This is a genomic window from Pseudomonas sp. TMW22090 (genome assembly GCF_022496665.1).
In the GTDB taxonomy this organism is placed as follows: domain Bacteria; phylum Pseudomonadota; class Gammaproteobacteria; order Pseudomonadales; family Pseudomonadaceae; genus Aquipseudomonas; species Aquipseudomonas gregormendelii.
On the sequence record NZ_SCFH01000002.1, the window covers coordinates 1 to 114,031 of the forward strand.

General features: G+C 60.2%; 101 protein-coding genes, 1 tRNA gene and 2 pseudogenes (1 of these 104 cut by a window edge). 41 read left to right on the plus strand and 63 right to left on the minus strand.

Going from position 1 to position 114,031, the window contains the following annotated elements; translation table 11 throughout:
• Nucleotides 1–164: 164 nt before the first annotated feature.
• The gene (locus EQV97_RS06060) at nt 165–1,511 is read right to left on the minus strand and encodes a DEAD/DEAH box helicase (protein ID WP_240888685.1); all 1,347 of its coding nucleotides are present in this window, start codon (nt 1,509–1,511) and stop codon (nt 165–167) included.
• A gap of 192 nt (nt 1,512–1,703) precedes the next feature.
• Between EQV97_RS06060 and EQV97_RS06065 the strand changes: the two genes are divergently transcribed.
• A complete protein-coding gene (locus tag EQV97_RS06065) occupies nt 1,704–3,002 on the plus strand; it encodes a mechanosensitive ion channel family protein (RefSeq protein ID WP_122837883.1) in 1,299 nt (432 codons plus the stop codon).
• A gap of 63 nt (nt 3,003–3,065) precedes the next feature.
• Here EQV97_RS06065 and EQV97_RS06070 read toward each other — a convergent pair whose 3' ends face one another.
• From EQV97_RS06070 to EQV97_RS06080, 3 genes are all read right to left on the minus strand, one after another.
• Nucleotides 3,066–3,932 (minus strand): carboxylate/amino acid/amine transporter, encoded by an 867-nt coding sequence (locus tag EQV97_RS06070; protein WP_122837882.1) that lies wholly within the window; start codon nt 3,930–3,932, stop codon nt 3,066–3,068.
• Nucleotides 3,933–4,282: 350 nt separating this feature from the next.
• The gene (locus tag EQV97_RS06075; protein ID WP_045058708.1) at nt 4,283–4,882 is read right to left on the minus strand and encodes an FMN-dependent NADH-azoreductase; all 600 of its coding nucleotides are present in this window, start codon (nt 4,880–4,882) and stop codon (nt 4,283–4,285) included.
• A 238-nt stretch (nt 4,883–5,120) separates the two neighbouring features.
• Nucleotides 5,121–5,435, minus strand: a complete 315-nt coding sequence (locus EQV97_RS06080; protein WP_122837881.1) for a 3-phosphoglycerate kinase — start codon at nt 5,433–5,435, stop codon at nt 5,121–5,123.
• Nucleotides 5,436–5,484: 49 nt separating this feature from the next.
• Here EQV97_RS06080 and EQV97_RS06085 point away from each other — a divergent pair, with 49 nt between their 5' ends.
• The 5 genes from EQV97_RS06085 (at nt 5,485) to aqpZ (ending at nt 10,602) form a co-directional block, all read left to right on the plus strand.
• Nucleotides 5,485–6,408, plus strand: a complete 924-nt coding sequence (locus EQV97_RS06085; protein WP_122837880.1) for a LysR family transcriptional regulator — start codon at nt 5,485–5,487, stop codon at nt 6,406–6,408.
• A 14-nt stretch (nt 6,409–6,422) separates the two neighbouring features.
• Nucleotides 6,423–7,238 carry an alpha/beta hydrolase gene (locus tag EQV97_RS06090; RefSeq protein ID WP_045058711.1) on the plus strand — a complete coding sequence of 272 codons (816 nt, stop codon included), beginning with the start codon at nt 6,423–6,425 and terminating at the stop codon, nt 7,236–7,238.
• Nucleotides 7,232–7,789 carry a peptidylprolyl isomerase gene (locus EQV97_RS06095; RefSeq protein ID WP_122837879.1) on the plus strand — a complete coding sequence of 186 codons (558 nt, stop codon included), beginning with the start codon at nt 7,232–7,234 and terminating at the stop codon, nt 7,787–7,789. Before EQV97_RS06090 ends, EQV97_RS06095 begins: the two co-directional genes overlap by 7 nt.
• An 81-nt stretch (nt 7,790–7,870) precedes the next feature.
• The gene (locus EQV97_RS06100) at nt 7,871–9,703 is read left to right on the plus strand and encodes an ABC transporter ATP-binding protein (protein WP_225569040.1); all 1,833 of its coding nucleotides are present in this window, start codon (nt 7,871–7,873) and stop codon (nt 9,701–9,703) included.
• Nucleotides 9,704–9,906: 203 nt separating this feature from the next.
• Nucleotides 9,907–10,602 (plus strand): aquaporin Z, encoded by a 696-nt coding sequence (aqpZ, locus tag EQV97_RS06105; protein WP_122837877.1) that lies wholly within the window; start codon nt 9,907–9,909, stop codon nt 10,600–10,602.
• Nucleotides 10,603–10,617: 15 nt separating this feature from the next.
• Here aqpZ and EQV97_RS06110 read toward each other — a convergent pair whose 3' ends face one another.
• Nucleotides 10,618–11,742, minus strand: coding sequence for a GNAT family N-acetyltransferase (locus tag EQV97_RS06110; RefSeq protein ID WP_122837876.1), 1,125 nt, complete (start codon nt 11,740–11,742; stop codon nt 10,618–10,620).
• Between the two features lie 281 nt (nt 11,743–12,023).
• Here EQV97_RS06110 and EQV97_RS06115 point away from each other — a divergent pair, with 281 nt between their 5' ends.
• Complete coding sequence (locus EQV97_RS06115; RefSeq protein WP_122837875.1) at nt 12,024–13,340, plus strand: putative porin; 1,317 nt, start codon at nt 12,024–12,026, stop codon at nt 13,338–13,340.
• 241 nt (nt 13,341–13,581) lie between these two features.
• Here EQV97_RS06115 and EQV97_RS06120 read toward each other — a convergent pair whose 3' ends face one another.
• From EQV97_RS06120 to aceK, 3 genes are all read right to left on the minus strand, one after another.
• Entirely contained in the window at nt 13,582–14,703 is a 1,122-nt protein-coding gene (locus EQV97_RS06120; RefSeq protein ID WP_122837873.1) for a beta-ketoacyl-ACP synthase III, read from the minus strand.
• A gap of 324 nt (nt 14,704–15,027) precedes the next feature.
• Nucleotides 15,028–18,939 carry an ATP-dependent RNA helicase HrpA gene (hrpA, locus tag EQV97_RS06125; RefSeq protein WP_240888686.1) on the minus strand — a complete coding sequence of 1,304 codons (3,912 nt, stop codon included), beginning with the start codon at nt 18,937–18,939 and terminating at the stop codon, nt 15,028–15,030.
• Nucleotides 18,940–19,131: 192 nt separating this feature from the next.
• A complete protein-coding gene (aceK, locus tag EQV97_RS06130; protein ID WP_122837871.1) occupies nt 19,132–20,853 on the minus strand; it encodes a bifunctional isocitrate dehydrogenase kinase/phosphatase in 1,722 nt (573 codons plus the stop codon).
• Between the two features lie 129 nt (nt 20,854–20,982).
• Here aceK and EQV97_RS06135 point away from each other — a divergent pair, with 129 nt between their 5' ends.
• Nucleotides 20,983–21,876 carry a DMT family transporter gene (locus tag EQV97_RS06135; RefSeq protein WP_122837870.1) on the plus strand — a complete coding sequence of 298 codons (894 nt, stop codon included), beginning with the start codon at nt 20,983–20,985 and terminating at the stop codon, nt 21,874–21,876.
• A 131-nt stretch (nt 21,877–22,007) separates the two neighbouring features.
• Here the strand turns inward: EQV97_RS06135 and EQV97_RS06140 are convergent, their stop codons facing one another.
• From EQV97_RS06140 to EQV97_RS06160, 5 genes are all read right to left on the minus strand, one after another.
• On the minus strand, nt 22,008–23,588 hold the full coding sequence (locus EQV97_RS06140; RefSeq protein ID WP_122837869.1) for an aldehyde dehydrogenase (NADP(+)): 1,581 nt from the start codon (nt 23,586–23,588) through the stop codon (nt 22,008–22,010).
• A 42-nt stretch (nt 23,589–23,630) separates the two neighbouring features.
• On the minus strand, nt 23,631–24,626 hold the full coding sequence (araD1, locus tag EQV97_RS06145; protein ID WP_122837868.1) for an AraD1 family protein: 996 nt from the start codon (nt 24,624–24,626) through the stop codon (nt 23,631–23,633).
• Nucleotides 24,627–24,679: 53 nt separating this feature from the next.
• Nucleotides 24,680–25,855, minus strand: coding sequence for an L-rhamnonate dehydratase (locus EQV97_RS06150; RefSeq protein WP_122476260.1), 1,176 nt, complete (start codon nt 25,853–25,855; stop codon nt 24,680–24,682).
• Nucleotides 25,856–26,110: 255 nt separating this feature from the next.
• Nucleotides 26,111–27,115, minus strand: a complete 1,005-nt coding sequence (locus EQV97_RS06155) for a 4-hydroxythreonine-4-phosphate dehydrogenase PdxA (RefSeq protein ID WP_122837867.1) — start codon at nt 27,113–27,115, stop codon at nt 26,111–26,113.
• Nucleotides 27,112–28,068: an amidohydrolase gene (locus EQV97_RS06160; RefSeq protein WP_240888687.1), complete on the minus strand. Its 957-nt coding sequence runs from the start codon at nt 28,066–28,068 to the stop codon at nt 27,112–27,114. The genes EQV97_RS06155 and EQV97_RS06160 overlap by 4 nt, the downstream gene beginning before the upstream one ends.
• Nucleotides 28,069–28,482: 414 nt before the next feature.
• Here EQV97_RS06160 and EQV97_RS06165 point away from each other — a divergent pair, with 414 nt between their 5' ends.
• From EQV97_RS06165 to EQV97_RS06180, 4 genes are all read left to right on the plus strand, one after another.
• Nucleotides 28,483–29,499: a tripartite tricarboxylate transporter substrate binding protein gene (locus tag EQV97_RS06165; protein WP_122837865.1), complete on the plus strand. Its 1,017-nt coding sequence runs from the start codon at nt 28,483–28,485 to the stop codon at nt 29,497–29,499.
• Nucleotides 29,500–29,552: 53 nt separating this feature from the next.
• Nucleotides 29,553–30,086 (plus strand): tripartite tricarboxylate transporter TctB family protein, encoded by a 534-nt coding sequence (locus EQV97_RS06170; RefSeq protein WP_122837864.1) that lies wholly within the window; start codon nt 29,553–29,555, stop codon nt 30,084–30,086.
• On the plus strand, nt 30,083–31,612 hold the full coding sequence (locus EQV97_RS06175) for a tripartite tricarboxylate transporter permease (protein WP_240888688.1): 1,530 nt from the start codon (nt 30,083–30,085) through the stop codon (nt 31,610–31,612). The genes EQV97_RS06170 and EQV97_RS06175 overlap by 4 nt, the downstream gene beginning before the upstream one ends.
• A 69-nt stretch (nt 31,613–31,681) precedes the next feature.
• Nucleotides 31,682–32,623 (plus strand): LysR family transcriptional regulator, encoded by a 942-nt coding sequence (locus EQV97_RS06180; protein WP_122837862.1) that lies wholly within the window; start codon nt 31,682–31,684, stop codon nt 32,621–32,623.
• A gap of 112 nt (nt 32,624–32,735) precedes the next feature.
• Here the strand turns inward: EQV97_RS06180 and EQV97_RS06185 are convergent, their stop codons facing one another.
• Together EQV97_RS06185 and cysK are read right to left on the minus strand one after the other, a co-directional pair.
• On the minus strand, nt 32,736–33,674 hold the full coding sequence (locus EQV97_RS06185) for an aspartyl/asparaginyl beta-hydroxylase domain-containing protein (RefSeq protein WP_045058721.1): 939 nt from the start codon (nt 33,672–33,674) through the stop codon (nt 32,736–32,738).
• 329 nt (nt 33,675–34,003) lie between these two features.
• The gene (gene cysK / locus EQV97_RS06190; RefSeq protein WP_122837860.1) at nt 34,004–34,978 is read right to left on the minus strand and encodes a cysteine synthase A; all 975 of its coding nucleotides are present in this window, start codon (nt 34,976–34,978) and stop codon (nt 34,004–34,006) included.
• 127 nt (nt 34,979–35,105) lie between these two features.
• Here cysK and EQV97_RS06195 point away from each other — a divergent pair, with 127 nt between their 5' ends.
• The 3 genes from EQV97_RS06195 (at nt 35,106) to EQV97_RS06205 (ending at nt 38,386) form a co-directional block, all read left to right on the plus strand.
• The gene (locus EQV97_RS06195) at nt 35,106–36,182 is read left to right on the plus strand and encodes a DUF748 domain-containing protein (RefSeq protein WP_122837859.1); all 1,077 of its coding nucleotides are present in this window, start codon (nt 35,106–35,108) and stop codon (nt 36,180–36,182) included.
• A gap of 147 nt (nt 36,183–36,329) precedes the next feature.
• Nucleotides 36,330–37,175: a MoxR family ATPase gene (locus EQV97_RS06200; RefSeq protein ID WP_045058724.1), complete on the plus strand. Its 846-nt coding sequence runs from the start codon at nt 36,330–36,332 to the stop codon at nt 37,173–37,175.
• 32 nt (nt 37,176–37,207) lie between these two features.
• On the plus strand, nt 37,208–38,386 hold the full coding sequence (locus EQV97_RS06205) for a VWA domain-containing protein (protein ID WP_122837858.1): 1,179 nt from the start codon (nt 37,208–37,210) through the stop codon (nt 38,384–38,386).
• A gap of 126 nt (nt 38,387–38,512) precedes the next feature.
• Here the strand turns inward: EQV97_RS06205 and EQV97_RS06210 are convergent, their stop codons facing one another.
• The 3 genes from EQV97_RS06210 to EQV97_RS06220 are packed head-to-tail and all read right to left on the minus strand — an operon-like array spanning nt 38,513 to nt 40,373.
• Nucleotides 38,513–39,055 carry a DUF2937 family protein gene (locus tag EQV97_RS06210; protein ID WP_045058726.1) on the minus strand — a complete coding sequence of 181 codons (543 nt, stop codon included), beginning with the start codon at nt 39,053–39,055 and terminating at the stop codon, nt 38,513–38,515.
• Nucleotides 39,056–39,066: 11 nt separating this feature from the next.
• Entirely contained in the window at nt 39,067–39,843 is a 777-nt protein-coding gene (locus tag EQV97_RS06215; protein ID WP_122837857.1) for a class II glutamine amidotransferase, read from the minus strand.
• Nucleotides 39,844–39,875: 32 nt separating this feature from the next.
• Nucleotides 39,876–40,373: an MFS transporter gene (locus tag EQV97_RS06220; RefSeq protein ID WP_225569032.1), complete on the minus strand. Its 498-nt coding sequence runs from the start codon at nt 40,371–40,373 to the stop codon at nt 39,876–39,878.
• 214 nt (nt 40,374–40,587) lie between these two features.
• Between EQV97_RS06220 and EQV97_RS06225 the strand changes: the two genes are divergently transcribed.
• On the plus strand, nt 40,588–42,642 hold the full coding sequence (locus tag EQV97_RS06225) for a S9 family peptidase (protein ID WP_122837855.1): 2,055 nt from the start codon (nt 40,588–40,590) through the stop codon (nt 42,640–42,642).
• A gap of 149 nt (nt 42,643–42,791) precedes the next feature.
• Here EQV97_RS06225 and EQV97_RS06230 read toward each other — a convergent pair whose 3' ends face one another.
• Nucleotides 42,792–43,082 carry a hypothetical protein gene (locus tag EQV97_RS06230; RefSeq protein ID WP_122837854.1) on the minus strand — a complete coding sequence of 97 codons (291 nt, stop codon included), beginning with the start codon at nt 43,080–43,082 and terminating at the stop codon, nt 42,792–42,794.
• 106 nt (nt 43,083–43,188) lie between these two features.
• Here EQV97_RS06230 and EQV97_RS06235 point away from each other — a divergent pair, with 106 nt between their 5' ends.
• From EQV97_RS06235 to EQV97_RS06250, 4 genes are all read left to right on the plus strand, one after another.
• Nucleotides 43,189–43,875: a hypothetical protein gene (locus EQV97_RS06235; protein WP_045058731.1), complete on the plus strand. Its 687-nt coding sequence runs from the start codon at nt 43,189–43,191 to the stop codon at nt 43,873–43,875.
• Nucleotides 43,876–43,925: 50 nt separating this feature from the next.
• On the plus strand, nt 43,926–44,300 hold the full coding sequence (locus tag EQV97_RS06240) for a YajD family HNH nuclease (protein ID WP_045058732.1): 375 nt from the start codon (nt 43,926–43,928) through the stop codon (nt 44,298–44,300).
• Nucleotides 44,301–44,420: 120 nt separating this feature from the next.
• The gene (locus tag EQV97_RS06245) at nt 44,421–44,891 is read left to right on the plus strand and encodes an RNA methyltransferase (protein ID WP_045058733.1); all 471 of its coding nucleotides are present in this window, start codon (nt 44,421–44,423) and stop codon (nt 44,889–44,891) included.
• A 92-nt stretch (nt 44,892–44,983) separates the two neighbouring features.
• Nucleotides 44,984–45,361, plus strand: a complete 378-nt coding sequence (locus EQV97_RS06250) for a DUF2892 domain-containing protein (RefSeq protein ID WP_122837852.1) — start codon at nt 44,984–44,986, stop codon at nt 45,359–45,361.
• Between the two features lie 48 nt (nt 45,362–45,409).
• Here EQV97_RS06250 and EQV97_RS06255 read toward each other — a convergent pair whose 3' ends face one another.
• The gene (locus tag EQV97_RS06255) at nt 45,410–46,639 is read right to left on the minus strand and encodes a hypothetical protein (protein WP_240888689.1); all 1,230 of its coding nucleotides are present in this window, start codon (nt 46,637–46,639) and stop codon (nt 45,410–45,412) included.
• A 26-nt stretch (nt 46,640–46,665) separates the two neighbouring features.
• Nucleotides 46,666–47,115 (minus strand): YcgN family cysteine cluster protein, encoded by a 450-nt coding sequence (locus EQV97_RS06260; RefSeq protein WP_045058736.1) that lies wholly within the window; start codon nt 47,113–47,115, stop codon nt 46,666–46,668.
• 162 nt (nt 47,116–47,277) lie between these two features.
• Here EQV97_RS06260 and EQV97_RS06265 point away from each other — a divergent pair, with 162 nt between their 5' ends.
• Entirely contained in the window at nt 47,278–47,871 is a 594-nt protein-coding gene (locus EQV97_RS06265; protein WP_045058737.1) for a nitroreductase family protein, read from the plus strand.
• Nucleotides 47,872–47,964: 93 nt separating this feature from the next.
• On the opposite strand, the gene EQV97_RS06270 is transcribed toward EQV97_RS06265, so the two are convergent.
• The 5 genes from EQV97_RS06270 to EQV97_RS06290 all read right to left on the minus strand — a co-directional run bounded on the left by EQV97_RS06270 (nt 47,965) and on the right by EQV97_RS06290 (nt 53,798).
• Nucleotides 47,965–48,897, minus strand: a complete 933-nt coding sequence (locus tag EQV97_RS06270) for a D-2-hydroxyacid dehydrogenase (RefSeq protein WP_240888690.1) — start codon at nt 48,895–48,897, stop codon at nt 47,965–47,967.
• 114 nt (nt 48,898–49,011) lie between these two features.
• Nucleotides 49,012–49,305 carry a YcgL domain-containing protein gene (locus EQV97_RS06275; protein ID WP_008036150.1) on the minus strand — a complete coding sequence of 98 codons (294 nt, stop codon included), beginning with the start codon at nt 49,303–49,305 and terminating at the stop codon, nt 49,012–49,014.
• Entirely contained in the window at nt 49,302–50,435 is a 1,134-nt protein-coding gene (gene rnd / locus EQV97_RS06280; protein WP_122837849.1) for a ribonuclease D, read from the minus strand. Before rnd ends, EQV97_RS06275 begins: the two co-directional genes overlap by 4 nt.
• Before the next feature lie 152 nt (nt 50,436–50,587).
• Nucleotides 50,588–52,237 carry a phosphoethanolamine--lipid A transferase gene (locus tag EQV97_RS06285; RefSeq protein WP_240888691.1) on the minus strand — a complete coding sequence of 550 codons (1,650 nt, stop codon included), beginning with the start codon at nt 52,235–52,237 and terminating at the stop codon, nt 50,588–50,590.
• 178 nt (nt 52,238–52,415) lie between these two features.
• Nucleotides 52,416–53,798, minus strand: a complete 1,383-nt coding sequence (locus tag EQV97_RS06290; protein ID WP_240888692.1) for a glutamine synthetase family protein — start codon at nt 53,796–53,798, stop codon at nt 52,416–52,418.
• Nucleotides 53,799–54,181: 383 nt separating this feature from the next.
• On the opposite strand from EQV97_RS06290, the gene EQV97_RS06295 reads away from it, so the two are divergent.
• Nucleotides 54,182–55,366, plus strand: coding sequence for a cyanate transporter (locus EQV97_RS06295; protein ID WP_201146612.1), 1,185 nt, complete (start codon nt 54,182–54,184; stop codon nt 55,364–55,366).
• A gap of 89 nt (nt 55,367–55,455) precedes the next feature.
• Entirely contained in the window at nt 55,456–56,388 is a 933-nt protein-coding gene (locus EQV97_RS06300; protein WP_240888693.1) for a LysR family transcriptional regulator, read from the plus strand.
• A gap of 82 nt (nt 56,389–56,470) precedes the next feature.
• Here EQV97_RS06300 and EQV97_RS06305 read toward each other — a convergent pair whose 3' ends face one another.
• From EQV97_RS06305 to EQV97_RS06380, 16 genes are all read right to left on the minus strand, one after another.
• On the minus strand, nt 56,471–56,836 hold the full coding sequence (locus EQV97_RS06305; protein WP_201146613.1) for a 5-carboxymethyl-2-hydroxymuconate Delta-isomerase: 366 nt from the start codon (nt 56,834–56,836) through the stop codon (nt 56,471–56,473).
• A 57-nt stretch (nt 56,837–56,893) separates the two neighbouring features.
• The gene (locus EQV97_RS06310; protein ID WP_122837843.1) at nt 56,894–57,820 is read right to left on the minus strand and encodes a LysR substrate-binding domain-containing protein; all 927 of its coding nucleotides are present in this window, start codon (nt 57,818–57,820) and stop codon (nt 56,894–56,896) included.
• 92 nt (nt 57,821–57,912) lie between these two features.
• Entirely contained in the window at nt 57,913–58,617 is a 705-nt protein-coding gene (locus EQV97_RS06315; RefSeq protein WP_122837842.1) for an NAD(P)H-dependent oxidoreductase, read from the minus strand.
• 34 nt (nt 58,618–58,651) lie between these two features.
• Nucleotides 58,652–60,064: an aldehyde dehydrogenase family protein gene (locus EQV97_RS06320; protein ID WP_122837841.1), complete on the minus strand. Its 1,413-nt coding sequence runs from the start codon at nt 60,062–60,064 to the stop codon at nt 58,652–58,654.
• On the minus strand, nt 60,057–61,247 hold the full coding sequence (locus EQV97_RS06325; protein WP_240888694.1) for a pyridoxal phosphate-dependent aminotransferase: 1,191 nt from the start codon (nt 61,245–61,247) through the stop codon (nt 60,057–60,059). Before EQV97_RS06325 ends, EQV97_RS06320 begins: the two co-directional genes overlap by 8 nt.
• Nucleotides 61,248–61,282: 35 nt before the next feature.
• Entirely contained in the window at nt 61,283–62,890 is a 1,608-nt protein-coding gene (locus tag EQV97_RS06330) for a 5-guanidino-2-oxopentanoate decarboxylase (protein ID WP_122838615.1), read from the minus strand.
• A gap of 10 nt (nt 62,891–62,900) precedes the next feature.
• Nucleotides 62,901–65,000, minus strand: a complete 2,100-nt coding sequence (locus EQV97_RS06335) for an acetate--CoA ligase family protein (protein ID WP_240888695.1) — start codon at nt 64,998–65,000, stop codon at nt 62,901–62,903.
• Between the two features lie 18 nt (nt 65,001–65,018).
• Nucleotides 65,019–66,179 (minus strand): acyl-CoA dehydrogenase family protein, encoded by a 1,161-nt coding sequence (locus EQV97_RS06340; protein WP_240888696.1) that lies wholly within the window; start codon nt 66,177–66,179, stop codon nt 65,019–65,021.
• Nucleotides 66,180–66,224: 45 nt separating this feature from the next.
• Entirely contained in the window at nt 66,225–67,016 is a 792-nt protein-coding gene (locus tag EQV97_RS06345; protein ID WP_225569018.1) for an enoyl-CoA hydratase/isomerase family protein, read from the minus strand.
• A gap of 288 nt (nt 67,017–67,304) precedes the next feature.
• Nucleotides 67,305–68,717, minus strand: coding sequence for an amino acid permease (locus tag EQV97_RS06350; protein ID WP_240888697.1), 1,413 nt, complete (start codon nt 68,715–68,717; stop codon nt 67,305–67,307).
• Nucleotides 68,718–68,925: 208 nt separating this feature from the next.
• Nucleotides 68,926–71,184, minus strand: a complete 2,259-nt coding sequence (locus tag EQV97_RS06355) for an ATP-binding protein (protein ID WP_240888698.1) — start codon at nt 71,182–71,184, stop codon at nt 68,926–68,928.
• Complete coding sequence (locus EQV97_RS06360) at nt 71,181–71,954, minus strand: transporter substrate-binding domain-containing protein (protein ID WP_240888699.1); 774 nt, start codon at nt 71,952–71,954, stop codon at nt 71,181–71,183. The genes EQV97_RS06355 and EQV97_RS06360 overlap by 4 nt, the downstream gene beginning before the upstream one ends.
• 5 nt (nt 71,955–71,959) lie before the next feature.
• Nucleotides 71,960–72,676 carry a response regulator gene (locus tag EQV97_RS06365; RefSeq protein ID WP_045058755.1) on the minus strand — a complete coding sequence of 239 codons (717 nt, stop codon included), beginning with the start codon at nt 72,674–72,676 and terminating at the stop codon, nt 71,960–71,962.
• Nucleotides 72,677–72,767: 91 nt separating this feature from the next.
• Nucleotides 72,768–73,415: a TetR family transcriptional regulator C-terminal domain-containing protein gene (locus EQV97_RS06370; protein ID WP_122837833.1), complete on the minus strand. Its 648-nt coding sequence runs from the start codon at nt 73,413–73,415 to the stop codon at nt 72,768–72,770.
• 103 nt (nt 73,416–73,518) lie between these two features.
• The gene (locus tag EQV97_RS06375) at nt 73,519–74,817 is read right to left on the minus strand and encodes an amidohydrolase family protein (protein ID WP_122837832.1); all 1,299 of its coding nucleotides are present in this window, start codon (nt 74,815–74,817) and stop codon (nt 73,519–73,521) included.
• A 40-nt stretch (nt 74,818–74,857) separates the two neighbouring features.
• Complete coding sequence (locus EQV97_RS06380) at nt 74,858–76,138, minus strand: OprD family outer membrane porin (protein ID WP_240888700.1); 1,281 nt, start codon at nt 76,136–76,138, stop codon at nt 74,858–74,860.
• A 276-nt stretch (nt 76,139–76,414) separates the two neighbouring features.
• On the opposite strand from EQV97_RS06380, the gene EQV97_RS06385 reads away from it, so the two are divergent.
• From EQV97_RS06385 to EQV97_RS06410, 6 genes and pseudogenes are all read left to right on the plus strand, one after another.
• On the plus strand, nt 76,415–78,376 hold the full coding sequence (locus tag EQV97_RS06385) for an FAD-dependent oxidoreductase (RefSeq protein WP_240888701.1): 1,962 nt from the start codon (nt 76,415–76,417) through the stop codon (nt 78,374–78,376).
• Nucleotides 78,377–78,425: 49 nt separating this feature from the next.
• Nucleotides 78,426–79,013, plus strand: coding sequence for a cupin domain-containing protein (locus tag EQV97_RS06390; protein WP_045058760.1), 588 nt, complete (start codon nt 78,426–78,428; stop codon nt 79,011–79,013).
• Nucleotides 79,014–79,427: 414 nt separating this feature from the next.
• Nucleotides 79,428–81,869 (plus strand): leucine--tRNA ligase, encoded by a 2,442-nt coding sequence (leuS, locus tag EQV97_RS06395; protein WP_201148597.1) that lies wholly within the window; start codon nt 79,428–79,430, stop codon nt 81,867–81,869.
• A 255-nt stretch (nt 81,870–82,124) separates the two neighbouring features.
• A pseudogene (locus EQV97_RS06400) lies at nt 82,125–82,322 on the plus strand (type VI secretion system tube protein Hcp); the annotation flags it as partial.
• Nucleotides 82,323–82,682: 360 nt separating this feature from the next.
• Nucleotides 82,683–83,042 carry a hypothetical protein gene (locus EQV97_RS06405; RefSeq protein ID WP_240888702.1) on the plus strand — a complete coding sequence of 120 codons (360 nt, stop codon included), beginning with the start codon at nt 82,683–82,685 and terminating at the stop codon, nt 83,040–83,042.
• A 283-nt stretch (nt 83,043–83,325) separates the two neighbouring features.
• A complete protein-coding gene (locus EQV97_RS06410) occupies nt 83,326–83,700 on the plus strand; it encodes a hypothetical protein (RefSeq protein ID WP_240888703.1) in 375 nt (124 codons plus the stop codon).
• Nucleotides 83,701–84,310: 610 nt separating this feature from the next.
• Here the strand turns inward: EQV97_RS06410 and gltS are convergent.
• The 4 genes and pseudogenes from gltS to EQV97_RS06430 all read right to left on the minus strand — a co-directional run.
• Nucleotides 84,311–85,519, minus strand: coding sequence for a sodium/glutamate symporter (gene gltS / locus EQV97_RS06415; RefSeq protein WP_201148598.1), 1,209 nt, complete (start codon nt 85,517–85,519; stop codon nt 84,311–84,313).
• 56 nt (nt 85,520–85,575) lie between these two features.
• Nucleotides 85,576–86,514, minus strand: a complete 939-nt coding sequence (gene hutG / locus EQV97_RS06420) for a formimidoylglutamase (protein WP_201148599.1) — start codon at nt 86,512–86,514, stop codon at nt 85,576–85,578.
• Nucleotides 86,515–86,534: 20 nt separating this feature from the next.
• Entirely contained in the window at nt 86,535–87,260 is a 726-nt protein-coding gene (locus tag EQV97_RS06425) for an IclR family transcriptional regulator (protein WP_122837826.1), read from the minus strand.
• A gap of 316 nt (nt 87,261–87,576) precedes the next feature.
• Nucleotides 87,577–87,693 (minus strand): annotated as a pseudogene (locus EQV97_RS06430) (toxin-antitoxin system HicB family antitoxin); the annotation flags it as partial.
• 437 nt (nt 87,694–88,130) lie between these two features.
• Between EQV97_RS06430 and EQV97_RS06435 the strand changes: the two are divergent.
• Nucleotides 88,131–88,415: a DUF3077 domain-containing protein gene (locus EQV97_RS06435; RefSeq protein ID WP_240888705.1), complete on the plus strand. Its 285-nt coding sequence runs from the start codon at nt 88,131–88,133 to the stop codon at nt 88,413–88,415.
• Nucleotides 88,416–88,510: 95 nt separating this feature from the next.
• Here EQV97_RS06435 and EQV97_RS06440 read toward each other — a convergent pair.
• From EQV97_RS06440 to dapA, 5 genes are all read right to left on the minus strand, one after another.
• Nucleotides 88,511–88,600 (minus strand) — tRNA-Ser (locus tag EQV97_RS06440).
• Between the two features lie 83 nt (nt 88,601–88,683).
• Nucleotides 88,684–89,397, minus strand: coding sequence for a phosphoribosylaminoimidazolesuccinocarboxamide synthase (gene purC / locus EQV97_RS06445; RefSeq protein WP_008034929.1), 714 nt, complete (start codon nt 89,395–89,397; stop codon nt 88,684–88,686).
• A gap of 28 nt (nt 89,398–89,425) precedes the next feature.
• On the minus strand, nt 89,426–90,184 hold the full coding sequence (locus tag EQV97_RS06450; RefSeq protein WP_045058765.1) for an MBL fold metallo-hydrolase: 759 nt from the start codon (nt 90,182–90,184) through the stop codon (nt 89,426–89,428).
• Nucleotides 90,185–90,188: 4 nt separating this feature from the next.
• Nucleotides 90,189–91,304: an outer membrane protein assembly factor BamC gene (gene bamC / locus EQV97_RS06455; RefSeq protein WP_045058766.1), complete on the minus strand. Its 1,116-nt coding sequence runs from the start codon at nt 91,302–91,304 to the stop codon at nt 90,189–90,191.
• A gap of 17 nt (nt 91,305–91,321) precedes the next feature.
• Nucleotides 91,322–92,200 carry a 4-hydroxy-tetrahydrodipicolinate synthase gene (dapA, locus tag EQV97_RS06460; RefSeq protein WP_045058767.1) on the minus strand — a complete coding sequence of 293 codons (879 nt, stop codon included), beginning with the start codon at nt 92,198–92,200 and terminating at the stop codon, nt 91,322–91,324.
• Between the two features lie 327 nt (nt 92,201–92,527).
• On the opposite strand from dapA, the gene EQV97_RS06465 reads away from it, so the two are divergent.
• Nucleotides 92,528–93,088 carry a glycine cleavage system protein R gene (locus EQV97_RS06465; protein ID WP_045058768.1) on the plus strand — a complete coding sequence of 187 codons (561 nt, stop codon included), beginning with the start codon at nt 92,528–92,530 and terminating at the stop codon, nt 93,086–93,088.
• An 11-nt stretch (nt 93,089–93,099) separates the two neighbouring features.
• The gene (locus EQV97_RS06470; RefSeq protein ID WP_045058769.1) at nt 93,100–93,573 is read left to right on the plus strand and encodes a peroxiredoxin; all 474 of its coding nucleotides are present in this window, start codon (nt 93,100–93,102) and stop codon (nt 93,571–93,573) included.
• A gap of 88 nt (nt 93,574–93,661) precedes the next feature.
• Here EQV97_RS06470 and EQV97_RS06475 read toward each other — a convergent pair whose 3' ends face one another.
• The gene (locus tag EQV97_RS06475; protein ID WP_122837823.1) at nt 93,662–94,732 is read right to left on the minus strand and encodes an AI-2E family transporter; all 1,071 of its coding nucleotides are present in this window, start codon (nt 94,730–94,732) and stop codon (nt 93,662–93,664) included.
• Nucleotides 94,733–94,764: 32 nt separating this feature from the next.
• A complete protein-coding gene (locus EQV97_RS06480; RefSeq protein WP_045058771.1) occupies nt 94,765–95,004 on the minus strand; it encodes a sulfurtransferase TusA family protein in 240 nt (79 codons plus the stop codon).
• A gap of 98 nt (nt 95,005–95,102) precedes the next feature.
• On the opposite strand from EQV97_RS06480, the gene EQV97_RS06485 reads away from it, so the two are divergent.
• Entirely contained in the window at nt 95,103–96,536 is a 1,434-nt protein-coding gene (locus EQV97_RS06485; protein ID WP_225571089.1) for a M48 family metalloprotease, read from the plus strand.
• Between the two features lie 77 nt (nt 96,537–96,613).
• Here EQV97_RS06485 and EQV97_RS06490 read toward each other — a convergent pair whose 3' ends face one another.
• From EQV97_RS06490 to rpoE, 4 genes are all read right to left on the minus strand, one after another.
• Entirely contained in the window at nt 96,614–98,047 is a 1,434-nt protein-coding gene (locus tag EQV97_RS06490) for a DegQ family serine endoprotease (protein WP_122837820.1), read from the minus strand.
• A gap of 181 nt (nt 98,048–98,228) precedes the next feature.
• Nucleotides 98,229–99,185 carry a MucB/RseB C-terminal domain-containing protein gene (locus EQV97_RS06495; RefSeq protein WP_240888706.1) on the minus strand — a complete coding sequence of 319 codons (957 nt, stop codon included), beginning with the start codon at nt 99,183–99,185 and terminating at the stop codon, nt 98,229–98,231.
• 8 nt (nt 99,186–99,193) lie between these two features.
• Complete coding sequence (locus EQV97_RS06500) at nt 99,194–99,781, minus strand: RseA family anti-sigma factor (RefSeq protein WP_122837818.1); 588 nt, start codon at nt 99,779–99,781, stop codon at nt 99,194–99,196.
• A 31-nt stretch (nt 99,782–99,812) separates the two neighbouring features.
• On the minus strand, nt 99,813–100,394 hold the full coding sequence (gene rpoE, locus EQV97_RS06505; protein ID WP_007944079.1) for an RNA polymerase sigma factor RpoE: 582 nt from the start codon (nt 100,392–100,394) through the stop codon (nt 99,813–99,815).
• Between the two features lie 559 nt (nt 100,395–100,953).
• Here rpoE and nadB point away from each other — a divergent pair.
• Nucleotides 100,954–102,570, plus strand: a complete 1,617-nt coding sequence (nadB, locus tag EQV97_RS06510) for an L-aspartate oxidase (protein ID WP_122837817.1) — start codon at nt 100,954–100,956, stop codon at nt 102,568–102,570.
• On the opposite strand, the gene EQV97_RS06515 is transcribed toward nadB, so the two are convergent.
• Together EQV97_RS06515 and EQV97_RS06520 are read right to left on the minus strand one after the other, a co-directional pair.
• A complete protein-coding gene (locus EQV97_RS06515; RefSeq protein WP_240888707.1) occupies nt 102,539–102,991 on the minus strand; it encodes a protein YgfX in 453 nt (150 codons plus the stop codon). The two genes, nadB and EQV97_RS06515, sit on opposite strands and share 32 nt — an antisense overlap.
• A complete protein-coding gene (locus tag EQV97_RS06520) occupies nt 102,975–103,229 on the minus strand; it encodes a succinate dehydrogenase assembly factor 2 (protein ID WP_045058777.1) in 255 nt (84 codons plus the stop codon). The genes EQV97_RS06515 and EQV97_RS06520 overlap by 17 nt, the downstream gene beginning before the upstream one ends.
• A gap of 149 nt (nt 103,230–103,378) precedes the next feature.
• Here EQV97_RS06520 and EQV97_RS06525 point away from each other — a divergent pair, with 149 nt between their 5' ends.
• Entirely contained in the window at nt 103,379–104,320 is a 942-nt protein-coding gene (locus EQV97_RS06525; RefSeq protein ID WP_240888708.1) for a folate-binding protein YgfZ, read from the plus strand.
• 38 nt (nt 104,321–104,358) lie between these two features.
• On the plus strand, nt 104,359–105,180 hold the full coding sequence (locus EQV97_RS06530; protein WP_122837814.1) for an HDOD domain-containing protein: 822 nt from the start codon (nt 104,359–104,361) through the stop codon (nt 105,178–105,180).
• Nucleotides 105,181–105,218: 38 nt separating this feature from the next.
• Here EQV97_RS06530 and EQV97_RS06535 read toward each other — a convergent pair whose 3' ends face one another.
• Both EQV97_RS06535 and EQV97_RS06540 read right to left on the minus strand, forming a co-directional pair.
• Complete coding sequence (locus EQV97_RS06535; protein ID WP_240888709.1) at nt 105,219–106,604, minus strand: sensor histidine kinase; 1,386 nt, start codon at nt 106,602–106,604, stop codon at nt 105,219–105,221.
• Nucleotides 106,597–107,268 carry a response regulator gene (locus tag EQV97_RS06540; protein WP_045058781.1) on the minus strand — a complete coding sequence of 224 codons (672 nt, stop codon included), beginning with the start codon at nt 107,266–107,268 and terminating at the stop codon, nt 106,597–106,599. The genes EQV97_RS06535 and EQV97_RS06540 overlap by 8 nt, the downstream gene beginning before the upstream one ends.
• A 377-nt stretch (nt 107,269–107,645) precedes the next feature.
• Between EQV97_RS06540 and EQV97_RS06545 the strand changes: the two genes are divergently transcribed.
• Genes EQV97_RS06545 through EQV97_RS06560 form a run of 4 tightly spaced genes read left to right on the plus strand, consistent with a single transcriptional unit; the run spans nt 107,646 to nt 111,681 of the window.
• On the plus strand, nt 107,646–108,623 hold the full coding sequence (locus tag EQV97_RS06545) for a tripartite tricarboxylate transporter substrate binding protein (RefSeq protein ID WP_122837811.1): 978 nt from the start codon (nt 107,646–107,648) through the stop codon (nt 108,621–108,623).
• 56 nt (nt 108,624–108,679) lie between these two features.
• Nucleotides 108,680–109,138, plus strand: coding sequence for a tripartite tricarboxylate transporter TctB family protein (locus EQV97_RS06550; protein WP_122837810.1), 459 nt, complete (start codon nt 108,680–108,682; stop codon nt 109,136–109,138).
• Nucleotide 109,139: 1 nt separating this feature from the next.
• Nucleotides 109,140–110,654 carry a tripartite tricarboxylate transporter permease gene (locus EQV97_RS06555; RefSeq protein ID WP_122837809.1) on the plus strand — a complete coding sequence of 505 codons (1,515 nt, stop codon included), beginning with the start codon at nt 109,140–109,142 and terminating at the stop codon, nt 110,652–110,654.
• On the plus strand, nt 110,647–111,681 hold the full coding sequence (locus tag EQV97_RS06560) for an AbrB family transcriptional regulator (RefSeq protein WP_122837808.1): 1,035 nt from the start codon (nt 110,647–110,649) through the stop codon (nt 111,679–111,681). The genes EQV97_RS06555 and EQV97_RS06560 overlap by 8 nt, the downstream gene beginning before the upstream one ends.
• Here EQV97_RS06560 and ung read toward each other — a convergent pair.
• Nucleotides 111,678–112,370, minus strand: coding sequence for a uracil-DNA glycosylase (gene ung / locus EQV97_RS06565; protein WP_045058786.1), 693 nt, complete (start codon nt 112,368–112,370; stop codon nt 111,678–111,680). The two genes, EQV97_RS06560 and ung, sit on opposite strands and share 4 nt — an antisense overlap.
• A 132-nt stretch (nt 112,371–112,502) precedes the next feature.
• Between ung and EQV97_RS06570 the strand changes: the two genes are divergently transcribed.
• Entirely contained in the window at nt 112,503–113,615 is a 1,113-nt protein-coding gene (locus EQV97_RS06570) for an enoyl-CoA hydratase/isomerase family protein (protein ID WP_240888710.1), read from the plus strand.
• Between the two features lie 142 nt (nt 113,616–113,757).
• Here EQV97_RS06570 and EQV97_RS06575 read toward each other — a convergent pair whose 3' ends face one another.
• Nucleotides 113,758–114,031: the 3' portion of a hypothetical protein gene (locus EQV97_RS06575; protein WP_201149744.1), read on the minus strand. Its footprint extends 170 nt past the window's final position; the window shows 274 of its 444 coding nt (coding positions 171–444); its start codon lies off the right edge, out of view — the gene reads right to left on this strand; its stop codon occupies nt 113,758–113,760.

The following is a 114,031-nucleotide window of genomic DNA, read 5'->3' on the forward strand; positions in this document are numbered from 1 at the left end:
TTTGCCAATGTCGATACCGAGAAGCGTCATCGTATTCATGAGAGATCCTCCGCCGAAAACGAGAAAAGCCCTGCAAGCGTAAACCTGCAGGGCTTCTCGGTCAGGCTGACCATCTCATTAAACCCGGACACGAATCCGGGTTTTTCTTGTGGCGCTGGAACCGCTTACTCAGCGGCCGGCGCTTCCGGCTTGCGGCGCTTGAGCGGCGCCATGCCGTCCTTGCTCACCAGCGACAGGGCGTCGGTCTTCGGGCGGTTGGCGATCTTGCGCTTGGTCGGGGCCTTGGCGCCGGTCTTCTTCTTGTCGCCCTTGGCGTCGACCTTTTTCTTCTTCACGCCAACAGCCTTGCCTGAAGCCTTGACCTTCTTCGGTCCGCCGTAGGTGCCTTTGACTTCCTTGATGGTACGGCGCTCGAAGCTCTGCTTGAGGTAGCGCTCGACGCTCGACATCAGGTTCCAGTCGCCGTGGCAGATCAGCGAGATCGCCAGGCCATCGTTACCGGCACGCCCAGTACGACCGATACGGTGCACGTATTCGTCGCCGCTGCGGGGCATGTCGAAGTTGATCACCAGGTCCAGGCCGTCGACATCCAGGCCGCGAGCGGCCACGTCGGTGGCAACCAGGATCTTCACGCCGCCCTGCTTCAAGCGGTCGATGGCCAGTTTGCGGTCTTTCTGGTCCTTGTCGCCGTGCAACACGAACGCTTTGTAGTCTTGCGCCACCAGGCGGCCGTAGATGCGGTCAGCCATGGCGCGGGTGTTGGTGAACACGATGGCCTTCTGGTAGGTCTCGTTGGCCAGCAGCCAGTTGACGATCTGTTCTTTGTGCTGGTTGTGGTCAGCGGTGATGATCTGCTGACGGGTGGTCGCGTTCAGGTCGCTGACGTTGTTGAGCTGCAGGTGCTCAGGGTTGTCCAGCACCGCGGCGACCATTTCGCGCAGGCCCGAACCACCGGTGGTCGCGGAGAACAGCATGGTCTGCTGGCGGTTGGTGCACTCCTTCACCAGACGCTGGACGTCCTCGGCAAAGCCCATGTCGAGCATACGGTCGGCTTCGTCGAGCACCAGCACTTCGACTTCTTTCAAGTCGAGGTTGCCGGCGTTGAGTTGCTCGATCATCCGGCCCGGCGTACCGATCAGGATGTCCGGCACCTTGCGCAACATGGCGGCCTGGACCTTGAAGTCCTCACCGCCTGTGATCAGGCCGGACTTGATGAACGTGAACTGGGCAAAGCGCTCGACTTCCTTGATGGTCTGCTGGGCCAGCTCGCGGGTCGGCAGCAGGATCAGGGTCTTGATGCTGACGCGGACTTTAGCCGGGCCGATCAGACGGTTGAGGATCGGCAAAACGAAAGCAGCGGTTTTGCCGCTACCGGTTTGCGCAGTCACCCGCAGGTCACGCCCTTGGAGCGCCAGCGGAATAGCCGCTGCTTGCACAGGCGTTGGCTCGACAAATTTTAGCTCGGCCACGGCTTTGAGCAGGCGTTCGTGCAGGGCGAATTGGGAAAACACGGGTGCTACCTCGAAGAAATACAAAAAAACAGCTGCATAGGTTACCGGTTTCGGGCGCCGAGGCCGAGTTTCTTTATACAAACGGCGCTAATCAGTGGCTTTTTGTTGCCTTGTTTGTCTCCAGTCGCAATATAAAGCGTCTTAAATGCTCTAATCGACCCGTCGCGTCTTACAGAAGAACCGTTTTAGCTTATGGATATCAAACAGCTCTGGCTCAACGTCCAAGACCTCTGGGGTGCGCTCGATCAGCACCCGCTCCTGCACTCCAGCCTGGCGCTGGTGGTGTTGCTGGTGGTTGCCCTGGTCCTCGGACGAGTGGCGCGCTACCTGATCCTGCACGCCGCCAAACTGCTCGGGCGTCAGCCCGCCATGCACTGGATGAATGACCTGCGGCACAACAAGGTCTTCCATCGCCTGGCCCAGATGACGCCGTCGCTGGTCATCCAGTTCGGCCTGCACCTGGTGCCCGAGCTGAGCAAGACCAGCCTGGTCTTCCTTGGCAACGTCGCACTGGCCTTCACCATTCTTTTCCTGCTGCTGGCCATCAGTGCCCTGCTCAGCGCCTTGCTGGACATCTATGCGCGCACCGAGCACGCCCGCACCCGGTCGATCAAAGGCTACGTGCAACTGACGAAAATGGTGCTGTACGTGTTTGGCGCCATCATCATCGTCGCCACCCTGATTGACCGTTCGCCGTTGTTGCTGCTGTCGGGTCTCGGCGCCATGTCGGCGGTGATTCTGCTGGTCTACAAGGACACCCTGCTGTCATTTGTCGCCAGCGTGCAACTGACCAGCAACGACATGCTGCGGGTGGGCGACTGGATCGAAATGCCGCAGGTGGGTGCCGATGGTGATGTGGTCGACATCACGCTGCACACGGTCAAGGTGCAGAATTTCGACAAGACCATCGTGTCGATCCCGACCTGGCGCCTGATGTCCGAGTCATTCAAGAACTGGCGCGGCATGCAGCAGTCCGGCGGAAGACGGATCAAGCGCAGCCTGTACATCGACGCCAGTGGCGTGCGCTTTCTGCGCGATGACGAGGAGTTGAAGCTGTCCCAGGTGCATCTGCTGACCGACTACATCAGTCGCAAGCAGGCTGAACTCAAGGCCTGGAACGAAGCCCAGGGCAACGTCGCGGCGATGTCGGCCAACCGGCGGCGGATGACCAACATCGGCACGTTCCGCGCCTATGCCCTGGCGTATCTGAAGAGCCACCCGGAGGTCCAGCCGAACATGACCTGCATGGTTCGCCAGATGCAAACCACTGCCCAGGGCATTCCGCTGGAGATCTACTGCTTCACCCGCACCACGGTGTGGGCTGATTATGAGCGGATCCAGGGCGATATCTTCGATTATCTGCTGGCGGTGCTGCCGGAGTTTGGCTTGAGTCTTTATCAGCAGCCCAGTGGCGGGGATTTGCGCGCGGGGTTGTTGCCGGCTGTGCTGGGCGCGAGTGCGGTTCCAGAACCGGAGAAACACGTGATGTAGGCGTTGGCGCAGCCTGCGATCTTTTGATCTTCAACATCCAAAGATCGCAGCCTTCGGCAGCTCCTACACCCGTTTCGGGTCTGGCCTGATACCCAGCCGACTGATCCACACTGCTGCCAGAATCACCATGCCGCCAAAGAGCAGCCGTCCCAGCTCTTCATGCTGGTTCCAGATCAGCAGGTTGAGCAGCAGCCCCACTGGCACGTGCAGGTTGTTCATCACCGCCAGCGTCCCGCCGTTGACCATACACGCGCCCTTGTTCCACCAGTACAAGCCGAGCGCGGTCGAGACCAGCCCGAGGAATACCAGCACCCCCCATTGCAGCGGCGCTTCGGGCAGGAAGTCGGCTTTGCCGAACAGCAGGAACGCGGGCAGTGCCACGGCAAATCCGCCCAGGTAGAAGTAACCGAAACGCCGATAGTGCGGCAGGTCGCTGGGGTGTTTGGCGACCAGGTGTTTGTAAAGCACTTGCCCGGCGGCGTAGGTGAAGTTCGCCAACTGCAGCAGCAGGAAGCCCATGAAGAAGTCCGGGTTGATGCGGTCATAACGAATGACTGCGGCGCCAAGCACGGCTACCAGTGCAGCGACCAGGGCCCAGGGGTTGAAGCGGCGGTTCAGTGCGTCTTCGATCAAGGTCACGTGCAGTGGCGTGAGGATGGTGAACAGCAGCACTTCGGGCACGGTCAGGACCCTGAAGCTGAGGTACAGGCAGACGTAGGTGACGCCGAACTGCAGGGCGCCGATCAGTAGCATGCCGCGCATGAATGCGGGTTCAACCGAGCGCCAGCGGGTCAGGGGGATGAAGACCAGGCCGGCGAGCATTACACGTACCAGTACGGCGAAGTAGCTGTCGACGTGTCCGGCGAGGTATTCGCCGATCAGGCTGAAGGAAAACGCCTGGATCAGGGTGACGAAAAGTAGATAGCCCATGGGTCGCCTCGTTTTGAATGGCGGCGACGATAGCGGTTTTTTTCGGTTATCGCGATGTTGAGTGCGTGTGCATATCCCTTTCTGGGTGATGGATATGTATCCGAAGCAAGATCAGAAGATTGCAGCCTCGTTTCTCTCGACAGCTCCTACCGAGAAATCAACGGCCGCAGGTAGCCCTCACCACAAACCCAAAACCTCAAGGCAAAAAAAAGCCCGATCTCGCTAAAGCGTTCAATCGGGCGGCAGCACTCAGGAGCAGAAGTGCAAAGGGAGGTTCGATGCGCGTAAAAGCCTTGAAGGGGTCACGCCAGGTCACTAGAACATCCAGCGATTATCTGACGATTAACATATCAAGCAACCTGGGCCAGCTTGGCTTTCGCCTGATTCAGGCCCTTCTCCTGAAAGTCACCCCCCAGGTTCATGCCTTCGGCGTGGATGAAGGTCACATCGTTGATGCCAATGAACCCCATCACCTGGCGCAGGTACGGTTCCTGGTGATCCGCCGGGCCGCCGGCGTAGATACCGCCGCGTGCGGTCAGCACGTAGGCGCGCTTGCCGCTGAGCAGGCCCTGAGGGCCGGTCTCAGTGTATTTGAACGTCACGCCGGCACGCAGCACATGGTCCAGCCAGGCTTTAAGCGTGCTTGGAATGGCGAAGTTGTACATCGGCGCAGCCATCACCAGAACGTCGGCAGCCAGTAACTCGTCGGTCAGCTGGTTGGAACGCTCCAGCGCGGCATGTTCGCTGTCATTGCGCTGGTCAGCCGGCTTCATCCAGCCACCCAGCAACGTGCTGTCCAGGTGCGGTACCGGATTCACGGCGAGGTCACGGACGGTGATCTGGTCGGCCGGGTGCGCGGCTTGCCACTGGCTAATAAAGGTTTGGGTCAGTTGGCGGGAAACCGAATCTTGCTGACGAGCGCTGCTTTCGATGATCAGGACGCGTGACATGGTTTGTAAGCTCCATCTGAGAATGCTGTAAGGCGATGGAGTGAAGGTTAAACAGAACCATATCGATGAAAAAGCGCAAATAACTGCTACAACCAATCAATAAATTCGTTTATAACCTCAGGGCATGCGCCTGTGGGAGCGAGCCTGCCCCCGTTAACGGTGTATCTGTTGATGCAGTGTCTACAGACGGATCGCCATCGCAAGCTGGCTCGCTCCCACAGGAGTTTCCCAGACGATGCTATTTGGGGGAGCAAGTCAGGTTGATGCGCATCTTGATAATGGTACGGGTGAATTTGGCGGTGGCGAAGCTGTGCTTCCCGGCGGGCACCTCGATCTTGCGAGTGCGCGGCGCTTCCGGGCCATTGGTGAAGACCACCTTGCAGGTTGCATCGACAGTGCCGTAGTTGTTGACCTGGATGGAGGCAATGTCGCTATCGGTATCAGTGGCATCGTAGTCGATGCTCATGCCATTGAGCTGCTTGGTGACGTCGATCGGATAGGCAAACGCAGTCAGTGGCAACATCGCCAGCACCAGATAACAGAATTTTTTCATTCGGCAGTCTCCAATAAGTGCTGCCAGCTTAGGACAACAGGAGCCCAACATGAAAGCGCCCCGCGTGACCCTTGATCAATGGCGAACGTTGCAGGCCGTGGTCGATCACGGCGGTTTCGCCCAGGCCGCCGAGGCGCTGCATCGCTCGCAATCGTCTGTCAGCTACACCGTGGCGCGTATGCAGGACCAGCTCGGCGTGCCGCTGCTCCGTATTGATGGTCGCAAGGCCGTGCTGACGGAGGCCGGCGGCGTGCTGCTGCGCCGCTCCCGGCAGTTGGTTAAACAGGCCAGCCAGCTGGAAGACCTGGCCCACCACATGGAACAGGGCTGGGAAGCGGAAGTGCGCCTGGTGGTTGATGCCGCCTACCCGAGTGCCCGCCTGGTGCGCGCCCTGACCGCATTCATGCCGCAAAGTCGTGGCTGCAGGGTGCGGCTGCGCGAAGAGGTGCTGTCCGGCGTCGAGGAAGTATTGCTGGAAGGGGTTGCCGACCTGGCCATCACCGGTTTCAGCATTCCCGGCTACCTGGGGGCGGAATTGAGCGACGTCGAATTTGTCGCCGTGGCTCACCCCGATCATTCGTTGCATCGCCTGAACCGTGAATTGAGCTTTCAGGACCTGGAAAGCCAGATGCAGGTGGTGATTCGCGATTCCGGCCGCCAGCAGCCGCGGGATGTCGGCTGGCTGGGGGCGGAGCAGCGCTGGACGGTAGGCAGCCTGGCCACCGCCGCCACTTTTGTCAGCAGCGGCCTGGGTTTTGCCTGGTTGCCCCGACACATGATCGAACGCGAATTGAAGGAAGGTTCACTCAAGCTGCTACCGTTGGATCAGGGTGGCAGTCGTAATCCGAGCTTTTACCTGTATTCGAACAAGGACAAACCCCTGGGCCCGGCGACGCAGATCCTCATCGACCTGCTGCGTACCTTCGACACCGCGCCGCTGGATGCGCCCTTCGCGGCCCCTGAACAAGCCTGACATGGAGTGACTGCATGGCCTATTTCGAACATGAAGGATGCAACCTGCACTATGAGGAATATGGCCACGGCACCCCGTTGCTGCTGGTCCATGGCCTCGGTTCGAGCACTCTGGACTGGGAAATGCAGATCCCGGCGCTATCAGCCCGCTACCGGGTGATTGTCCCGGACATCCGCGGCCACGGCCGTTCCGAAAAACCCCGGGAGCGCTACAGCATCGCCGGGTTCAGCGCCGACCTGGTCGCGCTGATCGAGCATTTGAATCTTGGCCCCGTGCATTACGTCGGCCTGTCGATGGGCGGCATGATCGGTTTCCAGTTGGCCGTGGACCAGCCGCAGCTGCTCAAAAGCCTGTGCATCGTCAACAGCGCACCAGAGGTCAAGCTGCGCAGCCGAGACGATTACTGGCAGTGGTTCAAGCGCTGGAGCCTGATGCGCGCGTTGAGCCTGGGCACCATCGGCAAAGCCCTGGGCGCCAAACTGTTTCCCAAGCCGGAGCAGGCAAACCTGCGTGAGAAGATGGCCCTGCGCTGGGCAACAAACGACAAACATGCTTATCTCGCCAGCTTCGATGCCATCGTCGGCTGGGGCGTTCAGGAACGACTCTCCAGAGTCTCCTGTCCAACGCTGATCATCAGCGCCGACCGTGACTACACCCCGGTCGCGTTGAAAGAAAACTATGTAAAACTGCTGCCTGATGCGCGGTTGGTAGTGATTGCCGATTCGCGCCACGCCACCCCGCTTGACCAGCCCGAACATTTCAATCAAACCCTGCTCGAGTTTCTCACCGCAGTCGACACCACCACACTCAGGATCACTGACCCATGCTGAAAAAAATCGCCCTCGCCGCCGGCACCGTTCTGTTTGCCGCCAACCTGATGGCCGCCACGCCTGCCAAGGCGCCGCACGTGCTGCTGGAAACCACCAATGGCCAGATCGAGATCGAACTGGACCCGGTCAAGGCGCCGATCAGTACCAAGAACTTCCTTGAGTACGTCGACAGCGGCTTCTACAACAACACGATCTTCCACCGCGTGATTCCCGGCTTCATGGTCCAGGGCGGCGGGTTCACTCAACAGATGCAGCAGAAAGACACCAAGGCGCCCATCAAGAACGAGCACAAGAACGGCCTGGTCAACGTGCGCGGCACCCTGTCCATGGCCCGTACCTCGGCACCGGACTCTGCCACCAGCCAGTTCTTCATCAACGTCAAGGACAACGATTTCCTCGACCAGGGCGACGGCTATGCGGTGTTCGGTAAAGTCGTCAAGGGCATGGACGTGGTCGACATCATCGTCAACTCGCCGACCACCATGCGCGGCGGCATGAAAGACGTGCCTGCCGATCCTGTGTTCATCAAGTCGGCCAAGCGCATCGACTAAGCTGCAGGAAAGTACCGGGCGGCGCTCATCAGGGCGCCGTCCGCACTGTCAAAGGAGAGCCCGTGCGCGGGCGGAGAACCGATGCTTTATCGCCGTTTTGAACAACTGATCGACATTTTTCGCGATGCTCCGACAGCGGCTCCGCCAGATCGGGTTCTCCCCTTCTACACCTATTACCTCAAGCAGGTCTGGCCGAGTTTCGCCGCCCTGTTGATTGTCGGCCTGATCGGTGCACTGATCGAAGTGGCGCTATTCAGTTACCTGAGCCGCATCATCGACCTGACCCAAGGCACACCCAACGTCAATTTTTTCCAGGAGCACGGCATCGAGCTGGCCTGGATGGCGGTGGTCGCCCTGGTCTTGCGGCCGATTTTCGTCGGCCTGCATGACTTGCTGGTGCACCAGACCCTCAGCCCTGGCATGACCAGCCTGATCCGGTGGCAGAACCACAGCTATGTGCTCAAGCAGAGCCTGAATTTCTTCCAGAACGACTTCGCCGGCCGCATCGCTCAACGCATCATGCAGACCGGCAACTCCCTGCGCGATTCAGCCGTGCAAGCGGTGGACGCGCTGTGGCATGTGCTGATCTATGCGATCAGTTCCCTGGTGCTGTTTGCCGAAGCCGACTGGCGCCTGATGATTCCCTTGCTGACGTGGATCGCGGCCTACATTGGCGCGCTCTGCTACTTCGTGCCGCGGGTCAAAGAACGTTCGGTGGTGTCCTCTGATGCCCGTTCCAAACTCATGGGGCGCATCGTTGACGGCTATACCAACATCACCACGCTGAAGCTGTTCGCCCACACCAACTTCGAACAGCAATACGCCAAGGAGGCCATCGAGGAACAAACGGTAAAGGCCCAGCTCGCCGGGCGCGTGGTCACCAGCATGGACGTGGTCATCACCAGCATGAACGGCCTGCTGATCGTCGGCACCACCGGCCTGGCGCTGTGGTTGTGGACCCAGTCGCTGATCTCGGTGGGCGCCATTGCCCTCGCGACCGGCCTGGTGATCCGCATCGTCAACATGTCCGGCTGGATCATGTGGGTGGTCAACGGCATCTTTGAAAATATCGGCATGGTCCAGGACGGTCTGCAGACCATCGCGCAACCGGTCAGCGTCACCGACCGCGACCAGGCCAAGCCGCTGACCGTGCCGCATGGCGAGGTGCGGTTCGAGCACGTCGATTTTCACTACGGCAAGAAAAGCGGGATCATCGGCGACCTCAACCTGACCATCAAGCCGGGGGAAAAGATCGGCCTGATCGGGCCATCCGGCGCCGGCAAGTCGACCCTGGTCAACCTGCTGTTGCGCCTGTATGACGTGCAAGGCGGGCGCATCCTCATCGACGGCCAGAACATCGCCGAAGTCGGCCAGGAAAGCCTGCGCGAGTGCATCGGCATGATCACCCAGGACACTTCGCTGCTGCACCGTTCGATTCGCGACAACCTGCTCTACGGCAAACCTGACGCCACCGATGCTGAACTCTGGGAAGCGGTGCGCAAGGCCCGCGCCGATGAATTCATCCCGCTGCTGTCGGACTCTGAAGGTCGTACCGGCTTTGATGCCCATGTGGGCGAGCGCGGGGTGAAACTCTCCGGCGGCCAGCGCCAGCGGATCGCCATTGCCCGGGTGCTGCTCAAGGACGCACCGATCCTGATCATGGACGAAGCCACCTCGGCCCTGGACTCGGAAGTCGAAGCCGCGATCCAGGAAAGCCTGGAAACCCTGATGCAGGGCAAGACCGTGATCGCCATCGCCCACCGGCTTTCGACCATTGCGCGGATGGACCGCCTGGTAGTCCTGGAAAACGGCAGGATCGCCGAAACCGGCAGCCATTGCGAACTGCTCGCCCATGGCGGATTGTATGCGCGGTTGTGGCAGCACCAGACGGGTGGGTTCGTCGGAATCGACTGAGTTGAATGTTCCCACAGGGGTTCCTTTACCCTGTCAAACCGCCACAGGCCTCAGACCACGGGCCCTGGCGGTTTTTTTTCGGCGCTGGCATTCCACAAAAACCCTGCTGTACTCAGCCAAGGTTCTGGAGACGAACCTGTCGTAAATCTGCAGGATGCATCACGCGATGCAGTCTCGATAGCAAGCCTATCAAGGACGCTCTCATGTCTCTGTTCAAACGTTCAGTTACTGAGTTGTTCGGTACGTTCTGGCTGGTGTTGGGGGGTTGCGGCAGTGCGGTCCTGGCCGCGTCTTCTCCGCTTGGAATCGGGGTACTGGGTGTGGCCCTGGCGTTTGGCCTCACGGTACTGACCATGGCCTTTGCCATTGGCCATATCTCCGGTTGTCATCTGAACCCGGCCGTTTCGGTCGGTTTGTGCGTCGGCGGTCGATTCCCTGCCCGGGAATTGCCGGCCTACATCATCGCCCAGGTGATCGGCGCCATTATTGCTGCAGGGTTGATCTACTACATTGCCAGCGGCAAGGAAGGGTTCGATCTGTCGACGGGGCTGGCCTCCAACGGCTACGGCGAACACTCTCCCGGCAAGTACTCGATGGCAGCAGGCTTCGTCTGCGAACTGGTGATGACGGCGATGTTCGTGCTGATCATCCTCGGTGCCACCGACAAGCGCGCGCCGGCAGGACTGGCACCGATCGCCATCGGCCTGGCCCTGACGCTGATCCACCTGATCTCGATCCCGGTGACCAATACCTCAGTCAACCCGGCCCGCAGTACCGGCCCGGCACTGCTGGTGGGCGGCTGGGCGATCGCACAGCTGTGGATGTTCTGGGTCGCGCCGTTGCTCGGCGCGGTGGTCGGCGGGGTGACATACCGCTGGCTGGGCAAGGAAGACAGCTGAGACCGGGGGCGAGGATCATTCCTGTCGATAAGGCAGGGCGGTCCTCGCTTCCTCGGCGTAAGCCAGCACGCCCAGACGCTCCTGTTGCAGGAAGTCTTTGACCGCAGCCTTCAGCCCGGGATGGCGCAAGTAGTGCCATGAATGAGTGATCACCGGTTCAAAGCCGCGGATCAGCTTGTGCTCGCCCTGGGCGCCAGCGTCGAAGCGCTGAAAACCATTGGCGATGGCGTAATCCATCCCCTGGTAAAAACAGGTCTCAAAGTGCAGGCGGTCAAATTCCGCCAGGCAGCCCCAGTAGCGCCCGTAAAAACTACCGCCGCCCACCAGGCTGAAAGCCATTGCCACCGGGCGTGCACCTTGTTTTGCCAGGACCACCCGAATTGACTCGGGCATGCGCTCGGCCAGCAGGCTGAAAAACGCCCGCGTCAGGTAAGGCGCCTGGCGCCGTACCGCGTACGTGTTGGCGTAGCAGGCATAGACAAAATCCCACTGTGCCTCGCTCAGCTGCCGACCTTCCAGCCACTCGAACTCGATGCCCTGCCCCGCGACCTGCTCGCGTTCCTTGCGCATCTGTTTGCGTTTGCGTGAACTCAGGGCGTCGAGGAAATCCTGGAAGTCCCGATAACCGCGATTCTGCCAGTGGTACTGACAGCCGATTCGCTGCAGCCAGCCCGGTTGCTGGGCCAGAGCGGCGTCGGTAAAGGGATCGGTAAAGTTGATGTGGGCGCTGGAAAGGCCTTCGATTTCCAGGTAACCCGGCAGGCTCTGCAGCAATTCAAAGCCGTCCTCCACGCTGGCCGCCAGCAGTCGCGGCCCGCTGACCGGGCTGAACGGCACCGCTGTCAACAGCTTGGGGTAATAGTCGATGCCCGCCCGTGCGCAGGCATCCGCCCAGGCGTGATCGAACACATATTCGCCGTAGGAGTGCCACTTGCGGTAACTGGGGAGCGCGGCGATCAGCCGGTCACCCTCGACGTGCAACAGATGCTCGGCTTGCCAACCCGAATGCGGGCCGATGCTGGCGCTGTCTTCCAGGGCACTGAGAAAGGCATGGCGCAAAAACGGCTGGGCCTCCGGCACCAGGGCATCCCAGGTGCGCGGGGCAATGTCGGACAGATTTTCCAGTCGCTGCAGCGGCATAAATTCCTCTTCACCTGAATGCGTGAAAGCTTCGCGAGTATCGCTTATCGCGACGCAACCTACACGACCTATCCGACCGCAGTGCTCTGGACGGGGTCTTCCAGTTGAATTCGTATCGTCATCGCAACGCCATCACTTTGCCACTGCTCTGTCATAAACGATCGCGATACTGGCGCCTGTTTTTAGAGCGTCGGGTTCTACCCGGCCACTGTTTTCCGTCCATCAAAGGTCGGTTGTGTCCTGGATGGCTCAGTCATCCACTCTCATCTTCGGAGATTGATATGCGTCTTGCTTCCACGAAAACTGCGGCGGCCCTGTGTGGCGGTCTTTTGCTGGCCATGAGCGTTCCGGCCAGTGCCGCAGTCGACGCCAAACTGCTCGACATGCTCAAGGCAAACGGCTCGATTACCAACGCGCAATACAGCGAACTGCAAGCCGAGCTGGCCAGGGATCAGAAAGACCAGCAGATTGCCCGTCAGGCTCAGCAAGAGACCAACGAGCAGATCGCGGCCACCGCGAAGAAAACAGACGCACTCAGTACTTTCGACCAGAAACTGGCCTGGGCGGCGAAGACCCAGTTCAAGGGTGATGTGCGGTTCCGCCAGGAAACCATCAAGAATGATGGCGTTTCCAACAACCGCGACTCCGATCGCCAGCGTGTTCGTGCCCGCCTGGGTGCCTACACCGAGATCAACCCGCAAGTCGACACCGGTATCCGTATCGCTACCGGTAACAACGACGACGCGCGCTCCACCAACCAGAGCCTGGACAACTACTTCGACAAGAAATCGATCTGGCTGGATCAGGGTTACGTCGACTACCACCCCGATGCGATCAAGAACCTGCACATCGTTGGCGGCAAGATGCCGCAGCAATGGGTAAGCATGGGCGACATCATCTGGGATAGCGATATCAGCCCCGAAGGCCTGGCCGTCACTTACAAATACCCGTTGGGCGCGAGCACCGAACTGTTCGGCAGCGCCGGTCACTACACCCTCAAGGACAACGTCGACGGTGAAGGCGTGCAATTCAAGCACGACCTGCGCCTTTACGCAGGCCAGTTGGGCGCGCGTTTTGCCCTCACCGACAACCTGAAGCTGACCCTGGGCGGCAGCATCTACGGCTACGACAACGACGACGACATCACCGCCGGCGGCACCAGCATCCCATCGGTACTGGCCACCAACGGCAACACCCCGAACGAGCAGTTCAAACTGTACGAAGGCTTTGGTCAGCTGGACATCGGTGGCCTGGCGATGCCGCTGTCGCTGTACGGTCAGGTGGTCAATAACCAGGATGCCAGCAACGACCAGGACATGGGCTGGCTGGCGGGTGTGAAGACCAAGGTCTACGGCTTCGGCCTGGACTACAACTATCGCGACGTACAGCGTAACGCCGTGGTTGGCGCCTTCACCGACTCTGACTTCGCTAACGGTTTCACCGGTTCGCGCGGCAGCAAGTTGAAAGTGAGCTACGAGCTGGACAAGAACTTCTCCCTCGGCGCGACTTACCTGATGGCGAAATCCGACTATACCAACGCCACTTTGCGCGACTCGAAAATCAACACCCTGCAACTGGATGCTGAAGCCAAGTTCTGATAACCCCGCTGTCCGGCTCGGGCAGGGATGCCTGAGTCGCCTTTCCAAACCCGCTTGCGCTATCGGTCCCCATCATCTGTCCGATAGTGCATAGCGGGTTTTTTTGCGCTCGCGCATTCCCCTGCCCCACTGCAGGAGCGGGCTTGCTCGCGATGGTGGTGAGGACGCCGCGGGGTGCCAGGCTCCCCGCGGTATCGTTGACGACCATCGCGAGCAAGCTCGCGCCTACAGGTGTGGGCGTTTAGCGCTTGCGCAGTATCACGCTGCCAATCGAGTAACCCGCACCGAACGAGCTGAGCACTGCCAGCGAGCCCGCCGCCAGGTCATCCTGGTTCTTGTGAAACGCAATCACCGAACCCGCCGAGCTGGTGTTGGCATAGGTGTCCAGAATCACCGGTGCTTCCTCTTCCGTCGCCTCACGGCCCAGCAGCTTCTTCACGATCAGGTGGTTCATGCTGAGGTTGGCCTGGTGCAGCCAGAAGCGCTTCACGTCAGCCACGTTCAACTGGTTTTCTTCCAGGTGAGTGGCGATCAGCTCGGCCACCATCGGGCAGACATCGCGGAATACCTTGCGGCCTTCCTGCACGAACAGTTTGTCCCTGGCACCAATGCCCTCTTCCGCCGCGCGGTTGAGGAAGCCGAAGTTATTGCGGATGTTGTTGGAGAACTTGGTCAGCAACTTGGTGCTGACGACGTCAAACTGGTATTGGGAAGTCGCGAGGTCGGCACGTTCGATGATCACCGCTGTGGCCGCGTCACCAAAGATGAAGTGGCTGTCACGATCACGGAAATTGAGGTGGCCGGTGCAGACTTCCGGGTTAACCATCAGGATGGCCCGGGCCTGGCCCAGTTGTACGCTGTTGGCTGCCGCCTGAATGCCGAAGGTCGCCGAAGAACAGGCCACGTTCATGTCGAAGCCGAACCCCTGGATACCCAGCGCTTCCTGGACTTCGATGGCAATGGCCGGGTAGGCACGTTGCAGGTTGGAACAGGCGACGATCACGCCGTCGATGTCTGCCGCGGTCTTGCCGGCGCGTTGCAGGGCCTGCTCGGCAGCACCCATGGCCATCTGGCACAGCACCGACCACTCGTCATTCGAACGCTCCGGCAGGCGCGGCGCCATGCGCTGCGGATCGAGGATGCCATCCTTGTCCATGACAAACCGGCTCTTGATGCCGGAGGCTTTTTCGATAAATGCGGCACTGGACTCGGTCAAGGCTTCGACTTCGCCGCGGGCGATGGCATCGGCGTTGTCGGCGTTGAACTGCGCGACGTAAGCATTGAAAGACTGCACCAGCTCTTCGTTGGAAATGCTGTTGGCCGGGGTGTACAGGCCGGTGCCACTGATGACGACATTATGCATGGTCGTTTCTCTAATCTGTTCAGGCAGAAAGCATTGGCACCGACGTACCAACACACAAAGGGTTCATTCCCGTCCGTGGAACGCAAACCTGGCATCGCTTTATTCCGGTCCGCCTGTAGCCGCGAAGGCTCAAAACCGCAGGGCCGGCGTTTATAGGCGCGAAGTTTGCCATAAACACCGGGTTTTCGCCCTATATTGCACGACCCAACGATTTTACGCGGCCCCAACGTAGGAGCTGCCGCAGGCTGCGATCTTTTGATTTTTGTCGCGACACTGGAAGATCAAAAGATCGCCTTCGGCGGCCCCATGCAGGAGCTGCCGGGGCTACGGCTCGACCTGGGACCACTGCTTGCTCAGGCGCTTGTCCGAGATCGGCACCTTGGTGCCCAACTGCTGGGCAAACAGCGAAACCCGGTATTCCTCCAGCCACCAGCGATACAACTCCAGCTGCGGATCGCGCTTGCCTTCCTGGGCGTGCTTGTTCGCCCGGGTCTGGTACTGAGCCCACAGGCCGGACAGTTCACCACTCCAGACCCGATCCTTCTGCACCTGGGCGCCCAGTTTCTCGAAGCGCTGCTCGATGGCTTTCAGATAACGCGGCAACTCCTTGAGCCACTGCATCGGTGTTTCACGCACAAAGCCCGGATACACCAGGTTGCCGAGCTGTTGCTTGATGTCGTTCAGGGCCACGGCTTGCGCCAGGTCGATCTTGCCCTTGAAGCGCTTCTGCAGACCATGCCAGAGCTTGAGAATGTCCAGGGTCAACCGGGCCAGGCGCTCGGCGTGTTCGGTCCAGGCTCCGCGTTTGCGCTCGGCCAATGCCGCGAGTGCGGCGCCATCGCGGGGCAGCGGGTCTTCGCCCTCGAGAATGCAACTGTCGAGGCTGGCCAACAGGATGTCTTCCACCAGACTGTCGATGCGCCCCATGTCGCGGTACATCAACCCCAGTTCGGTCAGCCCCGGCAACTTGCCACGGAGGAATTTGGCCGGCTCCGCCAGTTGCTGCATCAGCAGGCGCTGCAGCGCGCGACGATGCTGGAACTCGGCTTCGGCCGGGGTCGAGAAACGCCCTTCCTTGACCGTGCCGGCCTCCTCCACCAACGCCGGGTACACCGTCATCGAAAGGCCGGCGATCTTCTGTTGGGTTTTCTCCGCCACTGCGGCAAACACCTTTGCCTCTACCGGCTGCTGGCTTTTGGCGGTTTGCGGCACGGCCAGCGCGGCCTGGCTGGCCTCGGCAAAACGCGCAGTGAGCTCGGCCAGATCACGACCCTCGCCGAGGAACTTGCCCTGGCCATCGACGATTTCCAGGTTCATGCGCAGATGACTGTCGACCTGCTGCGCGGCTTCGACCCAGGCTTCGTCACTGACCCGCGCGCCAGTCATGCGCAGCAATTCGCGACCCAGTGCCTGGGGCAACGAGCCCTCGGCGAAGGTCATGCGCTGCAGGGCGGCCTTGACGAAGTCCGGCACCGGGACAAAGTTCTTGCGCAGGGCCTTGGGCAGGTTGCGCACCAGGGCGATGCACTTGGCCTCGATCACGCCAGGCACCAGCCATTCCAGGCGCTCCGGTGGCAGCATCGGCAACAAGGGTGCTGGCACCCGCAGGGTCACGCCGTCCCGGGGATGGTTCGGTTCGAAATGGTAACTGAGGGCCAGTTCCAGATCGCCAATGTGCAGGGTGTCCGGGTAATGGAGTGCGGTGACTTCGCTGGCCTCCCTGGCCAGCACGTCTTCCTCGCGCATGATCAGCAACTGCGGATCTTTCTGGCTGTTGACGCGATACCAGCTGTCGAAAGTCGCGGTCTGGTGAATCTCCGCCGGCAACCGCGCATCGTAGAATGCAAACAGGGTTTCTTCGTCGGCCAGAATGTCGCGACGACGGGCCTTGGCTTCCAGCTCGTCGAGCTGTTCCAGCAACTGCGCATTGGCCGACAGGCATTTGGCTTTGGACTGGATCTCGCCGCGCACCAGGCCTTCGCGGATGAACAGCTCGCGCGACACCACCGGATCGATCGGACCATAGTGCACCGGTCGGCGACCGACCACGATCAGCCCGAACAGGGTGATTTGCTCGAAAGCCACCACCTGTCCGCGCTTTTTCTCCCAATGCGGTTCAAAGTGGTTTTTCTTGATCAGGTGCCCGGCCAGCGGCTCGATCCAGTCGGAGTCGATCTTGGCGACCATGCGCGCATAGAGCTTGGTGGTTTCCACCAGTTCGGCGGTCATCAGCCATTGCGGACGTTTCTTGCCCAGGCCCGACGATGGATGAATCCAGAACCGTCGCTGCCGCGCGCCAAGGTAATCGCCTTCGTCGGTCTTCTGGCCGATCTGGCTGAGCAACCCGGACAGCACGGCCTTGTGCAGCTTCGGGTAATCGGCCGGCTCTTTATTGAGGCTCAACTGCATGTCGCGGCAGATCAGGCTCAGCTGGCGATGGTAGTCGCGCCATTCGCGCAGGCGCAGGTAATTCAGAAAATTCTTGCGGCACCAGTTACGCAAGGGGCTCGCGGTCAGCGCCTGGCGCTGCTCCTCGAAACCACGCCACAGATTGACCAGCCCGGCGAAATCCGAGTCCACGTCTTTCCACTGCGCGTGGGCCTGATCGGCAGCCTGCTGGCGTTCGGGTGGACGCTCGCGCGGGTCCTGGATCGACATGGCACTGGCGACGATCAGTACTTCCTGCAGGCTGCCCAGCTTGGCCGCTTCCAGCAGCATGCGGCCCATGCGCGGGTCTACGGGCAGCCGCGCCAGCTGGCGACCGAGCGGTGTCAGCTGGCTGTTGCGATCGACCGCCGAGAGCTCTTGCAGCAGGTTAAAACCGTCGCTGATGGCCTTGCCATCGGGCGGTTCGATAAACGGAAAATCGGTGATCTCGCCCAAGCGCAGGTGCAGCATCTGCAGGATCACGGCCGCGAGGTTGGTACGCAGGATTTCCGGGTCGGTGAATTCCGGGCGCCCGATGAAATCCTCTTCGCTGTACAGGCGGATGCAAATGCCCGGTTCGACGCGACCGCAACGGCCTTTACGCTGGTTGGCGCTGGCCTGGGAAATGGCTTCGATGGGCAGGCGCTGGACCTTGGCCCGATAGCTGTAGCGGCTGATGCGCGCGGTGCCGCTGTCGATCACGTAGCGGATGCCGGGCACTGTCAGCGAGGTTTCCGCGACGTTGGTAGCCAGCACCACCCGGCGCCCCGGGTGCGACTGGAAAATGCGCTGCTGTTCGGCCGGTGACAGCCGTGCATACAGTGGCAGGATTTCAGTGTGCTTGAGTTGGGCCTTGCGCAGCATGTCGGCGGCGTCGCGGATTTCCCGCTCGCCGGGCAGGAACACCAACACATCCCCGGGACTTTTACGCTCGCTACGCTCGAACGCGGCGACTTCGTCGAGGGCGGCGAGGATCGCCTGATCCACGGTCAAGTCATCTTCGACGCGATTACCCTCTTCGTCCTGCTCCAGGGTCAGCGGGCGGTACCAGGTTTCCACCGGGAAGGTGCGACCCGAGACTTCAACGATCGGCGCATCATCGAAATGCTTGGAGAAACGCTCCAGATCGATGGTGGCCGACGTGATGATGACCTTGAGGTCCGGACGGCGGGGCAGCAGGGTTTTGAGGTAACCCAGCAGGAAGTCGATGTTGAGGCTGCGTTCGTGGGCTTCGTCGACAATGATCGTGTCGTAGCGTTCGAGGTAGCGGTCGTTCTGGGTTTCCGCCAGCAGGATGCCGTCGGTCATCAGCTTGATGAGCGTATTGGAATCGCTTTGATCTTCGAACCGCACCTGATAACCGACCAGCGCGCCCAGCGGCGTGCCCAGTTCTTCAGCCACCCGGCTCGCCACGCTGCGCGCAGCGATCCGACGGGGTTGCGTATGGCCGATCAGCCCATGCTGGCCGCGGCCGATTTCCAGGCAGATCTTCGGCAACTGGGTGGTTTTGCCCGAGCCGGTCTCGCCCGCGATGATCAGGACCTGATGCTTGAGCAGCGCCGCCTTGATTTCATCGCGCTTGGCGGCGATCGGCAGGCTGTCGTCGTAACGCACTACCGGCAGACTGGCACGCCGCGCCAGCACCTGGTCGCAGGATGCCTGCATGCGCGTCACCCACTGGGCGAGCTTGGCCTCGTCTGGCTTCTTGCGCAGTTCAAGCAGCTGCCGACGCAGCCGGTGGCGGTCGGCGAGCATGGCGTGATCGAGGTTTTTCAGCAGTTTGTCGATGGAGGGCGATTCGTCAGTCATCAGGTACGCAAAGGTCGTCTAGTGGCGCAGGGGGCCGATTGTCGCAGATTTACTATGGATTGCGGATGTTCAAAGCGGTGCATGCGTAGGCGCTGCCGAAGGCTGCGATCTTTTGATCCTGATTTTGTCGGTGCTTTTGAGCAACAAAATCCAAAGATCGCAGCCTTCGGCAGCGCCTACAGGGTTGTGGCGTTATTCGTTATCGAGACCCCTGCGCCGATACGGGAACACATCAATGATTTTGCCGGCGCGAATGGCTTGCTGCAGGCTTTTCCAGTAATCGGCGTTGTACAACTCCCCGTGCAACTGGTCAAACAGCTTTCTCTGCCCCGAGTCGGCAAACAGGAAAGGCGGAAACTCTTCAGGGAACACATCCAGCGGCCCGATCGAATACCACGGCTCGGAGGCCATTTCATCTTCAGGCGTACGCGGTTGCGGGATGTGGCGGAAGTTGGCTTCGGTCAGGAAGCAGATCTCGTCATAGTCGTAGAACACCACGCGACCGTGACGGGTGACGCCGAAGTTCTTCAGCAGCATGTCGCCAGGGAAGATGTTCGCCGCCGCCAGTTGCTTGATCGCCAGGCCGTAGTCCTCCAGCGCTTCGCGGACCTGGTCGTCATTGGCGTTTTCCAGGTACAGATTGAGCGGGGTCATCCGGCGTTCGGTCCAGCAGTGGCGGATCAACACCGTGTCGCCTTCCACCGACACCGTGGAGGCCGCCACTTCAAGCAATTCCTCCAGGCACGCCGGGTCGAACTTGCTCAACGGAAAACGAAAATCGGCGAACTCCTGGGTGTCGGCCATGCGCCCTACCCGGTCGACGCTCTTCACCAGACGATACTTCTCGATCACCGTGGCACGGTCGACGTTCTTCGACGGCGAGAAGCGGTCCTTGATGATCTTGAACACCGTGTTGAAGCCCGGCAGGGTGAACACGCTCATCACCATGCCGCGCACGCCGGGGGCCATGATGAACTGGTCGTCGGTGTTGGCCAGGTGATTGATCAGCGCCCGGTAAAATTCGGATTTGCCATGCTTGTAGAAGCCAATCGAGGTGTACAGCTCGGCGATGTGCTTGCCTGGCAGGATACGCTTGAGGAAGCCGATAAACTCCGCCGGCACCGGCACGTCCACCATGAAATACGAGCGGGTGAACGAGAAAATGATCGACACATCGGCTTCGTCGGTGATCAGCGCATCGATCTGGATCCCGCGACCTTCGCGGTGCAGCAGCGGTATCACCAGCGGCCATTGCTCGTCCCGGGTGTAGATGCGCCCCACCAGGTAGGCGCCCTTGTTGCGGTACAGCACCGAGGAAAACAGTTCGACGCTCAGTTCAGGGTCCTTGCAGACCCAGTCCGGCAGGTTCTCGCGCAACTGCGCCTCGAGGCGGCGCAGGTCTCCTGGAAGATCGGCGTAAGCTTCACTGAAGCTGTAGTCGGCAAAAATGCTCGCGAGCATGCCGGACAGCTTGCCTTGGGGCTTGTAGGTGCGCGTTTGCGCAGCACGGGCCCGGCGCAGGCTCGGCCGGGTGGTGTGGATGAACATGCACCCGTCGCTGATCAGGTCATGGCTGAACAGCCCGCAGAAGATCGAGTTGTACCAGGTCTCGGACAGTTCATCGTCGAAGCGCAGGTCGATCAGGCTGATGTAGGCGCTCTTGACCAGCGGCCAGCAGCTGACGTCCATCAACGCATCGATCTGGAAAGAGGCGCGCAGGCGCTCCACCGTCTCACCGACTTTGTCTTCGTAGAGATTGATCCGCGCGGCCGACGCCGATTGCGTTTCCTGCCACAGCGCCTGTTCGAATCGCGCGCGTGCGCCGTCGGTGATCTGGCGGAAATGCTCGCGGTAATCGTCAAAGCCATCGAGGATCATTCGGGCGATGTCGGCGGCTGGCCATTGCTGCGGCATAGGTAAAACCTCGGCGGCTGTTCTTGTCATTGGAGCCTGAGCTTAGTGGCCCTTTGTTACGCAACGCAACCATTGCCTTGTGCCCCGACTGGCGCGACACTTGCGCGCCAATCAAGGAAGGAACGTGCCGTGAACCCCGTCGATATTTTTCGCATGCTGTCGTTGGCGGCCATTTGGGGTGCGAGCTTTCTGTTCATGCGCATCATCGCCCCGGTCATCGGCACCGTGCCCACCGGGTTCTTGCGGGTGTCGATCGCCGCCGCCGGGCTGTTGGTGATTCTGGGACTGATGCGCATCAGCTGGGATTTCAAGGGCAAACTCAAGACGGTGATGCTGCTCGGGGTGATCAACTCCGGCATTCCGGCGACCCTCTATTCGGTTGCAGCCCAGGTGCTGCCGGCGGGCTACTCGGCGATTTTCAATGCCACCACGCCGTTGATGGGCGTGCTGATCGGCGGGCTGTTCTTCAGTGAAAAACTCACTCCGGCGAAATTGGGCGGAGTGTTTCTCGGTCTGTTCGGCGTCGGCATCCTGACCCGTGCCGGGCCGGTGGCGTTCGACCTGCAATTGCTGATGGGCGCCCTCGCCTGCCTGCTCGCCACCACCTGCTATGGTTTCGCCGGGTTTCTCGCGCGGCGCTGGCTGGATCAGGCCGGCGGCCTCGACAGCCGTCTGTCGGCGCTGGGTAGCATGCTCGGGGCGACCTTGTTTCTGTTGCCGCTGTTCGGCTACAGCGTGATCACCCAGCCACCGGTGAGCTGGGGCGGCTGGAATGTCTGGTTATCACTGCTGGGATTGGGCCTGGGGTGCACGGCTTTCGCGTACATCATTTACTTCCGCCTGCTGACTTCAGTCGGGCCGGTGAAGTCGATGACGGTGACCTTCATGATCCCGCCGTTCGGGGTGTTGTGGGGGGCGTTGTTGCTCGATGAGCCGTTGTCGATGGCGCATATCTATGGCGGAATGTTGATTGCCGTGGCGTTGTGGCTGGTGTTGAAACCGGCCAGGGGGGCTGGCCGGTAGATTGGTTCAAGGCTGATTGTCGCCATCGCGGGCAAGCCCGCACACATTGGTGCTCCTGTGAATAAATACCTGTGGATCACTGAAGCCACCTGTGGGAGCGGGCTTGCCCGCGATGGCGGCCTTACAGCCCCCTACAAGGCAGCCTGACTCACCTCACCATCCACCAACCGCCGAATCCCCAGCGGATTGGCATTCTGCAATGCCTCAGGCAGCAAGGCATCCGGGTAATTCTGAAAGCACACCGGCCGCAGGAATCGGTCTATGGCCAGTGTGCCTACCGAAGTCCCGCGGGCATCCGAAGTGGCCGGATACGGCCCGCCATGCACCATCGCCTCGCACACCTCGACCCCGGTCGGATAGCCATTGAGCAAAATCCGCCCGACCTTTTCCTGCAACCGTTCGGCCAGCCAGCGATACTCCATCAACTCCGCAGCCTCACCGATCAGCGTCGCGGTCAGTTGCCCGCGCAAGCCATCGAGCGCTGCCGCCAACTGCGCCTGATCTTCAACCTCGATGACGATAGTGGTCGGCCCGAACACCTCCTCCTGCAGCAATTCGTCGCCCTTGAGCAACAGGCTGACATCCGCCTGGAACACCTGCGGCTGCGCCTGATTGCCCTCTTGCGGTTTACCCGCCAGATGCTTGAGGCCGGGATGTTCGTGCAATTCACCCAGCCCGCGGCTGTAACTGGCCAGTGCACCGGCGTTGAGCATGGTCTGCGCCGGTTGCTGGTTCATGCTCGCGCAAAAGGTTTGCAGGAACTGGCTGAACTGCGGCGAACGCAGGCCGATGACCAGGCCCGGGTTAGTGCAGAACTGCCCACACCCCAGCGTCACCGAGCCGGCGAGCTGCGCGGCGATCTGCTCGCCACGGGCCTTGAGAGCCTCGGGCAGCAGGAACACCGGGTTGATGCTCGACATCTCGGCAAATACCGGGATCGGCTGAGGACGGCTGGCAGCCATCTGGCTGAGGGCATTGCCGCCCTTGAGGGAACCCGTAAATCCTACGGCCTGGATGGCCGGGTGTTTGACCAGCCACTCGCCCACGCCACCGCCATAGATCATGTTGAACACGCCCGCAGGCATCTGCGTGCGTTCGGCAGCGCGCATGATCGCATCCGCCACCCATTCGGCCGTTGCCATGTGCCCGCTGTGCGCTTTGAACACCACCGGGCAGCCCGCGGCCAGGGCTGATGCGGTATCGCCACCGGCAGTGGAAAAAGCCAGGGGAAAGTTGCTCGCGCCAAACACCGCCACCGGCCCCAGCGCAATTCGGTACTGGCGCAGATCCGGACGTGGCAAGGGTTGGCGATCCGGCAATGCCTGATCGATACGCGCGCCGTAGAAGTCGCCACGACGCAGCACCTTGGCGAACAAACGCATCTGCCCGCTGGTACGCCCGCGCTCACCCTGGATACGCCCCGCCGGCAGCGCAGTTTCACGGCAGACAATGGCGACAAAATCATCGCCCAGCGCGTCGATTTCATCGGCAATCGCGTCCAGGAACTGCGCGCGCTTCCCGGCGCTCAGGTTTCGGTAGACCGGGTAAGCCGCCGCGGCAGCTTCCGCGGCAGCGTCCACCTCGGCTTCGGTTGCCTGGAAAAAGCTTCCCGGCAATGGCTCGCCGGTGCTTGCGTCAAGGCTGTGCAGTTGCAAAGAACCCTTGGCGCTGCGATGCCCGCCGATGTAGTTGTGTCCGGTATGCGTGGTCATGAAAGAGTCCTTGGCCGGCCGACAGCGCCGGGAATTGAAGGCTTAAAGTGCACGAACCTGGCCTATTTCCAGCGGCTGGGCACTTTCGCCGATACCGTTTTCCAGAGGGGCGCCGAACGCATCGAGGCTGACCTGGAATCGATCACCCGGCTGGGTTTTAATCCCGTCGGCGAACGACAGCGTGGCGGTACCGAAGTAATGCACGTGAACATCACCAGGGCGCAGGAATTGCGCGTACTTGAAGTGGTGGAATTCGAGATTGGCCAGACTGTGGCACATGTTGTCTTCGCCGCTGAGAAACTCTTTTTCCCAGATCGTTTCGCCATTGCGCGTGATGCGGCTGGTGCCTGCCAGGTGGCGGGGTAATTCACCCACGCGCAACTCCGGACCGTAGGCGCAGAAGCGCAGTTTCGAGTGGGCGAGGTACAGGTAATTGCGGCGCTCCATCACATGGTCGGAGAACTCGTTGCCCAAGGCGTACCCGACCCGGTACGGCAGGCCGTCGTCGCCGATGACGTAGAGGCCCGTCAGTTCCGGCTCTTCACCGGCATCCTCGGCGAAGGGCGGGACCGGAAAATCGGCACCGGGGCGCACGACAATGCTGCCATCGCCCTTATAGAACCACTCCGGTTGCGCCCCGACCTGCCCGGCCGCTGGCTTGCCGCCTTCCAGGCCCCATTTGAAAATGCGCATGGTGTCGGTCATGCCGGCCTCCACCACGCCCTCCTGCTGATGCATCTTGTCCCGCGCCGAAGCGCTGCCCAGGTGGGTCAGGCCGGTGCCACTGATCAGGCAATGGGCCGGGTCTTCGTGGTCGAGCGGTGCCAGGACTTTGCCCTGCGCCAGCAGTTGCGCGTAGTCCGGGCCAGGCTCGGTGCCACGCAGCGCGGCCTCTTCCTGCAGGCTTCGTCCGGCGCGAATCGCCGCCAGTGCCAGTTCACGTGTGTTGCGAGTGTCGCGCAGTACCTGGACCAAGGGCCCGTCGACGAGGCCGACGTGGCGTTCACCGGCAGTGTTTTCAAATTGAATCAGGCGCATGTCGGCCCTCCACAGAGTCGGGGGATGGCGCCGCCGTGAGCGGCGCTGCAAGGTCACTCGATGATGTTGAAGTCGCTCAGGTATTCATCGGAGATTTCCAGGCCCAGGCCCGGCGTGTTGTCGTCGAGCTGGATGTAACCGTTGACCGGTTGCGGCTCGCCCTTGAACACGTAGTAGAAGAGTTCGTTGCCGACCTCGACGTCGAACACGGGGAAGAATTCGGCCATCGGCGAGGCGGTGGTGGACATGGTCAGGTGGTAGTTGTGCATCTGCCCGGCGTGGGGAATCACCGGCACCGACCAGGCTTCCGCCATGGCGTTGATCTTGCGTGCCGCGGTGATGCCGCCGACGCGGTTGGTGTCGTACTGGATCACGTCGATGGCGCGGCGTTCCAGCAGGTCTTTAAAACCGTAGGAAGTGAATTCATGCTCGCCGCCGGAGATCGGCATGATGCCCATCTTCTTCAGCTCGATGTAGCCTTCGATGTCGTCGGCAATCACCGGTTCTTCAAGCCAGCGCGGTTCGAACTCTGCCAGTTTTGGCAACATCCGACGGGCGTACTCCAGCGTCCAGCCCATGTAGCATTCGAGCATGATGTCGACATCAGGGCCGGCCAGTTCACGCAGCGCGCGCACCTGCTCGATGTTCTTGCGCATGCCCGCCGGGCCGTCCTTAGGGCCATAGCCGAAGCGCATTTTCAGCGCGGTGAAACCCTGGTTCAGATAACCCTGGGCTTCTTCGAGGAACAGGTCGAGGTTGTCGTTGGCGTAGAGCTTGGAGGCGTAGGTCCAGATCTTCTCCTTGGTGCGCCCGCCGAGCAGTTTGAACACCGGCTTGTTCACGGCCTTGCCCATGATGTCCCAGATGGCGATGTCGATCGCCGAGATCGCTGCCATGCCGATGCCTTTGCGACCCCAGGCGTGGCTCTGGCGGTACATCTTCTGCCAGATGTATTCGTTGTCGAACGGGTCTTCGCCAATGGCAATAGGCGCCAGGTAGGTGTCGATGATTTCCTTGGCCACTCGCGGCGCCAGGGCGCAGTTACCGATGCCGACCAGACCGGTGTCGGTCTCGACTTCCACCACCAGCCAGCCATGGAAACGAAACGAGCCCATGGCATCGCCGCGTTCGAACAGGATGTCACTGGCGTTGGTGCAGAAGTGTGCCTGAGGTGGAACGACTTTACCTTTCCACTCAAAAACTCGGGTTCGGATTGCTTTGATTTTCATGGGTACTGTTCCTTGCGCTGCCGGCTTCTTGTTATTAAGTCGCTGATTAGATGGGGCGACTTTAGCCAGCGCGTAGGGGCGCGGATAATCACTTATGCGTATCCGGCGATAACCTGGGGTGATCGCAATTCGCAATTTATGCTGAAAGAAGGTTATAGGGAAAAAGCAAAAAGATCGCAGCCTTCGGCAGCCCCTACAGGTGAATACGATCCCCGTAGGAGCTGCCGAAGGCTGCGATCTTTTGATCTCTACCCCTTAGTAGTTGTTGGCTCCCATCCGGCAGGCGATTTCGAACGCCTGGCGTATCGCGCCGACATTGGCCTTGCCCTGCCCGGCAATATCAAACGCCGTGCCATGGGCCGGCGTGGTGATCGGGATCGGCAAGCCACCCTGCACCGTCACCCCACGGGAGAACCCCATCAGCTTGATCGCGATCTGCCCCTGGTCGTGATACATCGTCACCACCGCGTCAAAGGCACTGGCATCTCCCTGGACCTTGAGGAAAATAGTGTCTCCCGGATACGGACCTTCCGCCGCGATACCCAACGCCTGGGCCGAGCGCACCGCCGGACCGATGATGTCCAGTTCCTCGCGGCCGAACGAACCGTTGTCACCGTTGTGCGGATTGAGTCCGCACACGCCAATGCGCGGTTTTTCCAGGCCATTGCGCTTGAGCGCGGTATCGATCAGCTGGATCGCTTCCACCACACGTTCCTGGGTCAGCATGCCGGGCACTTGCGCCAGCGCCACGTGGGAGGTCACCCGGGAAGTCCAGAGGTTGTCGAGCACGTTGAATTCGCAGAACGGCCCGTGGAAATCCAGCAGCTCGGCGAACCAGTGCAACTCGTCGCTGTGGGCCATGCCGGCCATGTGCAGGGAGGTCTTGTTCAACGGGCCGAACAGCACCGCATCGGTGGTGCCGGCTTCGGTCAGGCGCAGTGCCTTTTCCAGCGTGTCGAGGCTGTAGCGACCACCGGTGACACTGGCTTCACTGCGGGCAAACTCACCGAGGGTGTCCCCCCGATAGTCGTAGAACAGCGGAGTGTCATCGACGAACGCCAACTGCTCCAGGGACTCGACGCGCCGGTAGGGAAATTCCACCCCGGCAATGCGCATGCCGCGTTGCATTTCCGCTTCGTCGGCAATCAGGATCACGTTGGCCTGACTGCGCACCGCAGGCTCGGCGAGCAGTCGTGCAATCAGTTCCGGGCCAATGCCCGCCGGGTCGCCGAGGACCATGGCGATGGATGTCTTGTTCATGCTTCACTCCTCAAAGGTTCAGGCCGTGTCCGGTCGATAGTGCCAGGCTCGCAGCGATATACGCGCTGCGCATTGCTGTAGAACAAACGCTCCTGGTCCGCCCGCGGCAGATCAGCAACGATGGATTTGAAACCGTTGTAAATGACATCGAACGAGCCGCACAGGCTGTCCACTGGAAAGTTGCTGGCGAACATCGCCCGACCCGGGCCGAACATCGCGATGACTTCGCGCACGATCCAGGCATTGTCCTTGGCGCGCCACGCTTGGCCGGCCTGGCCGAGGCCAGAGATTTTCACCTGCACGTTCGGCCACTCGGCCAGTCGCGCCATCGCCAGGCGCCACCCGGCCAGGCCTTCGGCGCTGCGGTCACTGGGCAACCCGGCATGATTGAGAATCAGCGTGGTGCCGGGAAAATCCCGCGCCAGGCGTTCTGCCTCGTGCAGATTCCACCACGGCGTCTGCAGGTCAAAATGCAGCCCGAGCCTTTGCAGCGCCGCGTAACTACGGCGCCAGTGTTCATCGCTCATCAGGCTGCGCCTATGCCCGACCTGTGCCCGGGTGGTCGGGCCACCGGGTTTGTGACGCACGCTGCGCACGCACTTGTAGCTCGCTTGCTCGGCGAGCACCGCAACCGCGTCCGGATGATCGAGCCAGGCTTGCGCGACGATTGCATTGGGCGCGCCATAACGTCGGGCCAGTTCCTCGATGAAACGGGTTTCGCCGATCGGGTCCTGCGGGTCCCATTCCGATTCGATGTACACCGTTTGCACAACGTGATGGGCGCCAGCATCGGCGAAATAATCGTCAGGTAAATAGCGACGCTTGATCGCACTGTAATTTCCGTAGCGAAAAGCCAGGTCGGCATCTGCAGCCAGCCACGGATGGGGGTTGATCGACGGGTCCCAGAAATGCTGATGGGCATCGATGATCGGGCCGCTCCACAGTTCAGTCATCATGCACCTCGCAGCAAAAAGCACTGAAACGGGCCATGGCGCATACCTCGTTTTATTTTTGTTCTGGACGCTACACACCGCCGAAAAACGGCGATGACAAGCACTATCGAAGGCTGGGTGATAACCGTCCAATCAAAACTTGAAATAAGCCGATAGCCTTAGGTTATGTCACAACCACCTTTCACATGACTGCGAGCATATTGCGCTGTGAGCGACTTTCCCCTCAAATGGCTCTGGCACAGAGCTCTTGGCGGTTGATGCGATTTTTGATGCGCCGAGCTATAACCTCAGGCTATCGGTGTATGTATTGTTTTGACTAGACGCGGGGCTTGCACCTTCCCACACTCACTCCAGGCTTGCGGCTTTAGCGCTCAGACAAGCCACTCATAACAACTACAAAAACGAGGCCCTTCCATGCGAAATGCATTCGTCCGTCGCACGTCCCGTCTGTTCCTCGGCTGCTCGCTGGTCGCCGCTGGCGTCCTCCCGGCGCTCGCCAACGCAGCCTGGCAACCCGACAAGAACGTCGAAATCGTCGTCGCTGGTGGTCCCGGTGGCGGCACCGACCAGCTCGGCCGGCTGATCCAGTCGATCATCTCCACGCACAAGCTGCTCGAGGTCAATACCATCGTCCTCAACAAGGGCGGCGGCAATGGTGCCGAAGCATTCCTCGACCTGAAAATGAACAAGGGCGACCCGGAAAAACTGGTGATTGGCACCAACAACATTTACCTGTTGCCGCTGGTTTCCAAACTCGGTTACCAATGGCAGGAATTGACCCCGGTCGCCGCCGTTGCCGAGGATGACTTCATCCTCTGGAGCTATAAAGATGCGCCCTGGAAAGACGCCAAAGGCTTCTACGAAGCGGCCAAGGCCGACCCGGCGAAAATGCGCATGGGTGGCAGCCAGTCCAAGGATGTCGACCAGACCCTGACCCTGCTGCTCAACCAGACCAACAACAGCAAACTGGTGTACATCCCGTTCAAGAGCGGCAGTGAGGCCGCGACTCAACTGGCCGGCAAACACATCGCCGGCAACGTCAACAATCCCAGCGAAAGCATCAGCCAATGGCGCGGCGACCAGATCGAACCACTCTGTGTGTTCAGTAAAGAGCGCATGACCTACACCGAGAAAGTCGCTGGCGACAAATCCTGGGCCGACGTACCAACGTGTCACGAACAAGGCCTGGGCATCGATCAGTACCGCTTCCCGCGCACCGTGTTCATGCCCGGTGAAGTCACTGCCGAGCAGCGCGCGTTCTATGTCGAACTGTTGCGCAAAGTCACCGAGACACCCGAGTTCAAGGCCTACGTGAAACAGAACGCGCTGGTGCCTACGTTCCTCGAAGGCGAGCCATTGACCGCCTACATTGAAAAGGACACCGCCCGGGTCACGCCGGTGTTCAAGGAAGCCGGCTGGCTGAAAAACTGAGTCGCCCGCGGCCGTTCGACTGCGTACGGCCGTCACCTGCTGGAGGTGTTTTCATGTCCCATTCTTCGGATTCACCGGCGCTGGTCGGTACCCGCTGGGTCGAGCTTGGCCTGACCGTCTTCACCACCCTGATCGGTGTGGTGGTGATGTTCGGCAGCATCGAACAGGGTATCGGCTGGGGCGATTCCGGCCCTGAGCCGGGTTACTTTCCCTTCTATATCGGCCTGCTGCTGAGCGCCGCCAGCCTGGGTAATGCAGTGCTGACGCTGGTGCGCTGGAATGCGCTGGGCGTGGCGTTCGTCAGCCGCAGTGCGTTTCGCCAGGTGCTGTCGGTGTTCATTCCGATTGCGCTGTTCGTCGCGGCGATGCCGCTGGTGGGGATCTACGTGTCCTCGGCCTGCTTCATTGCGTGGTTCATGTGGAGCGACAAAGCACGCGCCACGCCGTACAGCAAGTGGAAAATCGCCAGCATCTCCCTCGGTGCGGTGCTGGCCAGTTACCTGATTTTCGCGCTGTGGTTCAAGGTCCCGCTGGATGCCGGCCCGTTGGGCGACTGGATTGCCCTGGCCGGGAGATACTTCAAATGAGCGAATTCGACTCCCTGTTGCAAGGCATGAACCTGATCCTCACCCCGGGCCACATTGGCCTGATGGTGGTTGGCGTGCTGCTGGGCATCCTGGTCGGCGTGTTGCCAGGTCTGGGCGCCCCCAATGGTGTGGCGTTACTGTTGCCGCTGACGTTTACCATGTCGCCGGTGTCGGCGATCATCCTGCTCTCTTGCATGTATTGGGGCGCGCTGTTTGGCGGCTCGATCACCTCGATTCTATTCAACATACCCGGCGAGCCCTCATCGGTGGCAACCACCTTTGACGGCTACCCGATGGCGCGCGAAGGCCGTGCGGCGGAAGCACTGACTGCAGCCTTCAGCTCCGCCTTGATTGGCGCACTGGCCGGCGTATTGCTGCTGACCTTCCTGTCGACGCGCATTGCCGAATTCGCCATGTCGTTCAGTTCACCGGAATTCTTCGCGGTGTACCTGCTGGCGTTCTGTACGTTCATCGGCATGAGCAAGAACCCGCCACTGAAAACCGTGGTGGCGATGATGATCGGATTTGCCATGGCGGCAGTCGGCATGGACACGGTGTCCGGCAACCTGCGCCTGACGTTCGACATGCCCACCCTGATGACCGGAATCAGCTTCGAAGTGGCAGTGATTGGCCTGTTCGGTATTGGTGAAATCCTCTGCACTGTCGAGGAAGGCCTGGTGTTCCGTGGCGAACATGCTCGAATCACGCCAATGGTGATCCTGCGCACCTGGGCGAAGCTGCCGCGTTACTGGTGGACGATTGTGCGCAGCACCATGGTAGGTTGCTGGATGGGTATCACCCCCGGCGGCCCGACGGCGGCATCGTTCATGAGCTACAGCCTGGCGCGGCGCTTTTCGAAAAACCGCGAGAACTTCGGCAAAGGCGAACTCGAAGGCGTGATAGCCCCGGAAACCGCTGACCATGCCGCCGGCACCAGCGCCCTGTTGCCAATGCTGACCTTGGGCATCCCCGGTTCAGCGACGGCCGCCGTGATGCTCGGAGGCCTGATGATCTGGGGCCTGCACCCTGGGCCAACCCTGTTCGTCGAGCAACATGACTTTGTCTGGGGCCTGATCGCGAGCATGTACCTGGGCAACGTGGTGAGCCTGATCGTGGTGTTGGCCACTGTGCCACTGTTCGCCTCGATCCTGCGCATTCCGTTCTCGATCATTGCGCCGATCATCATCATGGTTTGCGCCATCGGCGCCTACTCCGTGCACAACTCGTTCTTCGATGTGGTGCTGATGCTGGGCTTCGGCGCCCTGGGCTATCTGTTCAAGAAACTCGGCTACCCGATTGCGCCACTGGTGCTCGCGGCGGTGCTGGGTGACAAGGCAGAAGATGCATTCCGTCAATCGATGCTGTTTTCTGACGGTCACATCGGTATTTTCTGGTCCAACCCGTTGGTGGGCGGGCTGACCACGGCAGCGCTGCTGATGCTGTTCTGGCCGTTGATCTCCAAGGTGTTGCAAGCCCTGCTGGGCCTGCGCAAGCCAGCGGTTGCCAAACCAAAATCGGTGCTGTGACACAGCAATGCTGGCAACGCCTGACAATTGTTGTCAGGCTTGCTGCAGTCTTTCTTGCGAGTGCGGCCCATGACCCGAATTCCTGATGCCAATTTGATCCACAGCCGACTGCGTCTGCGCCAACTGCGGCTGATGCTGGCGCTGCAGGAATTCGGTTCTTTGCGCCGCGCCGCCGACCATATCGGCATGACCCAACCTGCTGCCACCAAGATGCTGCACGAGGCCGAAGACCTGCTCGGCGTCGAACTGTTCGAGCGCTTGCCCCGTGGCATGCGTTCAACACCCTTCGGCGAGACCGTGACCTATTACGCGCGCATGGTCTTTGCCGAACTGAGTGGCATGCGTGAAGAACTGGTCGCTCTCGAGTCAGGCAACCTGGGCCGGGTTGCGGTGGGGGCCATCCCGGCCCTCGCCTCGGGGCTGCTGACCCGTACCATCGCAACGCTGAAACAAAGCCACCCACGGTTGTCCATGAGCATCCAGGTCGACACCAGCGACGTGCTGGTCCAGGCCTTGCTGCAAGATCAACTGGACATCGTGCTGGGACGAATTCCAGCCGGGGCGCGAGCCGAGGAACTGCTGTTCGACAGCCTGGGCGAAGAAGCCTTGTGCGTCATCGCCGGCGCGCAGAACCCGCTGGCCAAGGAGAAGCAATTGAGCTGGGCGGAATTGCAGAACATGACCTGGGTGCTGCAACAACACCCAAGCCCGATGCGCGCGATCATCAATCAGGTGTTCCACAACGCGCGGGTCGATATCCCCAGCAGCATCGTCGAGACCACGTCGATCATGACCTTGCTGTCCCTGATCCAGCAGACCGACATGCTGGGCGTGACGCCCGTTTCGGTGGTGGAAGATTATCCGGGGCGCGATCTGCTGGCCGTGTTACCGATCAAGTTCGAGGCACGCCTGCCACCGTTCGGCTTGATTACCCGCAGGCACCGGATTCAGTCGTCTGCGATGCAGGCGTTCATGAATTCGGTGCGGGCGGAGCATGTTTTGACTAAATAACGAGCCGGCAGCCTATGGAATCCGTTGACCCTGATCACGCCATCGCCAGCAGGCGTTGCTGCCACAGGTCATGATTGCAAAATGAAAGTGCCTGGGGGCTTCACGGACGGCTTCAGCCGAACAGCCAATACCCCAGCAACCCCAACACCACCACTGCCAACACCGGCCGCAGCACCCTGTAGGCCTTGGGATTTCGCCGCTTCCACTGCTTGATCACACCACTGAATCTATCGCTGGAATTCTTGCTCCAGGCATAGGCCTGGTTGATCCCGCCCACCCGCTCGTCATCCAGGTTCTGCGGCGCGGTAGCACGGCCCAGCAAGCCGCTGATCCAACGGTTGATCCGGGTCATGAGGCGATTGCTCAGCGGTCGCTCGATGTCACAGAACAGGATCACCCGAGTCTGGTCAGTCTCGTTCTTTACCCAGTGCACGTAAGTCTCATCGAACATCACGTCTTCGCCATCGCGCCACGCATACTCCTGGCCGTCGACGAAAATCCGGCATGCATCGGAATTGGGGGTCGACAAGCCCAGGTGATAACGCAACGAACCTGCAAATGGATCACGGTGCGGATTCAGGTGGCTGCCACCCGGCAGCAAGGCGAACATGGCCCCTTTGACGTTGGGAATGCTGCTGACCAGTGCCACGGTTCTAGGGCACAGCGTCTCGGCTGAAGGCAGGGGTTTGTCGTACCACTTGAGGTAGAAACGCTTCCAGCCTTTCTTGAAGAATGAGCCGAAACCCGCATCGTTGTTCTTCTCGGCGGCGCGAATGTAGCCCTCGTCGAACAGGTGCATCGCCTCTTCGCGAATCACCTGCCAGTTGTCCTTGAGCACATCCAGTTCCGGAAACTTGCTGCGGTCCAGGTAAGGTTTGGACGGTACTGCGGAGAACAGGTACATCAAGGCGTTGTACGGGGCGAACAATGCCGAATGATTGACGAACTGACGCAGGACCGGCAGTCGTGCCTTGCCGCGCAAATGCACATAGAGGGTACTGCCCAGGAACAGCAGCAACAGAGATGCCTTCGCGGCAAAGGAAAAGGTCATCAACAACTCCTTGATAATAGGCAACTCTGCACAACGCCATTTACCCGACGTGGCAGCCGGCCATGATAATCACTACCGGCCCGGGGAAAAACCCGCAAATTTCGACATTCAGTGTTAAGTATTCAGTAACAAATTAATTAGTAGCACAGAGTTGCTGAACGGGGGCTGACTTGGGTCAAGCCCGGCAGCCCTCTGCAACCTGCAACCTGTGGGAGCGACCTGCTCGCGATAGCGGCGAACCCTTCAACATCAATGCCGATTGATCTACCGCCATCGCAAGCAGGCTCACTCCCACAAAGGCACATCCAAAAAAATAGCGATGATGCTTGTTACGCCTGGTTTTCCTGTTCGGTGAACAAATCACTGAACAACATGCTCGAGAGATAACGCTCACCGGAATCAGGCAGGATTACCACGATGGTCTTGCCCTGCATCTCCAGGGTCTCGGCCAGTCTCACCGCGACGGCCATCGCCGCTCCGCAGGAGATACCACACAAGATGCCTTCCTCCTGCATCAGGCGCAAAGCCATGGCCTTGGATTCTTCATCGGTCACCAGTTCGACCCGGTCGACCATCGACAGGTCTAGATTTTTAGGTACAAAACCGGCGCCGATTCCCTGGATCTTGTGCGGGCTCGGTTTGATCTCCTGACCGGCCAGCGCCTGGGTAATCACTGGCGACACCATCGGCTCCACGGCCACCGAGATAATCGGTTTGCCCTGGGTATTCTTGATATACCGCGAAACCCCGGTGATAGTTCCACCGGTTCCCACTCCCGCTACCAGCACGTCGACCGCACCGTCGGTGTCATTCCAGATTTCCGGCCCGGTTGTCTTCTCATGAATCGCCGGGTTGGCCGGGTTTTCAAACTGCGCAGGCATGAAGTGAGTGGAGGGATTGCCGGCGACGATTTCGGCGGCCTTTTCGATCGCGCCTTTCATGCCTTTGGCCGGTTCGGTCAAGACCAGTTCAGCGCCAAGGGCTTTGAGCACCTTGCGTCGCTCGATGCTCATGGAGGCCGGCATCGTCAGCAGCAGTTTGTAGCCCCGGGCCGCGGCAACGAAGGCCAGGCCGATCCCGGTGTTGCCCGAGGTGGGTTCGACGATGGTCATGCCAGGCTTGAGTTTTCCGGAGCTTTCGGCGTCCCAGATCATGTTGGCGCCAATCCGGCATTTGACCGAGTAACCGGGGTTGCGCCCTTCGATCTTGGCAAGGATGGTTACGCCGCGCGGGGCGATGCGGTTGATCTGTACCAGGGGCGTATTACCGATGGAATGGGCGTTGTCAGCGAAGATACGGCTCATGGCTGGGTCCTTATACAGCATTGAAATAGCGCTCCAAGGTAAGCCTGTTGTTCGTGGTCGTCCAGTCAGGTCGAACGTCCTGCTGCAACAGCAGTCAATGGCTTTACACCGCTGGAGATTTGTCCTCATGAAACGTCGTTATAGTTGGCCGCTATGGATCATTGCCGGGGTCGTGGTGCTACTGGTTGCGCTGCACATCGCCCTGCCCTACATGGTACGTGACTACCTGAACGAGAAACTGGCCGACATGGGCGACTACCGCGGCCAGATCACCGACGTCGACCTGGCGCTGTGGCGCGGCGCCTACAAGATCAACGGGCTGAAAATCGTCAAGGTCGACGGCAAGGTTCCGGTGCCGTTCGTCAACGCGCCGCTGATCGACCTGTCTGTCAGTTGGCACTCGCTGTGGTACGACCACGCGGTCGTGGCCGAAGTGCAGTTCTTCAATCCCGAAGTGAATTTCGTCGACGGCGGCGCCAACAAACAGAACTCGCAGACGGGTCAGGGCACTGACTGGCGCGCCCAATTGAGCAAACTGGCGCCCATCACCTTTAACGAAATAAAGATCAACGACGGCAAGATCAGCTTTCGCAACTTCAATTCCAAACCACCGGTGAACATGAACGCCACCCAGGTCAATGCGAGCATCTATAACCTGACCAACGTGGTAGATACAGAAGGCCGGCGTGACGCACGCTTCGAGGGCAAGGCCCTGCTGCTCGGCCATGCGCCGCTGGAAACCACGGCGACCTTCGACCCGTTGAGCAACTTCGAAGACTTCGACTTCCGCCTGCGGGCGCGGGACATCGAACTCAAGCGCATGAACGATTTCGCCTCTGCCTATGGCAAGTTCGACTTCAATGCAGGCCATGGCGACGTGGTCATCGAAGCGGAAGCCAACAAGGGTCGACTCAAGGGTTACATCAAGCCACTGCTCAAGGATGTCGACGTGTTCAACTGGCAACAGGACGTTGAAAACAAAGACAAGGGCCTGTTCCGCTCTGTCTGGGAAGCCATCGTCGGCGGTTCGGAGACGGTGCTGAAAAACCAGGTCAAAAATCAGTTCGCCACCCGGGTCGAGCTGAGCGGCAACGTGCATCGGCAAGATATCAACGCCTTCCAGGCGTTTTTGCAGATTTTGCGCAACGGATTCGTCCAGGCGTTCAATGCCCGCTATGAGCGACCGAAGCCGGATGCGGGTTGAGTCACCGGGTGACTCTCCATTCAGAGACTGAATAAGCCGTCTGCGTTCACAGTCGACCGGCCTGCGCGTTATAGTCGGGCATCACATTTAATTCGCCCGTCCCGCCCTGCTTAGCTCAGGCCGGCGTCACCGTTCGAGGATTAGCAGATGAAGTTCGAAGGCACCCAGGCTTATGTCGCCACCGATGACCTGAAGCTGGCGGTCAATGCCGCCATCACCCTGGAGCGGCCGCTGCTGGTCAAGGGCGAACCGGGCACTGGCAAGACCATGCTTGCCGAGCAACTGGCCGAATCCTTCGGTGCCAAGCTGATCACTTGGCACATCAAGTCCACCACCAAGGCCCACCAGGGTCTGTACGAGTACGACGCGGTCAGTCGCCTGCGTGATTCGCAACTGGGCACCGACAAGGTTCACGACGTGCGCAACTACCTGAAAAAGGGCAAGCTGTGGGAGGCTTTCGAGTCCGATGAGCGGGTGATCCTGTTGATCGACGAGATCGACAAGGCCGATATCGAGTTCCCCAACGACCTGCTCCAGGAACTCGACAAGATGGAGTTCTACGTCTACGAAATCGACGAGACCATCAAGGCCAAGAAGCGCCCGATCATCATCATTACCTCCAACAATGAAAAAGAGTTGCCGGACGCCTTCCTGCGCCGCTGCTTCTTCCATTACATCGCGTTCCCGGATCGCACCACGCTGCAGAAGATCGTCGACGTGCATTACCCGGACATCAAGAAGGACCTGGTCAGCGAAGCGCTGGACGTGTTTTTCGATGTGCGCAAGGTGCCGGGCCTGAAGAAGAAGCCCTCGACCTCGGAACTGGTCGACTGGCTGAAGCTGCTGATGGCCGACAATATTGGCGAGGCCGTGCTGCGCGAACGCGATCCAACCAAGGCCATTCCACCCCTGGCCGGCGCTTTGGTGAAGAACGAACAGGACGTACAGCTGCTCGAGCGCCTGGCGTTCATGAGCCGTCGCGGCTCCCGCTGATCCCTCTTTTAACAAGATAGAGGGCGATAGCCATGCTGCTCAACCTGTTCAATGAAATGCGCGCAGCCAAGGTGCCGGTCTCGGTGCGTGAGCTGCTGGACCTGATCAACGCGCTGAAACAGCGGGTGACCTTCGCCGACATGGACGAGTTCTACTACCTGTCCCGGGCGATTCTGGTGAAGGACGAAAAGCATTTCGACAAGTTTGACCGCGCTTTCGGTGCGTACTTCAACGGCCTGGAAAAGCTGGATGACCACCTGCAGGCGCTGATCCCCGAGGACTGGCTGCGCAAGGAGTTCGAACGCTCGCTGACGGATGAAGAGCGCGCAGCAATCCAGTCCCTAGGTGGCCTGGACAAGCTGATCGAGGAATTCAAGAAGCGCCTCGAAGAACAGAAAGAACGTCATGCCGGTGGCAACAAGTGGATCGGCACTGGCGGCACCAGCCCGTTCGGTTCCGGCGGTTTCAATCCGGAAGGGATTCGCGTCGGGGATGCGGGCAAGCGCCAGGGCAAGGCGGTCAAGGTCTGGGACCAGCGCGAATACAAGAACCTCGATGATTCGGTGGAACTGGGCACGCGCAACATCAAGGTCGCACTGCGCCGCCTGCGCAAATTCGCCCGCCAGGGTGCGGCCGAAGAGCTGGACATCGACGGCACCATCGACCACACCGCACGCGATGCCGGGCTGCTGAATATCCAGATGCGTCCGGAGCGGCGCAACACGGTCAAACTGTTGCTGCTGTTCGACATCGGCGGTTCGATGGACGCCCACGTGAAAATCTGCGAGGAACTGTTCTCGGCCTGCAAGACCGAGTTCAAACACCTGGAGTACTTCTACTTCCACAACTTCATTTATGAGTCGGTGTGGAAAAACAACATGCGTCGCACGTCCGAGCGCACGTCAACCCAGGACCTGCTGCACAAGTACGGCGCCGACTATAAAGTGATTTTTATCGGGGATGCGGCGATGGCCCCCTACGAAATCACCCAGGCCGGGGGCAGCGTCGAACACTGGAACGAAGAAGCCGGTTACGTGTGGATGCAGCGTTTCATGGAGAAGTACAAGAAGGTCATCTGGATCAACCCTTATCCGAAGGACACTTGGGGCTATACGTCTTCGACCAATATTGTGCGGGACCTGATCGACGACCAGATGTACCCGCTGACGTTGCGCGGGCTGGAGGAAGGGATGCGGTATTTGTCCAAGTAGCTTGTGTTGCCTGGACGGGCCTTATCGCGAGCAGGCTCACTCCCACAATGGACTTCTGCTGCATTGCAGATCCAGGGTGGGAACGAGCCTGCTCGCGATGCTTTCTGTGGGGCCTATCTCTTGATCTCAGAGCCCACGCACATCGCGGTCTTCAATCGGCCGGCTCTGGCGCAGACGCTTGCCGCCCAGCACCACCCAATCAATCAGCCGGAACAGGCACTCGATGCCAAACGACAGCAACAACGCACCGCTCATGCCCCAGATCATCGCTTCCGGCGTCAGCAGAATCTGGTAGCTGTAGCCGTTCCAGGTTTCCTTGCGAATGTCCGGATCAGCGGCCAGGGCGACCTGCAGTACGCGGATGTACCACGGGCCTTGCATGGCCTGGAATTGCTTGTCGAGGGCCAGCTGGCGAGTGAGCATGGCGCTCAGACTGTCGGCATCGCTGCGGAAAATCGGGTCTTCGCTGGCGCGGTAGTGGTTCACCAGCGCTTGCATGTCGCCCTTGAAGAACTGATTGGCCGTGCCCTGGAAACCGCTGAGGCCAGTCTGCGCCTCAATCAGATGCGCCTCGACCCGCTTGGCGTAATCATTGATGAACCCCGGCACCTGCACCCCGATCAACAGGCCCGCCGCGAACAACACCAGCCGTAGATAACTGAGCAACATCGGGAAGATCCTTATGCGGTCTTGCCCTGGCTGACGCATTCACCGCGTCGCCATAGGCTCCATTGGCCCGGTTCGTAGCGGGTCCAGGTTTCGTTTTCGGTCAGCGGTTCGGTGGCGATCACCGTGACCACGTCATTGGGCGTGGTTTCCGCCTGGAAATCGACGATCACATCGACATCCTTCAACCGCGCCGGGCCGAACGGGGCTCGGCGAGTGATCTGGGCCAGTTTGGTCGAGCAATAGCAGAACAGCCAGTCGCCGTCGCTGAGCAGGCAATTGAATACGCCCTTGCTGCGGTACTCGGCGCAGGCCGCGACCAGGTCGGGCAGCAACGCTTCGACTTCAACCGGCTCCGGAAACGCGGCGCGCACCCGGTTGAGCAGGTCGCAGAACGCCGCTTCGCTGTCGGTATCGCCCACTGGGCGGTAGAAGCTGGTGATAGGCTGGAAATCGGCAAGCTGGCCGTTGTGCGCGAAACACCAGTTGCGTCCCCACAATTCGCGGACGAACGGATGAGTATTGGACAGGCAGACCTTGCCGACGTTGGCCTGGCGGATGTGCCCGATCACTACCTCGCTCTTGATCGGATAGCGCTGCACGAGGTTGGCGACCTCGGACTCGCAGCTCGCGGCCGGGTCCTGGAACAACCGCAATCCGCGACCTTCATAGAACGCGATGCCCCAACCGTCACGGTGCGGGCCGGTACGCCCGCCGCGTTGCATCAGCCCGGTAAAGCTGAACACGATATCGGTCGGGACATTGGCGCTCATGCCCAATAACTCACACATGCTCGGACTCTCGATGAAAGGCGGGGGCACGTCTACAGACGGGGTTCGACCCGCAAACGCTGGGGGTTGCCGGGTACCGGGGGGCGACCATAGCGATCATCGCCGGCACCACCGAAAAGGTGCTCGTCTTCAGGCTCGTCGACCCGGGCGGCAGCCTTGGCAGCATCGGCCTGGGCCTTGCGGGCCCTGGCTGAGCGTTCCATGGCGAAACGGATCGCCACGTAAACCAGATAGACGCCGAAGGCGAGCATCCCGTACATAAACAGGTCGCTGATTGCTCGCCAGGCGTTGTTACCCACCTTGAACATCAGGTCCAGAGCGGTGATGGCGACGGCCGGGGCCACTTTGGCCTTCACCGGATCGACGACGGTCGGGCTGAACAGCAACACAGCCACCAGCAGCCGCAGCGGCTCGCGCAGCCAACGCCACATCCAGCGGGTCATGCGCATCCATACCAGCAGGCAGCCCAAAGCGGCAAAGGCGTAGAGGCCCCAGGCGATCAGATAGTCGTTCTCGGTCATGGTGTCCATGGCAAGGCAGGCAAAGAGGCGCTTATAGTAACGACTTTTCGCACGTCCGGCTTGTCTCCTGTAGGAGCAGAGCTTGCTCGCGATGACGTCAGCCCAATCGAAATCGATTGTGAATGCTGGTGCGCAATCGCGAGCAAGCTTTGCTCCCACAGTGCTGCAACCCAACAGACAGTGCCTGCACAGCCCTATTCCGTACATCGTCCGAGAGCCCTTCATGCCCCCATCCGCCAACATTCAAGACGCACCCATTGCCCACAAGGCTGAAGGTCCAGACCCGTATGCCTGGCTGCAGGAACGCGACACCGGCCCGGTGCTCGACTATCTGAAGGCTGAAAACCATTATCAGGAAGCACAGACCGCCGATCAGGCCGGGCTGCGTGAAAGCCTGTTCGAAGAGATCAAGGGCCGGATCCTCGAGACCGACCTGTCCCTGCCCTCCCCCTGGGGCCCGTACCTGTATTACACCCGCACCACTGCCGGTGACGAGTACGCGCGTCATTACCGTTGCCCGCGCCCGGCCGATGACAGCCTGCAGCTCGACGAAAGCCAGGAACAACTGCTGCTCGACCCCAACGCACTGGCGAAGGGTGGCTTCTTTTCCCTGGGCGCGTTCAGCATCAGCCCGGACCACCAGCGCCTGGCCTACAGCATTGACTCCACGGGCGATGAGATCTACACGCTGTTCGTGAAGGAATTGTCCAATGGTCGTGTAAGCGAACTGGAGTTCGAGGACTGTGACGGCAGCATGACCTGGGCCAACGACAGCCTGACCCTGTTCTTCGGCGAGCTTGACGACACCCATCGCCCGCACAAGCTATACCGCTACCGGCTCGACGGCACGGCGGCCGAAGAAGTGTTTCATGAACCGGACGGGCGCTTCTTCCTGCATTGCTACCGCTCCAGTTCCGAGCTGCAACTGCTCCTGGCGCTGGGCAGCAAGACGACGAGCGAGGTCTGGGTGCTGGATGCCGCGCAGCCACAACAAGGCTTCACTTGCGTGGCGCCGCGCCGGGAAGGCCATGAGTACGATGTCGACCACGGCGCGCTTGATGGCCAGTGGAGCTGGTTTATCCGCACCAACCGCGACGGCATCAACTTTGCCTTGTACCACGCTGACGACACGGGTGTGGCCCCGACCGAGGAACAATGGCAGAACCTGATTCCCCACAGCCACCTGACCATGATCGATGGCATGAGCCTTAATGCGGCAGCCATGACTCTCAGCTTGCGGGTCGGCGGGCTGCCGGTGATTGAAGTGCACCCACAGGATCTGCCCAGCTACCGCGTGCAATTGCCCGACGCGGCCTACAGCCTTCACGTGCAGAACAGCCTGGAGTTCGCCAGCGAGCGGATCCGCCTGCGCTACGAAGCATTGAACCGGCCCGCGCAGATCCGCCAGCTGGACCTTGCCACGGGCGAACAGCAGGTGCTAAAGCAAACCCCGGTGCTCGGCCCTTTCGACGCCGATGCCTACGTCAGCCAACGCCTGTGGGCAACGGCACCCGACGGCACACAGGTGCCGATCAGCCTGGTAGTCAAGCGAGATGCCCTGGGCCAACCGACTCCACTGTACTTGTACGGCTACGGTGCCTATGGCGAAAGCCTGGACCCATGGTTCTCCCACGCGCGCCTGAGCCTGCTGGATCGCGGAGTCGCGTTCGCCATTGCCCACGTGCGCGGCGGCGGCGAACTCGGTGAAGCCTGGTACCGTGCAGGCAAGCAGGAGCACAAGCACAATACCTTCAGCGACTTCATCGCCTGCGCCGAGCACCTGATTGCCAATGGCTACACCACCGCCCCGCAGTTGGCGATCAGCGGCGGCAGCGCCGGCGGCCTGTTGATCGGCGCGGTGCTCAACCAGCGGCCCGAGCTATTTGGCGCGGCCATCGCCGAAGTGCCTTTCGTCGACGTGCTTAACACCATGCTCGACCCGGATCTGCCGTTGACCGTCACCGAATACGACGAGTGGGGCAACCCTGAAGAACCCGAGGTGTACGAACGCATCAAGGCTTATGCACCTTACGAAAACGTTACTGCCCAGGCTTATCCAGCCACCCTGGTGATTGCCGGCTACAACGACAGCCGCGTGCAGTATTGGGAGGCTGCGAAGTGGGTGGCCAAGTTGCGCGCCACCAAGACCGACGCCAATCCGCTGCTGCTCAAGACTGAGCTGGGTGCCGGGCATGGCGGGATGAGCGGGCGTTACCAGGGCTTGCGCGATGTGGCGCTCGAATACGCATTCGTGTTCAAGGTGCTGGGTATCGCCTGACACTCCGGGCTTTTTCCTGTAGCCACTGGCGAAGTGGGAACAAAGCTTGCTCGCGATGACGGTTTCGCATCCAGCAGTGATGCTGACTGTCCCCCCGCTATCGCGAGCAAGCTTGGCTCCCACAGTTGGCCAGCGGCTACAACCGTTGGTTATCCGCCGGGGGATTTGATTTTGGTGCTGTTTTGCTCAAGGCCCGGCAATGTCTGGTCCTTGGGCGGATTGGGCATTTCGATCGGCGGCAACAACGGCGCGCTGCCGCTGCCAGGGCCCGCCTTGGGCACGCTGGTCGGGGTGATCTGTGGGTAGGGAGTCGGTGTCGCGGTGCCCGGTGAACCGGGCATTGGCGCAGGGCTCGTGGGAATGGTTTGCAGCTCCTGGGCCTGCACTGCAGTTATCGAGAGCGCGGCCAAGGCAATGACCGTTAGAATGGTGCGCTTCATCAATGGCTCCGTTAGCCTTGTTGTCTGGTCTCAGGCTACTCCCAACTGCGCGCGTTTGCCCTCCCCCATGCCAATTCTTCTCAAGCCAATTTTTCAAGAGAGCCACATGAAACGTTTCGTACTGCTCGACACCACCCCCATCCCTGAAAATGGCGGTGCCCTGTGCCTGTTCGAGTACGGCGAGGACTTCGTCATCAAGATCCAGGGGGGAGACGGCGGCCAGTTGATGAACACCCGCATGCACGGCTCCGAGGATGCGCTGGCTGAAATCCCCTGCCGCAAAGTCGCCGGACGGCCGAATTCGCGGGTCTTGATCGGCGGCCTGGGCATGGGCTTTACCCTCGCCTCGGCGCTCAAGCACCTGGGCAAGACGGCTGAAGTGGTGGTCGCCGAACTGGTGCCAGGCGTGGTCGAGTGGAACCGTGGGCCGTTGGGCGAAAAATCCGGTAACCCGCTGCTCGACCCGCGCACGGTGATTCGCCTGGAAGATGTCGCCAAAGTGCTGCAGGCCGAACCTCAGGGCTTCGATGCGATCATGCTGGACGTCGACAACGGCCCCGAAGGCCTGACCCAGAAGGCCAACAGCTGGCTGTACTCCGCTGGCGGCTTGAGCGCATGCGCCAAGGCGCTGCGGCCCAAAGGCGTGCTGGCCGTATGGTCGGCGAGTGCCGACCGGCAGTTTTCCGACAAACTGAAGAAGGCCGGGTTCAAGGCCGAGGAAGTCCAGGTCTTTGCCCACGGCAACAAAGGCACACGCCACACCATCTGGATTGCCGAGAAGCTCAAGGGCTGAGCTAAACTCTGTTCATAACCGTCATCAGTCTTTTTTACAAAGGTGAACCCATGAGTTCGTCAACAACCCCGACCAACACCTCGAAGCTGGACCGCATCCTCGCCGATAACCAGCGCGACAAGGAAATGGGGTACCGCGACAAGGCCCTGAAGATGTACCCGCACGTGTGTGGCCGCTGCACCCGAGAATTTTCCGGTAAGCGCCTTAGCGAATTGACCGTGCATCACCGTGACCATAACCACGACAACAACCCCCAGGATGGCTCGAACTGGGAGCTGCTGTGCCTGTATTGCCATGACAATGAGCACTCGCGGTACACCGACCAGCAGTATTTCAGCGAAGGTTCGTTGAGCTCGCCGAAGATTGCCAAGGCGACGCACAACCCGTTCGCGGCGCTGGCAGGGTTGATGAAGAAGGAAGACTGAAGGTAGTCATAGACTGGGCTGGCCCCTTCGCGAGCAAGCCCGTCCACCACAGTGCTCCAAACCAGCACCCCTGCCCCAATCCCCGTATAATCGCCGTTTTTTCCCGAAGGCACCCCGCTCGTGGCAGACAAACGGTACAGCTGCATTGGTTTGTATAACCCCAAGTCACCGGAAAACGTCGGATCGGTCATGCGCGCCGCCGGCTGCTATGGCGTGGCCTCGGTTTTCTACACCGGCAAGCGCTATGAACGCGCCGCTGATTTCGTCACCGACACCAAGCGGGTCCACTACGATATCCCGCTGATTGGCATCGATGACCTGAAAAAAATCCTGCCCCTGGGTTGCGTCCCGGTTGCGGTTGAACTGGTCGAAGGTGCCCGCGCCCTGCCTGAGTACACCCATCCCGATCGCGCCCTGTACATCTTCGGCCCGGAAGACGGCTCGCTGGACAAGGAGATACGTGACTGGTGTGAAGACGTGGTCTACATCCCGACAACCGGCTGCATGAACCTCGCAGCAACCGTTAACGTGGTGCTCTACGACCGCATGGCCAAAGGCCTGAACACCCGCTCCGGGGCGAAATTCCGCTAAATTGCTGCACATCCGATGGAACAAGCCGCCCGCGATGGCAGTCAGCTTAATTATCTATTCTTGAAGCAGTCCATCCAGCCAGGAGACAGATCATGAGCGAACTCAAACGCGTACAGCGCATTGAATCCACCCCGTTCCAAACCTACCCCGAGCAGAACGTTCACGGTTGGGAACGCATCGGCTCACTCGCCGGTGGCGTGGTGATGATGGGCAAAGGCCTGCGTCGCGGCGGGATTTTTGGTTTGATCCAGGTGGCGATCGGCGGCGTGGCCCTGGCCCGTGGTATCACCGGCCACAGTTCGGCCAAGAGCCTGCTGGAAAAGAGTCGCCAGGACATGAACAACGTGCGGGCCAAGATCGAGCGCGCCGGGGAAGAATTGACCCAGTTGAAGAAGAATGCCGAGGCAGCGACCAGTACGGCTACTGTGACTGGCAATGATTCGCTGGTTTCTCCGAAGACTGGGGTTTAAGGGCAAAAGATCGTCCGAACGCGGGCCGTGTTCGGACGATCTTTTGACTTAGTGGAGTAACCCGGTATCCAGAACGCTGGAAGGCTCGCCAATCACACTCTCGGCCAACTGCACAAATTCCCTGGTATCTACACTTTCCAATCGCATCGCCCCGCGCAGCACATCGTCCAGCGAGCGCTTGTTGCGGGTCTTGATGCGTATCTCCTGGTCCAGCTCCCCCAGCAGCAACACCGCCCTGCCAATCTGCGCCGGATCGACCTGCTCGCCGCGCAGGGTCTTCACCTTCTCGCCCTCTCGCGCCAGTTTTTTGTGCAAGCTGGCATACCGCTCATCGCTCATGCCGCCCGCCCGGCGTACCAGTTCGATGGCGTAGTACTCGGCGAACCCCTCACTGATCCAGTCGCTTCGCTGCTTGTCATTGATGCGTGCAAACAGCTGGGCCAACTCGCGCACCAGTGCACTGCTGCCGCTTTCGCTGACCAGCGGTAACCGGGAGTTGAGGTATATGGATTCACGTGCCGCCAGACTCCCGCGCCACATAGGGTCACTGGCGCCGACGATCAGCAGTTTGGTCGGATGCCGAGGGTACACCGCCTGGACCTGGGGCCAGATGAACGTCAGCAGCGTCAGCACGTCCATACGCCGCATGCCCTGTCCCTGAGGGGACGCCACCGTGACCTCGGTTTCCCCAAGCCGCGTGCGACGAGTCCCCAGGTGGCCGGCGAGCATCCATCCTGTGGGTCGGTCGAACAGCCGGGAGATGTTATCAATGCGGAATTTGTTCCGGCCGATCCGCGGCCAGGCGGTCTCCACGCTGTTCCAGCCCGTCGGCAACTCGAACTCGAGACGCGACACCAGCTCGATGCCGTCCTGCTGATCGAGCCTGGCGGCGGGCACTAGATCGTCGCCGCGCATCAGCGCCCAGGTGGGCGTCATGCGCGTCTCGAAGCTGCCGCCCTTGCGACCATGGCTGATGCGCACGCGATAGGTCAGGCTGGACTTGTCGGCAGCCGGTCGCCAGATGCCGCGCGCGTGCTTGCCCGGCACGAGTTGCCACTGGCCGTCGGCCTTGAAGTCGCTGTAATGGCTGCCATCGCCCAGGTCGAAATCCAGGCTTCGGACGGCCGAACCCTGGGCAAGTGTCAGCCGCACCTCGGCCTGGTCGCTTTGCGGCAACAGGCGCACGTGGTAATCGAGATCGACTTTCTTCGCCGCCCACACCGATGAACTCAGGGCCAGCAGCCCCACCGCCAACGCCTGGCGCAATCCCACAGCCATACACTCTCCTTGTGGCGAGCGGACAATCAACCCGCGCGGAAAATCAGATGGTCTTCCCAATCGTCTTCGGCCACGCTGCCTTCGGCCAGCATGCGCCCTGATTGTGAAATGCGTTCATGGTGCACCGCATCGCGATCACCGCAGACCAGATGGTGCCAGAGTGGCAGGTCCTTGCCCTCACTGACCAGGCGGTAACCGCAGGTCGGTGGCAGCCATTTGAACTCGTCGGCCTTGCCAGGCGTGAGCTGGATGCAGTCTGGCACCGAAGCTCGACGGTTCGGGTAATCACTGCACTGGCAGGTCTTCAAATCCAGTAACTTGCAGGCGATTCGCGTGTAATAGACGCTGTTGTCATCTTCATCTTCGAGTTTTTGCAGGCAGCACAGGCCGCAGCCGTCGCACAGCGATTCCCATTCCTCTTGATCGAGTTGATCGAGGGTTTTGCTTATCCAGAACGGTTCGACTTTGGCGGCCATGGTTCGAGCATCGACATCAGGTGGTGAAAAGGCCGCCAGTCTAGTGCCACAGGCCCTGCGGGCCAAGCATTGGCGACTGCCGGTAGAACTCACTTGTCAGTTTTGACGCCGCCACGTAGGGTTTTGCGTCGCCCACTTTCATACCAAGCAAGGAATCTGTCGATGAGTGCCAACCCGCGTGTTGCCGATTACGCTATCCACCCACAGTTCACCGACCGCTGGTCGCCCCGCGCATTCACCGGCGAAGCCATTCCCGAGGAAACGCTGCTGAGCTTCTTCGAAGCCGCACGCTGGGCGCCCTCGGCCTACAACTCGCAGCCGTGGCGGTTCCTGTACGCACGTCGCGACACGCCAAACTGGGAGCGTTACCTCGGCCTGCTGAACGAATTCAACCGCAGCTGGGCGCAACATGCCTCGGCGCTGATCATTGTGATCTCCAAGACCAGCTTCACCGCCCCGGGCGCCAGTGAAGAAACCCCGGCGCTGTGGCACACGTTCGACACCGGTTCGGCCTGGGGGCATCTGGCCCTGCAAGCGAGCATCAGCGGTTGGCACACTCACGGCATGGCCGGGTTTGACCAGGCGCTGACCCGCAAGGAACTGAACATCCCCGAGGGTTATGCCCTGCACGCGGCGGTGGCTGTGGGCAAGTTGGGGGACAAGGCGACCCTGGCGGAATACCTGCAGGCACGCGAGTTGCCAAGCCCGCGTCGGCCGTTGGCCGAGTTGGCGGCTGAGGGTGATTTCACCCTCTAAAAGCAAAAGATCGCAGCCTTCGGCAGCTCCTACAGGTGTACAACACATGGCCCTGTAGGAGCTGCCGCAGGCTGCGACCTTTTCGGAGACGACTCAATACCCGCGACTGAAATCCACTTCCCCGCGCAACGCTTCGCCCGCCTGGTACGCCCGCAGATTCTCGACGAACAGTTGCACCATCATCGAAGGTGAGGTCGGTGCCGAGCTGTGGCCGGTGAGCAGCAAGCCCCACGCTGTCCAGAACGGATGCCGCTGCGGCAATGGCTCCTGGCGGCAGACGTCGATGACCGCGCCGGCCAGATGCCCTTCCTTCAAGGCTTCCACCAGATCGGCATCGACTACCGCGACTCCACGACCCACATTGAGGAACAACCCGGTGGGCTTGAATTGCTTGAACAGCGCAGCATCGTACAGATCGTGGGTGTGAGGCGTGTTCGGCAACAGGTTGATCACGTAATCCATTTCACCCACCAGCCGAGGCAGGTCCGACAGGGTGCCGACCTCGACAAATGGTGCCTGCTCGCGGGCTTCGCTGGCGATGCCGTACAACTCGACGCCAAAGGGCTGCAGAAAACGGGCAACGGTCTGGCCGATGTCGCCAGTGCCGGCGATCAACACCTTGCGACCCGCCAGGCTCTGGCCCTGGCGACTGTCCCACTTGCGCTCGACCTGGCTGACCAGGCGCGGCAGCACCTCGCGCTCGTGACCCAGCAGATAGGTAAGTACGTACTCGGCCATGACCTGGCCAAAAATCCCCACCGCCCGGGTCAGACGGTAGTGCCGTGGCAAGCCGTCGGCGAGCAGCGGTGTGATTCCCGCCCAGGTCGACTGCAGCCACTGAGGTTGGTGACCCTGACGCAGCAGGTTCGCCAGCAGATCCGGCTGGCCCAGCCAGACCGGACAGTCGGCAGCCTGGCTGGCCAGTTCGGCGGAGTCACCACTGGTCAGCACTTCCAGCTCAGGCGCGGCCTGGCGCAACAGTTGGGCGTACACAGGATGGTCGTGTTCAGCAATCAGAACGCGCATGGTTCAAACCTTTCGAAAACAGTGCGGACAACCGCCGCTGGAGTCAGCCTCCATCGCGCGGTCATCGCCAGATATCAATTCCAGTGTTTCAGGGAAGCTCGCCGCCTTGGCCGATTACATCGGGTCGTTGCGTCGCAGCAACTCTTCCGGAAGGTGCTCGATGTACTCGTCTTCGGCGGGCGGCATTTGCAGGTGGTAACCCTGTTTGTCGAGGTTTTCCAGCACCACGGTGATGTCCTCGCGCGACAGCTTGCGCTCAGGCGTGAGCACCAGGTCGAACGCGTGGTGCGGCTTGCCGAACGCCGCCATCAGGCTCTCCGGCACGCGCTCCAGGGCATCGCTCTTGAGCACATACAGATACATCTCGTTCTTTTTCAGGCTTCGATAAATGGAGCAAATACGTTTCAAGGCTGTTCTCCGGCGGTGGCCAGGCTGTCGAGCAGCGCCTGGCCCATCAATTCGCGGCGCCAGCCACGCAGCGAATCAGGCAATTGGTAGGGACCATTGGGAAAGCCGCTCTTGAGCAAGGCTTCCAGGGTTTTCTTGCGCAGCATCAGTTCCGGCGCAATGTTCAGGCGTTCGGCTTCGGCCTGGCCGATCGCACGCAGTTGCTTGACCAGCGCGGCGGCTTCCACCGGCAAGGGTTCAGGCACGGCAGGCGGCCATTGATCAGGCGACACACTGCCTGAGCGCTTGATCAGATCAAGCAGAAACTCGCCGTCCTGACGCACGGTACGCGGGTGCATGTCCTCGATCTTGCCCAGCGCACCCAGGCTGTCCGGCTGAGTGCGCGCCAGCGGCCACAAGGAATGCTCGCGCACGATGCGGTTGCGCGGAAGATCACGGGCGCGGGCTTCGCGCTCGCGCCAGGCGCACAATTCACGCAACACGGCCAGTTGGGCACGGGACAGCTTCCAGGCCAGCTTGGCTTCGCGGTAGACCTCGTACGGATCGACCTCGCGACGCAAGTTGGCGACCAGTTCGGCACCATCTTCCAGAACCCAGTTGTATTTGTCTTCAGACAGCTTCGGACGCAGCCGTACGAAAACTTCCGCCAGATGCAGGGCGTCTTCCGCTGCGTAGCTGATCTGAGTGTCGGAAAGCGGACGTTGCAGCCAGTCCGAACGAGTCTCGCCCTTGGGCAGGTCGATCCCCAGCACTTCCTGCACCAGCCGCGAATAACCCATGGAGAAACCCAGGTTCAGGTACGCGGCCGCCAGTTGAGTGTCGAACAGCGGCGCCGGCAGGCTGCCGGTCAGGCGCAGCAACACCTCGAGGTCTTCGCTGCACGCGTGCACCACCTTGACCACCGCCGGGTTTTCCAGCAATGCGGCCAACGGCTGCCAGTTGTCGATGGTCAACGGATCAATCAGGTAAGCGCGCACGCCATCGCCGATCTGCAGCAGGCCTGCAATCGGGTAAAAGGTGTCGACCCGCATGAATTCGGTGTCGAGGGCAACGTAGGGCAGTTGCTGCCATTCGGCGCAAAAGCGACCGAGGCTATCGTTGTCGCGAATCCAGTGAATATCGATGGCCACACGGCTCTCCCTTGAAGAATGGCGCGCAGTATATATCGCCCCCGGCGATTTCCGCGCCTCCACTGAACAAGAGCTTTAGCGAAAAGATGTACATGACGGCAAGAAATGTCTGACGGGCGGAGGTTTACGGGGTGCAGGCCGCTTCGCTTGTCCTACTGTTTGGCCAGCACTCCATCGATCACCGCACCGCGACAGCCGGCAAACATATCCAGGTCCTGGTCGTAGACCTTGCTGTTGACCTCCAGCAGGCCCAGCATCGAGTGAAACAGGTTGTCCTGGCTCAGGGGTTTGTCACGACTTAGCTGCAGGCAGTGGGTGTCCACCGAAAACGACTTTTGATAACTGTCGGAGAACCAGGCCAGCATCGCCACATGCTTTTGCTGGTCCGGTGCGAGCATGTAAGGCGTGCCATGCAGGAACAGGTTGTACTCACCCAGGGATTCGCCGTGATCCGACAGATAGAGCATCGCCGTGTCGACTTTGTCCTGATTGCTGCGCAATACGTCGATCAGCGAAGACAGTACATGGTCGGTGTACACCAGGGTGTTGTCGTAGCCATTGATGATACTTTCTCGACTGCAATTGTTCAGCGCATTACTTTCGCAAACAGGGGTGAAGTGTTCGTATTCCTTGGGGTAACGCTTGAAGTATTCCGGGCCATGGCTGCCCATCTGGTGCAGCACCAGCACGGTGTCCTTGTCCAGGGAGTCGATGAAATGCTGCAGGCCCTGCAGCAGGATTTCATCGCGGCATTCACTGCTGGCGCATAAACCGGGCGTCTGCAGATTGCTGACGTCTTCAAAGGTGACGCGGTCGCAGGTGCCTTTGCATCCCGACTGATTGTCACGCCAGATGACGTCCAGCCCTGCCCGCTTGAGCACATCCAGCAGGCCCTCTTCGCTTTTTGCCTGGCTTGCGTTGTAACCCTTGCGGCCCATGTTGGAAAACATGCACGGCACGGAGACAGCCGTTTCAGTGCCGCAGGAATGCACATCAGTGAATGCGATCAGGCCCGCCTCCTTGTCAAGTTTGGGCGTGGTATCGCGACCGTAGCCAAGAATGCCGAAGTTTTCCGCCCGGGCACTTTCGCCCACCACCAGCACCGTCAGGGATTTGCGGCCGTGGGTTTGCCAGGCAGGATTACGCTGGGCGTCTTCGCCAATCTTCACAAAGGGGCGCTGTGCCGTCGCAACCTGCTCCTTAATAAAGCCAAGCGAGGCAGCAATATAATTACTTGGCACCACCATCAGGCGTAATTCGTGGTGGTTGCGAAACAATGAGGACAGGCCTTGATAGTTAATAAGCGCAATCGCTCCAATGACCGCAGCCGACGCCACACTCACCAACCCTTTGCTTAATAGCTCGCGGTGCCAACGCCGATAATTGACAGGCAACTTCCACAACAACCAAGAGGGTAAAACCCCAAGCAACAATATATAAGCCAGCAACTTAATTGACAGTAAATCGCGAACTTCCGTTGCGTTGGTCTGGGCAAAGTTGCGCAGCATGCCAATGTCCATCAGCACGCCATATTGACTCATGAAGTACGCCACCCCGGCGCTGCACAGGAAGATCAGCGTCAGTGCAGGTTTCAGGACAGGCCGAAACGCCAGCAATGTCAGCACGATGTTGAAGGCTGCCAGGATCATCACCCCGAACGCGATCCGCATCGCCAGCCCCTGGCCGTCGTTGGCGGTGATCTCGGCCAGGTGCTGCCACAGTACGAAATTAAAACCTGTTAATAAAAAGACACTGGCAGCAAGTGTCACCCACTCGGGGCGAACGGCTTTTAACTTCAACATGATGTCGGCAGTTCCTGAAGAGAGGCGCCTGGGACAAATGTGAAAAAATCATTTATCCCGGCGACATTAACTCTAGGCAGCCAACCATCAATTTTTTGTGAAAAATTAGCCAACGATTAGTTGGCTAATGGCACATTGATCAAACTTGCAGCCTATTTGAGAATGATTCAGCCTGCCCTTAGGCCTGGTGCAAGTACCAGCGCCAATCCTGTTCGCCGACCTCGCCCATGAATTGCCGATACTCGGCACGCTTGACCGCCAGGTAGACCCCGAGGAATTCAGGACCGAACGCCTCCCGCGCCCAACTCGACGCTTCCAGCGCGCGCAGGGTGGTCAGCCAGTCAGTGGGGAGTAATTCCTTGGCCTGGGCATAGCCATTGCCTTCCACCGGTGCCCCGGGGTCGAGTTTTTCAAGAATGCCGCGATGGATACCGGCCAGGATCGCCGCCGCCGCCAGGTACGGGTTGGCATCAGCGCCACAAATGCGATGCTCGATATGCCGGGAAAACGCCGGGCCGCCGGGCACGCGCAAGCTGACCGTACGATTGTCCACGCCCCAGGTAGCAGCCAGCGGCGCGTAGCTGTTGGTCTGAAAGCGGCGATAGGAATTGGCATTCGGGCAAAACAACAGCAACGAATCCAGCAAGGTGCTGAGCATGCCGCCGACCGCATGCCTGAGCAGCGGCGTGCCGTCCGCCGCTTCGCTGGCAAACAGGTTGTTACCCTCGCAGTCCGCCAGGCTGACGTGCATGTGCATCCCGGTGCCCGCCAGGTCATCGAACGGTTTGGCCATGAAACACGCCGTCATCCCGTGCTTGTGCGCCACCCCCTTGACCAGCCGCTTGTAGCGTACCGCTTCGTCCATGGCCTGCAGCGCATCAGTGCGGTGTTCGAGGGTGATTTCCACCTGCCCGGGCGCGTATTCGGAAATCGCCGTACGCGCCGGAATGCCCTGGAGTTTGCAGGCGCTGTAGAGATCGGCCAGGAACGGTTCAATCTGCTCCAGCTCGCGCAGGCCATAGACCTGAGTACCCCGTGGGCGACCGCCGTCGACGTCCCGCGCCGGCTGTGGGCGTCCTTTACCGTCGCGCTGCTGATCCAGCAGATAAAACTCCAGTTCCGCCGCCATCACCGGGTAATAACCGTCGGCCTGCAAGCCCTCAATTACTTTGGCCAGCAGATGCCGCGGGTCGGCAATGGTCGCCGGCATTCCTTCGGTCGGGTGCATGCTGACCTGCACCGCCGCCGTCGGAATCAAGCGCCACGGCATGCGCGTCAGGCTGCCGCTGACCGGGTAGGCGCGACAATCGATGTCACCCACGTCCCACACCAGCCCGGAGTTTTCCACGTCATCGCCATTGATGGTCAGGCCAAGGATAGTGCTCGGCAGCGGGCGGCCAGTGGCGTACACCGCCAGCAGCTCATCGCGGTGCAACAACTTGCCCCGTGGTACTCCATTGTTGTCGAGGATAAACAGCTCGAACATCTCGATGTCCGGATTCTGTTCCAGAAAGGTCAGGGCTTCCTGCTGTGTGGCGAAGGCGGTCGTGGCACTGCTCATGGGATTTCTCTTGTTTGCGTGTCAGGCAAGCGCGCACGCGCTGCCCGATTGATCCCGAAACGTGCCGGGACCGGTTATTGATGAATCAACGCAGAACGCAGAAATCCGGCGGGCGCGCGTGACGGCAGTGCCACAGCGCCCAGAAGGCCAGTTCGGAAGGAAGTGTGACGGGGCAACCGTCCATAGGACAAACCGTGCAAAACAGATGACAGCAGCGTCACACGGGTGGTTGGGGTATTAAATCGGCATTTGAAGAACCTTGGGTGTGGGTTGGCTAAACAATCAGCACTATTTAGTTTCCAAATACCAAAGACGACTTTCTGATTTGCCGCCCGCCAACTCGCGCCGGCTTAATCGGCACCTGCTCATTCAAGGTCCGATCCATGGAAACCGTCCGCGCCACCGCCCGCCCCGCCCTTCTACTAATGTTTGCCATCGTCCTGGTTGCGCTCAACCTGCGCCCCTCCATGGCCGCCATCGGCCCGTTGCTGTCGGCGATTCGTGGGGACATTGAACTGAGTTTCAGCCTGGCGTCGCTGCTGACCATGCTCCCGGTGATGGCGATGGGTGTGGCCATGTTCTTCGGCATCCGCGTCAGCCAGCGCCTGGGCGAACAACGGACCGTGTTCCTTTCCCTGCTGATCATCGGTGTGGCTACCGCATCACGACTGTTCCTCGACTCCGCAGCCGAACTGATTCTCAGCGCCGTGCTGGCAGGCGTGGGCATTGCCCTGATTCAGGCGTTGATGCCAGCCCTGATCAAGTCGCGTTTCAGGGACAACGTCGCTCTGTGCATGGGCCTCTATGTCACCTCGATCATGGGCGGCGCGGCCATCGCCGCCGCCTTTGCCCCGCTGGTGATGATTCGCACCGGTAGCTGGCGAGTCGGCCTGGCAGTCTGGGCCGCGCTCGCGGTGGTCGCCCTGATTTTCTGGATGGCACAGCCCGCGCAGCAATCGCTGATCGAATCAAAGTCGGCCACCAGGCAGTCTTTTTTCAACAATTCCCGCGCCTGGCTGCTCGCCATCTTCTTCGGCCTGGGCACCGCGTCCTACACTTGCGTGCTGGCCTGGTTGGCGCCGTACTATGTGGAAAAAGGCTGGAGCGAACAGGACGCCGGCTTGCTTCTGGGTTTCCTGACAGCCATGGAAGTGCTGTCCGGCCTGGCCACCCCGGCCATCGCCAACCGCAGCCGTGACCGCCGCCTGGTGCTGGTGGTGTTGCTGGGACTGATCATGGCCGGCTTCTGCGGCCTGATCCTCGGCCCGCAGCACTTGAGCCTGATGTGGCCATGCCTGCTGGGGCTGGGCATTGGCGGGCTGTTTCCAATGAGCCTGATCGTGTCCATGGACCACTTGGACAACCCGCAACGTGCGGGAAGCCTGACCGCGTTCGTGCAGGGCATCGGCTACCTGATCGCCGGTGTCTCGCCACTGCTCGCGGGTATGATTCGCGATCATCTGGGCAGCTTCGAGTGGGCCTGGTGGGGCCTGACTGCCGTCGTGGCGCTGATGATCCTCATGGTCCTGCGCTTCGATCCCCGGCACTACGCTCGACACATTCACTGAAGGAAGATTCTCCTGATTCCGTCGATCCGTTAGGATCCTTCGCAGACTGTTGCGCCCACCTGCGCAACAAGGACTGCGAGACGCAATGGATGCTCAACAGCAACGTACTTAGAAAGCTCGACATGCAGGACCTCATGGTGTTCGTTGCCGTGTACCAGCAACACAACGTCACCGCCGTGTCCGAAGCCCTGTGCGTCAGCCAGTCGACGGTGAGTTACTGCCTGAAGAAACTACGCGCGGCTTTTGCCGATGAGTTGTTCCTTTACAGTCGTTCCGGCATGCAGCCCACTCACAAAGCCGACCGCATGTACCCGCACGTGTTGAAAGTCCTCGAACACATCAACCTGTGCCACGCCGGCGCAACGACCTTCGACCCCGCCCTGCGGCCAACCACCTTCAACCTGTGCGCCCCGGAATATTTCGAACAACTGATCCTGCCACGTCTGCTCAAGCACTTCGCGTTTGCTGACTGGCCGGTGACCGTCAACGTGCACAAACTCGAATCCGACATCCCGGCCCAGGCCCTGCGCGACGGCAGCCTCGACCTGGTGATCTGCTTCGGCCCGAACTTTCATCGCAGCCACGGCGACATCAAGTCGGCGACGCTGCTGGAAGATCAACTGGTCTGCGTCTTCGACAAACCCGCCGCCCCCGGCGAGCCCCGGTTGAGCCTGGACGAACTCGTCGAACGCCGCCACGTGTTCCCCACCCCGTGGACTTCCAGCAGCAACATGGTCGACGGCTGGCTGGCACAACAGGGGCGCAGCCGCCAGATCGTAGCGCGGGCCAACAGTTATGGCGCGGCATTGAAGATGATCAAGGGGACGGAGTTCGTGGTGATGTTGCCGAAGAGTATTCAACAGGCGCTTGCTGGCGATGGCGGGTTTGGGTGTTGCGAAGCGCCGGTGGGGTTACCAGGTTTTTGCCTGGATATGCAGTGGCATCAGGGAATGGAGAAGGATGGCGCTAATGCCTGGTTACGCGAGCAGATCGATCTGGCATGTGACCGTCAGAGCAAGTAGCGCAAGGACCAGGGCTCACACTGTGATGGGTGAGCCTGTTCCAATCCCAAGTGGAGATAACTGGCTGACAGCTCCAACTCAATCAGTGCCCAACCGCCGTCTTCGCATAAGACTCCCGATCAATATCCAGAATCTCCACGCACAACTGCACTTCCACACCGGCTGGCCATTCGCACAAATCCTGCACCACTGCCAACAGGCTCTCCGACAGTTGCTTCTTGATCTGCGGTGATCTCCCGCTGAGCAGCGCCAGTTTCACATGCACAAACCCACGCTCGGCCATGGCGGTGCCGACCTTAAAGGTCTCGACCTTGATCGCGCGGCTTTTGATGTCGAATTCGGCAGCGAACTGGCCAGACCCCACCAAGGTATTGTTCAGCCGGATCAAGGCGACGTCGGCGTTCAGGCCTGGCAGGTTGGCGGTGTATTCCATGTGCAGGTGGGGCATGTCGAATGCTCTCTGAAGTGGCGCAAGGGTCATACGTATAGCACAGAGTTTGCGGGCTCACGGCGCTGGGGGCATAAGATCGGTCGCGCTCATGAAGGTTTCCAGGCGTTTGCGCAGCCAGCGTTCGGCAGGGTCGGTGTCGACGTGGCTGAGCCAGACCATCGACAGGTCCAGGGTCGGAGTCTTGAACGGGAATGGCTCTTTGAACAGTGCACCGGACGCGGCCATGGCTTCGGCCGTGTAGTCCGGCAGGCTGGCGATCAGGTCGGTGCCTGCCAGCAGCGCGGGCAAGGAGCTGTATTGCGGCACGGACAGCACGACCTGGCGGGTGCGGCCGATCTCTGCCAGCCATTCATCAGCGTAGCCACTGACGTTGGCGGTGTGGGACACCAGCACGTGGGGACGCGCGCAGTATTCGTCCAGGGTCAGCGGGGTGTCGGACGCATCGGCGCGCAGGATGCTGGGCTGGATGTGCCGCAGCAATTTGCGCTTGGCGTTGGCCGGCAGACCGCGGGTCTGGCTGATGCCGACGGTGATGTCGCCAGACGCCAGCAAGTCGGGAATGCGCCAGTAGTCGACATGCTGCACCACGAACACCACTTTCGGCGCTTCCTGGCGCAGGGCCCGCAACAGCGGCGGCAGCAGGCCGAATTCGACGTCATCCGACAGGCCGATGCGGAAGGTCATGGTGCTGACTGCGGGATCGAAATCGTGGGTCAGGCTCAGGGCGATCGACAGCGAATCCAGGGCCGGCGAAAGATACTTGATCAACTCTTCGGCGCGTGCGGTGGGTTCCATGCGATGGCCGACCCGAATGAACAACGGGTCGTTGAACATCGCACGCAGGCGGTTGAGCGCCGAACTGATGGTCGGTTGGCCGAGAAACAGCTTTTCGGCAACGCGCGTGACGTTGCGTTCGAGCATCAATGTCTCGAACACCACCATCAGGTTGATGTCGGCCTTGCGTAGCTCATTGCGATTCATCCATTGCCCCCTGGTCCCCTGAACTGCGGGCAGTGTAGAAAGACCTGGGGCCTGGCGTCCATCGGCATGAACGCCAGCGGCGTGACGTGCACTCACACGGGCAGCGGATAAAGGGCCTCATCGAACTGCGCCAGGCGCGGGAACGTCAGTGGCTGCTCGTCGCTCAGGTGCTCCAGGCGCTGCTGGTAATCGTGCAGGAAACCCTTGCGGGCCTCGTCGCTGATGTAAGGCACGTGCCAGGCGACAAAGGGTTGCAGCACGTCGAAGCCGACGTAGGCCAGGGTGCCTCGCAGTATAGGACGCAGCATGTCTTGCAGCGGACCGTGAATCGCGCCCTCGCCGAACATGTGCTCGCGCCCGCCGAGGGTGACTGTCACCAGTGCCTGCTTGCCGCTCAAACCGCCCTGGTCGTAAAAACGCTTGCCGCCATAACACACGCCGGACACCAGCACCCGATCGATCCAGCCCTTGAGCATGGCCGGTGCGGAGAACCAGAAAATCGGGAAGTTGAGGATCAGCAGGTCTGCCCACAGCAGTTTGTCGAGTTCCTGCTGGATATCCGGCGCCAGGGACTGGCTCTTGACGCCCAGGCGTTGCTCCAGGGCATACACCAGGTAGTCGGGATTGTCCCGCGAGGAAAAATCATCGGCGCTGGCCACCGGGTTCCAGTTCATCGCGTACAGATCACTGACCTTGACCTCGTGCCCCTGGGCCTGGAGTGTCGCGACAGCCTGGTCACGCAGGGCTGCGGTGAACGAGTTGGGTTCGGGATGGGCGTGAACGATCAATACTTTCATGGGTATTCCTTGAATGCTGGCACGTTGGGGGGAGTCATACCTGGATCGCCTTCACTTCGACGAATTCGTTGAGTCCTTCCTCCCCCCATTCACGACCATTGCCTGACTGTTTGTAGCCACCGAATGGCGCCTGATAGTTGAACGCCGCGCCGTTCAGAAAGCACTGCCCGGCACGCAGCTGCCGGGCCAACTCCAGGGCCCGCTCCCGGCTGCCGGTCCAGACGCCGCTGGACAGGCCGAAAGGCGAGTCGTTGGCCATGTGGATCGCCTGCGCTTCATCGGCGTACGGAATCAGGCACAGCACCGGCCCGAAGATTTCTTCCTGGGCGATGCGCATGCGGTTGTCGACGTCAGCGAACAGCGTCGGACTGACGTAGAACCCGCGCTCGAATTCGTCAGTCTCGCCACCGAGCACCAGCCGTGCGCCTTCCTGCTGGCCGACCTGGATGTAGTCGCGCACGGTGCGCCGCTGGGCCGCAGAACACATCGGCCCAAGGAAGCTCTGCGGGTCCAGCGGATCGCCCATGCGCAAGCTTTGGGCCTCGGCGATAGCGATTTCCACAGCCTCGGCGTAACGGCTCGCCGGCAGCAGCATGCGGGTCAGTGCAGTGCAGGTCTGGCCAGAGTTGATCATCACGTCCTGAACGCCATAGCGCACCGCTGCGGCCAGGTCCGCATCCTCGGCGATCAGCAGCGGCGACTTGCCGCCCAGTTCCAGGCACACGCGCTTGACCGACGGCGCCGCCGCCTGGGCCACACGAACGCCAGCGCCGGTGGAGCCAGTGAACGACACCATGTCCACGTCCGGATGCCTGGCCAGCGCTTCTCCGACTTTCGCACCCGGCCCGCTGACCAGGTTGAACACCCCCGCAGGCAAGCCGATTTCCTCGATCATCTGCGCCAGGAAGAACGCATGCAGCGGTGTTTCCTGGCTCGGCTTGACCACCACGGTGCACCCGGCAGCCAGCGCCGGCGCCAGTTTGCCGATCAACTGATGCAGCGGGTAGTTCCAAGGGTTGATGAACGCGCAAACGCCCACCGCCTCGCGCACCACCCATGAGTTGCCGACCTCGCGGACTTCATCCATCAGGCCGGCCAGTTCGATGTATTGCTCAAGCCCCTCGATGGGCCCGTCCACCTGGACCGCACGGCACCACTGCACCGGCATGCCCAGTTCCGCGGTGATCACTGCGGCCATTTCGTCGGCACGCTCGCGCAATTGCCCGGCCAGCGCGCGGATGTAGCCGGCGCGCACGCTTGAAGGTGTGCGAGACCATGAACCGAAGGCACGCCGAGCCGCAGCTACCGCGCTGTCGACATCCCGTTCATCGCCCAGCGGCACTGAACCGGCGGCGGTCTCGGTCGCCGGGTTGATCACCTGGGCGACGCCCTGCCCTGACGGCGCCTGCCAGCGGCCATCGATAAACAGCGCTGTGTAATCATGCATAGTGTCGGGTCTCCATCAGTTCACTGGCGCAGCGGGCGATGCGCCGGCAGGCGTCACTCAGGTGTTCTGCCCCCACCACCAGGCCCAGGCGTATATGCCCGGCGGCACTGGGGCCGAAGGCTTCACCGGCCAGCACCGAGACGCCATGGCGGTCGAGCAGACGGTCGGCGAATGCCTGGGCGCTGAGCCCGGTTTCGCGTATGTCGACCATCACGAACATCCCGCCATCGGGCGTCAGGGGGCGCACGCCGGGGCAGTCGGCAAGGCTGGCGCAGACTAGATCGCGTCGCTGGCGATAGGCATCGCGCATGGCCTGCAACTCCGGCAGGTTGCTTTGCAGCGCCACCACGGCAGCGTCCTGAATGAATTCGGGGGAGCCATACAACATGCACAGCGCGAGGTTTTCCAGGTGCTCCGCCAACGCCGGCGGCGCCACCGTCCAGCCGACTCGCCAGCCGGTCATGGCGTGGGATTTCGACAGGCTGTTGAGCGTCGCGGTGCGCTCGGCCATGCCCGGCAAACTGGCCGGGCTGACGTGCTCGCCCTCGAACAGCAATTCGCTGTAGACCTCATCGGAAATCAACCACAGGTCATGGTCGATGCACAGCCCGGCCAGTGCCTGCCAGGTGGTGCGCGGCAGGCTGGCGCCAGATGGATTGTGCGGACTGTTCAGCGCCAGCGCGCGAGTCCGCGGGGTGATGCGCGCCGCAACGTCTTCGGGTAATACCCGGAAGCCATTCTCGGGCCGCACCGGCACCGGGATCACCACCGCACCGCAAGCCCCGAACACCGCTTCGTAGGTCACGTACATCGGCTCGGCGACTATCACTTCATCGCCTGGATTGAGCACGCACTGGGCCACGCAAAACAGCGCGCACTGGGCACCGGCAAGCACCGTGACCTGGTCGGCCGACACCGCCTGGCCGCTGCGTTGCTGGTGCCGCCTGGCAATGGCTTCGCGCAGGGTGCGTTTGCCGCGCACGTCGGCGTAGTGAGTGTTGCCATTGAGCAGGCTGTCGATGGCCGCCTGGACAATCGGCACCGGGGTGTCGAAATCCGGATCGCCCACGGACAACAGCAGAATGTCTTCGCCCTGTTGCTGCAGCGCCAGCGCGCGGTAATGGATGTCCCAGGCAGCGGCGCCGTCACCGGCGATTCGTTGGGTCAGATCGGAAAAACGCATGGCCTGCTCCTTTTTAAAAGCCAAAAAAATGAAAATCAATGCGCGCAGGCATGCTTGAGCTCGATCAGCGTGACGCCGTTACGCTTGAAGCCATGGCGCAGATCGGTCTGCAACTCGGCCAGGCTTTGCGGCTGGGTGACGGTGCAGCCGAACGCGCGCCCGAGTGCGGCGAAATCCGGATTGCGCGGCAACACGCCGATGGGTTCGATGTCCAGGCCCAGCATGTCGTCGCGGATCTGCCCCAGGGCATCGTTGTTCCACAGCAACACCACCAGCGGGCTGTCCAGTTCCTCGACCGCCGTCGCCAGTTCCTGCGCGGTGTAGAGGAAACCACCGTCGCCGACCAGCACCAGGCCCGGCCGATTGGGCGCACCAAACTTGGCGCCGATGCCGGCCGGCAGGCCGTAACCCAAGGTGCCGTAGCCGGTCGGGTGCAACCAGCTGCGCGGGGCGCGGCTGTTGAAGGCGTAGTTGCCGGTGTAGGCCAACTGGGTCATGTCGGTGCTGATGAAGGCGTTGTCCGGCAGCTCGGCGGCAATGCGCTCAAGAATGCCCTGGTGAATCGACTGCAACGGGCCGTGGCTGTTCTTCACCGCATCACGCAGTTTCGCGACGCTGGCGATTGCTGCGTTGGCATCACGGTCGGTGGCGGGCAGACGCTCCAGCAGGCCGGCGAGCGTCTGTTGCGCGTCGCCTTGCAGGGCCACCGCACAGGGATAGAAGTCATTGAATTTTCGCGGATCGATGTCCACCCGCAGCAGTTCGGCGGTCAACGGCAAGCGCTCGCGCCAGAAATCGGTGTCGGCCATTTCGGTACCGACCGCCAACACCACGTCGGCTTCGGCAATCAGGTTCCAGCCGGGCTCGACGCACAGGCTCGAACCGGCGTGGAGCGGATCATCCGGTGGCAACAGCCCTTTGCCGGCGACGCTGGTGAACAGCGGCGCGGCCAGTCGGGTGCTGATGGTTTGCAGCTCCTGCGTGGCGTGCAGGGCACCGCCACCGGCAATGATCATCGGTCGCTTGGCGTTTTGCAGCTTGGTCGCGGCGTGTTCCATGGCCGTGTTCGAGGCCGGGCCGCGTCCCGGACGCCGCACCACGTCGTTGCTCCAGTCGCGATTCACTGGCGCCGCCAGCACGTCCAGCGGCACCGAAATGTGTACCGGGCGCGGGCGTTCGCTGTCGAACACGGCATAGGCGCGGGCGATCAATTCGGGCAGGTCCTCGGCACTCAACGCCACCGCCGAGAACGCGGTAATCGGCGCAGTCATGGCGCGCTGATCCTGGGTTTCGTGCAGACAGCCCCAGCCCTTCCCGAGGCTGGCCGTGTGGTTGACGCTGGAGATCACCAGCATCGGAATCGAGTCGGCGTACGCCTGGCCGATGCCGGTCGCCGCGTTGGTCACGCCCGGCCCGGTGATGATGAAGCACACGCCCGGTTTGCCGCTGACCCGGGCATAACCGTCGGCCATGAAGCTGGCACCCTGTTCGTGCCGGGTCAGCACATGGCGAATGCCGCTGCCCGGCAGGCCCCGATACAGCTCCAGCGTATGCACGCCGGGAATGCCAAACACGGTATCGACGCCGTAGTTGGCCAGCAGTCGCACCAGGGCCTGGCCACCGGTCAATGTCTTGGTTTGCATGTTCATATCCTCACTCGTGGCCGAGGCGAATCAACGCATCGACCGCAGTCGTGCCGTGGGCGCCGACCAACAATGGGTTCACATCGAGTTCCAGCAGGGCGTCGGCGTTTTCGCAGGCGTAGTCCGCCACGGCGCGGATCGCCGCCACCAGCGCGTCCAGGTCGGCCGCTTCACGGCCGCGAAAACCTTGCAGCAAACCGGCGCTGCGCAGGCTCAGCACCGCGCGGCGAATGGCGCCGTCGGTGGTCGGCAGCAGCAGGCTGCGACTGTCCTTGAGCAGCTCCACCAAAATGCCACCGGCGCCGATAACCAACGCGAGGCCGAAGTCGTTTTCGCGCTTGATGCCGACGATCAGTTCAGCCAGGGGCGGCGTGGCCATGGGTTCCAGCAGCACCTGATCGAAGGGCACTTGCGGAGCGTAATCGGCGATGCTCGCGTGCATTTTTCGCAACGCGGCGCTCAGGGCGGCGGCGTCCTTCAGATTGAGCGCGACTGCACCGGCCTCGGTTTTGTGGGGCAGTTGTGCACTCACGGCTTTGAGCACCAGCGGGTAACCCAACCCATTGGCATCGACTAGTGCATTCGCCGGCGTGCTCAGCACACCGTTGGGCGTCGGCAGGCCAAATGCGCGCAACGCCTGTTTCGAATCCCACTCGTTGAGCAGGCGACCTTCACCCGTCAAAGCTCGAGGGCACAGCGGTACCAGTGCCGACTCGCCGAGCGCCAGCAGTGCCTGGCGATTACGCTGATAACCGGCAATGCGGCCCCAGGCAGCCAGGCCATCTTCGACCCCTTGCAGCGCCGCCACGTCCTGGGCATGCAGGCGCTCGCGGGCGCTGGCCGGCAGCAGCTCGGGGAACGCCGAGGTGACAAAACCGGTCTTGCCGTGACGCAACAGCGCGGCGCAATAAAGCTCAAGCAACAGGTCGCATTCCTTGCGTTCACCGGTCGATTCCGCCGGATAATCGAGCACCAGCATGGCCGCGTCGGCCTCGGTCCGCAGGGCGCTGTCGAGCATGCGGTTCAAGGCTTCGCCGTCACCCCAGATCGCAGTGGTGAAATCCAGCGGATTGACCAGGTTGGCGTAGCTGGGCAGCACCTGCGCGAGTTCTTCACGCTGGGTGTCGTCGAGCTTGGGCAACGTCAGGTCATTGCGTTCGGCGTAGTCGGCAATCAGGCCAGCGTCACCACCGGAACAGGCCAGGGCGATCAGGCTGTCGCCTGCGGGGAGTTTTCCGCAAGCGGCGGCCTTGAGGGTTTCGACGAAGCTCACCGGCCCGCTGACCCGGATGACGCCCAAGCGCGCAAACAGGCTGTCGTACAGCGCATCGGAACCCGACAGCGAACTGGTGTGACTGAGGGCCAGTTCGGCACCGATCTGTGACACGCCGGTTTTCAGCGCGATGATCGGAATGCCCTTTTCGAGCGCCTTGTGCGCGGCGCGGGCGAAACCCGGCACGTTCTTCAGCCCTTCAAGGTGCAGGCCGATGGCCGTGACCCGCGGCTCATCGAGTAATACGTCCATCAATTCGGCGACGCCCAGTTGCGCCTGGTTACCCACCGATGCCATGTAGGCCACCGGCAGTGAACGGTCGCTCATGGACAGGTTGTAGGCGAAGTTGCCGCTCTGGGTCAGCACGGCGACGCCCTTCTCCACTGGCTTGCCGCCATGAGCCACCGGCCACAGGGCAGAGCTGTGCAAGTAGTCGAGCAGGCCGTAGCAATTGGGACCGAGCAAGGCCATCTGGCCGGCTGCCTGCAGCAGCTGTTGCTGCAAGGCCTGGCCTTGCGCCCCGGTCTCGGCGAATCCGGAGGCGTAGCAGATCGCGCCACCCGCGTCCTTCGCGGCCAACTGCGCCACGGCGGTGAGGGTCAGCTCACGATTGGTCGCGATGAACACCGCGTCCGGGCCACAGGGCAGCTCGGCAATGCTGCGCACACAGGGCACACCTTCGAGGCTTTCATGTTGCGGGTTCACCAGCCACATCTGCCCCTGGTAGCCGCCTTCGGCACAGCGCTTGAGCGCACGGGCCATGCTGCGACCGCCGACGAATGCCAAATGGCGTGGGGCAAGCAGGCGCTTGAGGTTGTCACGAATAGTCTGCGACATGGGAATTCTCCAGGACGATCAGCGCAACAGCGGCCGCAGCAGTTCACGGGAAATGATGTGCCGCTGGATTTCCGAGGTGCCTTCCCAGATGCGCTCGATCCGCGCGTTACGCCAGATGCGCTCCACCGGTCCTTCATCCATCAGGCCCATGCCGCCGAATATCTGCACCGCCTCATCGGCGGCGCGTCCGAGCACTTCGCTGGCGAACAGTTTGGCCATGCCGGCTTCGCCATCGGTCATGGTGCCCTGGTCCATTTTCCACGCGGTATGCAAGGTCAGCAGTTCCGCCGCGCGGATCTGCGTGGCCATATCGGCAAGCTTGAACGAGATGCCCTGATACGTGCCGATCGGCTGGCCGAACTGCTTGCGATCCGCCGCCCATTGCAGCGATACGTCGAGTGCGCGCTGGGCCTGGCCGACGCAGTTGGCGGCGACCATCACCCGGCCGGCCGTAAGCCAGGCGTTGGCCACTTCCCAACCCTTGCCGACTTCGCCAAGCACTTTGTTGGCCGGCACCCGGCAGTCGTCAAAGAACATTTCGAAGGTGTGGTAACCACGGTTGCTCACGCACTTGGGGCCGCGGCGAATGGTCATGCCCGGGGTGTCGCGATCCACCAGGAACGAGGTCACGGCGTTGCGCTTGCGGCCGTTGTGTTCATAGGTGTCGGTAACCGCAAAGACTATGGCGAAATCGGCGTGCCCGGCGTGGCTGATGAAGTGCTTGCTGCCGTTCAGGATGAAGTCTTCACCGTCGCGCACGGCGCGGGTCTTGATCGCATTGGCGTCGGACCCGGCACCGGGTTCGGTCAGGGCGAAGCAGTCGATTTTCTCGCCCTGGATGCAAGGCAGCAGGTAGTCGCCGATCTGGCTGCCCGTACAGGCCATGAGGATCTTCGAAGGCCGTGCGACGAACACGTGCAGCGCCCACGAAACCTTCGACAGCTCACGCTCTATCAGCGCCTGGGACAAGTAGTCGAGCCCGCCACCACCGACCTCCTCCGGCATGTTGAAAGCATAGAAACCAGCGGCGATGGCTTTGCCGCGAATCTGCGCCGCCAACTCTGGGGAGACTTCATCTGCGCGGTCGACCGCTTCCTCGTGGGGCAGCAGTTCCTTGGCGACAAAGCTGCGTACCGCTTCCACCAACATTTCTTGTTCTTGGGTCAGTTGGAAATTCATGGTGCTACCTGTTGTTCGTTCACGGGGTATGAGGGTGGTGCAGGCTTATTTGCCGACGAAACGTGCCGGGCGTTTTTCCACGGAAGCCCGCAAGGCTTCTGCGCCGTCTTCACTGCGACCACACAGCAGGCCGGCCGCCAGTTCGGCTTGCAGTTGCTGCGGCAGGTCGCGCTGGGCGCCTTCGCGCATCAGTTTCTTGGTCTGGGCGAAAGCGAAGGTCGGGCCGTTGGCCAGGCGCGTTGCCAGTTCGCCGGCGACGTCGAGCAGTTGTTCATCGGCGCACACTTCGCCTACCAGCCCGGTGGCCAGGGCCCGGTCTGCGCCCCACAGTTCATCGAGGAACAGCAGGCGCTTGGCTTGTTCGGTGCCGATCAACCTGGGCAAGTGCCAGCTGGCACCGGCGTCCGGGGAGTACGCCATGCTGGTGTAGCCAGCCTTGAACCGCGCCGATTGCGCGGCCAGGCGCAGGTCGCAGCACAAGGTCAGGTCCATGCCGGCGCCGACAGCGGTGCCGTTGATGGCGGCGATGGTGGGTTTTTCCAGGCTGTACAGTCGGCTCATCAGGGCGTGGGCGGTTTCGGTCCAGCCATAGGTTTCCAGATCGCCACGGGCCTCGGCTTCAGCCCACTCCGCGAGGTCCGCCCCGGCGCAGAAGCTGCGGCCGCTGCCGGTGAGCACGACAACGCGAACGGCCGGGTCGGCGTTGAATTCGTCCAGCAAAGCGTGCAGGTTTTTCAGGGTCGGGATGTCAAGGGCGTTGCGCTGAGCCGTGCGGTTGAGGGTGATCCAGGCAACGCCTGCTTCGACCTGGCTGAGCAGTGAAGGTTGAGTAGTCATTGCGGGGCCTCGGATTATTTTTGATTGGAATGAGGTGATGCGACTGAGGCCATACTAAACGAGTGTTCAGTAAGGCGGCAATTGGTCGCTAGTGCGAACTAATTTCTTTATATCTAGCTGATATATATAGGTTTATTGTTGATTTAACGGGCTGGGAGGCTGCGCTTGTTACAACTTTGAACAACTGGGCACATGCCCCTGCCCATTACAGCGGGAATGACTGCGTGCGCAGCCTTGAAACAAAAAACGCGACGGTCGCCCGTCGCGTTCTTTGTCCGCCTCAAGCCATCAAACAGACGGCAAGCTCGGCGCCAGCACCCCCTGACGCTTGCGATAAATCAGGAAGTAAGCGCTGTAGCACAGCGCGATAAAGCCACCGCCCCAATACAGTGAAGGCCGTTGCGTCTCGTCCAGTGCCAGGAATACGAACAACGAACAGCACAACACAATGCACGTCAGCGGAATCAGCGGAAACCAGGGCGCACGGTATTTAAGATCGCTCAGTTTGCCGCCCTCACGCAGGTAGGCCTTGCGGAATTTGTACTGCGCCAGGGCAATGACAATCCAGGTCACCGTGCCCGACATGCCGCTCACCGCCATCAGCACCATGAACAAAGTATCGGCGGCGACAAAACTGGTCATCAGCGACACCAGCGCAAAACACAGGGTGATGCTCAACGCCCGCAACGGCACGCCGCGCTTGCTCAATGGCGAGAGGCTTTTCGGGGCCATGCCGGTCTTGGACATTGCCCACAAGATGCGCGTCGAGGCATACAGCCCGGAGTTGCCCACCGACAAAATCGCCGTCAGGATCACGAAGTTCATCAGGTCGGCAGCGTAGGGAATACCGACCATGTCGAACACCTGCACGAACGGACTCTCCATCAGTCCGGCCTGCTGCCAAGGCACGATGGCCGAGAGCACCACGATCGCCAGCACGTAGAAGATCAATACGCGAAACACCACGTTGCGCACCGCACGGGGAATGCTTTTCTCCGGCTGATCGGTTTCGCCAGCCGCCACGCCCATGATTTCGCAACCCTGGAACGCGTACACCACGGTCATCATCACTGCGAACACGGCTGACAGGCCGTTGGGGAACAGTGAGTCGCCGATCAGGTTGGTCATCATCGGCGCCGGCTCGCCACTGGTCAGCGGGATGGCGCCGAAGATCACCAGCACGCCGACCACGATGAACCCCAGAATCGCAGCAACCTTGATCCCGGAAAACCAGTATTCCGCTTCGCCGAACGCACGGGTCGCCAGGGCGTTAAGGCCGAACAGTACCGCGACGAACAAGGCTGACCAGTACCAGATCGGCACGCTCGGAAACCAGCGTTCCATCAACATGCCCGCTGCGGTGAATTCGAGCCCCACGGTGGTGGCCCAGCTCATCCAGTAGACCCAGCCGATCATGAAACCGGTGCCGGGCCCGATAAATTTGGTAGCGTGAGTCTGGAACGAGCCGGACACCGGCATTTGCACGGATAGTTCACCGAGGCAGACCATCACCAGGTACATCAGGAAGCCCGCGACCAGGTAGCACAGGATCGCCCCGACCGGGCCGCCCTGGTTGATGGTCACGCCGGAGCCCATGAACAGCCCGGTGCCGATCACACCTCCCAGGGACAACATGAAAATGTGCCGGCTTTTCAGGGCGCGGGTCAGGTGGATACCTTGGCGGTCGATTGATTCGCTCATGTCGGCACCTCAGCAGTCGGCGCGGTGCGCGGCGGCTGACAGGACGTCATGGCGCGAGGAAGGATGAGCTTTACGGCAGTTCATTATTATTATCTCCAATAAGCTTCGAAGACCGCGCTGTGGCGGTTGCGTCGATTATTGGAAAGGCATGTAAGTTCGAGTTGAACCTGAGGATCAAAGATGTAAAAAGTCGTAACAAACTTGTACGTCAGGCCTGCAACAGGTCTGCGAGGGTCTGTCGCGAGCACCGCAGCTGCTCGTGCACCTGTGGCGCCAACCCGCGTAACGCCGCCTCATCGTTGATCATTGCGGCTTGCTCCAATGCGCGCAGGACGTTGGCCAACGCGCGAAATCCCAGGGAGTCGCTGCTGCCAGCCAGGCGGTGGGCCAAGTGCGCGACCTCGGTGCAGTCGTCTGCCGTGATCGCTTCGGCGAGTGCATGGCTATGCTGTTGAATCGAGTCGCGCAATACCTTCAACAATCCCAGGAGTTTCTGTTCACCGAGCAAGGTACGGTGGGTTTCCAGCAGCGGCCAATCCATGACCGCGTCATCGAGTGGCGAAGTGGCTACGGGGGTCCGGTCAGCCAGCGCCTGGCGCAGAGTGTCGAGTTTCAGGGGCTTGGCGAGGATGCCATCCATGCCGGCATCCAGATAACCGCGAACCAGGGCCGGCTGCACACTGGCGGTCAGGGCAAACAGGCGGCTGTGGCGATTCGGTCCCGGCGTGTCGCGCAGCCGTTTACACAGCTCGACACCGCTGATGCCGGGCAGGTGCACGTCGAGCAAGATCAGATCGAAAGACTGCGCGGCACATTGAACCAATGCCTGCTCGGCGTCCTCGGCTAGCCAGACCTGATGCCCGTCGCGCAGCAAAAGGCCCTCGACCACCTCGCGGTTGAGCGCCACGTCCTCGACCACCAGAATGCGCAAAGCCTGCCCTGCAACACTGCCTGCCGCAACGGGTGCCACGCCGCTGGCCGGTTGCAGCGCCAGTTCGAACCAGAAACAACTGCCGCGCCCGACCTCACTGTCCACGCCGATACGCCCGCCCAATTGCTCCACCAGATGCTTGCTGATCGCCAGCCCCAAGCCGGTGCCGCCGAAGCGCTGCGCCACCTCTTCACTGGCCTGGGTGAAGCGCTCGAAAATCTTCTGCTGCATCGCCGGCGCGATGCCGATGCCGTCGTCGGTAACGCTGACACGCAGCCGTTGTCCAGGAGACCCAGGTAACAGCGCTACCGCCACGTCGACCTGCCCGCCCTCGGTAAATTTGATGGCGTTGGCCAGCAGGTTGCTCAGCACCTGGCGCAGGAATTGTTCGGCGCCGTGATGCCGCTGCGCTACCCGTGGGTCGATGTAGCATTGCAGGATCGTGTCGTTGCCCAACGCGCGGGGTTCGAGCAGTGTCATTACCTCATCAAGCAATTGCCGCAGCGAGAACTCCACTGCCTCCGGATGGCTGGCGCCCTCCTCCAGCCGGGCGAAATACAGCACTTCGTTGAGGATCGACAGCAACCCTTCTCCCGCTTTGTACAGCGCATCCAGCCGCTTGCCGCCGAGTGCGTCCAGCGGCGCATCGCGCAGCAATTCGGCCATGCCGAGGATGCCGTTGAGCGGGGTACGCAACTCATGGCTCATGGTGGCAAGGAAACGCGACTTGGCGAGGTTGGCCGCTTCCGCTTCATCCTTGGCCCGCATCAGGCTGGCGGTGCGCCGCTCGACCATTCGCAGCAGTTCATCACGGTTATCCTGCAACGCCAGCCGATCGCTTTCGCGGCGGTCGATGTCACTGAGAATGGCCCGGCGCATGTCGTCCAGAGCATGGGCCACGGTGTCGATTTCGTCTTCGTCTTCGTCCGCACGGCGACGCTTGTCCAGGCGTAACGGCTCGTGGGAATCGCCCGCAGCGATGCGCCGGGCAAACTCGGCCATGACTAGCAGGTGGCGAGTGACCAGGCGATAAAACAACCCCGACAGCACCACCGCCAGGCCGCACAGAAACACACTCATCCACAGCAGGCTGGTCAGCCCGGTGGTGAACAGGCGCTCATGCACCGCCCCCAGGTCGGTGGTGACCTCCAGTTGCCCCAAATGACGCACCGCCCCCGATGGCGGCTGGTAGTCGAGGGCAAAACGTTCTATTCGCAGCGGCCCGACCGGCTCGGCAGTGCCTTGCAGCAGATCGAAATCAGGGCTGATCAGGCGCACGCGCGCCACGTCGGAAAAGTCCACCAGGCCGCGCAACTGCACGTTGAGCTGATCCTGGTTCAGATCCCACAGACTGCGCTCCAGGCTGGCCAGGTAGCCGGCGCGAATCAGCTCCATGCGCGAGTCGATTTCGCGCATCTCGCGTCGATACTCAAAGTACAGCTGCACGCTGCTCGCCAGCACCGTAAAACACAGGCTGAAGAACAGGATAAATAGCAGCAGGCGCCGCAACAGGCCGCCGGGCCGGGCCCGAATCATGGTCGATCCGCCGGTTGCTGGAGCGTGTCGCGGTAGATGACCTCACTCTCGTGAAGCAAGCGGTCGATCTCGCCCGAATCGACCATGTGCTGCAACTGCCCATTGATATCGACCATGCGACTGGCCAGGGGCGAACGCCGCGACACGGCCACTCGCAGGTAATCCACACCAAAGGAATCGGCCAGGGCCACAATGTCCCGGGTGTCCGGCAGGGTATCGACGCGCATTTGCCCGGTGCGCCGCTCGGAAACCACGAAGTCGATGCGGCCGCGGATCAACTTGCCAAAGTTCTGCTGGCTATCAGACACCCGTTCGATGTTCTGGTGCTGGTCGACAAAGCGGTCGAACGTCTCGCCATAACTTTCTCCGAACAGGAAACCACCACGGTAGTGCGCCAGGTCCTCCAGCCGATCTATTTTTACCGGGTGCCGGCGATTGATGAACACCGCGACTTCCTCGCGCAGTACCGGCACCGTCGAAAAAGCCAGGCCCTGCTCACGCTCTGCAGTGCGATAGGCCAGCACCACGTCCACCCGACCTTCAACGGCATCCAGCACGCAGCGATTCCAGTTATCCAGCTCGACGAGCTCGACCTCGTAGCCCAATTGCCCGAACAGTTTTTTCACCACGCCGGGAGCGAGCCCGCTTATCTGTTTGCCGTCGCTCCAGGAGATCGGCGGGTAGACCGGGTAATCGCAATAGCGAATTTTTTGCGCAGCCGTCACCCCGGTGGATGCCAGCATCAACAACAACCAGATCCCGCGCCACATGCCGCTCAGGCCGCGACGCTGGCGGTAAACAGATAGCCCGCACCGTGGATGGTGATGATCAGTTCAGGCTCGGCCGGGTCGTCATGCAACTTGCGCCGCAAGCGTCCCACCAGCACATCGATGGAGCGATCGTTGGGTACCCATTCGCGGTTGCGGATCTGGTCCATCAACTGATCCCGGCTCAAGGTGTGCCCGCTGTTGCGCAGGAACACGCTGAGCAACTGGTACTCGCCATGGGTCAGCAGGGTTTCACTGCCGCTGTGGTCGATCAACCGCCGGCGATCAGTGTCCAGCGCCCAGGCGGCGAATTGCTTGACCGGGCGGGCAACCGCAGCAACAGGATGCGGCGTGTGGGCGTGGCGCACCCGGCGAATCAGGTTCTTCGCCCGGGACACCAGTTCCCGCGGATTAAGCGGCTTGATCACATAGTCATCGGCGCCGCACTCGAGGCCGACGATGCGATCGATTTCATCGTTGCGCCCGGTGATCAGGATGATCCCGACCTCCGAACGCACCCGCAGCTCCCGGGTCAGGGTCAGGCCATCCTTGCCCGGCAGGCGGATATCGAGCATCACCAGGTCGACGCTCTGGCTCGCCAGGAAGGTCTCGGCCAACTCCGCAGTGGCGGCGCAATGCACTTCATAACCTTCCTGGGACAGGTAGGCCTGCAGCAGTTCGCGAATCAACGGATCGTCGTCGACGATCAATACCCGAGGAGTCATCGCTAGGTGTCCCGCGTATGCCCGAAGGCGTGTTTCTTATTAGAGTTTGGTTACCACTGGAGGCAGAGAGTAGCCACTACTGAACGATCGATCAACAGCCCGTCGTCTGCAAAGTGAATCGCTGCCGACCACCGGCCTGCAAACCGTCGACCCAGGCTTCGCAGATCTGCATGCCCTGCTCCGGCGTGAAGGTCCCGGGGTTCAGACCCGATTCCAGCCACAAGCCGTCGAGCAAGGCGCTGAGGCTGATGGCAGCCAGGTCGGAATCGAATTGCTGCCAGCCCTCCTCCTCCGCCAGTTCGTTGAGCACCTTGCGCAGGATGGCCCGGTACTCGCCATAGGACTGTTCGTGGGCGAGGTTGATCGCTTCTGCCGTCTTGACCGCGCCCCAGAACGCCAGCCAGGCATCAAGCAGTTGCGGGTCGAGCAGTTCGGCGGAAAACGAGCCGCGAAAAAACGCCGACAAACGTTCACGGGCATTGGGCGCGGCCTGTTCCATGGCCGCGCGAAGCAGTGCCATGACGCGGCCAGTCACCGCCAGATAGGCTTCGGCGACCAGCTCGTCCTTGCCGGAATAGTGATGACTGATCAGCCCGACCGATACACCGGCCTCGGCGGAAATCTTGCGGATCGACGCGCCCTGGAAGCCATGGCGCTGCAGGCACACGAGCGTGGCCTCGATGAGATTGGTTTTGCGCAGTTCCGGCGCCATTCTGGAGAATCGGACTTCCTGAGTCATTGCACGACCTTCCTGGAGGCGAGGGTTGAGCCCTGTACGAGCCATTCAAGAGCTGAACGACTGTACAGCAACTGCCCTCGCCGACTCCAGACGTCGCGCTGCTTTACATACCCGGCAGCACGTCAGGCGGAACAATCGCGCCGCCCTTCATGACCACCGGGGTCTTCTCCAGAATCGCAATGTCAGCCAGCGGATCACCCTCGACCGCGATCATGTCGGCAAAGCGACCGACACTGACAGCGCCTACGTCCTGCTGCCAATTGAGCAGGTCTGCGGCGACCACGGTGGCGGACTGAATCGCCTGCATTGGGGTCATTCCGTACTTGACCATGTAGGCGAACTGCCGGGCGTTTTTGCCGTGCGGGTAAATCCCGGCATCCGTGCCATAGGCGATTTTTACACCGGCCTTGACCGCCTTGCGGAAACCTTCACGCTGTACTTCGGTGGTTTCGGTGTTTTTACGCAGGTAACTTTCCGGCCACTTTTCCTCGCGCCCGATCTTGTCGATGAAGTCTCCGTTGTAGATATCCATGACCAGATAGGTGCCGTTGTCCTTGGCCAGCTTGATGCCTTCATCGTCCAGCAGCGAGGCATGCTCCACGGATTTTGCGCCAGCGCGGATAGCCGCCTTGATGCCGTCGGCGCCATGGGCGTGCACGGTCGCATAGCTCTTGTGCACCTTGGCCTCCTGCACTACCGCGCGCATTTCGTCCTCGGTCATTTCCATCTGGCCAGGCTCGGTGCCTTCGGCCAATACGGCGCCCGTGCCGACCATCTTGATGGTGTCGACGCCGTGCTGGAACAGGTACCGGGTCTTGAGTTTCGCGTCATTGGTATCGCGATAGACGCCCACCCGCATATCGTCCGGCACCGTGATGCCCGGTGCCAGGCCCGTCACCTCACCGCCGCCACCCGCTACAGAGAGATAAGCGCCGACTACATTCATCCGCGGCCCCAGTACCTGATTGGCGTTGATCGCATCACGTAGCGAGACGTCGGTAAACGCGCGGTAGGTCCCCACGTCGTGGACCGTGGTGAACCCTGCGCGCAAGGTCTGATAGGCATGCTTGGCGCCCAGCAGCGCGTAGTCCTGGGCAGAATGCAGCAGGGGTTCGGCAACGTTGTTGGTCATGTCCCAGTCGGCGATATGCGTGTGCATGTCGATCAGGCCCGGCAGCACGGTCTTGCCCGACCAGTCGATAACGGTGCTGTCAGCCGGCGGTGCACTCCAGGGCTCAACGGCCACGATACGCTCGCCATCGACCTTGATGCGCTGGTCCGTCAGCACCTTGCCGCGCTCCACGTCCACCAGGCGACCGGCATGGATGTAGACCGTGTCGGCCAGTGCGGACAACGACAGCGACGAGAGGGTTACGGCCAACGCGATACTCGAAAGCTTCATGGGATACCTCTTTTATTGTTATTGGAGGGATGAACGCATATCAAAAAATATTGATCGGGTATTGAGTGATGATCCGCAGTTGTTGAACACTGTCACCGCTAAAGGCATGTTCGGCGTAACGCACCCGAACCGACAAATCTTTCAGCGGGCCCGTTTCAACAACGGTTTTAATATCGACGTCTCGCTCTATCTGCTTATCCGCATGAGCGAAGTAAGCGTACAACCCGTCAGGATCAACTTGCTCATTATCGATATCAAATCCATAGATATACTTGAAGCCCAGCGTGGTATGTAAAACACCCGTATAACCAAAATCATATTCATAGGCCAGGCCGACTGACTGTTCGCCAGGGCCATTGAAGTCCCCGTACTGCGAAGAGTTGGCCAGATAGATCGAGTCCATGTAAGTCCCATCGGAAGCCATCAGATAATCAAATGGCTGACCTCCATGGATCTTTTGATAAGACAGCGTCAGCGTATGCGGGCCATTGGCATAGGCCGTCGCCAACGACCAGGCGGTGACATTGATATCGCCGGCATTGGCCTGGCCCTGATCCAGTGATCGATAGAGATTGAAGTCAACGCCGAGAGTCTGTTCCGCAGTCAGGACAAAGCTGTAGTTGCCATTGACATAGTACTGGCGCCACAAGTCCTGCGCCTGGGACACATAGAAGCCGACGCCGCCCTGTTCTACTGGCGTGTAGGTGAAGCCTGCATAATCGACATCGCCGCTGTCCACCCCGGCGTAACCTGCCATGAAGCCACCGTCGTGACCTGTACTGGTATAACCTCTGGTGGAATGGAAGTGCCCGATATCGATGCTGACTTTGTCGATATCATCACTCAACAGTTGTAGGCCACGGGTCGTCATCGGCATCAGGCGTAAATCGGGAGTCGCGAATACCGGATTGTATGGGCGCAGATCGCCATACTTGATGACAGTGTTTGACCATTTCATCTTTACCGAAGCGTTGAGTGTGGAAGACTCGGTTCTTTCGCGATCTCCCTCAGCGGGAAACATTCCCGTGCCAACCGTACCGCGACCGCCATCCAGCTTGTAGGCAGTATAGGCACTTGCATCCAGCCAAAGGCCGACTTCACCTTGAGTAAATCCGGACTGGTAATCCATCTGAAAACCCTGCCCCCAACCACGGGCATCGGGATAATGCGAGAGTGAGTTGCGATTAAAATACATATTGCGAGCGGTAATAGTTGCCGAGCCACCCTCGACCAATCCTTCGCCCACATCTTCTGCCTGCACTTTTACATAACTTCCAGATGCCGATAGAACAACCACACCCAATAGTGAACGCAGCTTCATTGTAGGCCTCAGAGCTTGATTATTATTGTTTTCTGCAAATGCCTGTACCTGCCAATGGTAGGCACCCTGTCATTGCCATTAATAGAATTTATATGTTGAGAATTGCTCGCCTTGGGCAATCGAAGTAACGGATTTGTAACATCGGCATTACATCTGTTTCCAGCCGACTTAGTAAACAAAACTATTGATTTTTTACTGAAGGTAAATTCTTATAGAAAAATAATAACGCCGAAAACCGGCCCTTTCGGCTTCAGGCCGCCTGGAGTAGCCCCCACCATGAGCACCTCGTCCCCCGCTTTCTCGCACCTGTTCGAACCCCTGCTGCTACGCGGCAAACGCCTGAAAAACCGCATCATGTCCAGCGGGCATGACACTTCGATGCCCACCGACAACCTGGTTAATGATCAACTGATCGCTTACCACCAGGCGCGCGCGGCAGGGGGGGCCGGGCTGATCGTGCTGCAGGTAGCAGGTGTGCACGACAGCGCGCGTTACACCTCGCACGTGTTGATGGCCACGGATGACGCCTGCATTGAGGGCTATCGCAAACTCGCGCAAACCTGCCATGCGCACGGGACGGTGGTGCTGTCGCAGATCTTCCACCCTGGGCGGGAAATCATGGAGTCCAGCGACGGCCTGCTGGCGGTGGCCTATTCAGCTTCGGCGGTGCCCAACGAGCGGTTTCGGGTGATGCCACGGGCACTGGATCAAGCCATGATCGACGAGATTGTCGCCGGGTACGCGGCAGCGGCGCGGCGCCTGTTTCAAGCCGGGATCGACGGCGTGGAGGTGGTCGCCAGTCACGGTTATCTGCCCGCGCAGTTCATCAACCCGCGAGTCAACCGCCGTACCGATGGCTACAACGGCGAGCTGGAACAGCGCCTGCGCTTGCTGCGGGAGATCATCGCCGCAGTGCGGGCCAGTACCGATGAAAACTTCATCATCGGCCTGCGCATTTCCGCAGACGAGCGCGACCCGGAAGGACTCACCGAAGACGAATCGCTGCTCGCCGTGCAGGCATTGCAAACCAGCCTGGATTACGTGCACATCGTCGCCGGTACTTCTGCATCCCTGGGCGGTGCCGTGCACATCGTGCCGCCCATGGCGATCGAAGCGGCCTATCTGGCCAGGGAAGCCGGAACCTTCAAGGCCGGTCTGTCCATCCCGCTGTTCGTCACCGGGCGCATCAACCAGCCCCAGGAAGCGGAGCTGATCCTGGCCCGGGGTCAGGCCGACGTCTGCGGTATGACCCGCGCGCTGATCTGCGACCCGCAAATGCCCAACAAAACCGACAGCGGCCGTGTAGAAGACGTGCGCGCCTGCATCGCCTGCAACCAGGCGTGCATCGGCCACTTCCACAAAGGCTTGCCGATCTCCTGCATCCAGCACCCGGAGACCGGGCGCGAGTTGATCTTCGGCAACCGGCAACCTACCGGCCAACGCAAGCGCATCATGATTGCCGGCGGAGGGCCGGCCGGCATGAAAGCCGCTGCGGTAGCGGCCCAGCGCGGGCACGAGGTCACCCTCTATGAAGCGGCCGCGCAACTCGGCGGCCAGGTGCTGCTGGCGCAGCTGTTACCGCGACGCAGCGAGTTCGGTGGGGCCAGCACCAACCTGCAGCGGGAGATGGAACTGGCGGGTGTACGGGTGGTGCGCAACACCCGGGTCGACCGCGCCCTGGTGGAGCGTGAGCGTCCCGACCTGGTGATCATCGCCACCGGCGCCGAGCCCTATTGGCCAACCTTCGAGCGTGGCGGCGAACTGCAGGTGGTGGACGCCTGGCAAGTGCTGCGTGATGAAGTACAGATAGGTCGTTCGGTGGTCGTGGTGGACTGGCGCTGCGACTGGATCGGCCCCGGCATCGCCGAGCGCCTGGTGCGCGCCGGGCATCAGGTGCACCTGGCAGTCAACGGCACCCATTGCGGGGAAAACCTGCCGCTGTACGTGCGCGACCAACTGGCCGGCGAACTGCACAAACTGGGTATCCCCATCACCCCCTACGCCCGCCTCTACGGCTGCGATGACAGCACCGTCTACCTGCAACACACCGCGAGCGGCGAACCGATGTTGCTGGAAAATATCGACACCCTGGTGCTCTGCCAGGGTCATCAACCGGTCGACACCCTGGGCGCAGAACTGCAAGGCCTGGTGGAGTTTCGCCGGATCGGTGACTGCCTGGCGCCGCGTACTGCCGAAGAGGCCATCTACGAAGGTTTGAAAGTCGCCTGGGCGCTTTGAGCCTGTTTATACTCCGGGGTTTTCCCCCAAACCCCGGCCTGGAGTACGCATGAGCAACGGCAGTAAAGACAGCGCCGCACCAGAGCCCAGTTTTCTCGGCACCCGAATCCGCGGCCTGCGCAAACGCCGGGGCATGACCCTGGCCGAGCTGGCGAACATGAGCGAGCTGACCGCGGGCTACATCAGCCAACTCGAACGCAACCTCGCCTACCCTTCCATCCCCGCCCTCTTCAACATCGCCCGCAGCCTGGGCGTGACCATCCAGTGGTTCTTCGCCAGCGAAGCCGCCACCGCCCCGGAAGACCACGGCGTGGTGGTGCGCAAGAACACGCGGATGAGCGTGCATTACGAGGATGGCATCGTCGATCAACTGCTGACCCCGCAGCCGAATCGGCAACTGGAGATGCTGCACTCACGGTTTCCGCCTGGCACTTATAGCCAGCAGAGTTACAGCCATGAGGGGGAAGAAGCCGGGTATCTGCTGTCGGGGCGTTTTGAGTTGTGGGTTGGGCAACGGCATTTTCTGCTGAGCGAGGGAGACAGTTTCAGCTTCTCGAGTCAGGAGCCGCATCGGTATGGCAATCCTGGAGAGGTGGATGCGGTGGTGATTTGGGTGATTACGCCGCCAACGTTTTGATGCGATGTTTGAGATAAAGAGGCCTCGAAGTTTGATCAGCTTTGGGGCTTTTTTTTGAATGGAGGCCGGGGAGTTTTTCCTACAGTCAATTCCTGATTTTTTCGAGCTACTGGCGGACGGTAATTTAACGCCTAAGATCTGCGAGAGCTCTACGAGATCTTAATGAGGCGTCAGAAAGGCGAGTTTGCCGAAAGATTACACTGCGTTACATATTTAGGCATGCACGGATCCAGCGAGCAGGTTATTAATGTAGCTGTCGTTGTAGCAACTAAAAGCCGCATCTACCAGATAGAGGCGAAATGAGCTAAATGCTTAGTGGGTATGTGGAGTTCATAGAAGCTCCTCAACTTAACGCAGAGACGTTCATCTGTACGGGATGAATCCATAGAGCTTTTGGAAGAGCGTGAGTCGATCATGGATAACGATCAGTTCAGAAACAAGTGGCAGCAGCGATGGGCAGAAGAGAATTTATTTGCCGCTGACAATATGAGCAACAAACCTCCTTATTATGTGCTGGACATGTTCCCGTACCCCTCGGGTAACGGTTTACATGTTGGCCACGCCGTTGGCTATATAGGAACTGACATAATTGCCCGCAAAAAAAGAATGGATGGATTCAACGTATTGCATCCCATGGGCTGGGATGCGTTCGGTCTACCGGCAGAACAATTCGCCATAAAAACAGGCGTTCACCCCGCCGACGTTACCAAGATCAACTGCCAAAACTTCAAGCGACAACTGATGCTGATGGGCTTAAGTTACGACTGGGGCCGGGAAATCGACACCTCTGACACTAAATACTATAAATGGACACAATTCCTTTTCCTGAAATTGTACGAACGCGGATTAGTGTATGAGAAAGAGGAAAATGTCTGGTGGTGCGAGTCACTTCAAACCGTTCTCGCGAATGAAGAAGTCATCGACGGCCGCTCTGAACGCGGTGATTACCCCTGCGCTAAAAAGCCGCTAACGCAGTGGGTTGTAAAGATCACCGACTATGCTGAACGCTTGTTGGCCGACTTGGATCGACTCGATTGGCCCGAATCGGTCAAAAAAATGCAGCGTGAATGGATCGGACGCGCAGAGGGTATCGATATTGATCTCCTGATACGAGAAGATGCGGCCATCCCCTTAACTGTGTTTACCTCTGAAGCCGAAACTCTGTATGGCAGTAACGCCGTCTTGCTGTGTACTGAACACCCTTATGTAAAAGAACTGTGCCATGACAGCGACCTCTGCGCCAGAATTGCCACCTTGCAGGACCCGAAGATTGCAGTGGACGCCTTGTATCTACGTCGCCACGTAAGTCATCCACTGACGGGCGCATCGCTTCCTCTTTACGTCGTCAACTACCTCGCGTTCGATGGAAGAGAGCAAGCGGTATTCTCTGTTCCCGAAACTGATCCCAAAGCAGCAGCGTTGTGCCAGCGTTTCGGCTTACCTCACTTGTCCGTGCTCGATGAGACCGATACACAGCCCTCCCTCAAAAACTCCGAGAGCTTTAGCGGCCTGTCCAGAAGCGAGGCGCGTGGGCGGATTGAAGCTGAGCTCACTAACAATCATTGGGCTGTGCGCAGGGTTCGTTACCGGATGCGTGATTGGCTGTTCTCTCGGCAAAGGTACTGGGGCGAACCCTTTCCGCTGTTTCGGGACGACAGCGGTAACGTAATCGCAGCCAGCGCTAGCGAACTGCCAGTCGAGTTGCCGGTAGTTGAGAACTTCTGTCCAGGTGCTGACGGAGCGAGCCCACTGCAACGGGCTGAAGATTGGGTGAACTGCAGTGATTCGACAGGAAATCCGCTCTATCGGGTCACGGACACCATGCCTGGTTGGGCCGGGTCGTGTTGGTACTTCCTGCGGTTCATGGACCCACATAACGAAGCTGAACCGTTCTCAGCGCAAAGTATGGAGTATTGGCAACAGGTCGATCTTTATGTGGGCGGTGCGGCCCATGCGACCATGCATCTGCTCTACGCCAGATTCTGGCACAAGGTGCTGTTCGATGTGGGGCTAGTGAATTTTGATGAGCCCTTCAAGACGCTCTATAACCAGGGATTGGTGACGGCTGATGCCTTCAAGGATGGAACCGGTCGAATCGTGGCCGTGGATGAAGCAGAGTATCGGGCAGGCAAGTATTGGTTAAAGAATAGCGACCACGAGTTGCAAGTCTTCAATACCAAAATGTCGAAATCCCTTTTGAACGTGGTCGTTCCAGACGACATCATTCGTGAGTACGGCGTCGACACCTTCCGGATTTACATGATGTTTATCGGGCCGCTCGGACAGAACAAGAAGTGGGACATCAAAGGGATCAAGGGCTGTGAGCGTTTCATCAACAGGGTGCTGAGTATTTTTGCCGATGGCCTTCAGTGCGGCGCTCCGCGTAACGAATCGACGGCTTCGGATCAGCATCCGCTGGAGACGCTGTGGGGAAAAACCCTGGCCAAAGTCAATGCATCCTTTGTGACCTTGAATTTCAATACGGCGATTGCCGCGTTCATGGAATTCATGAATCAGGCTGAGAAGCATAAGGACTATTTTTTCGAACGAATTGGCGCTGACTTTGTGAAGGCCCTGTTCCCCTTTGCTCCGCACGTCTGCTCTGAGATCTGGGAGCAGTTGGGCTACGACACTATTGACTCTGCACCATGGCCCCAAGCTCGAGTGCGCCCGGTCAAGGCGACACGAATCTACATTAACGGCAAGTATGTGGATGATCTTCCGGAGGGGACCGGTGAGGAGTTGGTCGACGTCGATATGGCTCGGAGCAAAGTCATCGAGGCCCTTGAAAGGCGTGTAGTAACCAAGGTGATCTATGTGCCGAATCAGGTCGTGAATTTTCTCTGCGCTCATTAGGTTTGAGCCGAGCTGGAGTTGATATTCAGGCTGAAGTGACGTACTCGGTATTGGATTTAATCTCGAAACCAAAAATTGTACACCCTCAACATGAGAACAAGACTTATCTGGGTCGGAGCGAGTCGTTTTTTCCTACAGTCACTTCCTGATTTTTTCCAACCACTGGCGGACGGTAATTTTACGCTTAAGATCTGCTAGAGCCCTACGAAACCTTAAGTCTCTCTTAAACAACTATCACGAAAAGGACGAAAGGAAATGGCATTCGACGCGTACCTCAAGATAGGGGGGATTCCCGGTGAAGCTCTGGATGAGCAGCACAAGGACTGGATAGAAACCACAGGTTACAACTTTGGCACCCATCAGAGCACTTCGGCCACCGCAAGCTCTGCGGGAGGAGCTTCCTCAGGTCGAACGACTGTCACCGATTTAACCATTACCAAGCTGCTGGAACGGTGTGGCTAAGGCTTCGAGCCTGATAAGAAGAGGCACCTACTTGGGGGTTGGGTTAAACGTCGCAGCGGCTGGGACCTCCATCTACACAGCGTTCTCCAGCGGTCGGGAACAAGAGTGCCGAAAGGCCAAACATACGGTGGGTGGTAAGTTGGCGGGGGGCGTAGCTGTCGGACTAGTGGGTGGCACAATCGGAACCACAGTTGCTATTGCTGCTTGCGCGGTGGCATTTAGTCCAGTCACGTTTGGGAGTAGCATTTTCGCCTGCACATTGGTCGGAGGAGGTTTAGGAGGATGGGCTGGTGGCGAATACGGCGCCAGAACCGGAGAGCAAATTGGTGATGTTATCTATGAGTATCCCCGATGAGTAGCTTAACCTTGGTTATCGCTGGCGCATTTGTAATGACCACACAAATTTTTTCAGCAATCTGGCTCATCTTCTCCGCCCATAGGCTAACTGAACAAGCAGAAAGTCATTTAAAGAAAAGCTCATTTGTAGAACTCAATCTAAAAACTTTTGGAAGCTTTGGATTGCTTGGAAAAATACCAAGAAACGGTTCGATTATTCTGATGATTTTAGCACCTGATTTATTTGAAAGACGCGGATTGATCGACGCACACGAGCTGTCAAACATGCCGACCAACTTAAAGAACAAGCTTATACTGCCGTGGATAGTCAGCATAATATCCTCCTTCGCTTTTTTTTCGTTCCCTTATTGGTAAACATTTGTGTAAAGCACACCACCTTCCCCAACATAGAGTGCCGAAAGGCCAAATATACTGAGGGTGGTAAGTTGGCGGGGGGCGTGGCTATTGGAATGCTCGGCGGTTCAGTAGGAGTCGCGGCGGCTACTACTGCTTGCGCGGTTGCATTTAGTCCAGTCACGTTTGGTGCAAGTATTTTCGCCTGCACGTTGGTTGGAGGGGGTTTAGGAGGATGGGCAGGAGGCGAATACGGCTCCAAGGCTGGGGAGTATATGGGTGATGTTATCTATGAGTACCCTCAATGAGCAGCTTAACGTTGGTTATCACTGGTATTGTTATAATGACCGCACAAATATCCTCAGTAATCTGGCTCATCGTCTCTGCCCACAGGTTAACTGAACCAGCAGAAAGTCACTTAAAGAAAAGCATATTTGTAGAGAACAATATAAAAACGCTTGGAAGCTTTGGAGTGTTTGGAAAAATCGCAAGAAATGGGTCGATAGCCCTGATGTTCTTAGCCCCTAATTTTTTTGAGCGGTGTGGAATGATAGACGCGCATGAGTTGTCGAACATGCCGACCACCCTTAAATACAAGCTTATACTGCCTTGGATCGCCGGAATAGTATTCGGCTTAGCGTTCATTATGTATCCCTATATGGGCAATACTTTTTCGTAAAGTCCGTGACCGCTCAGCACCCCATTCTGCAAAGAGAAACATCGCCCAACAAGTTATTTCACACTCGCGATAATTGCCATGAACATATTCGCAGCACTAGTTATAACCGCATGCTGAATCACAGTTTCTTCTTTAAAACTCACTGAGCTAATCGAAAATCATTCAAATCTAAGTAAATTTTTGTTGAAATCTCGAACTGCCTTTTCGGACGCGTGACTTGGCGCCCAATGCACGATGTAGTGCTCAGGGTATTAGGCATGGGCCACGTGGAGATACCCTCATCGAACGCAGAATAAATTTATTTTGGTGCTCAGTCCCCCTCCGGGACTTGCCCGTGACTTAAATGTCCTCGGCTGTTTTTGGTCGCACCGTGCTGATTAATCTGCACGATGCTCCCATCCACCATCAAGTGCTCCAGATCTGCATCGGCAGCAAGTGCTTGCATCATCTGCACCCAAATGCCATTGCCGGCCCAGCAACTTTAGTGCACTTGGACTCTATGCCCATGACCGTAGGTTTCCGAAAACCAAGCCATGGCGAGACCGTACGAGCAAGCCAGAGTACCGCTTCGACAAAATGACGGATATCACGGGTCCAAATGAGGCCGCCCCTAGCTGAAGGCGTTGATAAACCAGGTGATCATCGGGATGGCCACAATGTCGATCAGCACGGCACCGCACAACGGCACGATGATAAAGGCTTTATACGAGAACACTTTGTAGTGGTCACAGATGGCCCCCATGTTGGCCACGGCGTTGGGTGTAGCGCCCAGCCCGTGCCCCATGAAGCCTGCGCAAAGGACGGCAGCGTCGTAGTTACGGCCAAACAGGCGGAACAAAACGAATACGCACAGCAAAATCATGATCACCACTTGTACCACCAGGATCACCAGCAGCGGCAATCCCAGCTTTTCCAGCTCCCAGAACTTAAGGCTCATCATGGCCATGGTCAGAAACATGCCCAAACACACGTCGCCAATGGTGCTGACAGCATGGTCCGGCATCTCGATCGCCTGGCTGCGGTCATTGAGGTTGCGCAAAATAATCGCCACAAACATCGCGCCCACATAGCTGGGCAACACGATGCCCAAGTGTTGCTGCAAGCTGGCGCCCAACCACAAACCCAGCACCATGATCACCACGATGCAGGTCAACAAGCGCAACAGAGTCGGTGCATCCAGCGCGGCAGGCGGGTTGTGGACTACGTCTTCAAACGCCTTGAGGCTGCCCACCGCTTGCGCTTCAACCGTGAGTTTGTTGCGCTCAATCAACCAGCGCGCCAGCGGGCTACCCAACAAACCGCCCGCCACCATCCCAAAGGTCGCGGCCGCCAGCGCCGCAGTAGTCGCGCCGACGGCACCGAGGTTTTCAGCAATCGGGCCGAATGCCGCCGCCGCACCAAAACCGCCTTCCAGGGACACCGCACCGGCCATGATCCCCAGTAACGGATCAATACCCAACAGTTTGGCAACGCTTACGCCGACTACGTTCTGCACCAGCGCCAAGCCCCAGCACGCCCCCAGGTAGATAAACAGTAACTTGCCGCCTTTACGCAGCAAGCCCAGGCTGCCGCCCAGACCGACGGTGGTAAAGAACGCTACCATCAACGGGGTTTGCAAGCTGGTGTCGAGGGTCAGGTTCAGCCACTGCTGGCTGCGTAGCAGCCAGATCAGCAGGGCAAAACCAAAGCCGCCAATCACCGGTGCGGGAACACACAGTTGGCGCAGCCAGTAACTGCGTTTTTTCAGTTGTGCACCCAAGCCCAGGAGAAGCAACGCGAGAGCAAGGGTACTCAGCGCATCCAGTTCGAATGTCAGCATGGCGAATTTCTCTTTTTCTTATGATTTAACAAGTGGTTTCAGGGATTTTCGAAAACTTAATCAATCAGGCTTGCGAGCAGACGCGCGCCAATGCGGGCGGTTCGGTTTTCGATATCAAGGCTGGGGTTGAGTTCGGCGATGTCGGCCATGCGCAATTTGCCGCTGGCTTTGGCATAGCGCGCCAGATGCTCGACGATTTGCATGTCCACGCCATGGGCAGACGGCGCACTGACCCCGGGCGCCTGGCTAGCGGGCAGAACATCGAGGCAGATGGTCATGTAGAGGTAATCGACATCTTGCAAAAAATCATCGATGAATCTTTCGCAGGCGGTAACGTCCCAGCTGTTCATCTCACGGTCGAGGCGAAAACGCACATTCAGCCGCTGCGCCTGCTCGAACAGTGCCTGAGTATTGTTGAGCTGACTGACACCCAGGCAGCCGTAAGTGAAGGGCATTTCAGCGCGCTGGCAATACTCGGCGATCTGGCGAAAAGGGGTGCCTGAACTGCTTTGTTCGGCAAGGCGCAAGTCAAAATGCGCGTCGAAATTAAGTACACCGATACGGGCCTTCGCCGTGCGTTTGCGCAAGTGATCGGCCAGACCGCTAAAACTTGCAAAAGCGATTTCATGGCCACCACCCAGCCCCAGCGGTAAATGTCCCTGATCGAGCAACTCGCTGACGTGGTGGGCGTAGCTCTGCTGTGCGCCTTCGAGGTTGCTGTCGGTACAACCCACATCGCCGGCGTCATACACCGGCGCGTGGCCGTGCCACGCCAGGTTGGCTAAAGCCTTGCGCAGTTCTGTCGGGCCTTGGCGTGCACCGGTGCGGCCCTGGTTGCGTTTGACCCCTTCATCACAGGCCAAACCAACCAGTGCGACACCCGCAGGCTGGTTTTGCGCGAAGGGTTTGACCCATTGGTGCCAGCGCAGCGCGCCTTGCCCTTCGGCGTCGTCAATGCGACCCGTCCACAATGGCATGTCAGGAACAACGGTCATGTTTGAAACTCCATTCAAATTCAGTCGAGCCGGGCGCTCAGACGCAGCGCCACATCCCGGGTCCAGCGGATCAGGCGTTCAGTGCGCTGTTGAGCCCGGAAGGCAGGGGCCATGAGGCTGATAGCGCCTTGCAGGCGGTCGCGGCTGTCGATCAAAGGCGCACTGACCCCCCAGATGCCGTCGTCGATTTCACTTTGACTCACGGCGTAACCGGCAGCCCGGATCTCGGCAAAACTGCGCTGATAGGTCGCAACGTCGCCACTGTCGACGCCTTGGGCCAGCAGTGCCGACAGGCTTTGCGCCTCATCCATGTGCGCCAGCAACACCCGCGCCGAAGCGCCCACCAGCAATGGTTGCGCCAACCCTTTTTGGTAGCAGCAGCGCAGCGGTTGCGGGCTGTCGATCAGCTCAATGCAAATGGCCTGGCCGTTGCTGGGCACCATCAACGCAACGCTTTCCTGGGTTTGCTCGGCCAGGCGCTTGAGTTCGGGCTTGGCCAACGTCACCAACACCGCTTCGCGGTCGAACTTTTTGGCCAGTTGCAAACAGGCAGGCCCCGGCAAGTAGCGCCCGTGACCGTTTTCTTCGGCCAGGCCCCAGCGCAGGAGGGTTTTTAGATGGCGATAGATGCTGCTGAGCGGCTGTGCCAACTGCTCGGAGAGCTCTTTGGCGGAGATCGCCTCGCCGGATTGCCCCAAGGTTACGAGGATTTGCAGCAAGCGATCGGTTGGCGTGTTGTAGTTCATTGTTGGCCCCATGCTATTGCCTGCATGGTGGCATGATGTTTCTCATTAACTGAAACAGGTTTCCCACTCAGTGGGAACAATCGGCCATATAACGATCAGCGGTCGCTCATTCGCATTCTTGCAAGCATAAAAATGCGGGAGCGAAAAACATAGCGAGGGGACGGACAGGAGAAAAAACAACAGAGACCTTTTTATCGAATGGAGGCCGTGGAGCTTTCAAACAAGCCGAGGAGATCATTCTGGATCAACGAGACTCTGTATTGGCCGATGATAAATTTGAGCGAGCCTTGCGGCTCACCACTGGGAAGAAGACTCGTCAGACACGTGCTTCACGATCAAGAACATCAGCTACCCACTGATTAATACTCTTGTTAGCAAGCTGTGCTTTTACAGCGACTGTCGCGTGCAGCGCTGGAGCGAGAGATACCAATAAAGATTGGGCAGCAGCTTGTAACCTCGCTGATGCATGAACTGCCGCCCCTGAAGCATGCGCAAAAACACCACTTTTCCATAAGTTGAAAGTAGGCGTTTTTAGCTTCGGGTTTCGACCGTCTTGTGAGGTCCTAAGAATATCGGGGTGCCTCTCGGCTTAGTTGTAGGCAAATTTCGAGAGTTGCGTACGAATCTGCTTTGCTGTGTGCTTCACCAGGCTAGCGCCTTGATGGCGTGAGTTGCGTCGGTATACCCTCATGAGGTCGCTGGAAATCCAGCGATCGAGCTTGGTAACCCGACGAGTCACGCTCCCCAAGTCGCGGAGCTAGACATGGAAACTGTAAATCCGAACAAACGAGGTCGTTCCCCTCAACTTAGTTCCGAATCTGATCAAGCGCCAAGGCTCGATCTCACCTGCTTCATTGAAGGGGGTGGCAGATGAGCGACAAACCCGAACTGACGACCATTGGCCTCACCCCGTTCCACTATTGCGCCAACCAGCCGCTGTTTCGCGTGAACCCTGGCGTGCCTATCGGGAATGCTCTGGCGCAAGCCTCTGATCTTTTGGGCCTGGCCAAGCTGTTGACTGCTAACGCTAGTGACGACAAAGACGCAGATAGAAACGCCTGGGCAGCGCACTACCTGACCGCGATGAGCAAGGCAGTAGTAGATGATGTACACAAGGTGTTGCGGAGGTGGCCGCCGGTGAATACCGATTGTTAACCCCCTTTAGTAGGCGTGCCTGCTAACGCCCGAGAGGAACCTGCAGAAACGAAAAAGCCCCGTAACTTCTCAGCTACGGGGCTTTTTCTATGTAATGGCGGAGAGATAGGGATTCGAACCCTAGGTACCGGTGAAGGTACAACGGATTTCGAATCCGTCCCATTCGGCCACTCTGGCATCTCTCCAACGGCGCGCATCATAACAACACTTTCGCCGGATGCGAAGCCCCTAAGCGAAATATTTCTGTGGTATCAGATGCTTGCGTCGATTAAAGCGGTACGCCCAGACGGTTGGCGACTTCTTCGTAGGCTTCGATGACGTCACCGAGGCCCTGGCGGAAGCGGTCCTTGTCCATTTTCTTGCCGGTGGCCTTGTCCCACAGGCGGCAGCCGTCCGGGCTGAACTCGTCGCCCAAGACGATGGAGCCGTCGCTGAATACGCCGAATTCCAGTTTGAAGTCGACCAGCAGCAGGCCGGCGTCGTCGAACAGTTTGCTCAGCACTTCGTTGACCTTGAGCGACAGTTCTTTCATGCGAACCAGTTGCTCGGCGGTGCCCCAACCGAATGCCACGACGTGGGATTCGTTGATGAACGGGTCGCCCTTGGCGTCGTCCTTCAGGAACAGTTCGAAGGTGTAAGGGTTGAGCTTCATGCCCTCTTCGACGCCCAGGCGCTTGACCAGGCTGCCGGCGGCGTAGTTACGCACGACGCACTCGACCGGGATCATGTCGAGCTTCTTCACCAGGCACTCGTTGTCGCCCAGCAGCTTGTCGAACTGGGTCGGCACGCCGGCGGCTTCGAGTTTTTGCATGATGAAGGCGTTGAACTTGTTGTTCACCATGCCCTTGCGGTCGAGCTGTTCGATGCGCTTGCCGTCGAACGCCGAAGTGTCGTTGCGAAACAGCAGGATCAAGCGGTCAGCGTCGTCGGTCTTGAAAACCGATTTGGCTTTGCCGCGGTAGAGTTCTTCACGTTTTTCCATGATGGGCTCCGCTTGCTAAGTAGGTGGGCTAGGCGATGTGTCGCCAGTCGAGCCCTGAATCTTGATCGGCCAGTTGCAGCCAGTCCGGGTCGCACCCGAGGGTGTCGACAAAACATTGCCGGGCCAGCTGCGGCAGGTTGTTCTTGCTGCTCAGATGGGCCAGGACCAGGTGTTGCAGGCCTTGCCAGCCCAACTCGGACACCAGGAATGCCGCCTGGTGGTTATTCAAATGTCCCAGTTCGCCGCCCACCCGCTGCTTGAGAAAGTACGGGTAGTGACCGCGAGCCAGCATGTCACGGCAATGGTTGGACTCGATCATCAATGCATCGAGGTCCTTGTAGCCATCCAGCACCCTGTTGCAGTACGACCCCAGGTCGGTCAGCAGGCCGAAGCGCCGCTCACCATCGCTGAACACGTACTGCGTCGGTTCCTGTGCATCATGGGCCACGGCAATGACGCCGATGCTCAGTGCGCCGATCTGCAGTTGCTCGCCGCCGGCCAGCAGGCCAGCAGGTTCAATGGGTTTGCGCATCCCGCGCAGGGTACCGCGACTGAGGTAGACCGGCAGATTGTAGCGCCGAGACAGCAAACCCACGCCATGCACGTGGTCGGCATGTTCGTGGGTCACGAGTATCGCGCTCAGCTGCGCCGGGTTCACACCCAGGCGCAACAGGCGTTTTTCGGTTTCCCGCAGGGAGAAACCACAATCCACCAGCACATACGTATCAGCGCTGGCTATCAGCGTGCCGTTCCCTTGGCTACCGCTGCCGAGAACGGCAAAACGCATGAGATCAGCCCAGGTTGTCCTGAATCACGCTCAACACTTTGCGCGCCACATCAGCTGGCGCCACGGTGTTGATGTTCTTCTCGACGGTGACCTGGACGTTTTCACCCACCTTGCTCAGGCGAACCTGATAACGCTCGGCGCGGGCTTCAACTTCTTCCTTGTTCGGCGCGCTGCCGAACAGGCTGCTGAAGAAACCAGGCTTGTCGTCTTTCTTCTCGGCCTTTTCAGCCAGGTTGATGTAGTACAGGCCCAGGCTGCGGTTGATGTCTTCCACTCGCCATTCGCCCTGTTCCAGCGCACGACCGACACTCGACCAGGCGCGGTCCAGGTCGTTGCCGATGTTCAGGACCGGGTTGCCGCTGCCGTCTTCGCTCAGGCTGACGCGGCTTGGCGTATCGAAATCACGCGAAGCCAGCATGGAGACCGAACCGCCCTTCTCGGAGATACGACTCATGCTCGCGAGCATGTCGTCGACCAGTGCCGCGTCCAGGCCGGTGTTGACCGAACGGTTGGTGAACTCGACATCGGCAGTGCTGCCCGCAGGACGTTCGGCGCTGACCACGTAGATTTCACTGGTATTGCGCTGCACGCCCGGCTCGATGCGCACCCGCACGCGGGTTTCGCTGTCGCTGCCGACACCTGCCGCGCTCAGGCGCTTGGCCATGGCGGCGGACAGTTCGTCGGAATGCTGCCAGGTGGTAGTGAATTCGCCGGTTTGCGGGCGCTGTTCGTCCAGGCGGAAGCCGTTGTCCTGGAAGAATTGCACGGCCACTGGCCAGGCTTCTGCCGGCGGGTTCTGCGCGACGATCCAGCGGGTATCACCACTCTTCTGCAACGAGTAGGCACTGGCGTCAGCCGCCGCGGTCAGCGGTTGCGGACGGGGCACGACGTACTCGCCCTTGACGGAGTCATCGGCCACGTTGCGCGGGATCGGCAGCAACGGGTCCAGGCGCTTGGCGGTAGTGACATCCGGTGGCAGTTGCATCGGTGCAGTCTGTTGCGCTTCCAGGTAATCGCTACCACGGTCACGGAAATAACCTTCCGGGCCCCAGACCCATCCACAGCCACTGGTGCTGGAGATGATCACGGCTAGTGCGGAAAGTCCGGCCAATCGCTTCATGCGTAGTACTTCCTCAATTAAACCAGGACGCCGGACTGGCGCATGGCCTGCCGCAGCGGTTCGTGACAGGCAGTGCTGAGCCAGGTGAGCGGCAGACGGATACCGTCCGGCATCAAGCCCATTTCATGCAGCGCCCATTTCACGGGAATAGGGTTGGATTCGATGAACAGGGTTTTATTGAGTGGCATCAGCTTTTCGTGAATGGCGCGAGCCGTGACGGCGTCGCCTTTCAGAGCGGCGTTGCACAGGTCGGCCATGGCGCGCGGGGCCACGTTGGCGGTCACCGAAATGTTGCCCTTGCCGCCCATCAGGATCAGTTCGACGGCGGTCGGATCATCACCCGAGATCACCAGGAAGTCTTCGCTCACGCCATCGAGAATGGCCTTGGCACGAGACAGGTCGCCGGTGGCCTCCTTGATGCCGATGATGTTCTTCACGGTCGACAGGCGAATCACCGTGTCGGCCTGCATGTCGCACGCGGTGCGGCCAGGCACGTTGTAGAGGATCTGCGGGATGTCGACAGCTTCGGCGATGGCCTTGAAGTGCTGGTACAGGCCTTCCTGGGTCGGCTTGTTGTAATACGGCGTCACCAGCAGGCAGGCGTCGGCACCCGCGGTCTTCGCGTTGGTGGTCAGCTCGATGGCTTCGCGCGTCGAGTTGGCGCCCGTACCGGCGATCACCGGAATGCGCCCCGCAACCTGCTTCACCACGAAACGAATCACTTCGATGTGCTCGTTCACGTCAAGGGTGGCCGATTCACCTGTAGTGCCGACCGCCACGATGGCGTGGGTGCCGTTTTGCAGGTGAAAGTCCACCAGTTTGCTCAGGCTGTCCCAGTCGAGACGACCCTGTGCATCCATGGGTGTGACCAGTGCCACCATACTGCCCGCAATCATGCAACCGCTCCTGCCGGAAAAAGAGAGCGGTAATGGTACTGGCGCCAAGATGCTTGTACAAGCGAAGTACTGCGCTGCTGCCATTCCCCTTGGCGCCGCTTTTCGCTACCCTTCAGACTTTGATCGGTACTGATAAGCTCGTACGCCGGGTTCCAGCCTCCATTTTCGGCATCATAAGCCCCGATCCAGCGTTGCCACCCTTCGCTCTTGCCTCAATAGAGCACGTTGCAACCTGCCATCGGGTTTTCTGAATTCGCATCCGCAGGCTCGTGCACGGTAAAAAAAGCCCGTTGAGGTATCGACCGCTCATCGCTTTAGGAATGCTGCATGTCCACCCCCACAGTTCGCGAACAATTCCTTGTCATCAGTGCCCTCGGCGCCAACCCTATGGAGCTGACTAACGTCCTGTGCCGCGCCAGCCATGAAAATCGCTGCGCCGTGGTCACCTCCCGCCTGACCCGTCATGGCGAGTGCAGTGCGTTGGTCCTCGAGATCTCCGGCAGCTGGGACGCCCTGGCTCGCCTCGAAGGCAGCCTGTCGGGCCTGGCCAAGAAGCACGCCTTCACCGTCAACGTAGTGCGCAGCGCCGCCCTGGAGAATCGTCCTCAGGCCCTGCCATACGTCGCCTACGTCAGCTCCGCCTATCGCTCGGACATCATCAACGAGCTGTGCCAGTTCTTCATGGACCATAACGTCGAGCTGGAAAACCTCACCTGCGACACCTATCAGGCGCCTCAGACCGGCGGCACCATGCTCAACGCCACATTTACCGTGACCCTGCCTGCCGGCGTGCAGATCAGCTGGTTGCGCGATCAGTTCCTGGATTTCGCCGATGCGCTGAACCTGGACGCACTGATCGAACCGTGGCGCCCACAGAACCCAATGTAAGGAAGCTTTTCATGGCCGTTGCCATCGACCAACCGGTTGCCGACTTCGAAGCACCCGCCACCAGCGGGCAAACCGTCAACCTCGCCAGTCTCAAGGGCAAGCAGGTGGTGATCTACTTCTACCCCAAGGACAGCACGCCAGGCTGCACGACCCAGGGCCAGGGCTTCCGTGATCAGCTCGAGGCGTTCAAGGCGGCTAACACCGAAGTGTTCGGTGTGTCCCGCGACAGCCTCAAGTCCCATGAGAACTTCAAGGCCAAGCAGGCTTTCAACTTCGAGCTGATCAGCGACAAGGAAGAAGCGCTGTGCCAGCTGTTTGATGTGATCAAGCTGAAGAAGCTGTATGGCAAGGAGTACATGGGGGTGGATCGCAGCACTTTCCTGATTGATAAGGACGGTGTGCTGCGCCAGGAGTGGCGGGGGGTCAAGGTGCCGGGGCATGTGGATGCGGTGTTGGCGGCGGCGCAGGCCTTGAATAAAGCGTGACCCTTTAAAGATCGCAGCCTTCGGCAGCTCCTACAGAGAAATTTGCGAAATCCTGTAGGAGCTGCTTTAGGCTGCGATCTTTTACAGCCTAAAGCAGCGGCGCCACCACCGGCTCCTTGCGCGGCCACGCATCCAGCACGGCCTTGAACAGCGTCGCCAGGGGGATCGCAAAGAATACCCCCCAGAAGCCCCACAGCCCGCCAAACAACAACACTGCGCAGATGATCGCTACCGGATGCAGGTTCACCGCTTCCGAGAACAGCAGCGGCACCAGCACGTTGCCGTCCAGCACCTGGATGATGCCGTAGACTGCCATCAGGTAGATGAACTGATCGCTCCAGCCCCACTGGAACAGCGCAATCAGCAAGACCGGCACCGTCACCACCACGGCGCCGACGTAGGGCACAACCACCGAGATGCCGACCAGCAACGCCAGTAGCGCTGCGTAGTTGAGGCCCAGCACCACGAAGCCGATGTAGGTCGCGCCGCCGCAAATGAAAATCTCGATGACCTTGCCGCGGATGTAATTGGCAATCTGCCGGTTCATTTCATGGGCCACGCGGGTGATCAGCGCCCGCTCACGAGGAAGATAGCCGCGGACCCATTCGCCGATCATTTCCCGGTCCTTGAGGAAAAAGAACACCAGGATCGGCACCAGGACCAGGTAGATCATGATGTTCACCAGCAGCGGCAGGCTCGACAGCGAGAACGTCAGCGCCCACTGGCCGAAATTGCCGATCTCGCCCCGTGCCACTTCAATTGCCCGTAACACCTGCTCGTCCGATACCAGATGCGGATAACGTTCCGGCAGCAGCAACAGCAACGACTGCCATTTGGCGAGCATGCCGGGCAGCTCGTTGAACAGGGTGATCAGCTGGTGCCAGAGCAACGGCACCACGACGACGATGAACACCAGTAACACACCCATGAACAGCGCGAACACTAGGCCCACCGCAGCGCCACCGGGTACGCGCAGCCGTTCGAGCGTCACCACCAGGCCCTGCATCAAATAAGCCAGCACCATGCCTGCAAGCACAGGCGCGAGCATCCCGCCCAGGGTCAGGACTGCGGTAAATGCCAGGAACAGCAGCACCGCCAGCACCACGGCTTCTTCGTCGGAGAAATAACGCTGAATCCAGTCGCGTAACACCTTGAACATCAAAAATCCTTAAGAAACGAACCCAACGCCATTCAGGCTTTTTTCAACCAGTAGCGGTACACGCCTGCTTCATCTTCTTCGCGAAGCAGCGTATGACCGGCCAATCGGGCAAAGGTGCGAAAGTCGCGCTGCGAGCCCGCATCCGTGGCGATGACCTTGAGTACTGCGCCGCTGGCCAGGCGATTGAGTTCGAGCTTGGCCTTGAGCAGCGGCAACGGGCAACTAAGGCCGCTGGCGTCCAGCTCGGCATCATGGGCTACAGCTTCAGTCATTGCATCACTCCGGGTCAGGCGGTTGAACGGCTTAGAATATCTGGTCCGAAGGCAAGTGTCCGGCTACAGTAAGGTCTTTGTCGACTAAGGCTTTGTGCATGACCTTTCTGCGCCCTACCCTGCTGACGCTCGCTTGCCTGCTCGCCTCACCGGGCTTCGCCGACGACCTGCCGTCACTCGGCGACGCCAGTTCTGCCATCGTCTCGCCGCAACAGGAATACCAGCTGGGCCGCGCCTGGCTCGCCCTGTTGCGCAGCCAGGTCTCGCAACTCAACGACCCGCAGCTCAAGGATTACGTCGAATCCAGCGTTTATCGCCTGGTGGAAACCAGCCAGGTGAATGACCGGCGCCTGGAGTTCATCCTGATCAACAGCCCGCAGCTCAACGCCTTTGCGGCGCCCGGCGGGATTGTCGGGGTCAACGGTGGCCTGTTCCTCAATGCCCAGACCGAAGGCGAATACGCCTCGGTCCTCGCGCACGAATTGGCTCACTTGTCGCAGCGCCATTTCGCCCGTGGCGTTGAAGCGCAACAGCGCATGCAGGTGCCCATGATGGCCGCGCTGCTGGCCGGGATCGTGATCGCTGCAGCCGGTGCCGGCGATGCAGGGATCGCCGCAATTGCTGGCAGCCAGGCGGCGGCGATCCAGGAACAGCGCCGGTTTTCTCGCCAGAACGAACAGGAAGCCGACCGCATCGGCATTCTCAATCTGGAAAAAGCCGGGTACGACCCGCGCTCGATGCCCAGCATGTTCGAGCGCCTGGGGCGCCAGTACCGCTTCGACGCCAAGCCCCCGGAATTCCTCCTGACTCACCCGGTCACCGAATCGCGCATCGCCGATACCCGTAACCGCGCCGAGCAGGCCAAAGCCGGCGGCATAGAAGATACGCTGCGCTACCAGCTGATTCGTGCCCGCGTGCAACTGGTTTACGAAGAAACCCCGGGCCTGGGCGCCAAGCGTTTTCGGGCTCAGCTGGAAGAGAATCCGAAAAGCGACGTAGCCCGTTATGGCCTGGCGATCGCCCAGATCAAGGGCGGCCAGTTGAACGAAGCGCGGGAGAACCTCAAGCTGCTGCTGGCCAAGTCGCCCAACGAGATCATCTACAACCTGGCGCAAGTGGACCTGGACATCACCAACAATCGCCTGGCGGATGCCCAGACGCGTGTTGACCGGATGCTTACCCAGTACCCCGGCAACTACCCGCTGAACCAGGTGCGCGTTGACCTGCTGCTCAAACAGAACCGCGCAGCCGACGCCGAGAAGGCGCTGGAAGGCCTGCTCAAGTCCCGCCCTGATGATCCGGACGTGTGGTACCAGGTGGCAGAAACCCGCGGCCTGTCGGGCAACATCATCGGCCTGCACCAGGCGCGTGCCGAGTACTTTGCACTGGTGGGCGACTATCGCCAGGCCATCCAGCAACTGGATTTCGCCAAGCGCAAGGCAGGCAGCAACTTCCCGCTGTCGTCGCGCATCGATGCGCGTCAGCGTGAGCTGATGGAACAGGAACGGATGGTCAAGGACATGATGGGCTAAGCGGCCCGAGCATCAATCTGCGCACATAAAAAAACCGCCTCTCTCGAGGCGGTTTTTCATTCAGCCAACAACCGGTGTTATTCCGCCAGCTTGAAGGTGATGAAGCTGGCACGCCCCTGACGCAGGACTCGCATCGACACGGAACGGTTTTTCGGCAGCGCCTTGGCGATTTCTGTGAACTCCTTGGTGGAACCGATCGCCTGGTTGTTCAGGTGAGTGATCACATCATTGGGCTGCAAGCCGATCAGCGAAGCAGGACCGTCCTGGACTTCCTTGATGATCACGCCACCCTTGAGGTCGTAGGTTTTCTTCTGCTCGGCGGTCAGCTCGGCCACCGAGACACCCAGGCGATTGCTGCTGCGCTCGACGCCGGATTTAGCCAGGGTTTCCAGCTCTTTGCCTTCTTCCGGGATCGCGCCAACGATCAGTTCCACATTCTGGCGTTTGCCGTCACGGATCACTTCCAGGTTGGCCTTGGAACCGGCCTTCAACGCGCCCACCAGGTGCGGCAGGTCCGCAGACATGACGATCGGCTGACCGTTCATGGTGAGGATCACGTCGCCGACCCGCAGGTCACCCTTGGCAGCAGGGCCGTCATCCTGGATCTGCGCAACCAGGGCTCCGGCCGGCTTCTCCAGGCCAAACGACTCGGCCAGATCCTTGTTCACTTCCTGAATGACGACGCCCAGCCAGCCGCGGCTGACCTTGCCACCGCTTTTCAGCTGGTTGGACACATCCATGGCCACATCGATCGGGATGGCGAACGAAACGCCCATGAAGCCACCGGAGCGGGTGTAGATCTGCGAATTGATCCCCACCACTTCACCGTTCAGATTGAACAGCGGACCACCGGAGTTACCCGGGTTGATCGGCACGTCGGTCTGGATGAATGGCACATAGTTTTCGTTCGGCAGGCTGCGACCAATGGCGCTGACGATGCCTTGGGTCACGGTGTGGTCAAAGCCGAACGGCGAACCGATGGCAACCACCCACTGGCCCGCCTTCAGGTCCTGGGACTTGCCCAGTTTCAGAACCGGCAGGTCCTTGCCTTCGATTTTCAGCAGGGCCACGTCGGAACGTGGATCGGTGCCGACCAGCTTGGCTTTCAATTCGCTACGATCGGCAAGACGCACGAGAATCTCATCGGCATCGGCGATCACGTGGTTATTGGTGAGGATGTAGCCGTCAGACGAGATGATGAACCCCGAGCCCAGGGATTGCGCCTGCTGGCGATCGCCCCTTGGCGAGCGCGGCGAGCGTGGCTGCGGCATGCCGCGTTCGAAAAACTCGCGCAGCATGGGCGGCAAGCCTTCGAGGTCGGGCATGTCCTCGGCAGATACTTTACGGTCCGGCAATTTTTGCGTGGTACTGATGTTGACCACAGCCGGCGAGGCTTGCTCGACCAGTTGGGTAAAGTCAGGCAACTCTACCGCCTGTACGGCGACGGCCTGCCCGAGCACCAGCACAGTGGCGACAATGGAAAGGTAAGACTTCAAGCGTGGTATCGACATACGGCTCCCGTTACAACGAGCATGATTAAGCGATATGGAGCAAGGAACACCGGGAAAGATACGCCGGTATTTTTGTTCCGGGAACAACAAACAAGGCCAGAGCCGAGAGGCTGTGACCTATAAAAAATTCTGGATTGTTTTGCAAACTGAAATGCTCACCAAACATTTCGATATCGACTCACTACTTGGCTGCAGTGGCATCGGTGCGCATGGACAGCGCGATTCGCTCAGCGGTGCCAATCGGAATCTCACCGACGACCGTTACCATGATCTCGCCTTGAGGCGTGGTCAAGCGCCGCGAAACCGCAACGGTGGGTCCCAACTGCGTGCGGGTGTCAGTCACCGCTGCGCCGTTCAGGGGTTCAAGGAATACCGAGAATCGAGACAGGCCGTCGCCATACATCAGGCTGCTGACCTGAGTCTTCGTCTGGAGATCCTTGTGTGCGGAGCTGCTGACCAATTCAAACCCAGGCGGCAACCAATCCGAGCGCCAGGCTTGCGCAACGTTTGCAGCAGAAGCCTTGTCGCCATCGGCGACAATCATCTTGCAGTCGGCGCCCGCTTGCAGATCACTGTCGGAAGGTACGTCGGAAGTATTGAGCTGGGTGAACTGGAAGCGTTCAAGCAACTGCCCCTTATCATTCAACAACAATGATTTGAGTGGCAGGCCGGTTTCCTTATCAAGATGCAGCTCGAAACCGTAGCGATGCTGATCCCGCGGCGTCAGCGCAACAATCACTGCTGGACGCCCGGCCACACGCGATTTGCCGATCACGGCAATTTCATACCAGTTCTTGAGCTTTTGTGGATCAAGTGCACGAGCAGCAGACTTGGAGGATTCCCCAAGCCCTGCAATCAGGGTGCCGCTGACGCATTGAGTACGCCCATCGACACGTACGACTTCCTGAGCCGAGCCGTCGAGCTGGAGTAGACGCTCACGGATCTTGCCATCCTGGACACGATGCCAGATGTTGTGGGTAGAAAAGCTACCATTACGCTCGTAGACAAAAGTACCGTTAAAGCTTTGCGTCTGCTCGGCATGGCCCAGCCGGGTCAACCAGTCCTGGGCTTCATCCGCGTGGGCTGGAACAACGAACCAGCCACTGAGCAGAAGCGAAAGTAGAGGTATGGCGCGCATGATCCTCCTTAACGGTTTTCCAGGCTTGCTGCACGAGCGTATGGCAGTGCGCTTTCAGTACCTTTTAACGCAGCTTCCTGAGCGTGTTGGCGCAGGTAGGTCGGCAGACGCTGGTCGTGCCAGCCTGGCTGACCTTGCAGAACGCCATTGGCCATAGGGCCAGTCGCTTCAGAACTTTCACTATAGCCTGCCAATACCGCTGGGCCTTTGACCTGAGGAACGGCCAAGCCAGGCTGGTTGGACTGCTGTGCCAATTCGACACCGGCGATCTCGTCCTGGTTGTACAGGCGAACACCGGCCAGCACGGCCACGGTCACGGAAGCAGCTACTGCCAGGCGACCCAGGCTACGCCATGGACCGCGAGTGGCTTTTGCCGGTACGGTTTCGTCAGCCAAGGCTGCCGATACGGCCGCCGCAATATCCAGGCGTGGAAGCAGCAGATCCTTGTGCATGACTGCCCGAGCGATTTGATAACGAGCCCAGGTTTCACGGGTTTCAACATCGTCGAAGGCATTCAACACCCGACGCAATTCCAGTTCGTCCGCTTCGTTATCCATCACTGCGGACAGCGATTCCTGCAGGGCTTCACGACTCATGGCGTTCCTCTCTTGGCTGTCGCCGCTGTCTTTAGTTTTCCTGCAACAACGGCTGCAGGGCTTTATCGATGGCTTCCCGAGCGCGAAAAATCCGGGAGCGCACGGTACCCACCGGACACTGCATGACTGCTGCAATGTCCTCGTAACTCAGACCATCGAATTCACGTAAAGTTAAGGCCGTACGCAAATCTTCTGGCAGTTGCTGGATGGTCCGATGGACGGTGCCTTCGATCTCATCCCGCAGCAATGCGCGTTCTGGGGACTCGAGATCCTTCAGGCCATGATCGCCATCGTAGAACTCTGCATCTTCGGAACTGACATCGCTATCCGGCGGCCGGCGGCCGCGTGAAACCAGATAGTTCTTCGCCGTGTTAATGGCGATGCGGTAAAGCCACGTGTAAAACGCGCTGTCTCCGCGAAAATTACCAAGTGCACGGTACGCCTTGATAAAGGCTTCCTGTGCCACATCCTGGGCTTCATGGGTGTCGTGCACGAAACGCACGATCAACCCGAGAATTTTGTGCTGATACTTCAGCACCAGCAGATCGAAAGCTCGCTTGTCGCCACGCTGAACGCGCTCGACCAGCTGCTGATCCTCTTCCTGGGTTAGCATGAACACTCCTCGATAAGCTCGAAGGAGGCTTGCATAACTAAACGACCAGACTTGCAAACATAGACTCGGGCTTTTCGCAAAAGTTCTCCCCCTCCAAGCAAGTTTCCTGCGGGCTCTGATTTGGCACGCACGAAAAGCGCAGCGCGGGTCAACCCGGCTGCGCGAATAATCTTGTCGCCGGATTCACGTGGCAGGCCTCTGAACACAGATCCCGCACTGAAGCCGACACTGTCCCTTGATTCGGGCAACGGTCTATTGATCTTGGCACTTTGGCAAAAGTTCCAATTATTTATAGCCTTGCACCAGCAGCAATGGGCCAATTCGAGCAGAAAACGACTGTTAAATCCACGATACAGTCATGCTGTCGCCGAACCGGTGAAAAAACCATCCGACGAAGCGTCCGACTTTTCCTGTCATCGTAGTTTCACAATGCCATGCCGCCTCGGCTATTGTGCCGCTCCCCCCCTCTATATACTAGTGGGCTGTGTGGCTGCCTTGACTTGCCGTTGCGGAGTCTTGCGCCAACCCCGACTCGGGTCGCTTTGTGCGGAATTCTGAAATGAGCCAACAGTTTCAACACGATGTTCTGGTAATAGGCAGTGGCGCTGCAGGCTTGAGCCTGGCGCTGACCTTGCCTGGTGATTTGCGCATCGCCGTCTTGAGCAAGGGCGACCTCGCCAACGGCTCGACATTCTGGGCCCAGGGCGGGGTCGCTGCAGTGCTGGACGATACCGATACTGTCGAATCCCACGTTGATGACACCCTCAACGCCGGTGGCGGGTTGTGCCATGAAGATGCCGTGCGTTTCACCGTCGAGCACAGCAGGGAAGCCATTCAATGGCTGATCGACCAGGGCGTGCCCTTTACCCGTGACGAGCAGTCCGGCACTGAAGATGGCGGATTTGAATTCCATTTGACCCGCGAAGGCGGTCACAGCCATCGGCGCATCATCCACGCCGCCGATGCAACCGGCGCTGCAATTTTCCGCACCCTGCTCGCCCAGGCCCGGCAAAGACCGAACATTGAACTGCTGGAGCAGCGGGTGGCGGTCGACCTGATCACCGAAAAACGCCTGGGCCTGGCCGGCGATCGCTGCCTGGGCGCCTACGTGCTCAACCGCGGCACCGGGGAAGTCGACACCTACGGTGCGCGGTTTGTGATCCTCGCGTCTGGCGGTGCCGCCAAAGTCTACCTCTACACCAGCAATCCCGATGGCGCCTGCGGTGACGGGATTGCCATGGCGTGGCGCTCGGGCTGCCGGGTGGCCAACCTGGAGTTCAACCAGTTCCATCCGACTTGCCTGTATCACCCGCAAGCCAAGAGCTTTCTGGTGACCGAAGCCCTGCGCGGCGAAGGTGCGCACCTGAAACTGCCCAACGGCGAACGTTTCATGCAGCGTTTCGACCCGCGTGCCGAACTCGCGCCCCGGGACATCGTGGCACGGGCCATCGACCATGAAATGAAGCGCCTGGGGGTGGACTGCGTCTACCTGGACATCAGCCACAAGCCGGAAGCGTTCATCAAGAGCCACTTCCCGACGGTCTACGAACGCTGCCTCGAATTCTCCATCGACATCACCAAACAGCCGATCCCCGTGGTACCGGCTGCGCACTACACGTGCGGCGGGGTGATGGTCGACCAGCACGGTCGCACCGATGTTCCGGGCCTGTATGCCATCGGCGAAACCAGCTTCACCGGGCTGCACGGCGCCAACCGCATGGCCAGCAACTCGCTGCTGGAATGCTTTGTGTACGCACGGTCAGCGGCGGCGGACATTCTCGAACAGCTACCTGCAGTGTCGATCCCGATCGACCTGCCGGTCTGGGATGCCAGCCAGGTCACCGATTCGGACGAGGACGTGATCATTGCGCACAACTGGGATGAACTGCGCCGTTTCATGTGGGACTACGTCGGCATCGTGCGCACCAACAAGCGTCTGCAGCGCGCCCAGCATCGGGTACGTTTGCTGCTTGATGAAATCGACGAGTTCTACAGCAACTATAAAGTCAGCCGGGACCTGATCGAGTTGCGCAACCTGGCCCAGGTGGCCGAGCTGATGATCCGCTCGGCCATGGAACGCAAGGAAAGCCGCGGCCTGCACTACACGCTCGATTACCCGAACCTGTTGCCGGTGGCGCTGGACACTATTCTGGTGCCGCCCACCTACGCCGACTGAACCTCAACCGCACCCGCAGGCGGCGGTGCACATCTACCGCCTGCGAATCCCGGGGTACGCACACTGATCGGAACCATCGCCCGCCTCGCAGGCGAAAGCGCAACACCACGATCAGTGGCAGCGCCAGGCTGTCGGGGCGCAACTGCACTGGCTGCCAGCCCCTGGCCTCATTCCACAACTGCCAGCCATCGGCATCCCGACGCAGCCCGCGAAAGGCCTGGGGATGACTCAACAGAATCTGCCTCGGCAAGACCCACGTACCGTGGGCCAGGCACAGCAGCACCCCAAGCGCAGTGGCCCAGAGTGGAATGGAGAGCAGGAACAACGAAACCAGCGCGAGCAGTTGCGCCAGCAGATAGGCCGCCAGCAACTGCCGTGAGGCGTGCCAGCGGCATTCAAACAGCTTACTTGGGCTGGACACGATCCAGGATCATCCGGACCATGCGCTGCAGCTCCGGGTCTTCCGATTCAGCGCGTTCCATGAACCAGCCGAACATGTCCTGGTCTTCACACTCGAGCAACCGCACGTAGCAGTCGCGGTCGACCTGGTTCAGATGCGGATAAACCTCTTTGACGAAGGGCACCAGCAACACGTCAAGTTCAAGCATGCCGCGGCGGCTGTGCCAGTAGAGGCGATTGAGTTCAACATTTTCGACCATGGAGCGCTCCTCAAATAGGCCGCAAGTATACAGCCCAGTGCCCGGCGGGACACTCGGCTTTGGTCGGGCGCGACCAGGCTTTTGTAAACTACCCATTTCGAGGGCACACCCTTATGATGTCCTCCAGACTCTTTACCCTGCGATGACCCATGGCCGATTCTGCTTTTTTCTGCACCCTGTCTCACGAAGGCGTACTCGCGGTCCGAGGCGCGGACGCCAGTAAATTCCTGCAAGGCCAACTGACCTGCAACCTCAACTACCTGAGTGATACCCAGGCCAGCCTGGGCGCGCGTTGCACGCAAAAAGGCCGGATGCAATCGAGTTTCCGCATCCTGCTGGAAGGTGACGGCGTGCTCATGGCCATGGCGAGCGAACTGCTGGAGCCGCAGTTGGCGGACCTTAAAAAATACGCCGTGTTTTCCAAATCCAAATTGACCGACGAAAGCGCCGCCTGGGTCCGCTTTGGCCTGGAGCATGGCGACGCGGCACTGAACGCCCTGGGTCTCGACCTGCCGGCAGTCACCGACAGTGTCGCGCGCCAAGGCGGTCTCGTCGCCATCAGGGTTTCGCCTGACCGCGCCGAACTGTGGGTGGCTGCCGATCAGGCCGCTGCCGTGAAGCAACAGCTGGTTGCCACACTGGCTGAAGGCGAACTCAATCAATGGCTGCTGGGCCAGATTCGCGCAGGGATTGGCCAGGTCATGGCGGGCACCCGCGAGCTGTTCATCCCGCAGATGCTGAACCTGCAAGCCATCGGTGGGGTGAGTTTCAAGAAAGGTTGCTACACCGGCCAGGAAATCGTCGCGCGCATGCAGTACCTGGGCAAGCTGAAGCGCCGCCTGTATCGCCTGCAACTAACTGGCGATGCATTGCCGGAGCCCGGCGCGCCGCTGTTTGCCCCCAGCCATGCCAGCGCCATTGGCGAAGTGGTGATCGCGGCACAGGCAGGCCAAAACATTGAACTACTGGCAGTATTGCAGGCCGAAGCAGCGGAAGGTGGTGATGTTCACCTGGGCAGCCTCGAAGGGCCTGCCCTGACCTTGCTTGACCTGCCTTATGAGCTGGATCGCGACCGCGAAATCCAGCGCTGAAGGCAGCACCTGTCGCAATACCCTCCTGGATAGACGAAATGAGCAAGCTGGCGGAAAAGGTCCAACAGGATTTGGTTGCGGCCATCGACAACGATGACCTGGTTCTGCCTACGTTGCCCGAAGTGGCCTTGCAGATTCGCAAGGCTGCCGAAGACCCGGAAATCAGTGTCAGTGCCCTCGGCAAGGTGATTGGCCGCGATACGGCGTTGTCGGCGCGCCTGATCAAGGTGGTCAACAGCCCGTTGCTGCGCGCCACCCAGGAGGTCACTGACCTGCACACGGCGATCACCCGCCTGGGCGTCAACTACAGCAGCAACCTGGCGATTGGCCTGGTCATGGAGCAGATCTTCAACGCCCGTTCCGAGGTGGTCGAGCAGAAAATGCGCGAAGTCTGGCACAAGAGCCTGGAAATCGCCGGCGTCAGCTATGCACTGTGCCGTCGCTACACCCAACTCAAGCCGGACCAGGCCGCCCTTGGCGGGCTGGTGCACCAGATCGGCGTGCTGCCTATCCTGACGTATGCCGAAGATCACAATGAGTTGCTGGCCGACGCGGTGAGCCTTAATCACGTCATCGATCAGATCCATCCGCTGATCGGCGAAAAGTTGCTTAGGGTCTGGGATTTTCCCGAGAAACTGGTGCAGATTCCCCGGCTGTATCTGGATCTGCAGCGCGATTCCGAACGCCTGGACTATGTCGACCTGGTGCAGGTCGCCAGCTTGTACTGCCACAAGAACAGCAATCACCCGCTGTCGCGAGTCGACGCCCTTGAAGTGCCCGCGTTCAGGAAGATGGGAATTGACCCGCAGAACGAAACGCTGTGCAGGGATCTGGAAGAGTCGCGGTCGATGTTTTACTGAGCCTTGTGCTCAGTAAACCCGGGGCCACTGCGCAACCTTTACCCCGCGACAAAACTCACCCGAACCTTCAAGCCCGCGTGCTCGCCATCGTGCAGACTGATTTGTGCCAGGTGCGCACGGCAGATCTCACCGACAATCGCCAGGCCCAGTCCCGACCCGGCGACCTGCTGATTGCGTCGGTAAAATCGCTCGAATACCCGCTCACGCTCTTCAAGGGGAATCCCCGGTCCATCGTCCTCGACCTCCAGCACCGCCGGCGCAGAGACCCGCAGAATCACATTGCCGCCCGATGGCGTGTGGGCCAGCGCGTTGTCCACCAGATTACTCAGCAGCTCGTTCAACAGCGTGGGTTCGCCGCGCAACCACACCGGTTCGTCTGCTTCCAGGGCCAGCGCCACCCCGCGAGCATGGGCCAGAGGTGCCATGGCCATGCCCAGTTCACGGGCCAGTTGGCTGAGATCGAGCAACTGCGCACCGCCCTCGGCGATCGCCCGGGCGCCGTTCTCCACCCTGGCCAGTGACAGCAACTGGTTCGCCAGATGGGTCAGGCGGTCGGTGCCCTGGGCTGCGGTTTCCAGGGTGCTGCGCCAGGTTTGCGGTTCGGTTGCCCGCAAGCCCAGTTCCAGACGAGCCTTGAGCGCCGCCAGCGGAGTGCGCAACTCGTGCGCGGCATCGGCGATAAATTGCGCCTGGCGCTCGAACTGCCCCCGCAGGCGCTCGGTGAAATGGTTGAGCGCGCGCACCAGCGGCCATAATTCGTGCTGAACCTCCACCAATGGCAGTGGCCGCAAATCGTCCGGCTGACGCTCTTCCACGGCAGTGCGCAAGCGTTCCAGGGGCCGCAGCGCAGCGCTGACGGCAAACCACACCATCAACAGCGCTCCGATCGCCAGCATGCCCAGGCGCAGCAGGGTGTCCGCCGCGAGGCTGCGGGCCATGTCGACCCTGGCTTCATCGGTTTCCGCGACCCGAATCTCCGCCATGCCGTTCATGTTCGGCTCGCTGACCGGCTTGAGCAGGCTGACCACGCGAACATTCTGGCCCTGATACTTGGCGTTGTAGAACCGCGCAAGCGCCGGGTAATCGTCGGTGCGCGGGGTACCCGGGGGCGGTGGAGGGAGGTTTTCGTAGCCGGAGATCAGTTTCTGGTTGATGTCGTTGACCAGGTAGAAGATTCGCCCGGCGCTGTCGTAGGCGAAGGTATCGAGCGCCACATAGGGCACGTCGGCGCTGAGGGTGCCGTCGACCTGGGAGACCCCCGCCGCGATGGTTCGCGCCGAGGCCAGCAAGGTGCGGTCGTAGGCCGTATCGGCGGCCTCGCGACCATTCCAGTAAGCGCTTAATCCACTGGCCAGCATCAACACCACCAGCAACAGCGCCAGGTTCCACAACAACCGCCAGCGCAGGCTGCTGGGCTTATGCATCGCGGCTTTCCAGCAAGTACCCGAGGCCGCGGAACGTCACGATGGCGACCGACTGGCCGTCGAGTTTCTTGCGCAGGCGGTGCACGTAGATTTCGATCGCGTCGGGGCTGGCTTCCTCGTCCAGGCCGAACACCTGGGAGGCTAGTTGTTCCTTGCTCATCACCCGCCCCGGCCGGGCGATCAGCGCCTCGAGCACCGCCTGTTCGCGAGAGGTCAGGGTGAGCAACTCCTCTGCAAGGGTGAAGCGTCGGGTGTCCAGGTCGTAGGACAGCACACCGCAAGTCTGCTGGCGCTCGCCACCCAGCACGCTGCGGCGCAGCAGGGCCTTGACCCGTGCCTCGAGCTCGGTCAGCTCAAAGGGCTTGGCCAGATAATCATCAGCGCCCAGGTTGAGGCCGTGCACCCGATCCTTGACGTCGCTGCGGGCCGTCAACATCAGCACCGGCAGGTTCTTGCCCCGGGAGCGCAGCCGTGCCAGCACCTCGAAGCCATCCATGCGTGGCAACCCGACGTCGAGGATCGCCATGGCGTAATCCTCGCTGCTCAGTGCCAGGTCCGCCGCCACGCCATCGTGTAGCACGTCCACGGTCAGCCCCGTGCTTTTCAGCGCCTGGGCGACACTTTCGGCCAGCTGCAAATGGTCTTCGACGAGCAGAACACGCATGGATCTTTACCTCATTCAGGGATGGTCGACGCCATTCTTTGGCGCGAAGTTTACAGCCCGATCCGGCGCTGTGAAGCAGCAAAACCGTGAAAGCACGCTGAAAGGTTGGCGAAAGGTTGGCCCGTTACAGTCGGCCGACGGACGGTTTCGACTGCAAGCGATCACCCCTTGCTTTGAAATGTAGCTCCCGAAAAACGCCTTGAAGCGTTTTCGCCAATAAGAACAATAAACGAGGTACTGCACCATGCCGTCCACACGCCGCCAGGCTGACCTGTCTCGCCCATCTTCCGCTCCCCAACGCTTATCGACGCCATTGGCATGGTGCGAAATTGCTTCGCCTGAATCATTCCAAAAACAATAACTCCCCTGGAGACACCATGAATCGATCACTGCGCCGTTTCGCCCTCGCCGCCAGCTGCATGCTCTTCGCTGGCCAACTCATGGCCGAGCCCAAGCGCCCGGAATGCATCGCCCCCGCCTCGCCCGGCGGCGGTTTTGACCTGACGTGCAAGCTGGTACAGAGCGCCCTGGTGAACCAGAAACTGCTGAGCAAACCGATGCGCGTGACCTACATGCCCGGCGGAGTCGGCGCCGTGGCGTACAACGCGGTGGTTGCCCAGCGCCCGGCTGATGCCGGCACGCTGGTGGCGTGGTCAAGTGGTTCCCTGCTGAACCTGGCCCAGGGCAAGTTTGGTCGTTTCGACGAGAACGCGGTGCGCTGGCTGGCGGCGGTCGGTACCAGCTATGGCGCGATCGCAGTGAAAAGCGATTCGCCCTACAAGACCCTCGACGATCTGGTCCAGGCGCTGAAAAAAGACCCGAGCAAGGTAGTGATCGGCTCCGGCGGCACCGTGGGCAGCCAGGACTGGATGCAGACCGCGCTGATTGCCAAGGCCGCCGGGATCAACCCGCGCGACCTGCGTTACGTGGCACTCGAAGGTGGCGGTGAAATCGCCACGGCATTGCTGGGCGGGCATATCCAGGTCGGCAGCACCGACATCTCCGACTCCATGCCGCACATCCAGAGCGGCGACATGCGCCTGTTGGCGGTGTTCTCCGAGAAGCGCCTGGACGAGCCGGAAATGAAAGACATTCCGACCGCCAAGGAGCAAGGCTACGACATCGTCTGGCCAGTGGTTCGCGGGTTCTACCTCGGGCCGAAGGTCAGTGACGAGGACTACGCCTGGTGGAAAGACTCCTTCGACAAACTGCTGGCGTCCGATGAGTTCGCCAAGCTGCGTGATCAGCGAGAACTCTTCCCCTTCGCCATGACCGGCCCCGAGCTGGACACCTACGTGAAGAAGCAGGTTGCGGACTACAAAGTGCTGGCCAAAGAGTTCGGCCTGATCCAGTGATCGTCCCTGTCTAGCGGCTGCGACCCTTGCCCCGGGTCGTGGCCCAGGAGTTTTCCATGCTCTTACAACGCATTTTCGCTTCGGTGCTGTTGCTGGCCTGCGTCGGCCTGGCACTGATGGCGTGGCCATACCAGGCCGCTTTTTCCTACGAGCCGGTCGGCCCACGGGCCTTTCCCCTGCTGATGCTCGGGCTGATGGGCCTGGGCCTGCTGTACATGCTGTTCCGTCCGACGCCGATCGTGCACAGCGACGATGACCCCAAGCTCGATCGCGAAACCCTGAACAAGATCGGCATCTGCATCGTGCTGCTGCTGATCTTCGCCGGCCTGTTCGAACCGCTGGGCTTCATCCTCAGCAGCATCCTGATCGGTATTCCGATGGCTCGCCTGTACGGCGGTCGCTGGTGGCCGAGCATCGTGGTGACGACGCTGATGAGCGTTGGTCTCTACCTGCTGTTCGACAAGTTGATGGACGTGCCGTTGCCCCTGGGCCTGCTCGACGTTCTGGAGAACTGACATGGATACTTTTGGCTATTTGGGCCAGGGGTTCGGCGTCGCGCTGAGCCCATATAACCTGGTGACTGCGCTGTGTGGCACGCTGATAGGCACCGTGGTCGGCCTGTTGCCAGGCCTGGGGCCGATCAACGGCGTGGCCTTGCTGATCCCGATCGCGTTCGCCCTCGGCCTGCCACCAGAGTCGGCGCTGATCCTGCTCGCGGCGGTATACCTGGGTTGCGAATACGGCGGCCGGATCAGCTCGATCCTGCTGAACATTCCGGGGGAAGCCTCCACCGTGATGACCACCCTCGACGGTTACCCGATGGCGCGCAAGGGCATGGCCGGCGTGGCACTGTCGCTATCGGCATGGAGTTCGTTCATCGGCGCGTTCATCGCCACCTGCGGCATGGTGCTGTTCGCGCCGCTGCTGGCGAAATGGGCGATTGCCTTCGGCCCGGCGGAATACTTCGTCCTGATGGTGTTCGCGATTGTCTGCCTTGGCGGCATGGCTGGCGACCGACCGTTGAAGACGTTTATTGCGGCACTGATCGGCCTGTTCCTGTCGACCGTCGGCATCGATGCCAACAGCGGTGTGTACCGGTTCACCGGGGATAACATCCACCTGACCGATGGCATTCAGTTCGTGGTGCTGGTGCTGGGCCTGTTCTCCATCAGCGAAATCCTGCTGCTGTTGGAAAAAACCCACCGCGGCCAGGAAGCGGTAAAAGCCACCGGGCGCATGATGTTCAACTTCAAGGAAGCGTCGGCGGTGTTCGTGGTGAACATCCGTTGCGGCCTGCTTGGCTTCATCATGGGCGTGCTGCCGGGCGCCGGCGCCACCCTCGCCAGCGCCGTGGCCTACATGACCGAAAAACGCATCGCCGGGGCCAAAGGTACTTTCGGCCAGGGCGACATGCGCGGCCTGGCGGCACCGGAAACGGCCATCGGTGCTTCGGCCTGCGGCGCGCTGGTGCCGATGCTGACCCTGGGTGTTCCCGGATCAGGCACCACGGCCGTGATGATCGGCGCCCTGTCGCTGTACAACATCACCCCAGGTCCGCTGCTGTTCCAGCAACAGCCAGACATCGTCTGGGGGCTGATCGCGTCACTGTTCGTCGCCAACATCATGCTGGTAATCCTAAACATCCCGATGATCCGCATATTCACCCGCATCCTTGCCGTGCCGAACTGGGCACTGGTGCCGGTGATCGCCATCATTACCGGGATCGGCGTCTACGCGGTGCACGCCACCACCTTCGACCTGTTCCTGATGATCGGCATCGGTATCTTCGGCTACATCCTGCGCAAGCTGGACTTCCCGCTGTCACCGGTACTGCTGGGGTTCATCCTCGGCGGTTTGATGGAGCAGAACCTGCGTCGCGCCCTGTCGATCTCCAACGGAGCGCTGGAAATCCTCTGGTCCAGCCCGATCACCTTCGGGGTGTGGATACTGACGGCGCTGATGCTGTTGATGCCGTTGCTGCGGATCTGGCGCAAACGTTCGGTCGCTCGTCGCGCAGTCGCCGATGTCTGATCGAGCACCCTTCAACGCCTGGTGGGGTACGCCGCTGGTCGGCGCGCTGGGCGGTTACCTCGCCAGTCTGGTGGGCTGGCCGCTGCCGTGGATGGTCGGCTCGCTGCTGGCGATCATCCTGGTGCGCTGCCTGACGCCGTGGCAGTTGGCAGAGATCCCTGGCGGGCGTAAATGCGGTCAGTGGATCATCGGCATCGGTATCGGCCTGCACTTCACCCCGGTGGTGATGGAGCAGGTGCTGAGCCACTTCGGCCTGATTTTTTTTGGCGCACTGGTCACCAGTCTGTCCGCCGTGGTCGGCGTCTGGCTGATGCGCCGGACGGGTGAAGATCGCGCCACTGCGTTCTTTTCCAGCATGCCCGGCGGCTCCGGCGAAATGGTCAACCTCGGTGCGCGCAATGGCGCGGTATTGAGCCGTGTCGCTGCAGGGCAGAGTCTACGCGTGCTGGTGGTGGTGCTGTGTGTACCCGCAGCATTCAAGTACCTGCTGGGTGACGGCGCACCGGTTTTCCATCCGGCGGCTGTCAGCTGGTGGTGGCTGGCCCTGCTCTTTCCGGCAGGCGCCTTGGCCGCCTGGGTCTGGGAGTTTCTGCGCCAACCCAACCCATGGCTGTTCGGCCCGTTGCTGGTCACTTCGGCAGTGAGCATCGGCTGGGACCTGCACATCGGTTTGCCCGATGGTGGCAGTCAGATCGGCCAATGGCTGATCGGCAGCGGATTGGGCTGCCACTTCAACCGGCAGTTTTTCCGCCGGGCACCTTCGTTCATGGGCCGCACCTTGATAGCCACCGTGCTGACCATGCTGATCGCGACACTGGCAGCACTGGGGTTAAGTGCCGTGACCCATCTGGACTTGCGTTCGCTGACCCTCGGGATGATGCCCGGCGGGATCGCCGAGATGAGCCTGACTGCCGAGACCCTGCAGCTGTCGGTGCCACTGGTGACGGCGATGCAGGTGATGCGGTTGTTGTTTGTGCTGTTTCTGGCAGAGCCATTGTTCAAGTACTGGAATCGCACTCCGGATTAGACCGGCGGCAACCGCCACTCGATGGGCGCTTCGCCGTTCTGCTCCAGAAACTTGTTGGTGCGGCTGAAGTGCCCGCAACCGAGAAACCCGCGATAGGCCGACAAGGGCGACGGGTGCACCGATGTCAGCACCAGGTGCTTGGTGGCATCAATCAGCTTCTGCTTGCTCTGGGCGTGGGCGCCCCAGAGCATGAACACCAGGTGCGGCTGGTGGAGACTGACCAGTTCAATGATCCGGTCGGTGAAAAACTGCCAGCCCTTGTCCTTGTGCGCATTGGCGTTGGCGCGCTCAACCGTCATGGTGGTGTTGAGCATCAGCACGCCTTGATCGGCCCAGCTCTGCAAATAGCCGTGGTTGGGGATATCAATATTCAGGTCGCGCTTGAGCTCTTTGTAGATGTTGACCAGCGATGGCGGCGCCGGCACGCCTGGTTGCACCGAGAAACACAGGCCATGGGCCTGACCCGGGCCGTGGTATGGATCCTGCCCGAGGATCACGACTTTGACTTTATCCAGGGGCGTCGAATTGAGCGCATTGAAAATCATCGGGCCAGGCGGATAGATTTCCTTGCCCGCCGCCCGCTCCTGCTGCAGGAAATTGCGCAACTCTGCCATGTAAGGCTGGTCGAACTCAGCACGCAGTGCCTCCTTCCAGCTCGGTTCGAGTTTGATACGGTCGTCAGCAGTCATGGTTACACCCGGCAAAAACAATGGGGGGAACCCTAAGAAGGCCGCTCACACTTGTCAATTGATCTGACGCAGATCCGGCACTTTCCTGCACAGCGATCATACTGAACGCTCAAATTCCTGATCGAGGTCACGATGAATCTGCACTTCGAAGAACTCACCGGCACCGACGGCGCACGCATCGGCGTGGCCACCCTGGATGCCGAGAAATCCCTGAATGCCCTGTCCCTGCCAATGATCAGCGCACTGAGTGATCAACTGGACGCCTGGGCCAAGGAACCGCAAATCGTCTGCGTACTGTTGCGCGGCAACGGTGCGAAGGCGTTCTGTGCCGGTGGCGAGGTGCGCAGCCTGGTGCAAGCCTGTCGTGAACACCCAGGCGAAGTACCGCCCCTGGCCGCGCATTTTTTCGCGGCGGAATATCGCCTCGATTTCAACCTGCATACTTATCCCAAGCCACTGATCTGCTGGGGCCATGGTTACGTGCTCGGTGGTGGCATGGGCCTGTTGCAAGGCGCAAGCCTGCGCATTGTTACGCCGAGCAGCCGCCTGGCAATGCCGGAAATCAGCATCGGCCTGTATCCGGACGTTGGCGCCAGCTGGTTCCTGTCGCGCCTGCCGGGCAAGCTCGGCCTGTTTCTAGGGCTGACAGGCGCGCACATGAATGCTCGCGATGCGATCGACCTCGACCTGGCTGACCGCTTCCTGCTCGATGAGCAACAGGAAGCGTTACTGGAAGGCCTGTTGCAGATCAACTGGCAGGAACAGACCGCCATGCAGCTCAACAGCCTGCTCAAGGCCTTGCAACAGCAAGCCCTGGCGCAGATGCCCGAGGCGCAATGGTTACCGCGCCGACAGCAGATCGATGAGCTGCTGGATGTCAGTGACGTGCGCTGTGCCTGGAAAGCCATCAGCCAACAGAGCGACCACAGCGACCCGCTGCTCAGCCGGGCTGCCAAGACCTTGAGCGAAGGCTCGCCGCTGACTGCGCACCTGGTGTGGGAACAGATTGCCCGCGCGCGGCACATGTCGCTGGCGGAGGTATTCCAGATGGAATACACCCTGAGCCTGAACTGCTGCCGTCATCCGGAATTCAGTGAGGGGGTGCGGGCGCGATTGATCGACAAGGACCAGAAGCCGCATTGGCACTGGCCTGATATCAATCATGTGCCGGAGGCGGTAGTCGATGCGCATTTCCAGAAGGTTTGGGAAGGGCGCCATCCGCTGGCGGATCTCTCGGCGTACTGAAAACAATTGCAGGAGCCGGCTTGCTGGCGATGCCGGCGACGCTGGCATGCCTGTTTAACCCGTAGGGCGCGATGTATCAGATACATCGTAGATGGCCGGCAATCCGTCGCCGGCAATTCGCTCCTACACGGTTTCAGCGGCTTCAGCGGTTGCGGCCACCCCGGCCATCGTGATCACCGCGACCATTATGGTCGCCACGCCCACCGTGGCGTCCGCCGCCGCGATAGTCATTGTTGCCGCCGCCACGATTAGATCCATCCCAGCCGTGCCGCTGCTGAGCCCGATAATCGGCCCGTGGTGATGAGTGGTAATAACGCGGTGCCGGCTGGTAGACCCGTGGCTGGTAATAATGCCGCGGAGTCGGCTGATAATACCGCGCAGGCGGTGCGTAGTAGCGGCGCGGCTGGGTGTAATAA

Excerpts from the sequence above, each read along its gene's own strand:
- EQV97_RS06305 (WP_201146613.1), bottom strand. The coding sequence starts at position 56,836 with ATGCCCCACCTGCACATGGAATACACCGCCAACCTGCCAGGCCTGAAC.
- purC (WP_008034929.1), bottom strand. The coding sequence starts at position 89,397 with ATGGAAAAACGTGAAGAACTCTACCGCGGCAAAGCCAAATCGGTTTTC.
- EQV97_RS06100 (WP_225569040.1), top strand. The coding sequence starts at position 7,871 with ATGCTTTATCGCCGTTTTGAACAACTGATCGACATTTTTCGCGATGCT.
- EQV97_RS06315 (WP_122837842.1), bottom strand. The coding sequence starts at position 58,617 with ATGAAAGTATTGATCGTTCACGCCCATCCCGAACCCAACTCGTTCACC.
- EQV97_RS06240 (WP_045058732.1), top strand. The coding sequence starts at position 43,926 with ATGAGTTCGTCAACAACCCCGACCAACACCTCGAAGCTGGACCGCATC.
- EQV97_RS06425 (WP_122837826.1), bottom strand. The coding sequence starts at position 87,260 with ATGAACTACAACACGCCAACCGATCGCTTGCTGCAAATCCTCGTAACC.
- EQV97_RS06540 (WP_045058781.1), bottom strand. The coding sequence starts at position 107,268 with ATGCGTGTTCTGCTCGTCGAAGACCATTTGCAGCTGGCCGAAAGTGTC.
- EQV97_RS06195 (WP_122837859.1), top strand. The coding sequence starts at position 35,106 with ATGAAACGTCGTTATAGTTGGCCGCTATGGATCATTGCCGGGGTCGTG.
- EQV97_RS06185 (WP_045058721.1), bottom strand. The coding sequence starts at position 33,674 with ATGACCTTTTCCTTTGCCGCGAAGGCATCTCTGTTGCTGCTGTTCCTG.
- EQV97_RS06385 (WP_240888701.1), top strand. The coding sequence starts at position 76,415 with ATGAGCACCTCGTCCCCCGCTTTCTCGCACCTGTTCGAACCCCTGCTG.
- dapA (WP_045058767.1), bottom strand. The coding sequence starts at position 92,200 with ATGATTGCGGGCAGTATGGTGGCACTGGTCACACCCATGGATGCACAG.
- EQV97_RS06255 (WP_240888689.1), bottom strand. The coding sequence starts at position 46,639 with ATGGCTGTGGGATTGCGCCAGGCGTTGGCGGTGGGGCTGCTGGCCCTG.
- EQV97_RS06520 (WP_045058777.1), bottom strand. The coding sequence starts at position 103,229 with ATGGTCGAAAATGTTGAACTCAATCGCCTCTACTGGCACAGCCGCCGC.
- EQV97_RS06345 (WP_225569018.1), bottom strand. The coding sequence starts at position 67,016 with ATGACTACTCAACCTTCACTGCTCAGCCAGGTCGAAGCAGGCGTTGCC.
- aceK (WP_122837871.1), bottom strand. The coding sequence starts at position 20,853 with ATGCCGCAGCAATGGCCAGCCGCCGACATCGCCCGAATGATCCTCGAT.
- EQV97_RS06325 (WP_240888694.1), bottom strand. The coding sequence starts at position 61,247 with ATGCGTTTTTCCGATCTGACCCAACGAATCGCCGGTGACGGCGCCGCT.
- EQV97_RS06340 (WP_240888696.1), bottom strand. The coding sequence starts at position 66,179 with ATGAATTTCCAACTGACCCAAGAACAAGAAATGTTGGTGGAAGCGGTA.
- EQV97_RS06200 (WP_045058724.1), top strand. The coding sequence starts at position 36,330 with ATGAAGTTCGAAGGCACCCAGGCTTATGTCGCCACCGATGACCTGAAG.
- EQV97_RS06170 (WP_122837864.1), top strand. The coding sequence starts at position 29,553 with ATGTCCCATTCTTCGGATTCACCGGCGCTGGTCGGTACCCGCTGGGTC.
- EQV97_RS06310 (WP_122837843.1), bottom strand. The coding sequence starts at position 57,820 with ATGAATCGCAATGAGCTACGCAAGGCCGACATCAACCTGATGGTGGTG.
- EQV97_RS06155 (WP_122837867.1), bottom strand. The coding sequence starts at position 27,115 with ATGAACAAGACATCCATCGCCATGGTCCTCGGCGACCCGGCGGGCATT.
- EQV97_RS06465 (WP_045058768.1), top strand. The coding sequence starts at position 92,528 with ATGTCCACCCCCACAGTTCGCGAACAATTCCTTGTCATCAGTGCCCTC.
- EQV97_RS06160 (WP_240888687.1), bottom strand. The coding sequence starts at position 28,068 with ATGACTGAACTGTGGAGCGGCCCGATCATCGATGCCCATCAGCATTTC.
- EQV97_RS06500 (WP_122837818.1), bottom strand. The coding sequence starts at position 99,781 with ATGAGTCGTGAAGCCCTGCAGGAATCGCTGTCCGCAGTGATGGATAAC.
- EQV97_RS06080 (WP_122837881.1), bottom strand. The coding sequence starts at position 5,435 with ATGAAAAAATTCTGTTATCTGGTGCTGGCGATGTTGCCACTGACTGCG.
- EQV97_RS06295 (WP_201146612.1), top strand. The coding sequence starts at position 54,182 with ATGGAAACCGTCCGCGCCACCGCCCGCCCCGCCCTTCTACTAATGTTT.
- EQV97_RS06560 (WP_122837808.1), top strand. The coding sequence starts at position 110,647 with ATGTCTGATCGAGCACCCTTCAACGCCTGGTGGGGTACGCCGCTGGTC.
- EQV97_RS06480 (WP_045058771.1), bottom strand. The coding sequence starts at position 95,004 with ATGACTGAAGCTGTAGCCCATGATGCCGAGCTGGACGCCAGCGGCCTT.
- EQV97_RS06215 (WP_122837857.1), bottom strand. The coding sequence starts at position 39,843 with ATGTGTGAGTTATTGGGCATGAGCGCCAATGTCCCGACCGATATCGTG.
- EQV97_RS06410 (WP_240888703.1), top strand. The coding sequence starts at position 83,326 with ATGAGCAGCTTAACGTTGGTTATCACTGGTATTGTTATAATGACCGCA.
- EQV97_RS06110 (WP_122837876.1), bottom strand. The coding sequence starts at position 11,742 with ATGCCGCTGCAGCGACTGGAAAATCTGTCCGACATTGCCCCGCGCACC.
- EQV97_RS06570 (WP_240888710.1), top strand. The coding sequence starts at position 112,503 with ATGAATCTGCACTTCGAAGAACTCACCGGCACCGACGGCGCACGCATC.
- EQV97_RS06235 (WP_045058731.1), top strand. The coding sequence starts at position 43,189 with ATGAAACGTTTCGTACTGCTCGACACCACCCCCATCCCTGAAAATGGC.
- ung (WP_045058786.1), bottom strand. The coding sequence starts at position 112,370 with ATGACTGCTGACGACCGTATCAAACTCGAACCGAGCTGGAAGGAGGCA.
- EQV97_RS06085 (WP_122837880.1), top strand. The coding sequence starts at position 5,485 with ATGAAAGCGCCCCGCGTGACCCTTGATCAATGGCGAACGTTGCAGGCC.
- EQV97_RS06360 (WP_240888699.1), bottom strand. The coding sequence starts at position 71,954 with ATGTGGCGCGGGATCTGGTTGTTGTTGATGCTGGCATCCACCGGGGTG.
- EQV97_RS06095 (WP_122837879.1), top strand. The coding sequence starts at position 7,232 with ATGCTGAAAAAAATCGCCCTCGCCGCCGGCACCGTTCTGTTTGCCGCC.
- EQV97_RS06300 (WP_240888693.1), top strand. The coding sequence starts at position 55,456 with ATGCTCAACAGCAACGTACTTAGAAAGCTCGACATGCAGGACCTCATG.
- aqpZ (WP_122837877.1), top strand. The coding sequence starts at position 9,907 with ATGTCTCTGTTCAAACGTTCAGTTACTGAGTTGTTCGGTACGTTCTGG.
- EQV97_RS06225 (WP_122837855.1), top strand. The coding sequence starts at position 40,588 with ATGCCCCCATCCGCCAACATTCAAGACGCACCCATTGCCCACAAGGCT.
- EQV97_RS06450 (WP_045058765.1), bottom strand. The coding sequence starts at position 90,184 with ATGCGTTTTGCCGTTCTCGGCAGCGGTAGCCAAGGGAACGGCACGCTG.
- EQV97_RS06150 (WP_122476260.1), bottom strand. The coding sequence starts at position 25,855 with ATGAAAATCAAAGCAATCCGAACCCGAGTTTTTGAGTGGAAAGGTAAA.
- araD1 (WP_122837868.1), bottom strand. The coding sequence starts at position 24,626 with ATGCGCCTGATTCAATTTGAAAACACTGCCGGTGAACGCCACGTCGGC.
- EQV97_RS06545 (WP_122837811.1), top strand. The coding sequence starts at position 107,646 with ATGAATCGATCACTGCGCCGTTTCGCCCTCGCCGCCAGCTGCATGCTC.
- leuS (WP_201148597.1), top strand. The coding sequence starts at position 79,428 with ATGGATAACGATCAGTTCAGAAACAAGTGGCAGCAGCGATGGGCAGAA.
- EQV97_RS06370 (WP_122837833.1), bottom strand. The coding sequence starts at position 73,415 with ATGACTCAGGAAGTCCGATTCTCCAGAATGGCGCCGGAACTGCGCAAA.
- EQV97_RS06490 (WP_122837820.1), bottom strand. The coding sequence starts at position 98,047 with ATGTCGATACCACGCTTGAAGTCTTACCTTTCCATTGTCGCCACTGTG.
- EQV97_RS06175 (WP_240888688.1), top strand. The coding sequence starts at position 30,083 with ATGAGCGAATTCGACTCCCTGTTGCAAGGCATGAACCTGATCCTCACC.
- EQV97_RS06220 (WP_225569032.1), bottom strand. The coding sequence starts at position 40,373 with ATGGACACCATGACCGAGAACGACTATCTGATCGCCTGGGGCCTCTAC.
- EQV97_RS06365 (WP_045058755.1), bottom strand. The coding sequence starts at position 72,676 with ATGACTCCTCGGGTATTGATCGTCGACGACGATCCGTTGATTCGCGAA.
- EQV97_RS06475 (WP_122837823.1), bottom strand. The coding sequence starts at position 94,732 with ATGTTCAAGGTGTTACGCGACTGGATTCAGCGTTATTTCTCCGACGAA.
- EQV97_RS06535 (WP_240888709.1), bottom strand. The coding sequence starts at position 106,604 with ATGCATAAGCCCAGCAGCCTGCGCTGGCGGTTGTTGTGGAACCTGGCG.
- hutG (WP_201148599.1), bottom strand. The coding sequence starts at position 86,514 with ATGACCGTTGTTCCTGACATGCCATTGTGGACGGGTCGCATTGACGAC.
- EQV97_RS06320 (WP_122837841.1), bottom strand. The coding sequence starts at position 60,064 with ATGCATGATTACACAGCGCTGTTTATCGATGGCCGCTGGCAGGCGCCG.
- EQV97_RS06485 (WP_225571089.1), top strand. The coding sequence starts at position 95,103 with ATGACCTTTCTGCGCCCTACCCTGCTGACGCTCGCTTGCCTGCTCGCC.
- EQV97_RS06530 (WP_122837814.1), top strand. The coding sequence starts at position 104,359 with ATGAGCAAGCTGGCGGAAAAGGTCCAACAGGATTTGGTTGCGGCCATC.
- EQV97_RS06265 (WP_045058737.1), top strand. The coding sequence starts at position 47,278 with ATGAGTGCCAACCCGCGTGTTGCCGATTACGCTATCCACCCACAGTTC.
- EQV97_RS06550 (WP_122837810.1), top strand. The coding sequence starts at position 108,680 with ATGCTCTTACAACGCATTTTCGCTTCGGTGCTGTTGCTGGCCTGCGTC.
- hrpA (WP_240888686.1), bottom strand. The coding sequence starts at position 18,939 with ATGACTGACGAATCGCCCTCCATCGACAAACTGCTGAAAAACCTCGAT.
- EQV97_RS06390 (WP_045058760.1), top strand. The coding sequence starts at position 78,426 with ATGAGCAACGGCAGTAAAGACAGCGCCGCACCAGAGCCCAGTTTTCTC.
- EQV97_RS06115 (WP_122837875.1), top strand. The coding sequence starts at position 12,024 with ATGCGTCTTGCTTCCACGAAAACTGCGGCGGCCCTGTGTGGCGGTCTT.
- EQV97_RS06335 (WP_240888695.1), bottom strand. The coding sequence starts at position 65,000 with ATGTCGCAGACTATTCGTGACAACCTCAAGCGCCTGCTTGCCCCACGC.
- EQV97_RS06270 (WP_240888690.1), bottom strand. The coding sequence starts at position 48,897 with ATGCGCGTTCTGATTGCTGAACACGACCATCCTGTGTACGCCCAACTG.
- rpoE (WP_007944079.1), bottom strand. The coding sequence starts at position 100,394 with ATGCTAACCCAGGAAGAGGATCAGCAGCTGGTCGAGCGCGTTCAGCGT.
- EQV97_RS06525 (WP_240888708.1), top strand. The coding sequence starts at position 103,379 with ATGGCCGATTCTGCTTTTTTCTGCACCCTGTCTCACGAAGGCGTACTC.
- EQV97_RS06090 (WP_045058711.1), top strand. The coding sequence starts at position 6,423 with ATGGCCTATTTCGAACATGAAGGATGCAACCTGCACTATGAGGAATAT.
- EQV97_RS06140 (WP_122837869.1), bottom strand. The coding sequence starts at position 23,588 with ATGACCACGCATACCGGACACAACTACATCGGCGGGCATCGCAGCGCC.
- EQV97_RS06350 (WP_240888697.1), bottom strand. The coding sequence starts at position 68,717 with ATGAGCGAATCAATCGACCGCCAAGGTATCCACCTGACCCGCGCCCTG.
- EQV97_RS06210 (WP_045058726.1), bottom strand. The coding sequence starts at position 39,055 with ATGTTGCTCAGTTATCTACGGCTGGTGTTGTTCGCGGCGGGCCTGTTG.
- EQV97_RS06375 (WP_122837832.1), bottom strand. The coding sequence starts at position 74,817 with ATGAAGCTTTCGAGTATCGCGTTGGCCGTAACCCTCTCGTCGCTGTCG.
- EQV97_RS06380 (WP_240888700.1), bottom strand. The coding sequence starts at position 76,138 with ATGAAGCTGCGTTCACTATTGGGTGTGGTTGTTCTATCGGCATCTGGA.
- EQV97_RS06470 (WP_045058769.1), top strand. The coding sequence starts at position 93,100 with ATGGCCGTTGCCATCGACCAACCGGTTGCCGACTTCGAAGCACCCGCC.
- EQV97_RS06250 (WP_122837852.1), top strand. The coding sequence starts at position 44,984 with ATGAGCGAACTCAAACGCGTACAGCGCATTGAATCCACCCCGTTCCAA.
- EQV97_RS06290 (WP_240888692.1), bottom strand. The coding sequence starts at position 53,798 with ATGAGCAGTGCCACGACCGCCTTCGCCACACAGCAGGAAGCCCTGACC.
- gltS (WP_201148598.1), bottom strand. The coding sequence starts at position 85,519 with ATGCTGACATTCGAACTGGATGCGCTGAGTACCCTTGCTCTCGCGTTG.
- bamC (WP_045058766.1), bottom strand. The coding sequence starts at position 91,304 with ATGAAGCGATTGGCCGGACTTTCCGCACTAGCCGTGATCATCTCCAGC.
- cysK (WP_122837860.1), bottom strand. The coding sequence starts at position 34,978 with ATGAGCCGTATCTTCGCTGACAACGCCCATTCCATCGGTAATACGCCC.
- nadB (WP_122837817.1), top strand. The coding sequence starts at position 100,954 with ATGAGCCAACAGTTTCAACACGATGTTCTGGTAATAGGCAGTGGCGCT.
- EQV97_RS06555 (WP_122837809.1), top strand. The coding sequence starts at position 109,140 with ATGGATACTTTTGGCTATTTGGGCCAGGGGTTCGGCGTCGCGCTGAGC.
- EQV97_RS06260 (WP_045058736.1), bottom strand. The coding sequence starts at position 47,115 with ATGGCCGCCAAAGTCGAACCGTTCTGGATAAGCAAAACCCTCGATCAA.
- EQV97_RS06065 (WP_122837883.1), top strand. The coding sequence starts at position 1,704 with ATGGATATCAAACAGCTCTGGCTCAACGTCCAAGACCTCTGGGGTGCG.
- EQV97_RS06495 (WP_240888706.1), bottom strand. The coding sequence starts at position 99,185 with ATGCGCGCCATACCTCTACTTTCGCTTCTGCTCAGTGGCTGGTTCGTT.
- EQV97_RS06070 (WP_122837882.1), bottom strand. The coding sequence starts at position 3,932 with ATGGGCTATCTACTTTTCGTCACCCTGATCCAGGCGTTTTCCTTCAGC.
- EQV97_RS06355 (WP_240888698.1), bottom strand. The coding sequence starts at position 71,184 with ATGATTCGGGCCCGGCCCGGCGGCCTGTTGCGGCGCCTGCTGCTATTT.
- EQV97_RS06120 (WP_122837873.1), bottom strand. The coding sequence starts at position 14,703 with ATGCATAATGTCGTCATCAGTGGCACCGGCCTGTACACCCCGGCCAAC.
- EQV97_RS06405 (WP_240888702.1), top strand. The coding sequence starts at position 82,683 with ATGAGTAGCTTAACCTTGGTTATCGCTGGCGCATTTGTAATGACCACA.
- EQV97_RS06330 (WP_122838615.1), bottom strand. The coding sequence starts at position 62,890 with ATGCAAACCAAGACATTGACCGGTGGCCAGGCCCTGGTGCGACTGCTG.
- EQV97_RS06285 (WP_240888691.1), bottom strand. The coding sequence starts at position 52,237 with ATGTTGAAGTTAAAAGCCGTTCGCCCCGAGTGGGTGACACTTGCTGCC.
- EQV97_RS06435 (WP_240888705.1), top strand. The coding sequence starts at position 88,131 with ATGAGCGACAAACCCGAACTGACGACCATTGGCCTCACCCCGTTCCAC.
- EQV97_RS06075 (WP_045058708.1), bottom strand. The coding sequence starts at position 4,882 with ATGTCACGCGTCCTGATCATCGAAAGCAGCGCTCGTCAGCAAGATTCG.
- EQV97_RS06205 (WP_122837858.1), top strand. The coding sequence starts at position 37,208 with ATGCTGCTCAACCTGTTCAATGAAATGCGCGCAGCCAAGGTGCCGGTC.
- EQV97_RS06165 (WP_122837865.1), top strand. The coding sequence starts at position 28,483 with ATGCGAAATGCATTCGTCCGTCGCACGTCCCGTCTGTTCCTCGGCTGC.
- EQV97_RS06180 (WP_122837862.1), top strand. The coding sequence starts at position 31,682 with ATGACCCGAATTCCTGATGCCAATTTGATCCACAGCCGACTGCGTCTG.
- EQV97_RS06230 (WP_122837854.1), bottom strand. The coding sequence starts at position 43,082 with ATGAAGCGCACCATTCTAACGGTCATTGCCTTGGCCGCGCTCTCGATA.